Below are 110,389 nucleotides of genomic sequence, written 5' to 3' on the forward strand. Positions count from 1 at the left end.
GTTTTGCGTTCCCGCCGCAGTGTCGGACGCGGCCTCGCCCTCGGCGGCCGTGATCCGGTGGACCGCCCCGCCGAGGTCGCCGGCGGAGGTCAGCGCGTAGAGGTCGCCGGTCTCGTCGCGACCGATGGCGATGAGGTAGCCCTCCACCGCGCCGCTCTCGGCACCCGCGATCCGAAGCTTCGAGAAGTCCCACTGGCCGTCCTCGGTCGGGGTCGCGGCGAACAGCGACCCGCGTGGGTTCCCCTTCTGGCTGTAGTCGCCGAAGACGTACTTGCCTTCGAGCCCGGGGATCGCGTCGTTCCCGTAGATGTAGCCGCCGACCACCGAGATGCCGATGAACTCGCCGTCGCGCTGGTGCGGGTACTCGACGACCGGGTCCCGGAGGGGCTCGCCCCCGCGGACGTCGGGCGGCGTCGAGTCGGGGCACTCGTCCGGAACATCGCTCACGTTCTCGGTTCCGAAGCAGTGGGTGCCCTCCCGGACGTTCCAGCCGTAGTTGCCGCCCTTCACCACCCTGTTGACCTCCTCGTACCGGCTCTGTCCGACGTCGGCGACGTAGAGCTCGCCGTTCGAGAAGCCCATTCGCCACGGGTTGCGAAAGCCCCAGGCGTAGTGCTCGTCGAGGCCCTCCTCGCCCACCAGTGGGTTGTCCTCGGGGATGCCATAGGGTTTGCCGTCCGACTCGCCGTCGACGTCGATCCGGAGGACGCTCCCCAGCAGGTTCTCGGTGACGTCCTGGCCGTTGCCGCCCCCGTTCGCCTCGTACCAGTCCTCGGCGTGCCCCGGTCCCATGTCCTTCGGGCTGCCGCCGTCGCCGTAGGAGGCGTAGAGGTAGCCGTCCGGGCCGAAGGTTATCGCGCCGCCGTTGTGGTACGGCGTCGGTTCGTCGATGGCGAGCAGCACGCGTTCGGAGTCGGGATCGGCGTGTTCGCCGTCCTCGTCCACGGTGAACTCGGCGAGGACCTCCGTGTGGGAGAACTCCGCCGGCGCGTCGTCGGCGAGCGGGGCGCTGTAGCGCAGGTAGAACCGGCCGTTGTCCGCGAACTCGGGGTGGAAGGCGATACCGAGCAGCCCCCGCTCGGCGGTGAGCTCGGCCAGCCGGTCGCCCACGTCGAGGAACGGCTCCTCGCGCAGTCCGTCGTCGGTGTGGACGTAGACCTGGCCCGGGAGGTCGAGCACGAACCGCCGACCGTCGCCCGGCGGGGCGGCGAAGTCCGTCGGCACCTCGAACCCACCGGCGATCCGGTCGAGGGCCACCGTCGGTCCCTCGGGGACGACGGGTTCGCTGTCGCTCTCGGTGGTGGTCTCGGTCACGGTCTCGTTTCCGAAGCTGATCGCCCCACGCATCGACCCCTCGTGTGGCTCACAGACGTACTCGGCCATCGCCTCGCTCGCGGTGAACGTGAGGCTCTGGCTCTCGCCCTCCTCGCTCATCACGGACGTGCGTTCGAGGACGCCGCCGTCGTCGTCGAGCAGCGCGAGGTTGTGGCCGAAACCGTCGAGGTTCGTCCACGTGATCCGATACTCCTGGCCCGCTTCGAGCCGGAGCGTCGGATTCGTCTCGTCGGCGATTTCCTCGGGGGATCGCCCCCGCCAGCCGGCGATCTCCCCCCCGAGCTCGATGGTCGATGCGGTCTGTGCCCGTCCGCCCGCGCTCGCGAGATAGCCCGCCCCCGCGAGCGCGCCGGTCGCGCCGAGCAGCCGACGGCGGGAGAGCCACACGCCGTCGTCCCGGTCGTTCGCGTTCCCTCGTGTCATTAGTGATCGTTCTATCCGATGCGAGTGGACGTTCACTCAAAGTCGTACCGAAGCGAGTCGCATTGCCCCCGCCGTCGGGAGACGAAAAATTCGGCTAACGGCGACCGGGATTACGTCTGCGTTCGCGAGAGCGAGCCGTGCGCCGCGCTCGCGATCTCCTCGGCGCTCGCGCCCTCGAAGCGGTCGTCGGCGAGCAGGAGTCGGAGCCGCGGTCGGCCGACGTCGATCGGGACCTTCTCGGTCGTGATCAGCCCCTGCTGTTCGAGCGTGGTCTTCATCCGCGAGAACGTCGCCTTGCTCGCGACGCCGACGTCCTCGCCCCACTTCGAGATGTCGTAGAGCAGCGCCTCGTGTTTGGCCGCCACGAGCAGGCTCGCGCCGACCTCGTCGAGTCCCTCGTTCCCACTGCCGCGGGCGGTTCGGAGCGCGGTGACCATCGTCCGGAAGTCGGTCTCGACCTCCGGGCCGAACGCCTCGGTCAGCGACTCCTCGACCTGCGAGCGCGCCGGCGTCCGGAGGCCGAACTCGTCGCTGCGCTCCCAGCTCCCCTGCCAGTGTTCGTTCGCCTCGTCGACGAACGTCGTGTCGTCGGTCGCCAGCCCCGCGGTGTACCGGCCCGCGGGGACCAGGGAGACGAGCTGGTCGTCGGTGACGACCAGTCCGGTTCCGACGGGCTCGTCGCTCGTCCGGAGTTCGAGCGTGCCGGCCTCGACGAGCTCCGCCGCCGTGCTTGCGAGAACGAAGTCGCTGCGTACCCCTTTCAGCACCGACTCCGCCGCGAGCAACCGCACCGTCGGCGAGTCGTCCAACTCTCCCAGAACGTCGAGAAGCGCTTCGGTCGTCTCGTTGTCGACGCCGACGACGAAGGTCTCCCCCGATTCGTTTCCGAGGATACGTTCGAAGAGCTCGGTTTTCGACGCCACCACACTATTTGAGGCTGCGGTCATGCCGAAACATACGGTCCCATCGCATAGGAACCTTTTGGCTTCGGACGGCCGCTATCCGGCCACATCGACGGGACTCGTCGTTCACGATCCATCGGGTGCGTCGTGCGCTATCGCGTCTCGCCACTGACGCGCCGGACTCGCGAACACGTCGCCGCGATCCGAACCATACGTCCGACGTGGCCACCGCGTGTCGTGGTTTTCGGTGGTGGGACCGACGGAAGTGATACCGACCGACCCGATCGACGGTTCGGTCTCCCGACGGCGTCGTCGGCGATACCGAACGACTCCCAGGTCGATGTCGTCGATCCCGGTCGCGACCGGACGGACGATCGCCAGTGAAGCCTCGTTTTCCAAAACATAGTCCCGGCACGTTTTCGGATCGTTCGGTCGGGGACGTCCGTCGTTCGGTGGTCGTTACCCACAACGCAGGAAAACCGTCGTGCCCTCAAACGACGTGCAATGGTAGTTCAGCAGATCGGTCTGAGCGACGAGATGGAAACGTGCGTCGACACCTGTATCGAGGCCGCGGAGGTCTGTGAGTGGTGCGCCGACGAGTGTGCGGGTCACGGCGAGGAGATGAGCGAGTGTCTCCGACTCTGCCGGGACGTCGCCGACCTCGCCTCGCTGTGTGCCCGGCTGTGCGTCCGCGACTCCGCGTTCAGCTCCCAGGTCGCCGAGGCCTGTGCCGAGGCGTGTGAGGCCTGTGCCGAGGAGTGCGAGCAACACGACCACGACCACTGCCAGGCCTGCGCCGAGGTCCTGCCCCGCTGTGCGGAGACCTGCCGGAACATGGCCTGAACACGGGTTCGAGCGACGAGGACCTTCTCAGTGAGGGATGTCGAAGATCCCGCCCATCCAGTCGGGTGCATTTGGCTCGTAGACCGCCCGGTCCCGATCCAGGTCGGTGAGACGTCGGTGGTCCGCCTCCTCTAGCTCCCAGTCGAAGACCGCGAGGTTGGCTTCGAGGTGCTCCGCCGACCCGGACCCGGGGATGGTCGCGACGCCGCGCTCGAACGCCCACCGGAGGACGACCTGAGCCGGCGTTCTGTCGTACTTTTCAGCGAGCTCCCCGACGACTTCCTCGTCGAACACCTCCGTTCGTGCGAGCGGCGCGGAGGCCTCCACGACGACGTCGGTCTCCTCGCAGTACTCGACGAGGTCGGGCCGCTGGAACCACGGGTGGAACTCGATCTGGTTGAGGGCGATCGGAACGTCCGAGATGTGGTTCGCGTTGCTGAGCTGGTAGGTGCTGAAGTTCGAGACGCCCACGTTCCGGACCTTCCCCTCCTCGTGGAGCGTCCCCATCGCGTCGAGGGTCTCGCGTAGCGAGATCGCGGGGTTCGGCCAGTGGACCAGATAGAGGTCGAGGTACGCCGTCCCGAGCCGGTCGAGCGAGTCCTCGCAGGCCTCGATCACCGACTCGTAGTGGAGGTTCGCGGGACGGACCTTCGAGGTGAGGAAGAGGTCCTCGCGCTCCTCGTCGGCGATGGCCTCGCCGATCTCGGTCTCGTTGCCGTAGGCTTCGGCCGTGTTGAGGCGGGTGTAGCCGATGTCGAGGGCGGTTCGGACGGCTTCGGTGCCGAGCCCGCCGGTACCGAGCCCGACCATCGGTAGTTCGTCGCCGCTCGGGAGGGGTCTGGATGGAACAGCCACAGCCGCGAAACGCAGGGGGCGGTATTAGTCGTTCCCCACCCCCTCGCACTCGGACCCCGCGGAGTGGATGGCTATTTACCGACGTGGCATCCAGCGGAGCCATGAAGGACCTCCTCGTCGACTGCGACCCGGGCCACGACGACGCGATGGCGCTGTTGCTCGCGCTCGCGTCGGATCGGGTCGCCCTCGAAGCCGTCACGACGGTCGCCGGCAACCAGACGATCGAGAAGACGACCCGGAACGCCTGCCGCGTGCTGACTCTGGCCGACCGGACCGACGTCCCCGTCGCCCGCGGCATGGGAGCCCCGCTGGTTCGCGACCAGGTCACCGCCGGCTGGGTCCACGGCGAGAGCGGCCTCGACGGGGCGGACCTCCCGGAGCCGGAAACGGAGCCGATCGAGCGACACGCCGTCGAGACGATCGCCCAAACCGCCGCCGAGAGCGGGGCGCTCCACATCGCGCCCGTCGGACCGCTCACGAACGTCGCCGTCGCGCTCCGGAAACATCCCGACATCGTCGAGGACATCGAACGGATAGTGCTGATGGGTGGCACAACTGAGGACGGGAACGTCACGCCGGCCGCGGAGTTCAATATCTTCGCCGACCCCGAGGCGGCGAAAGTGGTCTTCGAAGCCGACGTCGACGTCACGATGGTCGGGCTGAACGTCACCCGCGAGGCCCGTCTCGACCGCGACCACGTGGCGCGGATCCGCGAGCTGGACGCCGCGGTCACGACGGTCGTCGCGGACCTGCTGACCTACTTCCTCGACGTCTACGAGGCCTCGTTCGAGTGGGACGGCGTCCCGATCCACGACGCGTGTGCCGTCGCCGAAATCGTCGAACCGGGGGTCCTCGACACCGAGTACACCTTCACGACCGTGGAGACGAAGGGCGAGTCGACCTACGGTCGAACGGTCGCCGACGTCCGCGGCGTGAGCGACGACTGGCCGAACGTCGAGGCCCCGAACGCGAACGTGGCGGTCGACATCGACCGCGACCGGTTCGTCGAGATGCTTCTCGACGCGTTCGAAACCTACCGGTAGGGAAGACCGGTTTCGGACGAAAGAAAGTCGAGCGGACGGTGCGTGTCACGGCCCGTTCGTGGTGTGGATCGGTGTCGTCGACCGACCAGCTATTCGAGCGGGACCTGGCCGCGGATCTCGCCGTCGGGGTTGGCCGTCGTGTGAACGTTCACGTAGAGCCCCTCGTCGGCCATCGACTGCAGGTCGGAGACGGTCTTGCCTTCGAGCGGACCCACGAGGTCGGACTCGGTGATCGTCCCGCTCGCGATCTGGCCGTCCTCGCTGGTGCCGTCCTCGTTCGGACCGTAGAGGAAGGCGACGACCGGGCCGTTCTCCTCTGACCCACCGAGATGGAAGTGGGCCGCGGTGACGTCCTCGATGTTCATCACCGAGAGGTCGTATCGGAGCGCGTAGCTGTCCCCGGTATCGACGAGCGTGAGCCCCGCCTCGCCGCTGGCGTCGGTATCGACCGGTGGGACCTCGTTGTCGCCCGAGAGCTGGACGGTGAACTGTCGGACGACGTCGCCCTCGACGCCGTCGTCACCCTCGGAGTCGTCGCCGCTGCCGCCGCTCGCGCCGACGATGAACTGCTTGACGATCGGGAGCACCTGCTCCATCGTCCGGGCCGGGTTGAACGCGTTCGGCGCGGGGCGCTGGAGGTGGAGGAGCTGGAAGTAGGTCCAGTGGTTGGCCTCGACGCTGTGGATCGAGAGCGCGGCCGTGAGGACCTCCTCGCTGTCGATCATGGGTGCCGCGCCGGCGTAGGCCGAGACGCCGACCGACTCCAGACGGTCGGCGACGGCGACGAACTCCTCCATGGAGTCGTAGGGGAACTCGTAGTCGGCGGGTTCGACCGGTGTGCCACCCAGCTGCTCGATGGTCTCGGTGAGCGCGTCGACGTGGGCTTTCTCGTGGTCCCGGACGTCCTCGATCTGCTGGTAGACCGAGTACTGGAGGGTCGGGCGGGCGAAGTAGTTCGCGACCGCCGAGCTCTCTACCTCCCACTCGGAGTGGTTGGCGAGGAACTCGTCGTAGAACGCGTACTCGAGGTGTTCGAGCGCGAGCGCGTAGTTCAGGATGTCGACGTCGCTCGGGTCGTCGCCCGAACCCGAGCCGGAGCCCGAACCGCTGTTGGCACCGACGGTCCCGGCACCGAGCGCCGAGAGCGCGGTTGCGCCGGCTCCGACTTTGAGCGCGTCGCCCATCATCTCTCGTCGTGAGCGAACCTGGCCTTCGACTCGCCCGATCAGTTCGAGGACCCCCTCCCCGGAGTTGGTAGTGTCGTCTGTCATAGTTTTGCGTGCGGACGCACGTAATCGTACACCGCGTTCAGAGATGAAAAAACTATCGTCACCCCGGGTTCTATCCGCTTCCGTGGCTCGGGAGGGATCGGGAGACGACCATAGCGTTCGGCGAACGACGGCCGGAAGCCAGCACGCGAGCAACGGTCGTCCGTCCGCACGGTGAGCGGGCGAACACACCCCTCAGAAGTCGCTCAGCGCGGTCTGGTTGTTCTTCAACGACCGCGCGGTGAGGTCGAACTCGGCTTCGAGGTGGGTCGCGAACGCGTCGGCGAAGCCGTGTTGGGTGTAGACCCGCTCGGGCTCCAGTGTCTCGACGGTGTCGACCAACTCGGAGAAGTCGCTGTGGTCCGAGAGCACGAATATCTCGTCGTAGCTCCCCCGATACTTGAACGACTCCTCGATGGCCCAGCCCGAAAAGCCCGCCTTCAGCGCGCCGGTCGACTCGGCGATCGAGTCGACGAACGAGAGCCGGTTGGTCTGTGCCGGGAGGAGCAGCGCGTCGCCCGCCCCGAGCGTGGTGGCCTCTTCGTAGCGTTCGGCCCCGAAGTCGACGTCGTAGGCGTCCTCGATGATCGCGTTCAGCCGCGCCGTGGCGTCCGTAACGAACAGCCGCTCACGATTCGAGCGCCCGACCAGGAGCTCGAGCTCCTGGGCACGACCCAGGGTGTAGCCGAAGAGCAGGACGGGCGTGTCGTGGGTCTCGTCCAGCCAGTCGACGATACGCGCTTCGAGCACCGCCTGGTCGTCGAAGACGTACTCGGGCTTTCCATACGTGGTCTCGGTGACCAGAACGTCGACGTCGTACTCGTCCGCGACCGCGCCCGCGTCGAACCCGTCGAGCAGAAACCTGGATCGCGGCGAGAAGTCGCCCGTGTAGAGGTAGGTGGTCCCGTCGGGGTCGTCGACGACCGTCGCTCGGGAGCCCGGCACGTGACCCGCCGGGACCTGCTCGACTCGTGGATGGGTGGTCCGGGTGAGGGGGGCCTCGTCCTCGCGGCGCGCGTTCGCCAGCCGAGCCGTGACGTCGGAGCAGACCACCGCCTCGGGGGCGCGCGTGTAGAGGTGGTCGCCGTGGGCGTGGCTCAGTCCCACGACGTCGCCCGCGGGTTCGGTGGCGTCCGCGACGAACGTCTCGCCCGTCGAGAGCGTTATCTCTACGCCGTCCCGGAGGCTGACACCGCTGCTCATCGAGGGTGCCCCTCCGACCGCACGGCTCGCACGGGCCGGCTCGGTCGTGTCTCTCGGTGTCTCATTGGTCCTCGTAGAGTCGTTCCACCCGTTCGAACCGGTCGGCGTCCTCGGGGCCGAGGTCGTCGCGAAAGCCGCCGAACCGAGGGAAACGGAGTGCGTAGCCCGAATCGTATTTCGTGGACTCCTGTATCGCCTCGTACTCGACCTCGACGACTACTTCCGGACGGAGCTTCGCCGTTCGACCCTCCACGGACCGAATGAGGGGTTCGAGTTTGTCGGTGATCTCGCGGAGTTCGGCGTCCGTGAGACCCGAGAACATCCGCCCGACCTCCCGGAGCTCCTCGCGGTCGGCGTCCCAGCAGGCCAACCGTAGTCGCCCCAGCCACTCGCTCTTGCGGCCCGCGCTCCACTTGGCCTGGACCACGACGAGGTCGAGCGGCTCCATCGTGGGCTTGACCTTCAGCATGTAGCCGACCCGCGACCCCGGCTGGTAGCCCGCGTCGAGGTTCTTCACCATCAGGCCCTCCTGGCCGTCGTCGAGCGCGTCCCCGTAGAACGCTTCAGCCGCTTCGAGCGAGTCGGTTCGAACGTTCTCGGCCCGCTGGACCGTCTCGCTTTCGGGGACGACGACCGATTCGAGGCGGGAGAGTCGGTCCGCGAGCGCCGTTTCGACGAGCGGGTCGCCGTCGTGATAGAGCAGGTCGAAGGCGTGGACCGTGACCGGATACGCGGCCGCGAGTTCGTCGATGTCGGTCTTGCGCTTGATGCGCTTCGAGAACTCTTGGAACGGTATCGGCCGGCCGGTCTCAGGGTCGTAGCCCACCACCTCGGCTTCGACGATCGCGTTCTCGACGTCGACCTCGTCCCGCACCGCCTCCACGACGTCCGGGAACTGCTCGGTGACGTCCTCGAGCCGGCGGGTGAACACCCGAACCGCGTCGCCGTCGACGTGGATCTTCACCCGCATCCCGTCGTACTTGTACTCGAGCAGCGGGCGGTCGGTCGACGCCAGCGCGTCGTCGAGACCCTCGGCTTTCTGCGCCAGCATGGCCTTCACCGGCCGGAAGAGCTCGACATCGAGTTCGTCGAGCCCCTCGCGTCCTCGGTCACGGGCCGTCTCACTCACGACGCGGAAGTCGTTCGTGACCTCGTAGGCACGTTCGACCGCCCGGACCGCGTCGTCGGAGCCGTCGAGAAACGCCCTCGCGAGTGCATCCCGGATGGTGCTCTCGCCGACGCCCAGCCGCATCGTCCCGACGATGGTTCGAACGACGTACCGGGCCTCGTCGGCGCTCGCGTCCCCGAGCAGATCCGCGATATCGTCGGTCGCTCGGGTTTGGCTGCCCGACCCCTCGTACGCGGCGAGCCCCCGAAGCGTGTCGTAGACCTGCCGGACCGAGAGGCTCCCCGAGAACAGCGTCGTCTGGACGCGGTTCTCGACCGCTTTCGCCGCGGCGTCGCCGAGGTCGCCCGTCTCGCGCCGCCAGTCACCGATCCGGTCCGCGTCGACGCCCGTCGCGTCGCTCAGGGCGTGAACCGTCAACGACGACGAGACGCCGAGGTCGTCGGGTTCCCACGAGGCGAAGACCCGCCCGCGAGCGAGGCCGGTGAGCTCGCCCAAGAGGTCACCGGCGTCGGCGAACAGCTCGGCGAGGATGGCCGTCTTCTCGAGCGTCGACGGGGTGGCGTCGAGACGGTCGTAGCACTCGACGAGCTGTGAATATTCCACGAGTAGTCGAGGACACGAAAACCAAAAAAGTCGCGGGTTGCGGACGCAACGCCCGGTCGAACGGTGAACGAAGGGGGCCGTCGTCCGTCGTCGACGGCTGGCTTCGAGACGAGCTACGAGCGCCGTCCGGGGTAGGTGTCCCGCCACGGCCGGACGCGTTCGAGCGCGGCGCTCGCCGCGAGCACCGTCTCGTCGGCGTGTCGCCGACCGACGACCTGGAGCCCGACCGGGAGTCCATCGACGAACCCCGCGGGTATCGACGCGACCGGGTGCCCGGGGAGGTTGAACGGCCAGGTGAGACACCAGTCCACGACCGGGTTCGCGACCGACGCCTCGTCGATCGTCTGGGGGCCGTCCCGCCCGTGTTCGAACGGGGGCACCGCCGTCGTCGGGGTCACGAGCAGGTCGTGCTCGTCGAGAACGGCCTCGACGGCGTCGTAGAAGTCGGTCCGTGGCCGGTCGGCGCGCTTGTACGAGACCGCGTCGGCGTCCTCGCCGATCCGGACCATCGTCCGCACCGAGGGCGAGAGCCGCTCGCGGTCGCCGTCACCGATGATGCCCTCGGCCTCGAACCCCTCGACCATCGAGGCGAACACGACGGTCGAGATCTGCGTGAACGCGTATCGGAGGTCCGACAGCGACCCGTCGTAGGGCGGGTCGGTTCGCTCGACGTCGTCCACGACGCCCGCGAGGTCGGCGAGCGCGTCGTCGGTGACGTCGGCGACGCGCTCGGCGACGTCGAAGATGCCGAGGTCGCGGCTGTACGCGACGCTGAGGTCGCTCGTGTCGCGGTCGAGCGCGTCACGGTAGGACTTCTCGGGTGCGGGAAGACTGTACGGGTCGCGCGGATGTGGTCCCGAGAGGACGTCGAGGGCGAGCGCGGCGTCCTCGACGGTCCGCGCGAGCGGGCCGATGCTCGTGAAGGGAGTCGACAGAACGAACCCGTCGGGTCGGGTGGCGGTCGGCACCCGGCCGAAGGAGGGTTTGAGCCCGTAGACGCCACAGAAGGCGGCGGGGACGCGTATCGATCCGCCCATGTCCGAGCCCTGGGCGAACGCCGCGAGGCCGTCGGCCACGGCGGCCGCGCTGCCGCCGGACGACCCGCCCGAGACCCGCTCGGGGTCGAAGGGGGTTCCCGTCCGGCCGTGGAACGGGTTCTCCGTGACGAGCTTGTGGCCGAACTCCGGGGCGTTCGTCGTGCCGACGACGACCGCGCCCGCGGCTTCGAGCCGTTCGGTGACGACGGCGCTCTCCTCGGGGACGAACTCCCCGACCGCCGCCGACCCCATCGTCGCCGGGATCCCCGCCTTGTAACCGAAGAGGTCCTTGAGCGCGACCGGCACCCCGGCGAGCGGGCCCGGGTCCTCGCCGCGCTCAACGGCCGCCTCGATCTCGTGGGCGCGCTCGCGGGCGTCGTCCTCGACGAGCGTGACGTACGCGTTCGTGACGTCGTTGCGGGCCGTGGCTCGGTCGAGGACCGTCTCGACGACGTCGACCGGCGACAGGTCGCCCGCGCGGACCCGCCCTGCGAGCGACGTCGCGGTGGTGAACGGGATATCGGACATAGATCCGCATCCCGCGTCGACACCAAAAGGGTTCCTGCGGTCGGTTCCCGTCGTCGGCGACCACTCGACCGTCCCGGATTCGGAATCCTCGAAGACCGGTGTGAGCCAAAGGCTATGTCCTTCCCTCCGGGATCGGGACTATGGCCAACGACACGGATGAGACCGGGACCGGAAGTCCGCTGTGCATCGTGATGGGGCTCGTCTACGTGGTCGCGGGCGTGCTCCACTTCCTCGTCCCGAGGGCGTTCGCCCGGATCGTCCCGCCATCCCTCCCTCGTCCGGTGGGGCTCGTCTACCTCTCCGGGCTCGCCGAGGTCGTTCTCGGGGCCGGGGTCATGGTCCGGCGCACGCGGCCGCTCTCGGCCTGGGGGATCGTGGCGCTGCTGGTCGCGGTGTTCCCGGCGAACGTCCACATGGCGACCAGCGGGATGGTACCCGAGTCGGTCCCCGACCGTGCTCGCGGGCTCGCACGGTCGGGGCTCTGGGTACGGCTCCCGCTCCAGGGCGTGCTGGTCCTCTGGGCCTGGCGGTACACGCGCTCGGGACGGCCCACGCCCGAGTGAGCGGTCGGGAAACTCGGCTCCGACGAGCCGTCCGAAAGCTCGTCCGACCGACAGCCTCAGGTGTTCGGGAGGTGAAGGATACGGTCACGAACATGGACTGGAATCGGAGACGACCGCGTGCGACGACCCGGGAACGGTAACACGGTGACCGACGCGTATCCGGCCGATTCCACCGACCATGGATAGGCGCGCGCTCCTCGAACGCGCCGGCGCGGTCCTCGGTGCCGTCGCCGTCGCGGGCTGTGGGTCGGTCGCGATCCCGGACGAGTTCTCCAGCGGGAACGACGACGACCCGGGATCGTCCCCGACCGAGACGACCACCCGACGGCCCGACACCGATGCGCCGGCCGACGGGACGTCGACCCGACGGACCACCGAGCGCCCCACCGTCGACGCGACGACGGGCTCGACGCCGACGCGACGGCCGACGGCTCGATCCACGACGACGGCACCGACACGAACCGAGACGGCGCTGGCGACGCCGAACCCGCCCGCGAACCGGTTGTTGCTGGCGGAGGAGGTGGGCGACCGGTGGCGCTACCGGAGCGAACCAACCGAGCGTGGAAACGGGACCATCACCGCGGTCTACGGGATGGTCCGGGAGCCATCGGCGAAGCTTCGGACACGGCTCTGGCCCTGCGAGGGCGAATCGCTGGCCAACCTCGGGGGGACCTGTTCGCTCGGCAACCTCCCCGAACGCTATCGGGCGATGGACGACGTCGAGACCGCGACGCCGGCGGTCGGCGAGACCGCGTTCGCGTGGTGGGCGGGTGCGACGACCGACATCGAGGTCGTCGCGAACGGGCACGTGTTCCGGATGACCTACACCACCCCCGGACCGAGCGCGGTAGCTACCGGCGGTGCCGACGACCGAAACCCCGTCCTCCGACGACTCACTCGACTCGCGCGTCGACAGGCCGACAAACTCGGGACGGTCGCCTGACCGGAGCGGGCTATCGGTCGCGAACGGCCTGCCACCGACCGGCGCGCCACTCCCAGAGGAGTTCGAGTCCGATCCACCCCAGGCTCCAGACGACGATGACCGTCGCGACGAGCGCCGTCGTGGAGAGAACCCCGAAGGACTCGGTGAGCGCGACCAACACCGGATAGAGCAGCCCCGAGAGCGCGATGGCGAGCACGAGCCCCCCGACGGCACACGTGTGGTGTTCGGTCCAGCCGACGGTCGTCACCGGGTTCGATTCGTGCTCGGTTTCGGACGCGGCCTCCTCCTCGTCCATGCCGTGGTGTGCGTACACACTTGTCACCCTCTATCGTGTGTCTGTGTGGATCGATAATCAACGTTTCGCCCATGTCGGAGGCGGTGGGCCGGCAGCGACGAGGGACCGAGCCGGGTCATGTCGAGCCCCTCAAAAGGGTCGGCCCCGCATCGAACGCCGAGGACGTCGATGAAGGATTTCTACAAGAAGCTCATGAAGATGAGCATCGAGGACGCGGAGGAGATCGCCCGCGAGAGCGAGATGGACGCGGTCAACGAGATGGCGATGCAGCTCTACCAGACCAGGGTGCGCCACTGGCAGCTGAAGGCGACCGAAGAGCGACAGCTCGACTTCCCCGACGACCCGATGGCCATGTACGACTGACGCTGTCCTCCGAAGCCCTTCGTAACCCATCGCAGCGGTCCCCTCGACCTGTGGGGCGGCTGTCTCTCGAACCCACGACATGTTCGAGCGGGCGCGCCTGTTCGAAACTACACTACCAACACGACCAGCTTCCTTTGCAATTCTTGGCAAACGTTGCTCTCTCTATGCGCAAGGTTATTATCTAACCAGTTTCGATTAGCAACCGATATGGCACACATCCACCTCGGCGAGGGGTCGTTCCCGCTGTGGGCGCTCGTCCTCTGGACCGTTCTCGGCATCGGCCTCCTCGGGGTCGCCACGTACCGCGTCCGGAAGAACGGGATCAGAACCAGCCAGGTCGCGCTCGCGGGTATCGGTGCCGCGGCGAGCTTCGCGGTCTTCCAGCTCAACCTCCCGGTCTGGGGTGGGATCCACATGAACCTCACCGGGCTCGTCGGCATCCTCGCCGGGCCGCTGCTCGGGGCGGTCATCGCGCTCGTGGTCAACGTCTTCTCCGCGGCGCTCGGTCACGGCGCGGTCGGGCTGCTCGGCGCGAACGTGCTCGTCAACGCGACCGAGGCCATCGTCGCCTACTACGCCTTCCGTACGTTGGTGGGCATGGACTGGGACGTCTTCCCCGCGAGCGCGAGCGCCGCCACGCTCGGGCTCTCCACGGGCGCGGTCCTGATGGGAGCCATCATCGTGGTCTCCGGGGTCAACGGCAGCGCCCTCCCGCGTTCGGACCTCGCTATCGCCGTCGCCGGCATGGTCGGGCTCAACCTCGGCGTGGCCGTCGTCGAGGGACTGCTGACCGGGTTCATCGTCCAGTTCCTCGCCTCGATCCGACCCGACCTCGTTCCCGGCGTGACCCGCACGGAACGCGACACGACCGACGGGGTGAGCGCCTGATGCAACGCTGGAAGCAGTACGGCGGGCTCGCCGGTTTGCTCGCGGTCTGTCTGGCCGCCGGGCTCTACGGCTTCACCTCGACCGGCGGCGCGCTCCCCTACGCTGAACGGTTCGGACAGGCGCTCCAGCGGGGCGCACAGGAGGGCGGCGGGCCGATCGTCGACCTCGGACGCGGCGTCGTCATCGCCGGACCGATCAGCAAGGGTGGGCTCGTCACGGAGTACGTCGCGGTCGTCGTCCTCCTCGTCGTGCTCGGGGTCGGGTTGTACGTGTACGCGATCCGCTATCGAGGCGGGAGCGACCGGGACAGCGGCCAGGACGCGGCCTGAGCATGACGACGCTTTCGAACCACGTCCCCGATCCGCGACTGATCACCGCCTACGCCGAACACCGTGACAGCCCGCTCCACCGGGTGAACCCCTGGACCAAGCTCGGCGTCGTCGCCGTGCTCGTCCTCGCCGTCACCGTCGTGGACTCGCTCGCGGTTCTCGCCGGTCTCTACGCCGCGACACTCCTCGTCTACGGCGTCGCCAAGCTCCCGTACCGACGGCTAGTGCGGTGGTACACGCTACCGATGTTGTTCATCGTCTCGGTGGCCGGGCCGATCACCTTCCTCGAACCCGGGAGTCCGATCCTCGGTGCGCTCGCGACCCCGGTCGGCGAGCTCTCGGTGACGTGGGCGGGGGCCGCGCTGTTCGCCGAGCTGGCCTGCCGGTCGCTGACGGTCGTGACGTTCGCGCTCGCGGCGTCGATGACGACGAAATACAACGACATCGCCTACCTCCTCGGCCGGGTGTTCCCGGCCCCGATCGACCAGGTCGCGCTGTTGACCTACCGGTTCACCTTCGTCATGCTCGAAACCCTCGAAGACCTCGTGAAGAGCGTGCTCGCACGCGGGGCGAACCTCGGGGAGTTCTGGGCGAACAGACGGCTCTACGCACGGATCCTCGGGATGACGATGCTGACCGCCATCGAGCGCTCCGAGCGGCTCGTCAAGTCGATGGCGGCGCGCGGCTACGAGGGCGACATCACCCTCTACGGCGACGTCCGCCGCCCGCCAGCGAGAGAGGTCGCCGCGGTCGTCGGGCTGTTCGTCCTCGTCATCGCCTACGCGCTCGTGGTTGCCTACGGGGTGGTGACGATATGAGCGAGCACCCGACGGCCGACGCAACGGGGGATGCAGCGGACACCGAGCCACTGGTCGACCTTCGCTGTGAAGCCCACACCTACCCCGACGGGACCGTCGGGATGCACGACGTCGAGTTCGCGGTCCATCCCGACGAAGTCGTCGCGCTGGTCGGCGGCAACGGGTCGGGCAAGTCGACGCTGCTCGAACACCTGAACGCGACGCTCGTGCCCGACGAGGGCGAACTCCGCGTGACCGGCGAGGAGGTGACGAGCGAGAACAAGGCCCACGCCCGTCGGGAGGTCGGCTTCGTCTTCCAGGACGCCGACACACAGATCGTCGCCCCCACCGTCCTCGACGACGTGCTGTTCGGGCTCCACAACTACGGCGTGCCCACTGACGAGGCGGAGCGGCGGGCCCGCGAGGCGCTCGCGACCGTGGACGCGAGCCACCTCGAAGACCGCATCCCGCACTACCTGAGCGGCGGCGAGAAGCGGCTCGTTGGGCTCGCCGGCGTGCTGGTGCTCGACCCCAGCGTGATCGTGCTCGACGAGCCGTTCGCCGGGCTCGACCCCGAGCGCTCGCGGCTGGTCGCCGACCGGATCCGCCGGATCGACGCCGAGGGGATCAGCGTCGTCCTCTCGACCCACGACCTCGACACCGCGGCCGCGATCGCCGACCGGGTCTGCGTGATGGCCGACGGGGGCGTCGTCAGCAGTGGCACCCCCCAAGAGATCTTCTACGACGACGACCTGCTGGACCGGGCCAACCTCCACCCACCGAGTACGGTTCGAATCGCGCGTGGTGCGGGGCTGGACACCGAGGCACGGCCGGTCACCGAGGCCGAACTCGTCGCGTTGCTCGACGGGCGGTCGGCAGGGACGGACGACGGAGCGGTCGTTCACACGGATACGGAACCGACCGACTGACGCGCTCGGTCGACCGCGACCGCCGCGGACGCTCGAAAACCGAAAACCGACCTACTCGTCGTCCGTCTTGGGAGACTCGTCCATCGCCTTGAGCGTGCGCTCTTCCAGCGACGTGAGCTCGTGTTTGCGCGCCGTCCGGAGCGCGTTCTCGCCGACGCCGTTCGCGTGCTAGCGACGTCGTAACGCCTGCCGATCTCGGTCGTCGAGGGCTCCAACTCCCTTCAGAGGAACGCCACGGCGAGCATCGCCACAAGTATCGTGAGGGTCAGGAGGACCTGAACGATCGTCGAGGTGAGCATCCCGACCACGGTGTAGGCGGCGGTCCGGGCACCCCGGATCGGGTCGCCGTGGCGGTAGAACTCGGCGGCGAAGACGGTGACGACGACCCCGACCACGAGCCCGAGCGGGCCGGTGAGGAAGAAGAGGACGAGCCCAACGACCCCGGCGAGGGCGCTCGTCACCAGCGACCCGCCACCGGCGGCGGCGGAGATCGCCCCCGAGAAGTAGTCGGCGACGAACGCGAGCAGCCCGATGAGGGTGAGCGCGGTGAGCAGCCCGAGCCCGGGCTGGCTGTAGCCCGTAGCGTACCAGTAGCCGTAGACGCCGACGAGCGAGAGGAGCGCGCCCGGGATCAGCGGGAAGAGGCTGCCGACGACGGCGAGCACGAGGACCCCGAGGGCGACGAGCGCGAGGGGTTCGACCATGTCCTGACTCTCGGGCGACGGGAGTAAACTCCACCGGCCTCGGGCGTGGGAATTCCTCAACGACTAAATGCACCAGCCGCCCAGGGGCTTCATCGGGCGATGGAGTCCGCCTGCCCCAACCGCTGGGTTTCCAGCTGATGACTCCTTCTCCAGCCAGCCATGCCCGACACCCACCCGCTCCGAACGCTCGAATCGGTCGTCCTGATCGCCATCGGCGGCTTCTCCGGCTCGAATCTCAGATATTTCGTCGCCACGCTGGTCCCGGGACCGGTGGGGACGCTCGCGGTCAACGTCGTCGGGAGCTTCGTGCTCGGGTTCGTCCTCTACGAGGCGATCTACACGGGGATCCTCGCCGAACGGATGCAGCTGGTCTTCACCACGGGCTTTCTCTCCTCGCTCACGACCTACAGCACGTTCGGCGTTCAAACCGTGCTCCTCGACACGCCGCTCCTGATGGTCGGGAACGTCGTCGCGACCTACGCTCTCGGTTTCGCAGGCGTGTTCGCGGGGCGTGCGCTCGCCCGCCGTATCGAAATCGATCCCGAACGGGGGGCGAGCGCGTGATGGAGATCCATCCCGCCCACCTCGTCGGGACCGGCGGGGCCATCGGGGCGCTCTGTCGGAGCTACGTCAGCCAGCGGCTGAACACGACCTACCCGCTCGGAACGCTCACGGTCAACGTCGTCGGGAGCTTCGTGCTCGGGCTGGTGACGTTCGCCGGCGTGGGTGGCGACGTCGCGCTCCTCGTCGGGACCGGTGCCTGCGGTTCGTTCACGACGTTCTCGTCGTTCTCGGTCGAGACCTTCCAACTGGCCGAGGCCGACGACTGGGGACGGGCCGCCGCGAACGCGATCGCGAACCTCGTCGGGTCGCTCGCAGCGATCGGGCTGGCGTGGTTCCTGTTGCAGCTCGTCGGCTGAACAGCGAGTCAGTCGACGTAGCGGGCACGTTCGGCCCGTGCCGCCTCGTCGCCGTAGCGTTCGATCAGTGGCTCGTAGGCGTCCCCGAGCCCACGGAGACACTCCCGAGCGGAGTCGTAGCCGAGTTCGTCGGCGACCGCCGAGGCGGGTCGTGACTGGAGCACGCGCATCACCAACAGTCGCTCCTCGCGGGCCGACAGCGCGGTGCTCTCTGGGTCGGTGAGGTGGGCGAGCGCGAGCCGTCGGAAGACGTGCGGATGGGTCTTCGCGAGCCCCGGGCCGTGGGCCGCGCTCGCGACGACCCGCCACTCGTAGGGCGAGCAGTCGTGGTCGGCGGTGACGGCGGCCCCGGCGAGGACCGCCCGAACGACGTCGGGGTCGAGGTCGCGGAGCGAGTCCGAGAGCGTGCCGCCGACCCGCTCGACGAACCACTGCGCGTGGCGGTCGTGGAGGGCTCTGCCGTCGTCGGTGAGCGGGTCGACCATCAGGACGGAGTGTTCGCCGCTACGCTCGTTGCGTGTGGTGGCGAGGTAGACCGTCGAGAAGCCGTTTCGCCACCAGAAGTCGACCAGCTCCGGTGTCGCGCCGTAGCCCACGCCGAACCAGTCGGTCTCGATACGTTCGCGGACCGAATCGAGGAGGTGCGACCCGAGCCCGCGCGAGCGGGCCGCGTCGTGGGTGGCGATCCGGAGCACGCGCTGGCCGACCGCGACCCCCGCCTCCTCGTCGCGGAGCTGGCTCGTGAGCACGTCCGGGAGGAGGTGGCCCTTGATCCGACTGCCCTCGTAGACCGCGCGGCGGCGGTCGGCGGGGAGCCCGCCCTCGCGTGCGAGCAACGCGACCGAGACGACGTGGTCCCGATGAAGCAGAACGTGGACCGAGACGTTCGGCGCGTCGAGCAGGCGCGCGAGGTCGTTCGGTTCGGTGCGGTAGTGGGCCGCGACGAGCAGCCCGAACGCCTCCCGGAGCCGGTGTTCGTCCGCGAGCAGGCCCCTCGAATCCAGCCGTTCGTACGTCACGGTCCCCGGGGTCGCGTCGGCGACGAGCGGGTCGACGGGGGGCCGTGCGTCGAGACACAGCGCCCGGAACGCCCAGACCTCGACCGGGTCGCCGGCGGCGTACCTGATCGGTTCGTCGAGCCGCGCTTCGGCGACGTCGAGGGCGGAGTCGTCGAGCCGGTCGCGAAAGCGGACCGAGAAGCCACGGCCCGCACCCTCGTAGCCGTGGACGGTGGTGACGAAGGCGACGTTCGGGGCACCGAGGAAGCCCGCGAGCCGGTCGACGGGGAGGGCGGCGGCCTCGTCGACCACGACGAGGTCGGCCGCCGCGGCGCTCTCGACGGCGGTGCTTGGGGACTCGAAGCGGATCCGGCCGCCGTTCGCGGCGTCGATCCGACGTGGCCGGTCGTCGCAGTCGGACTCCGCGAGCGCGTCGAGCGAACCGAGGAGTTCCCGTGCGCGCTCGAAGACCGCGCCGGCGCTCTCGAAGCCCGGCGCGGTCACAAGCACCCGCTGCCCGGCGGCGGCGAACGCGCCGGCCGCGAGTCCGGCGGCGCTCGACTTCCCGCGACCCCGGTCGGCCTCCACCACCAGCGCGTTGCCGGGGGTTCGGAGGCGCTCGAACGCGCCGAGACAGTCGGCCTGGCCGGCGGTCAGACACGCCTCGTAGGCGGCGCGCGGGAACTCGCTGTCGGCGGGGACCGACGGCATAGCTCGTGGGGACTGTGGCGACGGGTCGGTACGGCCGTCGCGCTCGACGGTCCCGGTGTCGACGTCAACGATGGCGATGCCGCGGTGAGTGCGGAGCGTCTCCACGAGGCGGGTTCTGAAGTTTCCCGTCACGTCGTCGGCCTCGAACGGCGTCACCGCGAGCGTGTCGTCGAAGCCGTCGCGTCGGTCCGGCCAGTCGTCGAGCGGCGGGGTCAGGAGGACGAACAGGCCGCCGCCGTCGACCGCACCGACCGCCCGGCCGAGCGCGTTCGGGCGGCACTCGTCGTGACAGTCGAGCACCACGCACTCGCGGGTGGTCCCGAGGAGCGCGTCGGCGTTCTTCGGCGCGACCCGTTCGTGGCCGAGCGATCCCGACTCACGAGCGGTCACTTCCGTCGTCGCGGCGGCGTCGATACCGGCCCCAGCCAGCGCCTCGCGGGCCGCCGAGCGACACGCGTCGCGCGCACCCGCGAGCACGAGGAGCCGACGCTGGTTCGCCCGGCGTGCCTCGTCGCGGAGCGCGGCCGCGAGGGCGGCGGTCATACCACCGTCTGGGAACGGACCGACATGGGTGCGTCGTTTGCCGGGTCGTCGGGTTTCTGACAACGACCGAAAATTTTAGTCGGCTCGTCACGAACGCCGGGACGAGATGGGCCCCGCGGATGCCGTGCGGGAACGACTCGACCGCCTCCGGGAGCGTTTTCACGGCGACAGCGACGGCGAATCCGAAACGTCGCCCTGGCGGCGGTACGCCTCGCTGGTGCAGATAGCGGTCGTGGTCGCGGTGGCGTTCGGCGGTGCCATCGCGAGCACCGCCTCGACCGCGTTCGATACGGGGTCGCAGGTCCTCCGTTCCGGCGGTCCGGCAGTGCTCGACGCCCTCTGGCCGGTTCTACTCGGCGTCACGCTGGTCGCGGTGGTCGTCTGTGTTATCGTGGTCGCGCTCGGCATCCGAAACGTGTAGCGCGGAGTTGAGGAGGGGAAATTTCCGATGGGTCCGGCTCAGTCGAGGTCGACGTCGACCCACTCGCCGTCGGCGCGCGCGGACTCGTAGGCGGCCTCGGTGACTGCCGTGACGGCGAGCGCGTCACGCGCCGTCGCGGGCGGTTCCGACCCGTTCTCGATCGCGGTGATGAACGCTTCCGCCTTGGTGGTCTGGCCCTCGTGGTCGATGTACGGCACGGACTCGGTGTTCTCGGCGTCGATCTCGGTGACCTGTCGGGGCTCCCACTGGCGGCCGTCGATCGAGACCGCGCCGTCGTCGTCCCAGAGGTGGACGTGCTCGCGAACACACGGCAGGTCCCCCGAGACCGTGACGTTCGCGGTCGCGCCGTTGGCGAACTCGATCAGTACCGTAGCCTCGCTGTCGACGCGCTCCGCGTCGTCGACGAACGTCATCTTCGAGGAGACCCGCACGGGGTCGAGGCCGCTGGTCCAGAGCACCGCGTCGAGGAGGTGACTGGTCGGTCCGCCACGCGTCGACGAACCGCGGCAGCCAGTTCTGGGTGACTTCGGCCGTGATCCACCGGGGTGGCGAGTCGGCGAACCGGTCGCGGGCCGCGATGAAGGAGGGGTTGAGGTGTCGCTGGTAGCCCACCATCAAGGTCCGATCCGAGGCCTCGAACCGGTCCGCGATCTCCTCCGCGTGACCCAGGTCCGTCGCGAGGGGTTTGTCACAGAAGACGTGGAGGTCGTGGTCGAGCCCCGCCAGCACCTGCTCGTAGTGGAGGGTGTGGGGCGTGCCGATGAGGATCGCGTCGAGCGCGGTGTCGTCGAGCATCTCCCGGTAGTCGTCGTACAGTGCCTCGTCGGGCACCGAGAAGGAGTCCGCGGTTCGCTCGCGGCGTTCTTCGTCGATCTCGGTGATGGCGCTCACCGTCGCGTCCCGGTGGCGGTCGAACTGACCGCCGACGAAGGTTCCGATGTACCCGGTTCCGATGAGACCGACCCGTAGTGGAGTGTCGTCTGTCACCCCTGAGAACGGGGGCGAACACCGCATAAGCGTGGCGAATCGGCCGCCTCAGCCGGGGTCCCCGATGGGCGTCGGCCGTCAGTAGAGCTGTTGTTCGCGCTCCTCTCGTTCGGCCTCGCGCGCCGCTTCCTCTTTCTCGTTGCGCCGTCCCCGCAGGTACTGCTTCGCGAGCGGGACGAACTTGTGCTTGACGTCGAGCACGAACGAGACGAGGCCGTAGGCCCAGAAGACGAACAGCAGCGACATCCCGACGACGTAGACCAGTCCGATCTCCGTGACCATCGTCAGTCGTCGCCCTCGGCTTCGGTTCCCGTCGGGCTCTCGGTCTGGGTCGGTTTCACCAGCCCGTGTTCGAGCGCGTCGCCCGTCTCGGCGTCGAAGAGGTGGACCTTCTCGCGGTCGAGCACCACCCGCATCGTCTGGTCCTCGCTGATGTCGGAGGCGGGGTCGACGCTCATCAGGAGCTGGTTCCCGGCGGCTTCGGGGTCCTCGAGGTTGGTGTCGGCGGCCTCGTCGGCGAGCAGGAGGTAGACGAAGATCTCGTCGCCCATCGGCTCCAGCACGTCGGTCGTGACCTCGATCTCGGCGGTGGGGTTCGCGACCGACCCGGCCGCGTCGACGGGGTAGACGTCCTCGGGTCGTATCCCCATCGTGACCGAGTCGCCCTGGCTCACGTTCATCGTTCCGGGGTCGAACTGGACGTCGACGAACTCGGACTCGAAGCCGTTGCCGCCGACGGTCCCGCGCAGGAAGTTCATGCTCGGCGAGCCGATGAAGCCCGCCACGAACTGGTTGGCCGGCTCGTTGTAGCAGGTCAGCGGCGGGGCGATCTGCTGGAGCTTACCGTCGTTGATCACCGCGATCCGGTCCGACATCGTCATCGCCTCGGCCTGGTCGTGGGTCACGTAGATGATGGTCGTCCCGAGCTCGCGGTGGATCCGCTGGAGCTCGGTCCGCATGTGGACCCGGAGCTTCGCGTCGAGGTTGGCGAGCGGTTCGTCCATCAGGAAGACGTCGGGTTCGCGAACCAGCGCGCGGGCGATCGCGACCCGCTGGCGCTGGCCGCCCGACATCTCGCTCGGCATCCGGTCGAGCATCCCCTCCATCTGGACGGTCTCGGCCGCGCGGTCGACCCGGCGGTCGGTCTCGTCCTTGTCGAAGTTCCGGAGCCGGAGCCCGAAGGAGATGTTGTCGTAGACGTCCATGTGGGGGAACAGCGCGATGTTCTGGAAGACCATCGCGATGCCGCGGTCCTTCGGCGGGAGGTTCGTGACCTCCCGGTCGCCGATGTAGATCTCGCCCTCGGTGGGGATCGTGAGGCCGGCGACGGTCTCCATCGTGGTCGACTTCCCACAGCCCGACGGACCGACGAGCGTGACGAACTCGCCGTCGGGGATCTCGAGGTTCATGTCGTCGACGGCAACGATGTCGTCGTAGCGTTTCGTGACGTTGTTGAGGGTGACTTGTGCCATGGTGTTACTCCTTGAGCGCGCCGCTGGTGAGACCGCTGACGATTCGTTCCTGGGCGACGACCACGAGGATCGCCACCGGGAGGACGCCGACGATGCTCGCCGCCGCCATCAGGTTGTACGATGCCGTGTACTGGGTCTGGTAGCCCAGGATACCCCAGACGAGCGGGGCCCAGTTCTGGGCCTGCCCGTCGGTCATCAGGAAGGAGAAGAAGAACTCGTTGTAGACGCTGATGAAGGTGAGCACGCCCGCGGTGGCCACGCCCGGTGCCGAGAGCGGGATGATAACCCGGAAGAGCGCACCCAGTCGGGTGGTGCCCTCGACCCGCGCGGCGTCCTCCAGTCCGTCGGGGATCTGGCCGTAGAACGTGGGGAGGATGAAGATCGACAGCGGGAGGAACAGCGCGCTGAACGGCAGTACCATCGCCCCCGGCGTGTTGAACAGCATCGGACTGCTGAGGCCGAGGATCTCGACGTTCCCGGTGAACAGCCGGAACAGCGGGAGCAGGAACGCCGCCGGCGGGAAGTACGAGATCGCGAGCACGAGGATCATCAACAGCCCCCGGCCGGGGAACGAGAGCCGGCCGAAGACGTAGCCCGCGAGGCTCGCGAGCGCGAGGACGATGACCGTCGTCCCGAGCGCGAGCACGAAGCTGTTGAACAGGTAGATGTGGAACGGCAGGCGCTCGAAGATGGTGACGAACGCCTCGGGGTTGAACCCCTTCGGGAGCAGCCCCATGTTCACGATGGCGCTCTCGGGCGTGAGCGCCAGCACGATCAGCCAGTAGAACGGGAACAGCGTCGTGACGAGGAAGAATATCGTCACGACGTAGAACATCGCGCGGTAGGTCCGGTCGGGGTTGCTGATCGATCCCTGAACCCACCGGGTGAGCGGTCCGGCGTCGTCGTCGGTCTGGGTGTCCCCGGCCTGTGCGCTCGCCATCTCAGACCCCCTCCTGGGAGTCGCGCCAGTACTTGACGATGTAGAACGAGACCACGATGGCGATGATCGCCGCCGTCACGAACGCCACCGCCGAGGCGGTGCCGTACCGTCGGGTGCTGAACGTCGAGACGACGAGACACGACAGCGACGGCACCGTGGTACAGCTCGACGTGGTCTCGATCAGCCCGTAGATCCGCATCGCGTCGATCGTCCGGAAGAGGACCGCGACGATCACCGTCGGCAGCACCAGCGGGAAGGTGATCATCTTGAACTGCTGCCACTTCGAGGCCCCGGCGACCTTCGCGACGTCGTAGAGGCTGCGGTCGACGCTCTGGAGCCCCGCGAGGATGAGCAGGGCCATGAACGCGCTGGTCTTCCAGACGTCGGCGAGGATCAGGATGGGGAGCGCCTCGGCGCTGTCGACCAGCGGGGTGCCGGACATCCCGAGCGCCTGGACGAGGTCGACGCCGAACCCGATGCCGGGCTGGAAGAGCAGGAAGAAGATCATCCCCTGGATCACGATGGGGACCGCCCACGGGATGATGATGGCGACCCGGACCCAGCGCCGGCCGCGGAAGTCCTGGTCGAGCACCAGCGCCTGGCCGAAGCCGATGATCGTCTCGAAGAAGACGCTGGCGATGGTGAAAATCAGGGTGACAACGAGCGCGCTCTTGAACGGCTGTGCGGGGTCGAGGAAGGGCTGGGGCAGCGCGACGGTGTCGAGCTTTCCGGTGAGGAGGTTGACGTAGTTCTCGAAGCCGACGAACTCGCCGAGCTGGGCCGCCCCGCTGATGCTGTCGGCGTGCAGCGACATGTTGAACGTGCTCACCAGCGGCCAGAAGGCGATCACCGCGAGCACGAGGAACGCGGGGACCAGGAGGAGATAGGCGAACGCCGCCTCGCTCAGGCCCTCTACCCAGCGAACCAGACTGGTGTACGCGCCGCCGCTCTGTGCACCTCGTTCGGTTGATTGTTCCGTTGCCATGGATTATCCGTTGTAGTTTTCGATCGCCATGAGTTGGCTCTGAAGCGAGTCCATCGCCTGCTGTGGCGGGCTCGATCCGTCCATCCCGGCGTGGACCTGCTGGGCGATCCTCGTCGATTCCTGCGGCCAGACCACGCTGGCGGGTCGAGGAATCGAGTTCTCCCCGGCGACTTTGAGCGTGTCGATATACTTGCCGACCGTCGGGATTTGCTTCGCCTCCTTTGTCGCCAAGAGCCGTTGGTTCGGCGGCAGGAGACCGAGTATCTCGAACAGTTTGATCTGGAAGGACGGCTGTGTGAGTGCATTCACGACCTCCATCGCCTGCGCCTTCTTGGGAGTGTTCGGATTCACGCCGATATGCCACCCACCGAGCGCTGCCATCGGTCCGCCGATATTCCTGTATTCGGAGTTCTTTTCGGCGGTTGCATAGGGCATCGGCATGACGCCGAGTTTGTTCCCGAGCGCGTCCTCCGCTCCGGCGGCAGCGATCGCATACGGCCACTGACGTATGGCGACCATGTTCCCGGCTGTGAACGGACTCAACGAGGAGTCCTCGATCCAACTGAGCACTGCTTTCGGGGAGATCTGCTCGTAACCGTCGAGCGTGCCCGGGGCGTTCGGTCCGAAGATGAACGTTTTGAGCATCTTGACCGCGTTGACGACGGGTTCCTCGTTGACCGTGACGGGCCGCTCCCCGACCGGGCCGAGGAGCGTGTCGCGGCCACCGAAATACGCACCACCCCACGTGCTCATGTACTCGTTGAAGTTACAACACGAGAGTCCCTCGTAGATGTTCCCCTGCCAGCCGAAGCCGTAGTTGACGCCTGACTTCCTCTTCGTGTCGGCGACGATCTTCGAGAACTTCTTCCAGTGCATCGACTTGGTCGCCCAGTCTTCCTTCTCGGGGCTGTAGCCAGCTTTCTTCACCAAGTCCTTCCGATAGAGCATGCTTCCGAAGTCCACGTACATCGGGACGGCGTACAGGTTCCCGTTTGGACCCTCCGCCGTTTTGACGCTCGCTTGGAAGTAGTTGTTGTTGATCCGTTTGAGGGTCTCCTCTTCCAGTTCTTGGTTGAGGTCGAGTAGTTGTTTGCGGTTGACGTAGTTCAGGGTCCACCCGCTGTCCATATCGAGGAGGGCGGGTTCTTCGAGGTCCGCGGAGAGCCACCGGGTGTACTGGGACTGGCGCTGGTCGGTGTTCGCGGGCCCCGCGACGATCTCCAGGTCGACGTCGTTCGACATCCCCGCCTCGCGGAGCGCCTTCTTGACCGCCGCGCTCTCGCCGGCCATGTCGTTGCTGCTTATCCACCGGATCGAGTTCGAATTCGTCTCCGTTCCGCCGACGGTACAGCCCGCGAGACTGACCGCGGCTCCCGCGACACCGGCCGTCTTCACGAACGTCCGACGGGAGACGTCCCGGCCGGACGGGATCCGCTGTGGGTCGCCTTCATCTCTCATCATTATTAGGAAACCATACGCCTACTTATAGCTAGTGGAGACGAGCGCACGTGGGCGGGGGTGTTTCGAGGGACGGGGGCCCGACGACTACGCATCGACGTCGACCCACTCGCCGCTGGTGTCGCTCCGTTCGATGGCGTCGAGCACGCGCTGAACCCCGAACGCCGACTCGAAGGACGGCTCGAACGACTCGCCGTCGCGAACCGCCGAGAGGAACTCGTAGTCCTCGTGGACGAACGTGTGTTCCCAGCCGAGGACGTGGCCCGGCGGCCACCAGTGCTCGACGTAGGGGTCGCTCTCGTCGGTCACGAGCACCGTCTCGTAGCCCCGGCCGTCGCCGCGGAGCACGTCGAGTTCGTTGAGCCGTTCGAGCGAGAACGCGAGACTTCCCTCGGAGCCGTGGACCGCGATCGAGTGGTCGTTCTTGTGGCCCATCGCGACCCGTGAGGCCTCGAAGGTCCCCATCGCGCCGTTCTCGAAGGCGGCCTCGGCGGTGTAGGCGTCGTCGACGGTCACGGGTTTCGTCTCGCCGTCGCCCGTCGGGCGCTCCTCGACGAACGTCTGGAGGTGGCCGCTGACGCGCTCGATATCGCCGGCCTGCTCGCCGACCAGGAATCGCGCGAGGTCAACCGTGTGCGCCCCGAGGTCGCCGAGCGCGCCCGCGCCCGCGAGGTCCGCGTCCATCCGCCACGTCCAGGGGTCCTCGGGGTCGGCCCCCCAGTCCTGGAGGTAGCTCCCGCGGACCTGCCGGATCTCGCCCAGCTCGCCCGCGTCGATCAGGTTCTTCGCGTACTGGATCGCCGGCACGAACCGGTAGTTGAACGCACAGCCCGCGATGGCGTCGCTCGCCGCCGCCGCCTCGGCCATCCGCTCGGCGTCGTCGACCGTGGGGGCGAGCGGTTTCTCGCAGAATACGGGAACGTCGGCTTCGAGCGCGGCGATCGACGGTTCGGGGTGGATGTGGTTCGGCCCGAGGTTGTAGAAGACGTCGACGTCGTCGATGGCGCTCTCCCAGTCGGTTTCGGTGTGCGAGAAGCCGAACCGGTCGGCGGCGTCGGCGAGCGCGTCCTCGTCGCGGCCGACGAGGGTGTGGCGCTCGACGTCGGGCGCGTCGGGGAAGAACAGCGGGAGCCGCGCGAACGCGTTCGAGTGAGCCTTGCCCATGAACCGGTAGCCGAGGACGCCGATATTGAGTCCCATATCGGGGCTACAGCCGAGGCCGTCTTAGGTTTCGGGGTCCCGCCGTCGGTCCGTGTCTCCGCCGGCTACCCGTCGAGACCGACCCGAGCACCCGTTGCCGCCGACTCGTAGACCGCGTCGGCGACCGCGATGTCGACCAGCCCGTGCGCCCCATCGGGCTCGATCGACTCGCCGCTCAGAACTCTCGTCCCGAAGTACTCGAACTGCTCTTCGATCTCGTCGACGAACGGTCCCGTGAACTCGGCGTGCATCTCGCCGCGCTCGACGACGACCTCGCGGTCGACCAGCCCGCCGAACGCCGAGTCGACGAGCACCCGGCCCTCGGTGCCGACGACCTTCAGCTGGCTGTCTCGATGGGCGTTGAAACTCGCCGAGAACGAGCCTACCGCGTCGTCCGGGAAGGTGACCTGGAACGCGACGTGCTCGTCGACGCCGTCGAACGCCTCGTCCGGGGCGGCCGTCGTCGCCTGGGCCGCGACCGGGTCGGCGTCGAGCAGGTATCGAGCCGTGTTCAGAGGGTAGATCCCGAGGTCCATCAGCGCGCCGCCGCCGGCGACCTCGGGGTCGATCCGCCAGACGTCGGTGGCCGAGCCCTCCGTCCGGCCGAGGAGGTCGAGCGAGAACGCGCCGTGGACCTGGACCGGGTCGCCGATGAACCCGTCCCCGATCAGCTCCCGGAGCCGTCGGTAGGCCGGTTCGGCGTGGAGCCGGTAGGCGACCATCAGCGCCACGCCGGCGTCGTCGCAGACCTCGACCATCCGTTCGGCGCGGTCGGAGTTCACGTCCATCGGTTTCTCACACAGGACGTGTTTTCCGTGCTCGGCGGCCGTCTCGGCGGCCGCGAGGTGGTGTGCCGGCGGTGTCGAGATGTAGACCGCGTCGTAGGCCTCGACGGCCTCGCCAGCGTGGAAGGCCTCGTAGTCGAGCGTTTCGTCGACGTCGAACCGCGAGGCGACGGTTTCGATCTTCCCCGGCGACCCGCTCACGGCGACCGTCGTCTCACACCGGGCCGTCCGTTCGATCGCCGGCAGCGCACGGTCGCGGGCGTAGCCGCCAAGGCCCACGATGGCGAGCCGGAGCGGTTCGCCGTCCGGTTCGGCCTCGGGTTCCCAGTCGCGGTCGTTGAATCCCTCGAAGTACCGCTGAAGCTCCATACGGCACCCACGTGAGTCCCCATAATATACCACCGGAAGCCGGCCGAGCGGTCCTCGGCGTGGTCGACCTGGGGACCGATGGGGAGTCGAAGAAAGCGCACGTATTTCACCCGGACGACGAAACGGCTGCCATGTCCAACCGACCACGCCGGGTCATCGTCGATACCGACACCGCCGGCGACGACAGCCAAGCCCTCCTGCTCGCCGCCGCCACCGACCGGGTCGCGATCGAAGGGGTCACGATCGGCGCGGGCAACGTCGCGTTCGACCGGCAGGTCGAGAACGCGAAGTACACCCTCGACCTTGCGGGGGTCGACGACGTGACCGTCTACGAGGGGGCGCGGGGACCGTTGCTCGTCCCGTTCGAGCACGCCGACCACATCCACGGCGAGGGTGGACTGGGTGGCGAGCGGTTCCCCGAGACCGGCATCCCCTCGGGCGACGCCTACGGGCCCGACTTCATCGTCGAGCGGGCGCGCGAGAACCCCGGCGAGTTCACGCTGGTCTGTCTCGCGCCGCTGACGAACGTCGCGCTCGCGCTCCGGCGGGAACCCGACCTCGGAGAGCTGCTCGATTCGGTCTGGGTGATGGGCGGGAACGCGAACTGCCCCGGCAACGTCACCCCGGCCGCCGAGTACAACTTCTGGGTCGACCCCCACGCCGCCCGGAAGGTGCTCCGCGAACTCGACGTCACGCTGTTCGACTGGGGCGTCTCCGTCCGCGACGCGACCTTCGACGGCGACACCCTCGATGGGTTCGCGGGGATCGAGACCGAGTTCGGGGAGCTGTTCGGCGAGATAGCCGACGCCGGCCGGGCGTTCAACCGGGACACCCACGGCGAGGACCAGGCGACTCAGCCCGACCCCGCCACGATGGCGGCCGTCATCGCGCCCTCGCTTGTGGAGGAGGCGGGAACGTACCACGTCGCCGTCGACGACCGCGAGGGCCTCACGCGGGGCTACTCGGCGGTCGACGAGAACGGACTCACGGAAGACGAACCCCGAACGAGAGTGATCGAATCGTTCGACGGCGACCGCTTCGAGGCGATGTTCCGGGCGATGCTGCGCGGCGACGCGCCGGAAACCGCGCTCGAATGACCCGACAGCGGTGGGAATATTAGGATCTCCTTACAGACGATGTATTGAACGTGTGGTGAGAATACACGGCGTAATATTTCGTATTTTAACCGGCATTCTTATATCTATCTCGCCGATACCACGCCCAAAATGATTGGATGGCACACCGAATCGGCACGGTTCCGATCGTCTCGTGGATATCGTGACGGGCCGGGGCCCGAGGTGTCGACACGACGTGAGGGATGTGTGCCATGAGCCAACCCGTCTCGACGACCTGTATGCGGTGTGCGGTCGGCTGTGGGTTCGTCCAGCGTGGTGTCGCGTCCGGTCGGGGTCTCGACACCGTCCGCGGCGACGTCACCCACCCGGTCAACGGCGGTGCCGTCTGTCATCGCGGTACCAGCGAGACGCAGGCCCCGTGTGGCGATCGGCTGACTCATCCCCTCGTCAGGGACGGCGACGAACTGGTCCCGACGTCGTGGGACATGGCGCTCGACCGGGTGGGAAACGAGTTCGAGCGGATCCTGTCGATCGACTCGAACCGACTCGCCGTCCTCGGCAGCGGGCAGCAGACGAACGAGGCGGCGTACGCGCTGGGAAAGCTGGCCCGTGGGGGGTTCGGGACGAGAAATTACGACGCGAACACGACCCTGTGTATGGCGAGCGCCGTCGTCGCTTACCGCAACGCGTTCGGGAGCGACGCGCCGCCGTGTTCGTACGACGACATCCCCGAGGCGGAGACCCACCTCGTGTGGGGCGCGAACCCCGCCGTCGCTCATCCCGTGCTGTTCGATTGGATCCACGGCAGTGCGACCCGACCCGGCAGCGAGCTGGTGGTCGTGGATCCGGTGGAGACGGCGACGGCCGAGCGTGCCGATACCCACGTGAGCCCCGCGCCGGGTGGCGACCTCGCGCTCGCCCGCGCCGTCCTCGCCCAGGTCGTCGACACCGATCGGATCGACGCGCCGTTCATCGAGCGGGCGACCACGCGGTTCGGAAAGCTCGTTCGCGACCTCCCCGACCCGGCGACCGCCGCTGCGGAGGCCGGCGTCACCCTCGACGCGGTCGAGACCATCGCCGCCGCCCTCACGCAGCGGACCCTGCTCTACTGGGGGATGGGCGTCAACCAGAGCGTCCAGGGGACCGAGACGGCGGGTGCGCTGATCGACCTCTGTCTCGCGACCGGGAACCTCAGACCGGGGAGCGGGCCGTTCTCGCTCGCCGGGCAGGCCAACTCCCTCGGCGCACGTACGTTCTCCTCGAAGGGAACCTGGCCGGGCCACCGTGACTTCACCGACCCCGACGAGCGCAACGCCGTCGCCGACCACTGGGGGATACCCGTCGAACGCTTGCCGGACACCACGGGCCCCGGTCCCGTGGGGATCGTCGAGGCGGCCGGCACGGACGTCGACGCCCTCTGGACGGTCGCGTCGAACCCCGTCACGGCGCTGCCCGACAAACACGCCGTCCGCGAGCGATTCGAGGACGTCTTTCTGGTGGTGCAGGACGCCTTCCGCAACGAGACGACCGAGTTCGCGGACGTGGTGTTACCCGCGGCGACGTGGGGCGAGGTCGAGGGAACCACGACGAACATGGACCGCCGGATCTCCCGTGTCCGCGCCGCGACCGATCCCCCGAGCGGGGTCCCGACCGACCTCGAGATCATCACGGCGCTCGGCGAGCGCCTCGCGCCGGGGCTGTTCGAGGCCACCACGCCATCGGCGGTGTTCGACGAGTGCGTCGGTCTGACGGCGGGAACGACCGCCGACTGCTCGGGCATCAGTTACGACCGCCTCGACCGGGAGCGGGCAGTGCGCTGGCCCGCCCCCGATCCGGACTCGGCGGGCGGCTACCGCTACTGCCGCGAGACCGAGGACGGAACCGAGTGGCGGTTCCCGATGCCGACCGGTCGGGCGCGGTTCTCGTGGGGGGTCGTCGGTGACCCCGCCGAACCACCGACCGAGACGTACCCGCTGACGTTGACGACCGGACGGCGACCGGAGCGTTACAACACGGGGGTCCGCTCGCCGGGATCCGACTCGCCGACGCCGGTCGCTCGCGTCAACCCGGAGACGGCAGCGACGCTCGGCGACGACGATCCGGACCTAGAAGCCGATGTCCGGGTCGAGTCGCGCCGCGGGTCGGTGCTCGCGGCCCTCGACCCGGACCCCGCCGTCCCCGAGGGGCTGGTCTGGCTGCCGGTCCACCATCCCGCCACGAACGAACTCACCATCGCGGCGCTCGACCCCGAGTCGGCGGAGCCGAACTACAAGCAGTGCGCGGTGCGACTCGCGCCGGTCGAGCGGTGGAAACCGAAACCAGCCTGAGCCGAACGATCGGAACGACCGGGACCTGACACTCGTTACTTGTGGACGGATCGGATATCGTCGGCGACCCGTCGAAACCCGCACGCGGACGACCCGTTGGTCGAGAGAAAAAGACGTGTGGCGGCCGGTCAGTCGTCGCTGGTCGGCTGGCCGTCGTCGGTCCGGTCGAGCAAGCCGTCGACGTTCGCGCGACGAGCGATCCGGGGCCGGTAGACCCACGCGTTGATCCCCACGATCGGGACCATCACGACGAGCGCGACGAGCGCGTAGCCGAGGTGGAGGTTCGGCATGAGCGTCGAGGCGTAGACCAGCGGGAAGGCGATCCCCCCGACGGTACCGATCCCGCCGACGACGCCCGAGACCGTCCCCGAGCTGTTCGGGAACATCGCGGGGACCTGCGCGAAGATCGCGCCCTCGGCGAACGCACACGCCGCCCCGACGAGGAAGCCCGCCCCGACCGCGAGCAACAGCACGCCCGAGAGCCCCGCCAGCGTCATCCCGATCATCGTGACGACGATGAGCGCGAGCGAGACGAACGTCCACTGTTCGCGGTAGCGACCCTCGAAGAACGGCAGGATGTCCCGCTCTCGCCGGGCGAGCACGTCGCTGATGTAGCCCCCGAACGGCCGGAGCAGCCCCGCCGCGAGCGAGAACGTCGCCGCGAACGTGCTCGCGAGCACGAGGTCGCTCGTCCCGAAGCCCTCGCGGTAGTAGGTCGCGAGCCAGCCGTTCATCGAGAGTTCGAGCCCGAAGCTCATGAGGTAGCCGAGCGCGAGCACCACGGTGCCGTACCGTGTGGCGGTGTAGATCCACTGTTTGAGGCTGGCGTTGTCGGCGGTGGCCCGACGGCGCTCCTCGCTCGACGCCGCCTCGCCGACCGCGTAGTAGACGACCGCGAGCAGGATCGAGACCACGCCGGTGTAGAAGAAAGCCGCCCGCCAGTTGGTCTCGAACAACGGGCCGCTCCAGTCCGCGCCGAAGATCCGCGGGAGCAGCAGTGCCCCCGCCGCCGCCCCCGCGTTCCCGATCCCGGCGTAGACGCCCTCGGCGGTGCCGAGGCGCTCCTCCTCGAACCACTCCGAGACGTGTTGGATGCCGATCACGAACGTGATCCCCGCGGTGGCGACGATCAGACGGACGACGAAGAAGAGCGCGTAGCTCTGGGCGAACGCGCTGACGATCGAGAAGACGCCGACGTAGCCGAGCACGATCGCGAAGACGACGGGGGCACCGTACTTGTCGGAGAGCCAGCCGGTCAGGATCCGACCGAACGGCGCGAGCCAGATGTTCGCGCTCGCGAGGAGGCCGATCTCGGCGAGCGAGAGCCCGAACTCCTCGGCCATCGGGCCCGTGAACGGCGCGAACGAGAACCAGATCAGAAAGGAGAAGTTGAAGCTCACGGTCGCGAGCAACAACGTCCGCCACTTCGTCATCCTGACGAGGCTCATCTGCTCACCTCGCCATCGCTACCGCGTGGACGTGACACCCCGCCGTCGTGGAGCACCGCGCGGGCGGCACCGGAGTCGGCCCACTGGTCGGCGGCGACGAGGCGGACCGCACACTGCTTGTAGTTGGGTTCGTTCGACTCGGGGTCGGTGGCGGGGATCGTGAGCCGGTTGGTCGCGGGGTGGTGGACCGGCAGCCAGACCATCCCTTCCGGGATCGCCGCGTCGGGAACCGCCGACACCGGGACCGAAGCCCGTCTCGATTCGACGGTCAGCCGGTCGTCACCGGGTTCGGCGAACCGGTCGAGTGTCGTCGGGTTGACGCGCGCGACGGGGTCGCCGGGTTCGTCGACCGAATCGCGGGTTCTGACGCCGGTGTTGTAGGCGTCGGCCTCGCGGGCCGTCGTCAGGGTGAGCGGGTACTCGTCGGTCGTCGGTTCGGGAACCCCTCCACCGAATCCGGTCGAGAAGCGTGCGCGGCCCGTCGCGGTCGGAAATTCCCAGCTACCCGACCCCGAATCGGGGTCGTAGTAGCGGTAGCCACCCGATGAGTCGGGGTCGGGGGCGGGCCAGCGCACCGCCCGCTCGCGCTCCAAGCGCTCGTAACTGATGCCCGAACAGTCGGCGTCGGTTCCCGCCGTGAGCGCGACGAACTCCTCGAAGACTCCTTTCGGGTCGTGTGCGTCGAACAGTCCGGGAACGAGCCGGTCCCCGACGGTCGTGACGATGTCGAGGTCGGTTCTGACTTCCGAGGGTGGCTCGGTCGCGGCGCGGACCCGCGAGACGGTCCGTTCCATGTTCATGGTGGTGCCTTCGGACTCCCCCCACGTCGCCGCCGGCAACACCACGTCGGCGAGGTCGGCCGTCTCGCTGCGGAAGGCGTCCTGCACGACCAGGAAGACGTCGTCGAGGCGGTCCCGGGCGGCCGTCGCGTCGGGGAGCCCCGCGACCGGGTTCGTCGCCACCGCCCAGACCGCCTCGACCGGCCCGTCGTCGATGGCCTCGACGACCCCCACGGGACCGGGACCGGTGTCCGCCGGGAGCCGTTCTTCCGGGATTCCCCACGCGTCCGCGACAGCGGTGCGCTCGTCGGAGTCCGCGAAGTCGCGGTGGCCCGGCCACGTTCCCTTCGACGAACAGACGCGGGTTCCCATCGAGTTGGCTTGGCCGGTGAGCGAGAACGGCCCGCTCCCCGGTCTGAGGTTCCCGGTCGCGAGACAGAGGTCGATCAGCGCCCGCGCGGTCGCCGTCCCGCGGCTGCTCTGGTTGACCCCCATTCCCCAGTAGAGCAACGTCGGGTCGGCGAGCGCCTCAACGAGCGTGTCCACGACGTCCATCGGGACACCAGCGGTCGCGGCCGCCGACTCGGCGACCGGAAGCTCATCACGGAGCGCGTCGAACCTGTCGGTGGCGTTCTCGACGAATTCGCGATCCACGAGGTCGCGGTCAAGGGTACGAGCGAGAACCGCACGCGCGAGCGCGAGGTCGCCGCCCGGTGCGAGGCCGACGTGAGTGTCGGCCCGTTCGGCCGTCTCCGTCTCGATTGGATCCACGACGACGAGCCGGCTTCCCTCTTCGCGGGCGCTCTCCGCGATCCAGCGAAACATGACGGGGTGGGCGACGGCGGGGTTCGCGCCCCACACGAGGTGTGTTTTCGCCTTCGGAACGTCCTCGTAGGTGCAGGGTGGGGCATCACTCCCGAAGGCGTCGTAGTAGGCCGTCACCGCACTCGCCATACACAGGGTCGTGTTCGCATCGTAGAACCTGGTTCCAAAGCCACCACGAGCGAGCTTGCCCAGCGCGTACGCCGCCTCGTTCGTCTGCTGCCCGCTGCCCAGCACCGCGAGACCGTCCGGATCGGTTTCGAGAACGTTCTCGAACGCCGTGGCCACCCGGTCGAGCGCCACGTCCCACGTCGTCGAGACGAGTTCGCCGTCGCGGCGGACCTTGGGCCGGGTCAGCCACTCGCCGCTTGGATTCGCGCTCTCGCGGATGCCGCGCGGGCACGCGAGCCCCTGGTTCACGGGGTGGGCGACGTCGCCCCGGACCGACGCGATACCGTGGCCGAGGTCGACCCCCTCGTGGACGTGCCCACAGCCGACCGCACACCGCATGCACGTCGTCGGGACCGGCTCGCCCATCTCACCCCCTCCTGCTGACCATCGCCTCGCCCCGCTCTGCGGCCGCCGCGGCGGCTTCGAGGTCGGCCGCGAGCGTCCGGGCTTGGTCGGGCGCGAGCGGAATTCGGTCGACGTGGTGCGGGAGCACTTCGGTGCTGCCGTCGAGTTCGAAGCCGAGTTCGACGTGGTCCTCGCCCCGCGGCGATTCGACGTCGAGGACGGCGATCGATTCGCGGGCCCAGCCGTCGCCCTCGGCGCGCGCCGGGAGGTGGTCGAACGTGGTTCGCGAGGTGACGTCGAGGAAGCGCCGATGCATCTCAATCGTCGGCCTCCATCGGCGTGCCGTCGGCGGCGGTCGGGGCCGGCCCCTCGCCGTCGTCGAATGGGTACCACGACTGCTTCGCGTCGGTGAGACACGGGTCCACGTAGTCGGTCTCCTCGGGCTGGGCGAGTTCGGCGATAGTGCCGTCGCCCGTGGACTCGACCCACTCCCGGAAGGTCTGGCCGTCGTCCCGGAGCGCCACGAACCCGTCGAGGAGGTTCTTGATCATCCCCGGTGCCTCGTCGGCCGGCACGCGCTGGTGGACCCAGTCGATGAACGCGGGGTCCGGGCCGATGCCGCCGCCCACGCCGATGTCCATCGCCTCGACCATCTCGCCGTCCTTCCGGGCGCGCATCCCCTGGAGCCCGATGTCGGCGGTCAGCGCCTGCCCGCAGTCGGCGGTACAGCCCGAGAAGTGCATCTTGACCTGGGAGACGTCGTCGGGCATGTCGACGTTCGCCTGGAGCCACCGGAGCGTCGCTGCCATCCGGGCCTTGGTTTCGGTGAGCGCGAGCGAACAGAACTCCGTGCCCGTACACGCCATCGCCCCGCGGGTGAACACGTCGGGGTCCGGCGAGTGGACGTCGAGCAGTGGCTCGGCGAGCAGCTCGTCGAGCTTCGCCTCGGGAACGTCCATCACGAGCGGGTTCTGTCGGCGGGTGAGTCTGACTTCCCCCGAACCGTACTCGTCGGCGAGGTCGGCGAGTTCGAGCGCCTCGTCGGCGGGCACCCGTCCCACGGGCGTGTTCAACCCCACGTAGTACCGCCCGTCGGGCTGTTCGTGGACGCCGACGTGGTCGTGGCGGCCCGCCTCGTCGGACCGACCGGCATTGTAGGTGTACTCCTTTCTGAGGTCCGTCCCGCCGTACGCGAGATCGAAGTCGACCTTCTCGGCCATCGCCTCGCGGATCTTCTCGGTACCCCAGTCGTCGACGAAGAATCTGGACCTGTTTTTGCTCCGGTTTTCACGATTCCCCTCGGCGTGGTAGAGTTCGACGAACGCTCGGACCGCGTCGTAGGCGTGCTCGGGTTCGACGAAGACGTCGAGCGAGCGCGCCCGCCGGGGTTCACGCCCACCGAGGCCGCCACCGACCCGCATGTTGAAGCCTCTGACTGTTTCCCCATCGACCAGCTTTCGTGCGGGTTCGAGCGCCACGCCGTTGATCGAGTCCTGGGCACAGCCCTCGCGACAGCCCGTGACCGAGATGTTGAACTTCCGGGGCATGTTCGCGAGCGCGTTGTCGCCCCGGAGGTCGTTCTGGATCTCGTCGAGCAGCGGCCGCGTCTCGACGTACTCGTGGGCGTCCTTCCCAGCGACCGGACAGCCCGAGACGTTCCGCATGGTGTCCCCGCCGGACGAGCGACTGGAGACACCCACGGCTTCGAGTTTCTCCCATATCTCGGGGATGTCTTCGAGTTTGATCCAGTGGAGCTGGACCGACTGGCGGGTGGTGAGGTCGATCCAGCCGTTGCCGAACTCGGGGTTGTCAACGGGTCCGGTCGCGTACTCCGCGGCGACCTCGGCGATGGCACGGAGTTGGCCGGGTTCGAGGACCCCCCCGCAGTTGGTGAGCCGCATCATGAAGTAGCTCTCCTGGCCCGAGCGGTGGTGGAAGACCCCCCAGAACTTGAACCGCGAGAACCACACCTCGCGTTCGTCCTCGGGGATCGACTCCCAGCCCGATTCGGCGAACTCGATCAGTTTCTCGCGCACCTCGTCGCCGTACAACCCCGCCTTCCAGTCCTCCTTTTTGTGGGTCATTGTAGGATCAGTCCCCCGATACCGGTGATTCTTCACGTATAACGTGTTTCGACACGGTGTTCGTCACGCTTCGACCCAGGGAGGAGTGTATAAATAAATCTGGCCACCAAAATCCCCAATTTATTTCCCGTTCTCGGAGCCATCCGTCCAATACACTATGAATGCGGGATTATTCGGTTTTGTATAAGGTCTTCGTACACAAGTCGAGCGCTCGGGGCCGCCGTCGGTATCTCAACCTACATAACCCCCGAGCGCGTACCGACGTTCAATGGCCGACCGAGTGTTCAACCGGGAGACGCTGCTCGACCTCACGGTCAACTTCATACCGATGGGGATGATCATCTTCTTCTTCGCGCTGTTCATCCTGGCGGACCCCTTCCCGGCCGACGCGATGGCCGTCGGGACCAGCCTCGGCCTGCTCGTGATCCCGTTCGTGGTGCTCGCGATCACCACCTACGTCACGGGTCGGATCATCGCCGAGGCCGACCAGACCGGCCGTTCGGGGACCGCGGCCAAGATCAGCAGCATCGCCACGGGGATGGACCACGAAGCGGACGACGAGGCGTAGTCAGGCCCGTTCGCGCCAGACCAGCCCGCCCCCGGCGACCATCACGAGGAAGCCGACGACCGAGACCGCGAGCGTCGGGACGAACGCGATGGCGTGGATCTCGGCCCACGCGTACACGGCGATACCCACGAGCGCGACGAGGTAGCCGGTGGTGACCGCGGCCAATCCGAAGGCGGTTCTCCAAGAGGGCTCCAGCACCGGCGGGGATTCGGGCGACGACATGAGGAGGTTCGTTTCCCTCCACGGGCACCGGCGTCATTTAGTTTGTGAAGCCGTACCCGTCGACGGCCGCAGGCGGGGTGTTTTTATCGCTCTCGACGCAATCGGGGGCATGGGGACGACGAGCGAGACGGTCGAGGAGACCGGCGAGGACGAAGCCCTGTGGCGTGACTTCCCCACCGGGCACGAGGAAGCGACGTGGTGGCCCGTCGCCTGTACGGTCGGGCTGATCGGTCTCTACTTCGGGGCCGGGCTCTACTTCTTCGGGACCGGCGAGAACGCGCCGATACCGCCGACGATCGGCCCGGCGGTGTTCGCCCTCGGCTCGCTGGGGTTCATCGCCGGGGCGTTCGGCTGGTTCTACCAGGGTTTCCTCGTCGACTTCTGGACCCGGAGCACCGAGGATCGCGAGCCCGGCGCGCTCCGGGGTGCGATGATCCTGTTCATCCTGACCGACATCGCGACGTTCTCGGCGGGGTTCGTCTACTACGCCTTCATCCGGGTCGACCAGTGGCCACCGGGCGAACTCCCCGAACTCCTCACACCGGTGTTGATCGTCAACACGGTCGCGCTGGTGGCGAGCAGTTTCACCCTCCACTACGCCCACCAGGGGCTCGAAGAGGGGAACCGGCGGGGCTTTCTCGGCCTGCTCGGCGTCACGATACTGCTCGGCGTGATCTTCGTCTCGGGCCAGATATACGAGTACTACACCCTGGTCATCCACGAGGGCTTCACCATCACCACCGGGATCTTCGGGAGCGCGTTCTTCGGGCTCACGGGGCTGCACGGACTCCACGTTCTCGCCGGGACGATCTTCCTCGGCATCCTGTTCGCCCGCGGCCTGCTCGGCCAGCTCTCGGACGGGCGGGACACCTCGATGGTGACGATATCGTACTACTGGCACTTCGTCGATATCGTCTGGATCTTCATCATCGCGCTGCTCTACTTCGGAGCCGAGTTCTCGCTTTGACGTCCTCCCCGCGCTGAAGGGCGAGGATTCCCACGGCCGCACCGCAACGCTGGGTTGGGCGTTTCAGATTCGTGGACGGAGATTCGTGCGCCTACAGGAAGTGCCACGCCCCAGTACTCCTCTCGTTCGGGACGCCACACCCGGAGTGACCGTCCAAGGTACTGGTTGTAGTTGCCCGAGCTGTTGTTCGGGTTGCGAGCGGGTGTTCTGTCTGTGCAGGCATTCCACCCGGTGGCTCGTGTGGATGTGATTGTCGTGTAGTTGGATGTGGCGGTGGGTGCTGCTACTGCGTATGACTCACTCCCTCTAGGGTTCGCCTGCAACCCTTCCAAGCGAAACAGAAGCTAGGACTTTCGCATGCACGTCAACAGTAGTTAGTAGCGCAGAAGTTTTGTTCAGTCTCAGCACCGTGACGGTGAGGCGTTAGCGCCTGATTTTCACGTGAAATTCAGACCGGCGGTGCGGCGACCGACCCGGTGACGTTGGTCGCGTTCTCCGCGCTCACCCGTGTCGGGACGTCGGTTCGGTTCTGGTTTGACAACCAGGCCTGGTATCGGTCTTGGCTCACGACCGTGAGGTTGGCGTACATCCGGGAGTGGCCCGCCCCACAGAACTCCGAACAGTAGACCCGGTAGGTGCCCGGTTCGGTGATGTTCGTCCGGATGGTGTTGTACTGGCCGGGGATGGTGTCCATCTTCAGCCCGAGTTCGGGCGCGTGGAAGGCGTGCAACACGTCACGTGACGTCAGGTGGTAGTAGACGTCCGTGTTCGCTGGGACGACCGTGGTGTTGTCGGTCGTGACGTTCTCCTCGGGGTAGACGAAGTCCCACCCCCATTGGTAGGCGATGGTGCGAACGATGACCGCGTCGTCGTCGTTCGCGGGCATGACGGCCCCTTCGAGGTTCTGGTCGCCGCCGAGGGCCTGCTCCTGTTCGGTGAGCGAGGGCGAGATGTACGGGTCCGTGAGGATGTTGTACGACGCGAACCCGACGAACAGCAGGATGATCGCGGTGGCGATCGTCCACGTGATCTCGAGCGAGCGGTTCTCCTTCGTCGGCGATGGGTCGTCGTTGTCCTTGTGTTTCCAGACGGCGTAGAACAGGATCACCTCGACGAGTATCGCGAGCGGCACGGCGACGTAGAGGAGCTGCCGGTTCAGGCTCTCGATCAGGGTCTTGTTGATCGACTGCGCGGCGACCGGCTCGACAGCGATCGTCAGGAACGCCGTCAGCGCCACCCCGGCCGTCGCCTGTCTGCGGTTCATCGAGCTACGATCGGGGGGCCCCGCACAAGTATCTGCTGTCGTCGGCCAGAACCGTCGGCCCGCGGTTCCCCGGGCGAGGGGCTTTTGCTACCCCGGCCGTAATCGCTCGCATGGCCGACACGGGCTCACTCGTCGAAGAGGTTACCGGCGAATCCGAAAGCAAAGCGCGGGGCGACCTCCGACGCATCGTGGTGGGCGGGCTCGTCGGCGGGATCGCCGGCGGGCTCGGTACGCTGGCCTTCTCGGCGGTGCTGGCCCTCGCCCTCTTTCTCGACGCGTTCGACCCCGTCCAGTTCGGCGAGATGGCCGTCATGGCCGGGCTGAGCGACCCGCTCGCGGGTGAGGGCGACCCGGTGCTCGGCTACCTCATCTTCGTCGGCGGCGGGATGACGACGTGGCCGTTCCTGTTCGCGGCGCTCCACGAGTACCTCCCCGGCTGGCGGATGGCGGTCTCCGGGATCACGTTCGCGGCGATCGGCTGGGCGGGCTTCGCGATCGCCTTCTACAGCCCCAACGTGAGCCTCCCGATGTTCCTCGTGTTGACCTTCATCGGGCAGTGTCTCTACGGGCTGGTCATGGGACTGGCCTTCGAGTACGCCGAACCGCGTACCGACATCGCCTTCGTCGGAACGACGTTTCAATAACCGTTCGACCGGGGTCTACCGGCGGCCGCGAAGCCGGTTCACCGCGACCGTCGCCACCGCGAGGAAGAGCAAACCGATCGTCGCACCCGTCGAGGAGTAGGAGGCCTCGGCGGCCGTGATGGTGTCACCGACCACGCCGCCGGTCGGGTTCGCGGGCGCACCGCCCGTGGCGGCCGCCCAGTCGGCATCGCTCACGACGACCTCCTGGTACTCCTCGAAGTGTTCGGTCCCGAGGTCGTCGATGAGGGTATCGAGCTCCGCCCGCGTGTCCGCATCGAGGTCCGGGATCTGGTCGGCGTCGTAGGGGCCGTCCCGCGCCGCGAAGAGCGCGTTGAGACTGAGCTCGCCCCGGCGGTCGACGACCGGGAGGTAGAGGTCGTCGAGCGAGTCGGGCTCCTCGAAGCCCGAGGCCGACACCAGGAACCGGTCGGCGGCGGCCGAGAGGTCGCTCGTGTCGAAGTCTTGTGCGGTCGGGAACACCCAGTCGTTCCTGGTGGTCCCCGTGAATCGTGGTCGGTGGATCGAGTACTCGGTCATGGATTAGTTGAACCATCGCCGGAGCCCGGGGGCGGCCGAGAGGCCGAGCCCCACGACGACCCCGACGATGCTGAGCGGCACGTTGAACGCGGTCTCGTCGACGCAGTCGTCGAGCGACGCGACGACGGTGTAGTACGACTCGCCCTCGTAGGTTACGACGGAGCCGTTGCGAAGCTCCTCGAAGTGCGCCGTCCGTCCGTCGAGCTCGGCCTCCTGGAGCGCGCTCGTTCGGGCCTCATCGAAGGTCTCCTGCTCCATCGGCGTGAGTTCGTCGTAGGAGAACTGCCTGAAGTTCGGCGGCTCGTCGCCGGCCGTGAGCTCCGCGGTGTCCGCCGGCGAGTAGACCTCGACGACCGGTCTGTCACAGAGCCCGTAGGTCGGCTGGATCGCGGCGTAGGGTCCGAGGATGACGCCGCCGATGCTGGCCGAGAGGATGATCATCCCCACGAACGATATCGTGTAGGTCTGGAACGACCGGCTGGTCATCGTTCGCCAGAAGCTCCGGACGACGGGTGCGAAGTGCTCCTGGAAGTCCCCGTGGTCCTCGCCGTGGAGGTCCTTCTCGTCGTCGCTCATCCGTCGGTCCCGGGGGTTTCGTCCGCCTCGATTCCGTCCGAACCGCCGTCGGTGGCGTAGCGCTCGGCGAGCTGCTTCTCGAACCACTGCCACTCACGGGTGAACTGCCCGGTCTCCTTCAGGTCCCAAACGTCGGCCTCGGTGACACGCTCGCCCGCCCAGTACGAGCGGAGCATGTTGTAGAGCCAGAGCAGGACGCTGATCCCGATGACGTACGCGCCGATGGTGGTGATCTCCATCAGCCCCGTGAACTCGGCGGGGTAGGTGGCGTATCGGCGGGGAAGCCCGAGCGCGCCGGTGATGAGCATCGCGCCGAAGGTCACGATCACCCCGATGACCATCGTGACCGCCTGGAAACGTGCGAGCGGCTGGTTGTACATCTTCCCCGTGATGATCGGGAACCAGTAGTAGCTCGCGGCCATCATCATGAACGGGATCACGCCCATCAGGATCATGTGGAAGTGACCCACGACGTAGTAGGTGTCGTGATAGAGGATGTCGACGGGGATCGCCGCGAGGAACACGCCCGTGATGCCGCCGATCACGAACGTGCTCAGCCCGCCAACGCAGAACAGCATGGGGGCGGTCAGCCTGACCCGCCCCTTCCAGATCGTGGTGATCCAGTTGAACTCCTTGATCGCGCTCGGGATCGCGATGGCAAGTGAAACCGCCATGAAGCTCGCGCGGATCCGGGGGTCGATACCCGTCGTGAACATGTGGTGGGCCCAGACGCCGAACGAGAGCACGCCGATCGCGAACGTCGAGTAGATCACGAACCGGCGACCGAACAGGGTCCGACCCGAGAACTTCGGGAGGATGAGGCTCATCAGCCCGAAGCCCGGTAACACGATGATGTAGACCTCCGGATGGCCCCAGAACCAGAAGATGTGTTGCCAGAGGATCGCCCCGCCCTGTTCGAGCGCGAAGAACGTCGTCCCGAAGTTTCGGTCGAGCAGGAGCATGATGAGCGCGCTCCCGAGCACCGAGAACGCCAGCAGGGCGATCCCGGCGGTCGTGACGAGCGTCCAGGTGAAGAGGTCGAGGTCGGCCCACGACACCTCGTCGCTCTTCTCGGTGAACACCGTGACGATGAAGTTGACCGACGCGAGCACCGTCGCGATCCCCGAGAGGTGGAGGCCGAGTAACAGGAAGTCGACCTGCGGGTTGGCCGACTGGAGCGACAGCGGCGCGTACATGTACCAGCCGATCTCGGGCGGCTGGATCGCGAACAGGAAGTCGATCGCGTCGACCGGGACGATCAGCCCGAGGAACTTCGCCGTCATGTTGACGATGAGGCCGCCGCGGATCAGCACGAGCGCGGGCGGCAGCATCCAGAAGCCGAGCAGGTTGATCCGGGGGAAGGCGAGGTCGTCGGCCCCGATGAGGAGCGGGAGGAAGTAGTTCGCGATGCCGAAGAAGACGGGCGTAACGAACAGGATCAGCATCGTCAGCCCGTGGGTGGTGAAGAGGGCGTCGTAGGTACCCGCGGTCCAGACGTCGGCCTGCGGGGTGAGGAGTTCGGTCCGGATCATCATCGCGTCGACGCCGCCCCAGATCGCGGCGATCGTCCCGAAGACGATGTACATGATCCCGATGTCGCGGTGGTCGGTGGTGGTGAGCCAGCGCGTGATGCCGCCGACCTTCGCCTCGGTCTCGGCCCCCGTCTCGGTGCCGGCGCTCTCGGGGAGGAATCCCCCGTCGGTCGCCGGTCTGCCGGCCGTGGTCTGGGCGGTGTACGACCGCCAGACGAAGCCCGCGAGCGCGAGGCCGAGCACGGCGGCGACGAGGATCGTCGCGTTCAGCATGGCACGGTCGTATCGAGAACGGCCGCCCGCTCGATGCTTTCGCTTGCCGATTCAAGCGATTGCGCCTGCCGTCTCGGTGCGAACGCGGAACGATGCATACCCGGAACTGGAGCGGTGGGGGTAAATACCCAGCGGAGTCCCGACTTCGTTTCCGGTAACCGGCCGACCCGAGCCGGATCGCGGGGACGAATCTCCGCCTCGTCCCCGCCCGTGGGTCACGTCGATTGCGTCTGGAACGGCTCGACGGCCCCGCCGGTTTCGGCCTCGTGGAGGTAGAGCGCGCTGTTGACGAGCCCGATGTGACTGAACGCCTGTGGGTAGTTCCCCAGCAGTTCGCCCGAGTCCGGGTCGATCTCCTCGGAGACGAGCCCGAGCGGGCTGGTGTAGCCACAGAGGGTGTCGTAGATCTCCCGCGCGCGGTCGACCTCGCCCAGCAGCGCGAGGCAGTTCACGAGCCAGAACGAACACAGCACGAAGGTTCCCTCTTGGCCGGGGAGGTCGTCGTCCTCGTAACGATAGACCAGCCCGTCGTCGGTGGTGAGTTCCTCGCGGATCGCCTCGATGGTACCCTGGATCCGGGGGTCGTCGAAATCGAGAAAGCCCGAGAGCGGGAGCAGGAGCAGCGAGCCGTCGAGTTGGTCGTCGTCGAAGGCTTGCGTGAACGTGTTGCGCTCCTCGTCGAAGCCGCGTTCGATGACGGTCTCCTTGATCGTCTCCCTGTCGGCCCGCCAGTCGTCGAGCGGCGCGTCGAAGCCGTGTTCCTCGGCCATCTCGATCGCGCGGTCGATCGCGACCCAACACATCGCCTTCGAGTGGACGAACTGTTTCGGCCCGCTCCGCATCTCCCAGATGCCCGCGTCGGGGCGCTCCCACGCCTCGCGAACGAACTCGACGATCTCCCGGATCGCGGTCCAGTCGTCGCCCGCGATCTCCCGGTCCGACCACGAGAGCTGGTGGATCGCGAGCACGAGCTCGCCGTACATGCCGAGCTGGAGCTGGTCGGCCGCGCCGTTGCCGATCCGCACGGGTGAGGACTCCCGATAGCCTTCGAGGTGGTCGAGCTCGGTCTCCTCGTAGGTCGAGTCGTGTTGGAGGCCGTAGAGGGGCTGCATCTCGCTCGGGTCGACCTCGCGGCTCAGTCGGAGGAAGTCGTCGAGGTAGTCGACGGCCTCCTGGATGTCGCTGAGGTTGGCGAAGGCTCGCACCGTGAACGCACCGTCGCGGATCCAGTTGTACCGGTAGTCCCAGTTTCGGACCCCGCCGAGCACTTCGGGGAGCGACGTCGTGGGTGCGGCGGTGATCCCGCTGGTTCCCTGGTAGGTGAGGAGCTTGAGCGCGAGCTCCGAACGCACCACGGCGTCGTGGTTGTAGCCCGCGAACGGGCAGTCCTCGCCGTCACAGGCGTGGGTCCAACCGCGCCAGAACTCCACGGTGTCGTCGAGCAGCCGCTCGCACGCCTCGGGCTCCCGGGGAGCCCGGGTCCCGTATTCGAGCACGAACCACTCGGGGTCGTGCTCGTCGAGCGACCACGACGCGCTCGCCGAATCACCGTCGGCGTCGAGGTCGACCGGGCTCGACAGCGCGATCCGGCGGGCCTCGCCGGTCGCCACCACGCCGTCGTCGATCGACTCGACCTGGGTCTCGGAGCGGGCGTAGTCGAACCGTGGTTCGAACGCGACCTCGAGGTCCACGCTGCCGTCGGTGCAGGCCACCTCGCGATAGAGCCCGCGAACTTTCGGCTGGTTGCCGTCGTTACCGGCCGAGAGCGGCATGAAGTCGGTCACCGTCGCGGTCCCGGTGTCGGTGTGGAAAGTGGTCTGGAGGACGTTCGTCCGCTCCATGTACTGCTGTTCCGACTCGAACTCGCCGGTGGGTTGGATGGTGAATCGGCCGCCCCGGTCGGCGTCGAGGACCGCCGCGAAGACCGACGAGGAGTTGAGCCGCGGGAGGCAGCACCAGTCGATCGCGCCGTCGCGACCGACGAGCGCGCAGGTCTCGAGGTTGCCGATCAGCCCGTAGTCGGCGAGCGGTTTGTACCCGCTCATCGCGTTCGTAGAACCGGCATCCACTGTTCGACGGACGATGCGGCAGCCGGAACGGCGGTCGGTCTCATTTGTAGATCGATCGACCGTGCGACGGGTATATGCTTCTATCCCCGTTCCCCTGGGGTCTTAGCCGATGTGTATTCGCAAGCCGGTCGGATAACTCCACCACGGTCGGAGGTCTTGACAGTCGTATGACCGAACACACACCACGAATCCGGAGGGTGGAATCGTGACGGCAGACGACGCCGACGTGGTCGTCATCACCGGTGCGACCTCGGGGATCGGACGGGCCACAGCTCGAAAATCCGGCGAGGACGGCGCACGCGTCGGCCTGCTCGCGCGGGGCGAGGACGGACTCGACGCCACGAAAGCGGATGTCGAAGAAGCGGGCGGCGAGGCGCTCGCGGTGCCGACCGACGTCACCGAGCACGAGGCGGTCGAGGACGCCGCCGACGAGATAGAGAACGAGTTCGGCCCGATCGACGTCTGGATCAACGACGCGATGACGACCGTCTTCGCGGAGTTCCTCGACGTCGATCCCGAGGAGTACAACCGCGTTACCGAGGTCACCTACCTCGGGGCCGTCAACGGCTCGCGGGCCGCGCTCTCCAGGATGGTCCCGCGCGACGAGGGGAAGCTCGTCCAGGTCGGGTCGGCGATGTCGTATCGGGGGATCCCGCTCCAGTCGGCCTACAGCGGCTCGAAGTTCGCGATCCGCGGGATGACCGAGTCCCTCCGCACGGAGCTGATCCACAACGATTCGGACGTGGACGTCTCGATGGTCCAGCTCCCGGGGCTCAACACCCCGCAGTTCGAGCACTGCCGAGGCCACGTCGACGAGTATCCCCAGCCCGTCCCGCCGATCTACCAGCCCGAGATCGCCGCCGACGCGATCCACTGGGTCGCCTATCACGACCGGCGAGAGCTCTACGTCGGCCGCGCGTCGCTGAAGACCATCTGGGGGAACAAGCTCGTGCCGTGGTTCGTCGACCACTACCTCGCGCGGACCGCCTACAGCGGCCAGTTCTCGGACCTCGACTACGACCCCGACCGCCCCGACAACCTCTTCGACCCCATCGAGGGCGACGCGGGCGCGCACGGCCCGTTCGACGACCGCGCGATCCCCATCAGCCGCCAGCTCCAGCTCGCGAAACACCGTCGGTCGATCGGCGTCGTCGCGGCACTGCTCCTCACGCTGTTCGCCCGCCTCCGGCTCGGCGGGAGTGACGACGATTCCGGGACTGGATCGGACGAGACCGAATGAGACGACTCGCCGTCGCGCGCTGCGTCTACGGCGCGTTGCTGGTCGTCGCGTCGGGACCCGTCGTCGGACGCGTCGCCGGCAAGCGGCCGTCGCGGGCCGTGGCTGTCGGTCGTCTCCTGGGTGCGAGACACGTTCTCCAGGCGCTCACGGTGGGCCGAACGCGCTCCGAAGCGTGGGAAAACGCCGGTGTGGGTGTCGACGTGCTCCACGCGCTCAGCATGCTGCTTTTCGCCGGCTACAGCGAGAACTACCGTCGGCTCGCGGCGCTCGATGCACTCGTCGCGGGCGCGTGGGCGGCGAGCGCGTGGCTCGCCGCTCGACGTTCGTAAACGGTCCTTCCAAAAACGGTGCGTCGACGGCTTAGCTCAGCGGGAGGAACGTCGAGAACAGCACGGTGAAGGCGAAGCCGAACACCGAGACGAGCGTCGTGGCGACGCTCCACGTCTTGAGGGTCTCGACCTGCGTGAGCCCGCCGAGCTCCTTGATGATCCAGAAGCCGCTGTCGTTGTACCACGAGAAGGTCGTCGCGCCCGCGCCGATCGCCATCACGAGGTAGGCGGCGTTCGGCTCGAACCCGCCGGCGAGCGGAGCGACGATCCCGGCGGTCGTGAGGATCGCGACGGTCGCCGAGCCCTGGACGATGCGGACCGCGGTCGCGATCACCCACGCGGTGACGAGGATACCGAGCCCGAACCCGCTGAGGATGCCCGCGATGTACTCACCGATGCCCGCGGCGGCGAGCATCGCCCCGAACGCGCCACCCGCGGCGGTGATCGCCGCGATGTTCCCACCGCTCTGGAGCGCCTGCGTGAGCTCCTCGCCCCAGTCGGTTCGGTCGAGGGAGCTCTCGCGGTAGTAGGTGATCGCCGCCACGACCGCCGCGAGCGTCAGCGAGAGGTTCACGTCGCCGATGAAGCTCATGACCGCGCCGAGCTGGCCACCGACGCCGAAGATGTTGCTCGCGGTGGTGTTCGCCCCGATGAAGCCGACGGCGATGACGATCGGCAGGAGGGACTCGACGATCCCCGGCAGCCGGTCGGTCGACTTCGAACTCATCGTCTCGAGTTCGTCGGTCGTCATCCCCATCGAGTCCCGGAGCGGGATGTCCATCCGGCTGTTGATCCACTTCCCGAAGCCGATGCTGACGAACGCGGCGGTCGGGAGCCCGACCAGCAGGCCGACCACGATGGTCGTCCCGAGGTTCGCGCTGAGCTGGTCCGCGGCCGCGAGCGGGCCGGGCGTCGGCGGCACGAACCCGTGGGTGACGACCCCTGCACCGGCGACGGCGATGAGATAGAGCGTGTAGTTGTCCTCCATTCGCGCCGCCGCGGTACGCGCGAGCGGCGTCAGGAGGTAGAGGACGTTGTCGAAGAAGACCGGGATCGCGATCACGAAACTGCTGCCGAACAGCGAGTACTCGGCGCGGTCCCGCCCGGTGAGCGACTCGAACCCGCGGACGATCCGCTGGGCGGCACCGCTTTCGGTCATCGACTTCCCGATTATCGCCGCCATCAGGATCGGGATCCCGATACCGACCATGTTCTCACCGAACGCCTCCGCGATCCGCGTCGGGACGTTCCCGAGCGCGACCTGTGGCGCGACCAGTCCGACGGCGAACGCGGCGATTATCAGCCCGAGAAACGCCGGGACGTCAAGCCACGCCAACAGAAGGATGACGATGATCGTGCCGACGAGCAGCGCCAGGAGCGGCGCTGGAACGATACCTGTCTGAAGCAGTCCGGATCCTACCTCGTTAATACCCATCAACGACGATTCTACACAACCCCTATTTAAATCTGTGATCGACGCCCGGAACGGCGGAAAAACCATGTGTCTATAATGAAGAACTAAAAACATGATTCGTCGAGAAACTGTGACGGATATAGAGCCGCCGTCACGACCGCCCCGTGGAGACGACGGTCGAGCACGTACGAACGGGGACGCTACCCCTCCTCGCGGAGGAGATACTCTCGTGCCGCCGCGACGGTCAGGGGAAGTTCGGCCGTGTCGAGGATCCCCTCGAAGAGCCGCACCGTCGCCGGCGGTCGGAGCCCGTTCTCGGCCAGCAGCGAGCCGTCCGTCAGGACGTCCCGAACGGAACCGTCCGCGACGACGGTGCCGTCCCGTCCGACGACGACAACGCGCTCGGCGACCGCGGGGACGGCGTCGAGCGATGGCGTGAACAGCACCACGGTCCCCTCGTGGTCGGTCACCAGCTGTCGGATTCGCTCCCGGTAGTGGGCGTCGACGGCACCGAACGGTTCGTCGAGCAGGAGGACGTCGGGGTCGAACGCGAGCACGCTCGCGAACGCCGCCCGCTGCTTCTCGCCGCCCGAAAGCCGAAACGGCGGTCGGTCCAGCAGCCCACGAAGTCCGAGTTCGTCGGCGAGCGCCGCCACCCGCCGGTCCGCCGTCTCCCGTGGTATCCCGAGCTGTGCCGGGCCGTACTCGAGGTCCTCGCGGACGGTGGTGTTGAAGAGGTAGTCGTTCGGGTCCTGGAGTAGCACGCCGAGCCGGTCCCTGACCGCTTCGGCGTCGGTCGTCTCACCGAAGTACTCCACCACCCCGGCGGATGGATCGACGAGCCCGCCGAGGAGAAGCTGGAGCGTGCTCTTGCCCGACCCGTTCGCGCCCACGACCGCGACCCGTTCGCCCGCCTCGATGGCGAGCGTGACGTCCCGGATCGCCGTCGTTCCGTCCGGATACTCGTGTGTCAGCTCCCGCGCCTCGATCACGGACTCCACCGTATCACCCCCGACCCGACGACGGCGACGACGGCCAGCGCGACCAGCGCGTAGTCGGCGCCGTCGAGGCTTCGCGACCGGCCGTAGGGGGATGGCGGTCGCGCACCACCACGGGCCCGCATCCCGCGGCCGACGCGTTCGCCACGGTCGAGGGTTCGCAACAGGAAGGTGCCCGCGATCCCCCGCGCGTCGCGCCAACCATCACGGAGGCCCGAGTCCCCGGTCGTCCGGCTGTTCCGTGCGAGGATCAGCCGTTGTAGTTCGTCGAAGAACAGGAATAGGTACCGATAGGTGACGGCGATGGTCCAGACGAGCGCGACCGGGATCCGGAGCGCCCGCATCGCCGCGACCACGGCCGAGAACCGGGTCGTCATCACGACCAACGACAGGAGGGCGACACCGACCCCGACACGCAACGTGAACAGGACGACGTACGCGACGCCTACCTCGGTGACGGTCACGCCGACCACCTCTACGAGTGGGTCGCCTGGAAGCAATACGATCTGCGGGAGGACGACGAGCGCGGACGCGAGCGGGACGACCGCCGAGCGTGCGAGGAGTCGGCGCAGCGGGACGGCGGACAGCCGCGCGAGCGCGACCGTCACGAGACCGAGCGCGACCACGACCGCGAGCGTTCGCGTGAGCATCGTGGCCAGCGCGAGCCCCGTCATCGAGAGAAGCGAGACGCGGGGGTCGCGGCGCTGTAAGAAACCGTCGTCGGTCGCGACCCGTTCGGCGGCGAAGACGGCTCGGAGCGCGGTCGTGATCGTTTCGACGGACGCCGCGACGACCCCGGTCACCGTTCGAGGAGCCGACCGACCCCGACGGCGACACCGAGGGTCAGCGCCGTCCCGACGAGCGCCGAGACCAGCGTACCGAGCGGCGCGCCGAGACCGGGGACCGCGTAGTCAGGGAGGAACCCGGCGTGGAGCGTGACGGCGGCATCGCCAGCACCCGTCGCCTCGGCGGCGTTCTCGAGCGGTTCGGCGTAGCCGACGGCCCCCGATGCCCACCCGAAGACCGGAGCCAAGAGGACGAGAACGAGGATACCGAGACACGCCCGGCGAACCCACGGGTTCGTTCGGACGGCGCTCACAGGTCCACCTCCGGCGAGACCGGTTCGTCCGCGAACCGTCCGAGGACGAGGTCCGGTCGGGCGTTCACGACGGAGCCGTAGACGGCGGCCGTGATCGCCCCCTCGACGAGTCCCAGCAACGCGTGGCCGACGACCATGACGGGAACGGTCACACCGAGTTCGTAGGCGAACGCCGACGAGGCACCGACGGCGACCCCGACCACGAGCGCCGAAACCGTGATCGCCGCCCAGCCGGCCACGAACGCCGCGCCGTTCTCGTGCACCCTCCGCAGGAGTCGGAAGAGCACGTAGCCAACGAGCACGTCGACCACGGCCATCGTGAAGAGGTTCGCGCCGAGCGCGATGATGCCGCCGTCGCCGAAGACGAGCGCCTGGATCGTGACGACGGCCGTCATGGCGAGGACACCGAGGTACGGCCCGAGGAGGATGCCGGCGAACGCACCGCCGACGAAGTGGGCGCTGGTTCCGCCGGGGATCGGCCAGTTCAGCATCTGGGCGGCGAAGATACCGGCCGCCACGACGCCGAGTAACGGGGTCCGCTCGTCACCGAGTTCGCCGCGAGCACGGACGACCGCGACACCGACCGCCATCCCCGTTCCGAGCCAGAGGAGGCCCGCAACCCAGGGGTCGAGAAACCCATCCGGAATGTGCATTCGTACCCGCACCCACCCTCAGCACGGCGATAATACTTTTGGTCGCCATCGTAATACTGGATGGTGTGACATCGTTTCGACATCGTAGTACCCAGCGACCGACCGGCTGCTCGGGAGGCATCGAGTCGTGAGCGAGGAGATCGAGCGGATGAGCGTCACGCTTCCGCCAAGCCTCCTCGACGAGTTCGACACCGTCGTGGACGTCGGCGAGTACGACAGCCGGTCCGAGGCGACGAGGGACGCCCTCCGCGCGTTCGTCACCGAGTTCAACCAGCAGACCGACCTCTCCGGGGCCCTCAGCGGGACGGTGGTCGTGCTCTACGAACACGACCACAGCGGTGTGAGCGACGCGATGACCGAGCTCCAGCACGACTTCACCGAGACGATCATCGCGGTCCACCACGTCCACCTCAGCGACCACCTCTGTCTGGAGTCGATCGCCGTCGACGGAACCGGGGAGCGGATCGAGGCGTTGCTGTCCCGGATCCGGCCGCTGAAGGGCGTCCACCAGGTCAAACTCACCGTCGTCGAGGCGGACCGATAGCGACGGGGTAGTGAAATATGCCGTCTCCGGACGGTCTCGAACGACTACTCGTCGTCGTCGATGATGCGGTAGATCTTGATCCCGCTTCGCTTCCCGACGGGTGTCCGCGACCCGGGTCTGAGGAAGTAGTGGTCGTCGGTGAGGTCGATGGTGTACTCCCCGCCGGCGTCGTAGGCCTTGAACTTCCCCGGTTCGAGGGTTTCGAGCGTCTCCACGGTGTCCACCAGTTCGGTTTTCTCGCTGTCGAAAGGTTGCATTGGTGTCCTCTATCGGTGTCACGGCCTTTAAGATACTGGTCCCTGGCCCGCCGGTCGCCCGCGACGCGCCGTCGGTCAGTCGTCCGTCGCGGGGTCGTGGAGAACGAACTCGATCCGATCGACGTTCGCGCCCTTCGAGGTCCGGTCGGTGATCTGGATCTCGCCGAGTTCGGCCAGGGAGTCGACGTGGGTGCCGCCGCAGGGACAAACGTCGATGTCGCCGATCGAGACCGCCCGGAGCGGGTCGACGCTCTCGGGGATCAGGTCGAGGTTAGTCCGGCCCTCGGGCGTCTCCTCTTCGAGCGCCGCCCGCGACCGGTTCTCCTTTCGAACTGGGAGGTCGCGCGCGATGAGGTCGTTCGCGCGCTCCTCGATCGCCCGGAGGTCGGACTCGTCGAAGTCCGCCGGTTCGAAGTCGATACGGGCGTGGTCGGGGTAGACCTGATTGCCCGCCGTGCTCGCGTCGTAGTCGTCGAGGACGACCTTCGAGACGACGTGCTGGGCGGTGTGGTATCGCATGTGGGCGTGGCGGCGCTCCCAGTCGAGGTCGCCGTGGACCGCGGTTCCCACTTCGGGGACGTCACCGTCCAGTTCGTGTCGGATCTCGCCGTGGTCCTTGCGGACGTCGACGACGCGCGCCTCGCCGCCGTCCCACGAGAGCGTGCCGTGGTCGGGTGGCTGGCCGCCGCCCTCCTTGTAGAACAGCGTCCGGTCAAGCACGACGCTCGGGCCGGCCCCGTCGGCGGCGACGACCTCCGCGTCGAACGTGCGCTGGTACTCCCCGGCCGGGAGGTAGAGCTCCTCGGTCATGGGCCCGATCCGCGCCGGATAAGTATGGGTGTTCGCTCTCGAACGAGCCCCTTGGGCCCGGGGGTCTGACGACCGTCTGACGTGGTTTTATATACCCATCTTTCCACACGGGAGTATGTCGCGTCGTTACCCGGGTACGGGGTCGTCGCGGGTCCCCGTCGTCGGGGCCCTCGGACGCACTGATTCGGTCGATCGAGCGAGCGTCGTCGGCAGCGCACCGGTGATCGCCGGCACGGGATTCGTGCTGAGCCGTGCGGTCGCCATGGTCGTCGCCGGCGGCTCGGGGCTGACGTTCCTCTGGGGACTGGTCATCGGCCTCGGGTTCGCCACCGCCGGCGTCGTGGTGCTGGCGTCGAGCGAACGAACCGGCGACCGGATGGGACCGGGTCGGTCGCCAGTCGAACGGATCCCGCTCACGACCGCCGGCGGCGTGCTGTTGCTCTCGCTGCTCACCGGCGTCGTGCTCGGCACCGTACTCTGAACGCCCGCGACGGTCGTAGCCCGGACCGTCCTCGCCACCGAAACCCGTGAATTTTTAACGGTGCGGCGTATCTCGACGCCAGTGACAACGGCGGGACCGACGACGGACGAGATGACGATGCGCTGGTGATAGATGGGAACCGTGTTCTTCGAACCCGACGCCGAAGGCGGACTCGCGGTGGTGGACCCGGTAGAGCGGCACCGATACGTGCTCTCGACACCGGAGTCGGTCACGCCCGAGCCCGCCGAAACGGAGTCGTTCGAACGCCCGGTCGAGGCCGCCGTCTCGGTCCGCACCAGTTCGTTCTCGCTGCCGAACATCGTACTCGCCACCGTCCGTGACGGAAACGACGTGGTCGCCCACGCCGAACACTTCGCGGACGAGCACCTGCCCGAGGGAACCTACAGCATCGAGCTGAGCGCCCCGATAAAACTCTACTTCGTGGTCGAGAGCTCGGTGGACCTGACCGCCGACGCCGAACGGATGTCGATCGAGTTCGGCGAGGAAGCCGACGTATTGGTGGGCGCGCGCTCACACCACGACCGGCCGGCGGCGACGGTGACGACGACGTCGGACCCGGAGCACATGATGCAAGCGATTTCGACATTCGGTTCGGCACTCAAGACCACCTCGCCCGAGCGCTCGTATCCGACCCTTCGAGGACACCCACCGACGGTCGAACTCGGCGAGGAGATCGATCTCGCGGGGCTCGAACCGCCCGACACTGGGGTGACGATCGAAGTTCCCGCCGACCTCCGGTCGGTGTTCGTGGTCGCGCCGCTAGCGTACTACCTCGGCGCGCGAGTGGTTCCGGGCGACCCACCCCGAATCCGGACCGAGACGGGATTCGAGTACGAACTGGACGGCCCTGCCGGCTTCGAGACCACCGTCGAACGCACCCTCAAGCGCGTCTTCTTCCTCGACTGTCTCTGCCGGTCCGAGGGTCGGTCGCCGGTCGACCTCCACGAGCGGTCGGCGCTGGAGTCGACGCTGGGGCTCGATTTCGGCGCGCTCTACGACCGTCCGCTGGCGGCCCGGCTCGAAGCCGCCCTCGACATCCCCTACGAAACCATCGAGCCACACCTTCCCCAGTGGAAGCTCACCGCCCACGTCGAACCGACCCCCGACAGCGTCGAGATGCTCCCCTTCCTCGTCGACGACCTCGCCGTCGTTCGGTCGCCGCACACCCACGAGGTCGCGGTCTCGAACGTCTGGGCCGCCACGCTCGACGAGTTCCTTCGGGGGAGCCGTTCCGAGACGAGCCGGGGCGTCGCCGCCAGCTCTACCGACCCTCCACAGTTCGTCCGGCTCGCGGCGGCGGACTCGCTCGAACAGGCGTGGATCGGCGACGGCACGCCGCTGGGCGCGAGCAAGGCCACGACTGAAGCCCATCGGAACCGACTCGACCGCACGCCGACCGAGGGCGACAGCACCGTGCGAGTGGTCTGCAACAATGCCGAGATGGGCGAGGAACAGGGGCTGGTCGATACGATCTACGGCGACCGCGACCTCCCGTTCGACGTCGCCGTCGAGCGCGACCTCACCGTCGACGAACTCCGCGAGGCCCTCGCGGAGCGAACCGACCTCCTCCACTACATCGGCCACATCGACGGGACCGGTTTCGAGTGTCTCGACGGGGCGCTCGACGCCGCGACGTTGGACTCGGTCGGGGTCGACGCCTTCCTGCTCAACGCCTGTCAGTCCTACGAGCAGGGGATGAGCCTGATACGGAAGGGTTCCATCGGTGGCATCGTCACCCTCTCCGACGTCTTGAACCGGAACGCGGTGGCGATGGGCCGGGCGTTCGCGGGGTTGCTCAACGCCGGCTTCCCGCTGCGGGCCGCCCTCGAGATCGCCCGCGACGAGATCATCGTCGGCGGCCAGTACCTCGTGGTCGGGGACGGTGGGTTCACCATCGCTCACGCCGAGAGCGGGACGCCGAACCTCTACGTGGCCGAGCGGGCGGACGACGGGCTCCGGGTCGAACACCGGACCTACCCGACGGCCGAGCGCGGGATGGGGAGCCTCTTCGTCCCCTGCGTCGACGGCGAGAGCGAGTACCACCTCTCGTCGGGGACGGTCAGGACGTTCGAGTGCTCGGTCGCCGAGCTCGAACGGCTGCTGGCGGCCGAGGGGGTCCCGGCGAAGGTCGACGGCGACCTCCACTGGGACGGCCGGTTCGTGGCGGCCGACTACGGACCCGAGTAAGTACAGCTGTTGGTCGCCGAGGGGTCTCGTCGCGCGAGCGCCGTGGTCGGTTCGACACCGGACTGGGAACGGGCTCCCGACACCGACCCTCGTTCGTCCGACATAGCGGGCGGAGCGACGACCAACGGATTCATAAGCGTTGTTGATCCTTTCGAACAGGATCCCCCGTGGTCCCCGAGGACGAACGAGCGGTTTTTATCCGAAATTTATGCACGATTCGGGTTACGGTTCCGGAAAATCCGGGCATTTCAGACCGGGATGGCCAGTGAAATTAAATACCGCGAACGCCTAGTGGTCAGTCGCATGAGTTCCCAGAACCTGATCGAGACGGACGTTGCGAACATCTACCGCGCCGCGCTCGCCGACGCGGCCGGCGAGTCGTTCGTGGTCGCGGCGTCGGCGACGTCGGTCGAACGCCTGGTGTCGGTGCTCGACGACCTCGACGACCCGCCGACGGTTCGGCTGTTCGCCCGCGAGGACACGTTGAAGACGGTGATGGACGACTTCATCGTGGCCAGCACCGCCGCCGACCTCATCGAGAACGAAACCCTCTCGCTCCGCATCGCCGACGGCGACGGCATGAGCCCGCTGGTGATCACCGAGGGGACGGTGTTCTCGGTCGTCACCGCGGGTGGACGGGTTGCCGGGCTCGCCACCGACGACGAGACGTTCAGCGAGACCGCCCGCGAGGAGTACGCGGACGCGTGGGCGGACGCCGCCCCCTACACGCTCCGGACCCCGCCGCTCTCGCGCGTGCGAGCGACGATGGAGGAGTCGTTCGGCCCCGAGATGGTGGCCGATTTCGACGGGGTGCTGGCCTCGCTCGACACCGCACGCGGCGGCGACGACGGGCTCGACGAGGTCACGATCAGCCTGCTCGTCGCGGCCAAGAACGAGGAGCTCCTCTACGACATCTCGAAGTGGGGCGAGGACACCGGCGTGGCGAGCAAGGCCACGTTCTCGCGAACCAAGACCCGGCTCGAAGAGATGGACCTGATCCACACCACGAAGGTCCCGATCGACGTCGGTCGACCACGGCTCCGGCTCCTGCTCGGCGACGAGCGCCTCGCCGACGCCGACGCCGACGAGCTCGCGTCGGTCGCCGGGGGGCTCCTCTCGGCGAACGGTGCGGCCGCCTGAGGTCCGTTCTCGACGGGCTACCCGAGTACGACCGGGATCCCGAAGACGACCACCAACCCGATCAGCAACACGACGAACCCGATCCCCGCCGCCCGCGCCGAGAACGGGCTCATCGGGGCGGTCTCCCGGGGGTCGTCCGCCGCGTTCGAGGCCAGTCCGCCGCCGGTCGTCGTCGTCATGTTGTCGTCCATGCCGGGGGCGAGGGGTGGGGGGAGTAAGTGCTTCGCGGTGACGGCAGGGCTTTTACCGCCGGTCGCCGACCATCCGGTATCGAATGCTGACAAAGCGCATCATTCCCTGTATCGACGTCGACCTCGACGAGGACGGCGAGCCAGCGGTCTACACCGGCGTGAACTTCGAGGACCTGACCTACTCCGGCGACCCGGTCGAGATGGCCCGGGAGTACAACGCCGCCGGCGCGGACGAGTTCGTCTTCCTCGACATCACCGCCTCGGCCGACGGCCGCGCGACGATGCTCGACGTCGTGTCGCGGGTGGCCGACGAGGTGTTCATCCCCCTGACCGTGGGCGGCGGTATTCGGACTCGGGACGACATCAAGGAGACGCTTCGGGCGGGGGCGGACAAGGTCTCGATCAACACGGCGGCGCTCGACAGACCCGAACTCATCACGGAGGGGGCGGCGGCCTTCGGGAACCAGTGTATCGTGATCTCGGTCGACGCCCGTCGACGGTTCGACGGCGAGGGCGACCACTATACGACCGTGGACGGCGAGTCGTGCTGGTTCGAGTGTACGGTGAAGGGCGGGCGCGAGGGCACCGGCGTCGACGTCGTGACGTGGGCGCGCGAGGCCGAGGACCGAGGGGCGGGCGAACTGTTCGTCAACTCGATCGACGCCGACGGCACGAAGGACGGCTACGACGTTCCGCTCACGCGAGCGGTCTGTGAGACCGTCTCGACACCGGTGATCGCCTCCTCGGGCTGTGGCGGACCCGGCGACATGGACGAGGTGTTCACCGAGGCGGGCGCGGACGCTGCGCTCGCGGCTTCTATCTTTCACTTCGGCGAGTACTCCATCGGGGAGGTCAAGGAGTACCTCGCCGACCACGACGTTCCGGTCCGGCGTTAGCGGTCCATCCGCATCGTCGAACGCCGGATCGAGTCATGCCGGTTCACTCGGTCAACGGAAGCACGATCCCGAACAGCAGCACCGAGAGGAAGGCGACGACGATCCCGAGCGCCTCGCTGTCGACCAGTAGCTGTTCCTCCCAGCCGGGGAACGGACCGACGAGCGGTTGGAGGAGGACCAGCCCGAGGACGCCGAGCGCGAACAGCCCGACGCCGAGGCCGAAGCCGCCTTTCGTGAGCCGTTCGTAGTCGAGGTCGCCGTAGCGCGCCATCGTGTGGGGACCACGACCGCTATCGAATATAGTCGTTTCGTCGCGAAACACAACGGCTTTGCGTCGGGGTGGGGACGGGGTGGTCATGTTCGAAGCCCTCATCGGCACCGCCGCCGAGGCGGGGACCGTCGCGGTGCGGGCGGCCGTCGCGGTCGTCGCCGCGTTCGCGGGCGTGTTCGTCGAGCTGAACGGTCTCCGGACCCTCGGAGCCGGCGATCAGGTCGCCGGAGTCTGGATGGCGGCCGTCGGCTGTCTGTTGCTCGTGGTCTGTGTCGTCCTCGCGCGCGACCTGGTGCGTGGCGTCGGAAGCTCGACCAGCTAACGACCGCTTTACGGCAGGCGGTCGACGTTGACCTCCATCGTCCCGGGGAACCGTCGGAGCCGTGCGTAGACGACCACTCCGAGCCCGAGGCCGGCGGCGACGCCGACGAAGAAGACGAGTTCGTTCATGCGGGCGGCGGTCCCGTTCGGGTGTCCTCGACCGAGCGAAGCTTCGATTCGCCGCAGCTCGGACAGCCGCTCGCACCGATCCGGTATCGGTTCCCGCTGCCGTCGAGCGCGGTGATACAGAACTCGCCGCAGTCGGAACACTGCATCAGGTCTCGTCTCATACCCGACACACGCGGCTCGGTACTAAGGGGGCGAGCCATCCCCGTCCCGAAAGTGGAAGTGCCGGAGGGGACGGGGGTGGCACGAACGAGCCGCCGGACGACCGTTGCGCCCGAAAGAACGGTGGCGGTCGTCCCGCCAGCGGTGCCGTACACCACGTAGCGGCGGCGCGAATGTGGTCCCGGTCGTCTGGAGAGACGCTCTCCGCTTCGATATCGCCATCCTCAGAGAGGGGACGTTCACTTTCACTCCGGCGTTGCCGCCGGCTTATCCCGCCGAATCCCCTCGTGTGATCCAATGAGCACGACCACATCGTACGACGACGCGCTCGCGACGCGACCGTTCAAGCACGCGATCGACAGGCGCGACCGGCGGGCGCTCTCCGAGCGGCTGGTCGTCCTCGAACACGGGCCGGGTATCTACGAGGTCTACAGCGAGGACGGCACCGAGTACCTCGTGGACATCCGAACCCCGTCGTGTACCTGTCCGGACTTCATGTACCGCGAGGCTGATTGCAAGCACATCCGTCGCGCCCGGATCGAAGCCGGCGAGCACGACCTCGACTCGCTCGCCGCGACGGTCGAGGAAACCATCGGGAAACTCGACGACCACATCGCGAACCTCGCCGCGCAGCGTGCCGAGCTCGTGCGTCTCCAGCGCGACATCGAGCGGTTCGCTGACGACGCCTAAACCAGTCTCCGGCGTCTTCACCACCGATTCGACGGCGACAGCCGGTGTCCGGCTACAGACCGCCGCCGGTGATCGCGCCGATCACGCTCTGGGCCGAGGAGACGCCGAGCACGACCGAGAGGACCACGAGCACGGCACCGACGGCGTTCAGCGCCGGCCCGTTCGTGTGCTCGCCCAGCAGGCCCGTGCTGTTCGCCGCCCAGACGAGACAGACCGCGGTGATCGGGAGGCCGATCACGCCGTTGAGCGCCGGGAACAACACGATCATGTCCACGACACTCAACCCGAAGAAGGCCGCCACAAGCGGCGAGAGCGCGCTGACCCCGATACCGATGATGTAGACGATCCGGAAGAGCCGGTCGTCGCTGTCCACGTCCCGCCCGGTGGCCTGCGGGATGATGTAGGCGGGCGTCCACATGATGGGGACGATGCTGTTGAACGCCGCGACGATCGCCCCGACGAGGAAGAGGACCAACGCCCAGTCGCCGAGGACGTCGGCCAGCGCCCGTCCGGGCGTGATGAACGTCGCTATCTCCGTGATCCCGGCCGGCCGGAGCACCGCCGCCGTCGCGATCACGATCGCCATCGTGACGACCCCGCCGATGGCGTAGCCGACGCCGAGGTCCAGCCGCATCGTCGGGATCGCGAACTCGTCGGTCCACCCCTTCTCCCGAACCAGGATGGATTCGAGGAAGAAGTTGGGCCAGAGCGCGGTGGTTCCGAGGATGCTCGCGACGAGCGTGAGCGCGCCGATGTCCGGGATCCCGGGCACGAACCCGCCGGCGACGCCACCGATGGAGGGACCGCTCCCGACCGCGACGACGACGTAGGCGATCAACAGCCCGAACATCATCGTGATCATGACCTTCTCGACCGCGTCGTAGCCGAGGATGCCGACGACGATCGCGAGGACCCCGCAGGCGACCGCGATCGGTTGCCACTGGATCGCCCCGCCGAGCAGCACGGAGACCCCCTCGCCGACGGCGGCCGTGAGCGCGAGCCCCCACGCGATACAGCCGACCGAGAGCACGAGCGCGAGCGCCGTCGCTACCGGCGTGCCGACCCGCTCGTGGATGAACGTCATCAGCGGTTTGCCGAAGATCCCGAGGCGCGCGCTGATGTACTGGGCGATGAACCCGAGGACCACCGCCCCCACGACCGCCCAAAGCAGCGCGTAGCCGTACTGGACACCGGCCGAGCTCGCGATGAAGACCGACCCCGAGCCGAAGTAGCTCGCGACCATCACGAACGCGAGACCGTATTTGTCGAAGAAGTCACCGCCGGGAACCCCATCGACCCCGGCCTCCCTGTTTTCACTCATGCTACGTATATTAATTTTTTACTGTCATATTCTGCCGAGCGATACTGCTGGCGACCGTCGACGACGAGATATGGATAACGTATATCTGACGAAGTGGGACGGTACTGATAAGCGCACTGTTTGCGAGCGGCGGTACTCAGCGGGTACGTGGGCGGTGTATACCGGTTTCGGCGAACGGAGCGCTACTTTCGTGGACGAACCCCGGTCTTCGCGAGCCGGTACGGTGTGGCGACCATGGGCTTCCGGTAGCGTTCGCGGAGGTGGTCAACGATCCGATATTTCGTGTTGCTGTTCAGTTCGGCCAGGTGGTTTCGGAGCCGGGTCATGGGTCAGTTTCCGCGCACGATGCGAGTTCGTCCTGGTACTTGGATGTTTTGGCGGCACCCGGGGACGGCGCGGATCGTTGCCGCGTCTACAGGACGAGCGTGGGTGCGACGAGGACCAGAACGCCGCCGAGGACCACCTTCAGCCGTGCGGGGTCGACGAAGTGGGCGACCTTCCACCCGACGAGCACCCCCGCGAGCAGTGGAACGCCGACCAAAATGGCGAGCGGGCCCGAGACGGCTCCCTGGGCGAGGTAGCCGAGCGCGGCGAACGTCGCGATGAACACGCCCTGGGCCTGGGCGACCGCGACGGCGCTCAACATCGGCACGCCGAGCAACACGAGCGCCGGGACGGCGATCACCGGGCCGCCGACGCCGAGGAGGCCGCTGAACCCCCCGAGCACCGCGCCGACCACGAAGTAGCCCGTCCGGCCGGCGGTCGTTTCGAGGTCCAGCGAGTAGACCGCGCTCAGCCCCCGGAGCTCCCGGTAGACGATGACGAGCCCCGCGATCCCGGTGAGCAGCCCGAGCAGCACGCCGAACAGGTCGCGGGAGACCGATCCGTTCAGCCACGCCCCGACCACGGCCCCGCCGATGCTCCCGCCGCAGAGCAGCCCGGTCAGCGAGAGCCGCTCCCTGGAGAGCTCGCCGGAGCGAACGTAGGCGGCGGTTCCGACCACCCCGGTGGCGATGAACGCGACCTGGACGGTGCCGGCGATGACGTCCGAGCCGATGTCGGTGAGCGTGTAGAGCGCGATCGTGAGGAAGATCCCGCCGGGTCCGATCGCGGTGATACCGACACCCGAGGCGAACGCGACGAGCACGAGCCCGACGGTCAGTCCGAGCCCGAGCCACACCACCGAACTAATCACGGTCGATTCGAGGACGGGTCTCGACGCGGATGAAGGGCCGGATCCGGTGACGTGGACCCGTCGTGACCGCCGGTCGTTCGGCGTTCGACACCGCTCAGGCCGTCCCGTCCGGAACGACGAGTTTCTTGAGTCCCTCGGTGTTGCCCATCCGTTCGAACGCGCCTTCCAGCCCGTCGAGCCCGATCTCCTCGGTGACGAGCGGGTCGACGTCGATCCGGTCGTTCCGGAGAAGCGTCACCGCGCGCTCGAAGGATTCCTGGGTCAGCGCGAACGTCCCGACCATGCTGACCTCGTCGAAGTAGAGGTCGAACGGCGAGAACTCCATCGTGGCGTCCTGTGGCGGAACGCCGGCGACCAGCGTGCGCCCGCCCTTGCCGGTCATGGCGCGGGCCTGTTCGATCGTCGCCGTCTGCCCGACGACCTCCGCCGCGACGTCGACCGGCCCGTCGACCGCCGTGACCTGCTCGACCGCGTCGCCGTCGGCAGGGTCGACCGCGTGGTCGGCCCCGAGTTCGAGCGCGAGTTCCCGACGACCCGCGTCGAGCTCCGAGACGATGATCTCCCCCGCGCCGGCGACCCGGAAGCTCTGGACCATGAGAAGGCCGATCGGACCCGCGCCGATGACGGCCACCGTGTCGCCGGTCGTGAGGTCCGCCCGGTCGACGGCGTGGACACAGCACGCGAGCGGTTCGGCGAGCGCGGCCGTTCGGACCGGGAGGTCGCCGCAGTCGACGACGACCGACGCCGGGGCGGCGACGTACTCGGCGAACGAGCCGTCCCGAATGGTGTTCCCGGCCCCGCCGATCGAGGTGTTGTCCGCACAGAGGTTCGTCTCGCCGCGCTTGCACGCCGGACAGGCGTTGCAGGGGACCGTCGGATTGAGCGTGACACGGTCGCCGACGGCGACGGTCGTGACGTTCCCGCCCACCTCGACGACCTCGCCCGCGGTCTCGTGGCCGAGCACGAGCGGCGTCGGGGCCTCGAACGAGCCGTGGTACATGTGGTAGTCGGTCATGCAGACGCCGCACGCGCCCACCCGGATCAGTACGTCGTCGTCGGCGACGGTCGGGCGCGGGCGGTCCTGAACCTCGACCTCGCCGACCGCCGTGAGCACCGACGCACGCATCCGCTCCGCTCGCCCGTCGTCCGAATCGGTGTCGTTCATGCGACCACCACAGCCACGAACGACTTCCGACTTTCGCTGATCGTCATCATCGAACCACGGAGTGACCCTGGCCGTCCACCTTCGTCACACGCGGCCGGTCGTGCGATCCAACGGCGCGATAGTCGTGACCGAACGCTTCACCGGCATCGTCGAGACGACATCACCGCGCAACGGCGTCCAGCCCTCGTTCGACGTCCGCCACCAGGTCCGCGCTCCGTTCGATGCCGACGCTGAGCCGGACGAGGCCGGCGTCGATCCCGGCCGCGTCGAGTTCGGTGGGGGCGAGGTCCTGGTGGGTCATCGCCGCGGGGACCTCGATGAGGCTCTCGACCCCGCCGAGGCTCTCGGCGATCGTGACCGTCTCCAGCGCCGCGACGAACGCGACCGCGTCCTCGACGCCGCCCGCGAGCTCGAACGACAACATCCCGCCGAAGTCGGCCATCTGTTCGGCGGCGACCTCGTGGCCGGGGTGAGAGGCGAGCCCCGGATAGTGGACCCGTTCGACGGCGTCGTGACCGTCGAGCAGGTCGGCGAGGAGCGCCGCGTTGTGGCAGTGGCGGTCCATCCGCGCGTCCAGGGTCTTGATCCCCCGCCGAATCAGGAACGCCTCGAACGGGCCGATGATCGCACCGCGGGTGTACTGGATCCGCCAGATCCGCTCGGCGAGCGCGTCGTCGTCGGTCGCTACCGCGCCCGCGATGGCGTCGGAGTGACCACCGAGGTACTTCGTGAGCGACTCGACGACGAGGTCCGCCCCGAGCTCGACCGGGCGCTGGAGGGCGGGCGACGCGAACGTGTTGTCGACCGCGAGGAGGGCGTCGGCCTCATGGGCGATGGCCGCCGTCGTCTCCAGGTCGGTGATCCGGAGGAGTGGGTTCGTCGGGCTCTCGGCGTAGACGAGCGCGGTGTCCTCCCCGACCGCCTCGCGAACCGCGTCGGGGTCGGTGACGTCGACGTAGCTCACCTCGATCCCGTAGCGCGGGTAGAACTCGGCGAGCAGGTCGTAGGTCTCGGCGTAGAGGCTGTTGCCCGCGACGACGTGGTCGCCCGCCGAGAGCAGGGAGAAGACCGCGTCGATCGCCGCCATGCCGCTGGCGAACACCCGCGCGTGGGCCGCGCCTTCGAGGTCCGCCACCACCGTTTCGAGGTCGGCCCGCGTCGGGGCCGCCATCCGCGAGTAGCGGTACTCCCCGCGCTCGCTCGGTGAGTCGTACCGGTAGGTCGCGTTGGCGTAGATCGGCGTCACCAGCGCGTCGTTCGTCTCGCGCTCGCCCGCGTGGATCGAGGCCGTGTCGAGTCGGTCGTCGTCGTTCCCCGTCATTCGCCCGTCACGGTCTCCCGCTCGATTCGCTCGTTCTCCATCCCCGCCCTCGCTCGTCGAGTGGTCGCGAACCGAACCGTCGTTGTCAGTCGTTTCGTCGTTTCACAGGCCATACACGGCGACGTATTCGGCATCCGCCAAAATCGTTGTGTTCGGCGCGAGCTCGACCCCCGAGACGAGTCGGTTCCCGAGTCCGGCCTCTCACGCGGTGAACAGCCGGCGGGGGAACTCCGCGAGGGTCTCGACGCCCGTCGCGGTCACCCGGAACGTCTCGCTGAGCTCGACGCCGAACTCGTCGAACCAGAGGGCTGGAATAGTATGAAAAGTCATGTCCTCCTCCAGCACCGTCTCGTCGCCCGGTCGGAGGCTGGCGGTGTGTTCACCCCAGTCCGGTGGGTAGCCGAGCCCGACCGAGTACCCGATACGGTCGGCCTTCTCGATACCGTGCTTCGCGACCTCCTCGCGCCAGGCCTCCTCGACGGTCTCGCAGGTGACGCCGGGTTTGACCGTATCGAGCGCGGCCTCCAGACCGTCGACGACGATCGTCGCGGTCTCGGCGATCGCCTCGGGTGGATCGCCGACGAACGTCGTTCGGGCGAGCGGCGAGTGATAGCGGTGGCGACAGCCCGAGAGCTCGATGACGACGGGGTCACCCTCCGAAAACGGCTCGTCGGTCCAGGTCAGGTGGGGTGCGCCGGTGTAGTCGCCCGACGGGAGGAGCGGGACGATCGAGGGATAGTCCCCGCCGTAGTCCTCGGTGCCGTCGATCAGTGCCCCGTAGATGGCCTCGGCCGCCTCGTACTCCGGGACGCCTTCCTCGATGGCGTCGAGCCCGGCTTCCATCGCGTTCTCGGAGATCCGGGCGGCCTGGCGCATGTATTCGAGTTCCTGCTCGGATTTCTTCACCCGGACCCAGTTGACGAGCAGCGTGGCGTCGGTGAACTCGGCCTCGGGGAGTTGGTCCTGAAGCCGGGTGTAGGACTTCGCCGTGAAGTAGTAGGCGTCCATCTCGAGCCCGATCCGGCCGTCACCGACCCCGAGATCACCGAGGACGTCGGCGACGACGTCCATCGGGTGGAGGTCGTGGGGCGAGTGGACGTGGTCGTCACTGTACGCGCGGATGTCCGCCTCGGGGAGGGTCGTCGTCGCGCGCGCCCCGATGGCGTCCATCTGCCGGCCGACCCAGACGGGGTCGTGATCCTGCGCGACGACTACGCCCTGGTGGACGTAGAACGACCAGCCGTCGTAGCCGGTGAGGTAGTTCATGTTCGCCGGGTCGGTGACGAACACCGCGTCCAGTTCCGCCTCGGCCAGGCGTTCCCTCGTCCGCGCGATCCGTCGGTCGTACTCGGCACTGTCGAAAACGTCCCCTGGCATGCTGTCTCTCGGTCGTTTCGACCAGTAGGTACATAGTAGCTCGTGTCCGCTCACTCGGTCGTTCCGACACGCGCTGCCGACGGATGATTCACGGTCGTGTCCGACTCTCCTGGACGGTTGCACACGACCCGCCGACCGAAATGCCGATCTCCACAACAGTTAACCTGATCGCTTCGGTCAGTACGGTGGTAGTCAGCAGATGACACATCTCTCACTTCTCTCCCCTCACCGCCCCCGTCCCGTCGGTGACCGATCGTCCCGATGCGGGCGAACTAGATGGCGGACGGAGGCACGGTCGCGATGAGCCGGTCCGACGGATCCGGGCCGGTCGCGGCGTTCGTCGACGAGGTCGAGCCGGTCGTCTTCGCGTTCGGCGCGGGGCTCACCCTGCTGTTCGTCGTCCTCTTCGCGCTCGCCCCCCAGACCGCCGCCGACCTCGTCTCGGGCGCGAACGGGTTCGTGCTCGCGCACTTCAACTGGGCCTTCCTCATCGTGATGCTGTTCTTCGTCGCGTTCCTGTTCTTCCTCATCCTCGGGCCGTGGGGGAACCTCCGGTTCGGCGACGACCCGCCGGAGTACAGTTTCGTCTCTTACTTCACGATGATGTACTCGGCGGGGCTCGCCGCGGGCATCGTCTTCTGGGGACCGGCCGAAGCGTTGCTCCACTACGCGACCGTCCCGCCGCTCTACGGTGGCGTGGCGGACGCGTCGGCCGCCGCGATGCCGATCGCGGTCCAGTACTCGATGTTTCACTGGGCGCTGACCCAGTGGTCGTGTTTCACGGTGATGGGGCTCGGGATCGGCTACTACGTCTACAACCACGGCGCACCGTTGCGCGTCTCCTCGGTCCTCACGCCGTTCATCGGGGCGGAGAACGTCGCCGACAGCTACTGGGCGAAGCTCATCGACATCGTCGCCGTCTTCGCCACCCTCGGCGGCGTCTCGACCTCGCTCGGGTTCATCGGGAGCCAGTTCCTCACCGGCCTCCGGTTCCAGTGGGGCATCCAAGTCGGGGACGTCGGGACGGTCGTCGTCATCACCACCATGACGGTGGTCTTCACTCTCTCGGTGGTGCTCGGCGTCGACAAGGGCATCCGCCGGCTCTCGAACTTCAACATGGGGCTGTTCGCCGTGTTGTTGGTCGCCACGCTCGTCATCGGGCCGACGTGGTTCGTCCTCCAGCTCGGAACCGACGCGCTCGGTGGGTTCGTCACCGACTTCGTCGCGATGAGCCTCTTCATCGACACCGCGAGCAACGGCGAGTGGGCGAACGCCTGGACGGTCTTCTACTGGGCGTGGCCGCTCGCGTGGTCGCCGTTCGCGGGGCTGTTCATCGCGCGGATCTCGCGCGGGCGCTCCGTTCGTGAAGTGGCCTTCACCGGGATCGGGGCGACCGGGATCGCGACCACGCCGTGGTTCATCGTGCTCGGCGGCACCGGCGTCTGGCTCCAGCACTCGGGCGGCGCGAATCTCCTCGGACCGATCAACCGGCTCGGCGAGTCGGTCTCGGGCTACGTGCTCTACGGCGCGCTCCCGGGCGGCATGTTCCTGTTGGCGGGCTTTCTCGTGCTCGTCACGACCTTCTTCATCACGTCGGCGGACTCCTCGACGCTCGCCGTCTCGATGATGACCACCGGCGGCGAGGAGCACCCCTCGACGGTCATCCGGGTCTTCTGGGGGCTGATGTTGGGTGCGGTCGCGTCGGTGCTGATGGTCATCGGCGGCGTCGACGCGCTCCAGTCCGCCGCGATCATCACCGGCGGCCCGTTCGCCATCGTCTGCCTCGTCGCGGTCGTCGGGCTCGCGAAGTCGTTCCGCGAGCAGTACGGCAACCTTCTCTTCCAGGAGGAGACGGTCATCTTCGGTCGCGACCGGTCCGCGGACGGAACGACGAGCGACCAGGGGACCACGGAGAACGACGACTGAGCGCGTCGCCCGCGACCGACAACACCCTTCGGACCGAGTCCGTGGCCGGTCAGATGGTGCTCGTCATGCCGCCGTCGATGACGAGCGATTCGCCGGTGACGTAGCCCGCGAGGTCGCTCGCGAGGAACACCGCCGCTCGGCCGATGTCGTCGGGCTGGCCGACGCGGTCGAGCGCGATCTTCTCCCGGAACTCGTCCTCGTCGTCGGTGCCGATCATCGGGGTGTCCTCGGTCGTCATCGTCGTCTCGATCAGTCCCGGGTGGATCGCGTTGACCCGGACGTCGGGCGCGAGCGCGTCGGCGAGCGAGTACGTGAGCGTCCGGACGGCACCCTTCGACGTGCCGTAGGTCGGGTGGTCGCCGATCCCCTGGAGGCCCTCGGCGCTGGAGACGTTGATGATGCTTCCGCCACCCGTCTCGGCCATCCGCTCCGCGGCGACCTGCGCCCCCATGAACGTTCCCTTCGCGTTCACGTCCATCATGTCGTCGTACGCGTCTTCGTCGACGTCGGTGAACGCCTCGTCCCGGCTGTAGCCGGCGTTGTTGACCATGACGTCGATCCCGCCGAATTCCTCGGCGGCCTCGACGGCATCGACTATCTCCTCACGTTCGGTCACGTCACAGTGGACGAACGTCGCACGGCCCTCGGTTTCGTCCTCGATCCGCTCGTGGGTCGGCGCGCCGCCCTCTCGGGGGGATTCGCGGATGTCGGCGACGACGACGGCCGCGCCGTGGCGGGCGAGCGAGAGCGCGATCCCGCGGCCGATCCCGCTCGCAGCGCCGGTGACGACGGCCGTTCGGTCCGCTACAAGTTCGGTCATACCACACTGCGGTCCGTTTCCTCGAAAAGATACCGGGTTGCTCGTGCCGGCCGTGCGCCTGGGCGGCTCAGTTCGCGACGAGGCGCGCCAGCCAGACGATCGGGATCACCGGGATCGCGAGCCCGGTCACGAGGAGGAACACGGCGATGATTACCTTCTCGAGACGGCTCGAACCGCCCCAGATCGATCGCCACATGTCGTCGATCGCTTCCGCGGTTCGCTGAATGAGTCCTGCCATAGGGGACCCAACTCGCTCCGGCGGGGTAAACCTTCCCGCTCGGAACGAGCCACAGCAGATCAGACGGCACTTCGTTTCCCGGCGAAAACGGTGGACATGGACCGTCTCTGTGTCTACTGCGGATCGAGTATCGGTGCCCGACCGGCGTATCGAGACGCCGCCACGGAACTCGGGCGAACGCTCGCGGACCGTGGGATCGGATTGGTCTACGGTGGTGGCGACGTCGGACTGATGGGTGCGGTCGCGGACGCGACGCTCGACGCGGGTGGCGAGGCCCACGGCGTGATCCCGGCGTCGCTCGTCGATGCCGAGGTCGCCCACGACGGGCTCACGGAACTCGACGTCGTCGATTCGATGCACGCGCGAAAACAGCGGATGGTCGACCTCGCCGACGGGTTCGTCGCGCTTCCCGGCGGTTTCGGCACCCTCGAAGAGCTCACCGAGGTCCTCACCTGGACCCAGCTCGGGCTCCACGACAACCCGTGTGGACTGTTGAACGTCGCGGACTACTACGCCGACCTCGCGGCGTTCTTCGACCATCAGGTGACCGAGGAGTTCGTGAGCCCGGCCCACCGGGCGATGGTCATCGTCGAGAACGACCCCGAAGCGCTCCTCGACCGGTTCGCCGAGTACGAGGCCCCGCCGCTGAAGGACGTGCTCGACAGCCCCGACGAGACCTGATCTCCCGAGGGACAAGTACCGCTGGTTACATCAACACGCGCTTCGATAACCCGAGTGAATACATGGGAGACGACCGTCGGATCCGGACGACGCACGTCGGGAGCCTGCCGCGGCCCCCGGAGCTGCTCGACCTCCTCACCGACCGCCAGGACGGCGAGGCGGTGGACGAAACGGAGTGGGAGACGACCGTCGCGGACGCCACGCGCGACGTCGTCGAACGCCAGGCCGAGACGGGGCTCGACATCGCCAACAACGGCGAGCAGTCCCGGGTCTCGTTCAACTGGTACGTCAAGGACCGCCTCAGCGGTATCGAGGGGGAACGCGAACAGGAGCTCTGGGCGGACCTCCAGGACTACCCCGACTACGCCGACCAGACCTTCCGAACGGACGTGATCGACCTCGCGATGCAGCCGGTCGTCGCCGACGCGATCGAGTACACCGGCCACGAGGAGGCCGAAGCCGAGATCGAGGGCTTCCGGGCCGCCCTCGCCGACACCGACGCCGACTTCGAGGACACGTTCATGACCTCGGCCTCGCCGAGCGTCGTCACCGCGACCCACGTCAACGACTACTACGACACCCACGAGGCGTACCTCACCGCCGCCGCCGACGCGATGCAGGAAGAGTACGAGATCGTCGCCGACGCCGGGCTCACCCTCCAGATCGACGCGCCGGAACTCCTCACCGCCGGCCAGACCGAAGCCCTCGCGGACGCGTCCATCGAGGACGTCAAACAGGTCACGCGCCGGAACGTCGAGGCGCTCAACGGCGCGCTCGAAAACGTCCCCGCCGAGCAGGTCCGGCTGCACACCTGCTGGGGGAGCTACGAGGGCCCCGGCCACCTCGACGCCGACCTCGCCGAGATGCTGCCGGTCATCTACGAAGCCGACATCACGGGGCTGAGCATCGAGCAGGCCAACCCCCGCCACCAGCACGAGTACCGTGCGTTCGCCGAACACCCGGTCCCGGACGGCTGGACGCTCGTGCCCGGCGTGGTGGACGTGAAGACGAACATCATCGACCACCCGCAGACGATCGCCGACCGCTTGGAGCGCGTCGCGAACGCGGTCGACGACGACACCCCGCTCGTCGCGGCCCCCGACTGTGGCTTCGGGACCCAGGCCGGGTTGGGAATGGTCAACCCCGAGATCGCGTGGGCGAAACTCGGTGCACTGGTCGAGGGCGCGGCGATCGCGACCGAACGGCTCTACTGACTGGTCCGAAGCGAATTCCTGATTTTGGCGGAGATGGTGTGTCGGCGACGACCGCGAGTAACCCGTTGCAAACGAGAGACCGCACCGCTAACCACCACGCGACAGCCACGAGCCTCCCCAGCCGATTCACTTCACTCGCTTCGCTCGTTTCGTTCATCCCTCGCACAGTGTTCGCGGCCGCGCGCTCACGTCCGTTCGCGCACGACCGCCAGCGCGCGCCAACCGTCCGCCACCGTACCGACAGCAACCACACCGCCACCGCACAGCCCGACCGTAACCGTGCTGCACCCCGCGTCCGCCGACTGCACCGCTCGGCGGCTGACGGGTCCGAAAAGCGAGCTGGGACACAGCGACTGCTCTGGAAACGGTGAAAAGGGGGAAGCGGTGTGTTCAGGCCGCGGGCGCTGCGGACTCGAAAGCCTCGTGGAAGGCCGTCGTCATGTCGTTGACCCGCTCGGTGCCGGCTTCGAGCGCGTCGAGCGGGGCGGTTCCGGGTTCGGTTCGGATCACGAGTATCGGGTCGGTCTGGCCACCCGACTGCTCGGGGTTCATGTCGTAGGTCGCGGCGGAGACGCCCTCGACTTCGAGGAGCGCGCCCTTGAGGACGTTCATGAACGTGTGGTCCTCGCCAGCGATCTCGATCGAGAGTTCGGTGTCGTCGTTTTCGATGACGCGGAGGTCCATACACCTCCTTCGTCGTCGCGCGCTTCAACCTGACGAATCCCGGCGCGCGACAGAGTGAAACCCCTCGCTGTCCAGTCGTCGGTATGACCTCGCCGTGGGCGGTGCTCGCACGCATTGTCCTGGTGCTCGCGGTCGTGGGGTCGGTGGTCGCGGTCGCGCGTCTCGACGACGAGCGCTGGGGCGAGCACCTCCAGGCATGGTTCGTCTACGGTATCCCGTGGGGGTCGCTTCTGACCGTGGGGTTCGTCCTCGCGGTCTACCTGGTCGTCCAGGGCGGCCTCACGTCGTGGGGAAACCCCGTCTCGCTCCCGTTCCGTGCGTGGTCGTACCGCTACCCGCTGGGGATGGCCGTCGCGCCGTTCGCCCACGTCGGCCCGAGCCACCTCGTGGGCAACCTCGTCGGCACGCTCGCGCTCGCGCCGCTCGCGGAGTACGCGTGGGGCCACTACCCGCCGACGCGCGACCGGGCTCGGGGCTCGGCCGTTCCGAGCGCCCGAGCCGAAGACGCGTTCGTGACGAGTCCCCGTGCTCGAATCCTCGCCGTGCCCGTCGCCGCGGTCGCAGTGGGGCTGTTCACCGGCCTGTTCTCGATCGGACCGATCATCGGCTTCTCGGGTGTGGTGTTCGCGTTCGCGGGGTTCACGCTGGTTCGCTACCCGCTCGCCACCGTGGTGGTGTTCGCGGCGAGCGGGGTGATCCAGCAGGTGTACGTCGCGCTCCGGAACCCGGTGGTCGAGACGGGCGCGAGCGGTGGCGGCTACGGGCTCCCGTGGTGGGCGACGGTCGCGATACAGGCCCACGCCCTCGGGTTACTGGCAGGAGTCGTCATCGGGGTCGCGGTGTTCCGCCGACGCGAACGGCTGCCGTCGGCGGGGCGACTCTGGCTCGGCACGCTGGTGTTCGCCATCGGGCAGTCGCTCTGGGCGGTCTACTGGTTCCGCGGCAACGGCCAGTTCGTCCTCTTTCGAGCCCTCGGGGTGGCGCTGGTGTTCGCGCTCGCGTTGCTCGTCGCGGCGAGCGTCGCAACTCCCGGTCGGGCCAGGGGTGTCCGGGGTGTCCGACACGTCCGTCGAATCGTCGGCATCGAGCGCCGTGCAGGGGCGGCGATGGTGCTCCTGCTCGCGCTCGCGGTGCTCGCCGCGCCCGCGGTTCCCGTGAACCTCACGACGACCACCGCGACCGGAACAGCGCTCGCCCAAGACGACGGGTCCGCCACCGGAACGATGGACCGGGTTCAGGTCCGGGATTACACGGTCTACTACGCCGAGAACGTCACGAACCGGATGGTCTCGGTGGTCGACGTGTCGGCGTTCGGCGAGTCGACGACGGTGAACGCGAGCGGGGTGATCGTCGAGAGCGGACAGCGGAGCCTCTGGACCACCGGGGTCGAGGAGTCACGGCTCGCCTTCGCCGGCTGTGCCACGGTCGGCGTCGGCGGCCTCGGCTGGCGGGAGTCGGTCCACGTCTCCCGAACCGGCTGGAAGGCGATCGGCGGCGGCCACGCCTACAAGGTCCGGTTCGGTCGTGGCAACGACAGCCGACTCGCCTATCTCTCGGGTCCGGCCACCGCCGACGTCACGGTCGCGAACCGGAACGTCTCGGTCGTCCCGCGCCGCGAGGGCTTCGGGGTCGTGGTCTCTCGGGCGAACGAGACCGTCGACCGCGTGAAACTCCCCGCGAACGGGACGACCGCCCGTGCGGGTGGCCTGAGCTTCGACCGGACCGGCGGTGACCTGTTCGTCGCCGTCGACGGAACCAGAGTCCGGGTGGCCAGCCGCGAAACATACAAATGATATGTCACCAAAACTCCGTATCGACCTGTACTCGTTGCGCAGGCAACCCGAAGGAATAGAACGGTCGAGCCCTATCGAGAGGAACGACCGTGTACGACCGCACCTCGATTCCCTCCAGACCGCTCGAACGGCCGGACGTCGACCGGATCCGCGCCCAGCCCGACGTCGAGTCGGTTATCTCGCTCGGGACGGCCCCGCTCGACGGGCGCTCGTCCCGGGAACCGGACGCGACGAAACGACTGGTGCTCCTGACCGGGCGGACGGTCTCCGCGCTCGAATACGACGGTGTCGACTGGTCGAGGGAGATCCTCGAAACCGACGCCGACCGGGGCGACCAGCTTCGGTGTGCGCTCGACCTGCTGCACAACCACTGACCACCGGCACGGGAGCCGTGAACCGAGACCGACGGCTCAGTCCCACTCGATACGGAACAGCTCGGCGTCGATGGTGCGCGTCTCCTCGTCGTGGAACGCGAACCGGTTCGGGAGGTCGAGTTCGGTACGGAACTTCCTCGTAACTGTGCCGTCGTTGTCGGCGGCGAACGACTCCACGAACGTCTGGCTCCCGGCGTTGTGGACCGAGTAGGAGACGTCGCCGAGGCGGGCGGCGGCCGCGAGGAACTCGCGGTCGGCGTGGGCGTTGTCGTTCTGGGCACCGAACGGGGGGTTCATCACGACGGTCGTACGGTCGGATGGGTCGAGCGGCGCGTCGGTGGCGTCGGCCCGAACCCACGAGACGTCCGCCGCGGTGCCGACCCGACGGCGGTTCTCGACCGCGGTCCGGAGCGGGTCGATGTCGACGTCGAGGCCAACGACACCGGTCGGGCCGCGGAGCGCGGCCGCGAGCGCGAGCATCCCGGTCCCCGTCCCGAGGTCGACCACCAGCCGGTCCTCGATGTCGCCCTGGAGGTCGGCGTCGTGGACGAGGCGGGCGGCCAGCTCCGGCGGGGTCCGGTACTGTTCGAGCGAGACCCGCGGGTTCTCGAAGCCGGCGACCACGGCGAGCTGCTGGGCCAGCGCACTCACGGAGCTCATCGGGTACGACCTACCGACCGCGACGAGGAAAGCGTTTGGAGATCCGTCTGGGCCGTCGCCGGGGATTAAGTCGCTGGTGACCGTCGATCACGCACGATGTCCTCGGAACTCGATCCCCAAGTCCGTGCGCTGCTCGATACCTTGGACGAACAGCGCGCGCCACCGACCTACGGTGTCTCGGTCGAGACCGCACGCGACCAGCTCGAAGAGCTGTTCTCCGCGGCCGACCCCGAGCCCGTCGGGGAGGTTCGAAACTTCGATATCCAGGGGCCAGCGGGTCCGCTCCCGGTGCGGCTCTACGCCCCCGAGGCCGCCGACGGCCCGCTCCCGGTGTTCGTGACCTTCCACGGCGGTGGCTGGGTCATCGGGAGCCTCGACACCCACGACGCGGTGTGTCGCGGGATCGCCAACGAGGCCGACTGCCTCGTGCTCTCGGTGGACTACCGGCTCGCGCCCGAACACCCCTTCCCGGCGGCGGTCGAGGACTGCTACGCCGCGACCGAGTGGGCCGCCGAGTTCGCGCCCGAGATCGGCGGCGACCCCGATCGGATCGCGGTGGGCGGCGACAGCGCCGGCGGCAACCTCACCGCCGCCGTCAGCCTCATGGCGCGCGACCAGGGTGGCCCCGACCTGTGTCACCAGTCGCTGATCTACCCGGCGGTCGCCTCGCCCCCGCTCCACGAGTTCGACTCCTACGCGGAGAACGGCGAGGGTTACTTCCTCGAACGCGACGACATGGCGTGGTTCTACGAGCGGTACATCCCGCGCGCGACCGATGCCCGCAACGAGTACGCCGCGCCACTGCTCGCCCGCGACCTCGCGGACCTTCCCCCGGCGACGCTCATCACCGGTGGGTTCGACCCGCTCCGCGACGAGGGCTATGCCTACGCCGACCGCCTCCGCGACGCGGGCGTGGCGGTCGAACACGAGCACTTCGAGGGGATGATCCACGGCTTCATCAGCATGACCGACGTCATCGACCGGAGCCGTGACGCGATCGAGGTGGTGGCGGAGGGGCTTCGGAACTCCTTCGAGACGTAGCGCCACGACGGTGCAAATGACGAGACGACATCGTCGTCGGCTGCGAGGTTTTATATTTTTAGAACTCGTCTGTATTGTATGAAATATCTCCCACCACGCTGGCAGGTCCGGGAGTGGGTGTCGCTGGTTCCGTACATCGCGTTGGCGTATCTACTCCTCTACGTCGGTTTCAGCGGTGTCGAACTGGCTCTCACCCAGGAATCGTTCGTTCGCTACTTCCTTTCGGTTCCGAACAGCATGGCGTACGACCTCTTCCTCGTGTCGCTTCTCATCACCGTTCCGTACGCCCTGTACCGAACGTGGGAGTGGTACCTCGACGGGTGAGTCGCTCTGCCTCGACTAACATCGATCATTCGGTCGCCGAGGTCCTCACGCCGTTCCAGCCAGCAAGCGTCGCACGGGCCGACTCCCGGTCAACACGTTTACGATGTCGTGTGTGACGAGCGATTGACCAGTCTTCAGGGCCCGTATGCCACCCCGCCGTTCCGGAAGTCCGCCGCCCCGGTGTACTCACCTGTCTGCTGATCGATCTGGATCGCCATCACGTTACCCAGCGTCGTAAAGGGCGAGACATCGTAGCCCCGCTCGCGAAGCCCGTCCTGGACTTCTTCGGGAACGGAGGCTTCGGGATAGACCGTCGGCCCGGAGTTGCCGTAGAAGCGCGGCTCGGCGACCGCCTCCGCGAGGTCCATGTCGAACGCCACGAGATTGAGTATCACCTCCGCGACCGTCGTGATGATGGTCGTGCCGCCGGGCGAGCCCACAGTCAAAAACGGCTCGCCGTCCCGGAAGACGATGGTGGGGCTCGTGGAACTGAGCGGGCGTTTCAACGGCTGGACCTCGTTCGGCCCGCCAGGCTGGGCGTCGAAGTCGGTGAGTTCGTTGTTGAGCATGAACCCGTAGTCGGGCACCATCAGCCCGCTCCCGAACAGCTGCTCGATAGTGCTCGTCCACGAGACGAGGTTGCCATCCGCGTCGGCGGTGGTGAAGTGGGTCGTACTCCCGAGCGGGTTCGCTATCGACGGGCGCGGCGCATCCTGAATCGCCCCCACGTCGTCGAGGGTGAGCGGGTCGATGGCGTAGGGTGACCCGGGCTGGTAGCTCCACGGGTCGCCGGGCTCCTGCGTCCCGGGGGTCGCCTGCTCGTAGTTTATCATCCCGCGGCGTTCGTCGAGATACTCCGGGTCCAGCAGCCCCTGCCACGGCGCGTCCACGAACTGCTTGTCACCCATGTACTCGCCGCGGTCGGCGTAGGCGAGTTTGAAGACCTCGGCGAGCCGCTGGTAGACCTCGATCGACTGCCGGTCGTACTGGCCGAGGTCGAGCGGTTCGAGCAGCGAGAGGATCTGAGCGATCGTCAGCCCGCCGGAGCTCGGCAGCGGCTGGGTTCGGACCGTGACGTCGCCGTACTCGACGTACTCCGGGGTGTCGATCGTGACGTTGTACGCCCCGAGGTCGGCGGTGGTCATGCTCCCGCCGTTCTCCTGGACGGTCTCGGCGAGCGCTTCGCCGATCTCCCCTTTGTAGATAGCGCCGACGCCCTCGTCGGCGATCGTCTCGAACGTCGACGCGAGGTCGGGCTGGACGAGGTCGTCGCCGACGTCGAGCGGCTCGCCGCCGGGGGCGAACACCGCGCGGGCGGCGTCGTTGAATTTACCATACTCTTCGGCGATCGTGCGAGCGAGGTAGTCGTCGACCCGGGCTCCGTTGGCGAGGTCGATGGCAGGCTGGATCAGCTCTTCGACCTCGCGGGTGCCGAAGCGTTTCAGCGCGACGTCGCACGCCTTGAACGTTCCGGGGACTCCAACCGCCTGGCCGAGGGTGATGCGCGTCTCGAACGGGATCGGCTCGCCGTCGTCGAGGAACATGTCGGGCGTCGCACCGAAGGGTGCGCGCTCGCGGTTGTCGATCGAGTAGAGTTCGTCCTCCTCGGCGTCGTAGACCACCATGAACCCGCCGCCGCCGAGGCCCGATGTGTGGGGCTGGACGGCGTTGAGCGCGAACTGGACCGCGACCGCCGCATCGACCGCGTTGCCGCCCGCGTCGAGCACGTCGGTGCCGGCCGTGACCGCCCGCGGATCGCTCGCCGCCACTATCCCGTCGCTACTGGTGGCCGTGTCGACCCGCTCGATCCGCTCGCGTTCGTCGTCCCAGGCGGACGCGCGGCCGGCGCTCATCGAGAGTGCCCCCGCCCCGAGTGCGACGGCCGATCCCTTCAGAAACGTTCGTCGGTCGCTTCCCGATCGGGTTTTCGGCTCCCGATCCGCGAGTTCGCTCGCTGGTGAATCCGTTACCGTCGATGTCCCGTCATCGTCGTGCTGTGACATACCGTACGAACGTGTCGTGCTACCGTCTTAAATCCACAGCACGATCGACAGCCTCGGACCGTCGCGATGACGTCGATCCACGGTCTTCGCGACTGGATTACCGGTACCCGAAACGGCCTAGGTTTCCTCCGGTTCCGTCACCGTTTTTCGCGGTCGGCGGCTACGCGGAATCGATGACGGAGGACCTGTTTACGCCGCTTTCGTTGCGCGAGACCGAAGCCCGGAATCGGGTGATGGTCTCGCCGATGTGTCAGTACTCGTGTGAAGACCGTGACGGGATGGCCTCGAACTGGCATCTCGTTCATCTGGGAAGTCGCGCGGTCGGCGGGGCCGGCATCGTGATGACCGAAGCCACCGCCGTCGAACCTCGTGGGCGGATATCGCCCGAGGACCTCGGCATCTGGAGCGACGAGCACGGCGAAGCGCTCGCGCCGACCGCCGAGTTCATCGCCGACCAGGGGTCGGTCCCGGCGATCCAGCTGGCTCACGCCGGTCGGAAGGCCGCGACGAGCCGGCCGTGGGAGGGGCACGACCCGCTCCAGCCCGACGAGGGTGGCTGGGAGGTGCTCGCACCGAGCGACGACGCGTGGGACTACGGCGACCAGGAGTCCCCGCCGCTGAAGAAGGCCGACCAGGACGACATCGAGGGCGTGATCGACTCCTTCCGCGAGAGCGCCGAACGCGCGCTCGACGCCGGCTTCGAGGTCGCGGAGGTCCACGCGGCCCACGGCTACCTCCTCCACGAGTTCCTCTCGCCGGTCACGAACCACCGCGAGGACGACTACGGGGGCAGCTTCGAGAACCGCGCGCGCTTGGTTCGGGAAGTCACCGAGGCGGTGCGCGAGGTCTGGCCCGACGACAAACCCGTCTTCGTTCGTATCTCGGCGACCGACTGGATCGAGGGGCAGGAATCGTGGGACCCCGACCAGTCCGCACGGCTCGCGGACGTGCTCTACGAGGCCGGCGCGGACCTGCTCGACGTGAGTGCCGGCGGGGCCGACCCCGCTCAGGAAGTCCCCCACTCCGGGCCGAACTACCAGGTGCCCTACGCCGAGCACATCAGCGAACAGAAGGAGAGCGACATCGCGATCGGCGCGGTCGGCGGGATCGAGACCGCCGAACAGGCCGATGCGATCGTTCGCAACGACCGCGCGGACCTCGCGATCCTCGCGCGCGAACACCTTCGTGACCCCTACTTCTCGCTCCACGCCGCCGACACGCTCGACCAGTCCGAGGAGGCCCCGGTGCCGGACCAGTACCGCCGCGGGTTCTGATCTCTTCGGCGGTTCTAATCCCCCGGCCGTCTCGACTGCCGGTGCCGAAAGAGGTTATCGTGTTCCATTCGTTTTCCGGGACGTGGCAACGAACAACCAGAGCGACACGTTCGACATCGGCGGCGAGGACACGGTTCACCGACTCGGCTTCGGCGCGATGCGACTCACAGGAGAAGACATCATCGGGCCGCCGGAGGACGAGGCGGCGGCGAAGGACGTCCTCCACCGCGCGACCGACCTCGGCGTCGACTTCATCGACACCGCCGACTCCTACGGGCCGGCGGTCTCCGAGCGCCTGATCGGCGAGGCGCTCGCGCCCTACGACGACGCCTTCGTGGCGACCAAAGGTGGCCTCTGGCGCGACGACCGCGACGGTTCGTGGCCCAAGTGTGGCCAGCCGGGCTACCTCCGGAACGCGATCCTCGGGAGTCTCGACCGACTCCAGGTCGACCAGATCGACCTCTATCAGTACCACCGGCCCGACCCCGACGTCGACTACGCCGACGCCGTCGGGACGTTCGCGGACTTCAAGGACGAGGGCAAGGTCAAACACGTCGGCGTCTCGAACGCCTCCGTCGAGCAGATCGAGGAGGCCCGCGACGTGGTCGAGATCGCAACCGTCCAGAACCAGTACAACATCGGCGACCGTGAGGACGAGGAGGTCCTCGAATACTGTGAGGAGAACGACATCGGCTTCATCCCGTGGGCCCCGCTCGGCTCAGGCGAGCTCGACGGGCTCAACGAAGTGGCCGACAACCACGACGCGACGGAGTACCAAGTGGGGCTGGCGTGGTTGCTCCAGCATTCTCCTGTTATGCTCCCGATCCCGGGAACGAGCAGCGTCGACCACCTCGAAGAGAACGTCGCCGCCTCGGAAATCGACCTCACCGACGAGGAGATCGAGACGATCGAGAACTGAAGCGACCGGCAGACACCGACTTCATCGACTCTTTTCGAATGTTGTCCCTGACCCGAGTGCGGTGGCGCGCGCTCGCGGTCGTGCGCGAACGGACGTGAGCGCGCGACCACGAATCGGCGTGCGAGGGATGAGCATCGCAGCGAGCGGAGCGAGCGAGAAGCGCAGTCGGCTGGGGAGGCACGTGGCTTGCGGTTCTCAGTTGTATCGGGAATCGCCGTAGACGGATCAGTGATCGTCACTTTGTGGATTCCGTGACTTAGTGCGAAGGTCACTCAATTCGGTCGCACCAATCCTCCCGAAGCAACCCATACCGAATATTGTCCATGTACTCGCCGTCGACGAACCGATCCCGTCTGATTCGTCCCTCCTCTTCGAAACCGAGGGATTCCAGAAGCCCCCGAGAAGCGTCGTTGAACGCGTAGACACCCGCTCCGACCGCGGGATGGTCGTAGGTCCGGAACACGTAGTCGACCACCAGTGAGACCATCTCCGTCGCGTAGCCCTCGCCGTGGACCTCGGGGATCAGCCAGTAACCGAGTTCGGGACGTCGCCAGTCGGCGTCCCTGACTGTCATCCCGCCGATCCGTCGGACGTCGTCCTCGTCCGGTGATCCCGGTCCCGCGTCGTCGCCGTCGAGACAGACGAGGAATCGGTCCGTACCGTCGTCCTCCTTGGGGATCTCGAACTGCTCGCGATTTTTCGGCGAGTTGCCGAGCGGGTAGCGGAGTTCGGGGTTCGCCGCCGCACGCTGGAGGAACGGCACGTCCTCCTGCTCGACGGTACGAAGGGTGACTTGCTCGCCGCTCGCGACGCGTGCGCCGGGCATGGACACACCGAGCACGACCACTGCAATACGCTTTCGCCCGAACGAAGCCGAAGCTCGATACGACGAAGGGCGTGAAGGGGCATCACGTCGACCAACGAACGAACCGATGAATCATGCAATCGGGCAGTACAGTTAATTATCCCGAGGTGGTGCTGGAACCATGGACGGCGGCTGGGGGTCGTTTCGAACCGTCGACGGGACGGCGTCGGTCGGCGACGAGGCGCTCCGGATCGAACGCTCTCCGGGGCGATTCGTTCGTGGGCAGCGAACGCGATGGCACACCGGCGACCGTCGACAGCGGGTCGTCGCGCTCGGCAAATTGCTCGGGTTCGTGCTGACCCCGCTGTTCGCGGTCTATCAGGTCTCGATGGCGCTCGGGACCGCGGCTGGGACGGTCGCAGCCCTCTCGTTCGGTTTCGTCGTACTCGGGTTCGTTCAGTTCCTCCGGGAACGGACCCGGAACACGCGGATCGAACTCTCGACCATCGAGCGTGTCACGCTCGACGAGGACGGTCGGGAACTACGGCTCACGCACGGCGCGTCGGGTCGTCTGGCTCGATTCGACGCCTGGATCCGACGGTGGCTCTCCGCTCGGGGATTCTCGGCGGCGGACGACACGGAAACCGAAACCACGCTCACGCTCCTCACTAACGACGACGTTCGGGCGGCGCGGGCGGCCCTCCGAGCGCGGGGAATTTCCGTTGTCGACGACGCTTCCACGGACGAAGGCGAAGTCGAGACGGAGTATCACTACGAGATACGGAACGGGGTGGTGTTCTGCGACCTCTGTGGAGCGCAGGTCTCGCCGAACGACCGGACCTGCCCGTCGTGTGAACGACGGCTGAAGGTCGACGGATCGGCTGAAGACGAGGTACGGGAATCCCGGGAGCGAACGGTCGAATACTGACCGGCGACCGCTTATCGGTCGGTTTGAGCGTTACCAGGTGCCGTGGAACGTGTCGAACTCGAGGTCTTCGAGCGGTTCGTTGCCGACGGCGATCTCGTACTCCCCAGGAGTCAACATCGGCTTGTGGAAGCGCGGGCCATCGTCGGTCGTGATCCGCGGACAGCCGGTGTTGACGAACGCATCCATGTCGAAGTTTCGGAGTCTGTCGGGCGTGACCTCGTCCATCGTGATGAGGTAGGCGTTCTCGTTCTCCTCGACGATCTGCTCGGCCTGGTCCCAGCGACCCTGGCCGATCTTGGTACAGAAGATGACGCCCCACTTCGTGGCGTCCATCGCGCGGTGCACAGCACCATAGCGCTGTTTCAGGAACTTCTCCGTATCGGCGACCGAGACGGCGTTGTTCACCGGATCGGCGATGACGACCTTCTTCTCCGGGTGTTCCATCGCCAGCCCGAGGGGGTGGAACTTGCCGCCGCCGACGTAGAGGATCTGGTCGGCATCGATGTCGGCCGAGGCGTAGTTGCAGCCGAGGACCTGGCCTTCGTGAGTGAGGCGCTCGTCGCCACGGCGGGTGTGCACGGTGAAGTCGCGGGCTTCGAGCCACTCGCGCATCTCCTCGAACTTGTTCATGTGCTGAGCGGTGGTGACGAGCCCGACGTCCTCCTCGGGGAGTTCGTCGAGCGCGTCGGTCATGATCGGTTCGACGTCCACATTTGAAAAGAGCGGGACGTAGATGATCTTGTCCGACTCCTTCATCGGGGAGTGGCCGAAGTGGACGAAGACATCTGTGCGGCGCATCAGGAAGGTGTCGAGGTCGCAGGCCCCGTAGCACGGCTGGCCCGAGAGCATCACGCGCACGTCGTCCGGGAGGAGGTCCCGAAGGTCGTCGGTCACGGCGGGGCCGCGGCGTTTCAGCCCCTCGGGGAACTGGAGACCGACCTTCTTCGCGTCGCGCTCCTCGACGGCCTCGACGATCCGTTCGAGTTCGTAGTCCCACTCGCGGTCGTGTTTGAGCGACATCCCGGTTCGGGTGAGGTCGCCCTCCGATGGCTCGGTGTGGCTCATTGGGATGGATTGGGTGTCATGACGTTTAATCTCGGTGTTTCCATGGGCGAATCGGTCGGCCCGTGACGTCGACGTCACTCGGGGATTGAAACCGTCCGCCCGCCTACACCTGGTATGGCCGACCTCTCGCTCGAACACGTCTACGCCGAGCCCGACAGTCCTACCGACGGCCCCGCACCCGCGGTGTTCGTCCTCCACGGCCGTGGGGCCGACGAGGAGGACCTCTTACCCGTGGCCCAGCACCTCCCCGACGAACTCGCCGTCGTCAGCCTCCGTGCGCCCGATCGGTTGATGGGGGGCTACACCTGGTACGAACTCGAGATGCCCGACGGCGACCTCCATCGAAGCCAACCGAACCAGGAGGAGTTCCACCGAAGCCTCGACTCGGTCTCCGAGAGCATCGATGCCGCCATCGAGACCTACGACCTCGATCCGGACCGAATCGGATTGCTCGGTTTCAGTCAGGGGTCGATCACGAGCCTCGCGCTCCTCTGTGAACACCCCGAGCGGTTCGCGTGGGTGGTGGCGCTCCACGGCTACCTCGCGGACTCACACGCCGATATGGAGCCGGCGGGCATCGAGGGGAAGCCGGTGTTCGTCGGGTCGGGAACGATGGATCAGGTGATCCCGACCGAACGCGCCGAGGCCGCCGCCGACCGCCTCCGGGAGCTGGGGGCCGACGTCGAATCCAACCAGTACGGGTCCGCCCACGGGATCGGGCGGGACGAACTGGCCGATATCGTGGCGTGGGTCGAAAGCAGGATGAGATAGTCACCTCCGCCACCGTCAGACTGAAGCGGTGGACGGCCCGTGATCGAACGATGAGCACGGATTCGGACGTCGAGACCGGCATCGACCCCACCACCCGGTCACCGGAAGCGGTCGCGGGCGACCTCGGGGCGGCGATCGCCGCGACCGACGAGTACGAGCGCTACGTCGAGACGAAGACCGCCGTCGAGGAGAGCCCCGAAGCTCAGGAGCGGGTCCGGGAGTTCGAGCGCCTCCGCGACGGGTTCGTCCAGGCCCGCCAGATCGGCGAGGCCACGGAGGAGGACCGCGAGACCCTCCTGGCCGCCCAGCGCGAACTCCATTCCCTCCCCGAGATGGCCGCCTACCTCGCGGCCCAGCAGGAACTCGACGCGCGGCTCGAACGTCTCAACACCGCCATCGGGACCGACCTCGACGTGGACTTCGGCGACCGCATCGGCAGCTGTTGTCAGGACTGACTATCGAAGCACGAGGAGTCTCTGGACGCCGAAGGATACAAACCGAACCCGCGTGCGGGTACTGGGAATGGACGAGGAGGCGACAAGCTTCCGGACGAAGCGCGGCCGATGCGTGCTCGATAGCGAGGCCGGCGAGCTACGATTGACGTCGAGCTGGCGCGGGCTGTTCAAGCGGTATTACGAAGGGAACAAGCTCGTTTTCGGAGGGATGGTTCTCGGCTTGGGCTCCCTCCCGATCGCACTGCTCTCGGCGGATCGAAGAACGCTACTCGTGGGGCTGGGTTTACTCGTAGTCCTCATCGCTGGCGGCCGGCTCTCCAACTCCGTGCGGGGATTCACGACTGCCCGCCGAATTCCGCTCGATTCGGTCGTCGCCATCGAGCCGATCGAGGGTTCGGCGGTGACACGGCCGCGGTTCGTCGTCTCCTATTCAGCGGCAGGCACAGTGAAAAAACGATACGTGATGTTGCCGTCACGGTATCTCTCCTATACAGGTGAGGAATTCGAGAAGGCCAAATCCCTCTTTCGGCGGCACGACCTCCCGCTCGAAGCGTTCTGACTGGCGCGGTTGTGCCGAACAGGTCAGCCCAATAGATACAAGTCCTCAGGCCAACCGACTGCTGGTAACGATGGCAGAGCCCGAGCGGCGCAACGGTGGTTGGTCGTGAGCCTCGCGGACGGCGACACCGACCAGGTCGTCAGCGCGAAGGACCTCTCGCGCGCGGACATCGAGACGGTGTGTGACCGCGCGGCCGAGATCGAGCGCTCGCCACCGGACCGCGCGCGCCACGCCGGGACCCTGCTCGGCCTCCTCTTCTTCGAGCCGAGCACGCGCACGCGGATGAGCTTCGAATCGGCGATCAAGCGCCTCGGCGGCGACGCGCTCGGGATGGGCTCGGTCGAATCCTCCAGCGCGGCCAAGGGCGAGAGCCTCGCCGACACGGTGCGCGTCACCGAGGGCTACGCCGACGCGCTGGTGCTCCGCCACCCGAGCGAGGGCGCGGCGACGATGGCCGCGGAGTTCGTCGACGTCCCGCTCATCAACGCGGGCGACGGCGCGGGCCAGCACCCGACCCAGACCCTCCTCGACCTCTACACGATGCGCGAGAACACGGATGGCCTCTCGGACCTCACGGTGGGGATCATGGGCGACCTGAAGTATGGTAGAACCGTGCACTCGCTGGCCTACGCGCTCACGAAGTTCGACGCCCGTCAGCACTTCATCAGCCCCGAGAGCCTTCGCCTTCCGCGTTCTGTGCGCTACGACCTCCACGAAGCGGGCGCGAACGTCAAGGAACACACCGACCTCGACACCGTGCTCCCGGAGCTCGACGTGCTCTACGTCACCCGGATCCAGCGCGAGCGCTTCCCCGACGAGAACGAGTACCGCCAGGTCGCGGGCGAGTACCGGATCGACGCCGCGGGCCTCGACGCCGCGCGCGACGACCTCACCCTGATGCACCCGCTCCCGCGGGTCGACGAGATCGCCCCGGACGTGGACGAGACCCAGCACGCCCACTACTTCGAACAGGCCCACAACGGGGTCCCAGTTAGGATGGCGCTGCTCGACCTCCTGCTCGATGGAGGACAGTCGTGAACGATCCGACGGACGGTGATCGAGGCGGCGACCACGGGGCCGACCAGCCGGCCCACGAACTCCGGATCAGCAAGATCGAGAGCGGGACCGTGATCGACCACATCGCAGGCGGCCACGCGCCCGACGTGCTCGCGATCCTCGGTATCGACAGCTCGACCGACGAGGTCGTGAGCGTCGGGATGAACGTTCCCTCCGACCGGCTGGGTCGCAAGGACGTCGTGAAGATCGAGGGGCGCGAACTCAGTCAGGACGAGGTCGACGTGATCTCGCTGATCGCGCCCGCCGCGTCGATCAACATCATCCGCGGGTTCGCGGTCGCCGAGAAGAACCGGGTCGAACGGCCCGACTTCGTCGAGGGCGTGCTGTCGTGTCCGAACCGCAACTGCATCTCCACCGAGGGTGAACCCGTCGCCTCGCGGTTCGCGGTGCTCGACGACGGGGTGCGCTGTGTCTACTGCGAGACCATCGTCCGCGAACAGCTCGCCGACCACATCTCCGTCTGACGTCTTCAGTCCGACCGATACCCGACCTCGTTCCTCACAGGGACTCGACGAACTTGCTCAAGACCCGATTGAACCGCTCGGGCTCTTCGAGCGTCGGGCAGTGACCGCTCTCCGCGAACAGTTCGAACTCGGCGTCCGGGACGAGTTCCGCGACCGCTTCGACGCTGGCGACACGCCGATGTTTCTCGTCCGCACCGGCACACACCAGGGTCGGTACGTCGATTGTGGACAGCACGTCCCGATAATCGCAGAGGAGCTCCGGGAGCAGTGCGCTCTTTATCGGCGGCGGACAGCGCGACTCCTCGTCGAACATCGTGGTTCGCATCGCCGGCGATGGGGGGTTCTTGAGCAGTTGCTCGATGCTTCGCTCGACGAGACCCAGGTGGTCGGACTGGATGGCGCTGTGCAGCTCCCGGAGTTGCTCCCGGTCGTCGGGACACCGGTCGTCCGACCCGAGCGGTGACGGCTCCATGTCGACGTCGACCAGCGCCCGGATCCGGTCGGTACCGAACTGCGCGACGTACTCCCAGGAGACGAGCGCGCCCATCGACCACCCCACCACGACGACGTCGTGGAGGTCCCGACCGTCGAGGAACGAACGGAGGTCGCGAGCGTACTGTGCGAGCGTGTGCCCCGCGTCGGTCTTCTCCGAGCGCCCGTGGCCCCTGAAGTCGAACGCCGTCGTCCGATACTCGTCGGCGAGCCCGTTCAGTTGTGGTTCGAAGTATCTGAGCCCGGCCCACGCCCCGTGCAGGAAGACGATAGGCCGACCGGTCCCGTACTCCTCGTAGTAGAGGCTCGCCCCGTTACATTCGATGGTCGGCACGGCACTCCCCGTAGGACGAGGGACCACAAGAAGCTGCGCTGGTCGTAGTGTCACCGGGAGAATCACTGCACGACCCCTGTTGGACCGACCAGCGATGCCTGCATCCGCCTGCTCAACCCCGAAGGCCGCCCCGAAGTTGGGTCGTCCATGGCCAACTCAGGCAATCGGTTCGGCTTCGACTTCGTGACGACGCTCGTGGGGTCGGGCCTCACGCTTCTGGTCTCGGCGGGGATCATGCGCTACGGGGAGCAACTCCGGTGGACTGCCACCGAGCTCTACGCGATCGGGGGCGGCGTCCTGCTCGTCGGCGGGCTGCTCCTCGGGTTGGTCGTCGTCGCCGCCGGCCTGAAGTAGCGGAGCGAATCGCTTACCCGCACCGCCCACCCACGGCCACCATGTTCGGGGTCGTCACACGCAACCCGGAGGAGGTCGAGTGGCCGGAGTTCGACCGACAGTTCCTCGAGGTCAAGTCGGTGAGCGGCCGGACCAACGAACCCGTCGCCGAGGCGGTGAGCATGGTCTCGTGTCACGCCGACAACGCCATCGCGAACGCGAACCCCGACGTCGTGCCGGTCAGCGACGCGGGCGAACCCGCCACCCGCGAGCGGCGCTACTTCGATTGGTCGTACGTCTGCCCGACCCATCCCGACTACCGCGAGGGGCTGCTCGAAACCATCGCGGACGTCGGCGCGGTGAGCGGCGACGTCCGCCTCGACGACGTGGGCTTTCCCCGACCCGAGTACTGCTTCTGCGAGCGGTGCACCCGGCTGTTCGAGGAGAGCGCGTTCGACGACCGGTTCGCGTGGCGCGAGAACGTGATCACCGAGTTCGTCGCGGAGGCCACCGACCGGATCCCCGAGCGGAGCTACCTCACGGTCCATCCCGACCCCTACCCCGGCCACCTCGTCGAGCGCTCGGGGATCGACCTCGACGCGCTCGCCGAACACGTCGACGAGTTCGTCGTGCCGCTCTACGACATGGCCTACTCGACGACCTACTGGGTCGAGATCATCGCCAGTGGCTTCCTCGACGCGCTCGCGACCCCCTTCTCGGTCGAACTCTACGCTCCCGACATCGAGATCGACGACCTGATCCACGCCGCCGACGTGGCCGACGCCTACGCCAAGGACGTCCTCTTCGGCTACGATTCGAGCAACGCCCGCGCGGCGGTCCGGCGGATGAACGCCGAACGAAACCAGGGGAACGTCTACGGGCCGGAGTGACCCGGGTCGCTCAGAGCGCCTGATAGCGCCAGGCGAGCAGGTCCTGGCGGTCGCGGGTGTCGGCGGGGAGGTCGGCGAACCACTCGGCGGCCGAGATCTCCTCGTCGGGGTCCGCGATCGAGGGTTCGGTGGTCTCGGCGGCGGCCGCGAAGACCGGGAGCACACCCCAGGTCGCGTGGTCGTCACACCGGACCTCGACCCGGGTGGCGAGCGCGAGTCCCTCGTACCGCGCCTCGACGCCGGCCTCCTCGGCGAGCTCGCGCTCGGCGGTCTCGCGAAAGCTCTCGCCGGGGTCGACTCCACCGCCGGGGAGCACCCAGAGCCCGACGCCCTCGTGGCGACAGAGGAGGAGTTCGCCCGAGGGTCGGTAGACGATGGTGTGGGCACCGTAGGGTGCGCCGGTGGCCCGGATCCGCTCGGCGAGCGTGCGGAAGCGCTCGCGGGAGACGCGACGGTGACGGGACCGTTCGAGGGTGGCGTCGTAGTCGGTCGTCAGCGCGTGATACGCCTGGGCCGCACGCTGGTCGGCCTCGTCGGCCAGAAACCAGAGGTCGCCGAGGGTCATCGGTTCGACTGGGGGGCGGCGATTCGGACGCCATCACGAGCCGATAGCTCCGGGAGAGGGGTGTAGATCATTGCCGAGGGTTCGGTCGGCACCGGCATAAACGTTCGAGTCGCGTCAGGTCCACGGCGAGCCGTCGCGGTCGAACCGGCGGTACCGCCGCTCGATGCCGTCGATACGCATCCGGTCCTCGTTGTCGAGCCCCAATCCGAGTCCAGCGAGGTTGTCCTCGATGTGGTCGGTCCCCGATGCCTTCGTGACGACCGGGACGCTCTGGTGGGCGAGCCACGAGATGAGCACCCGTGCGGGGCTGGCGTCGTGCTTCTCGGCGACCGCGATGACCCCGTCGAGCCCGAGGGCCTCACCCCGACACAGCGGTGAATACGCGACGGGAGCGACGTCGTGGTTTGTACAGTACGAGAGCATCGCGCCCGTCGGCGGCAACAGGGGGTGCATCTCCACCTGGTTCGCGACGACCGGCGCGTCGAGTCGTTCCCGGGCGTCGGCGAGCAGGTCGAGGTCGAAGTTCGAGACGCCGACGTGGTCGGTCCAGCCGCGGTCGCGAACCTCGTCGAACGCCGGGAGGGTTGCCTCGGGGTCGTAGGCGTCGGTCGGCCAGTGGACGTACAGCAGGTCGACCGACTCCACCCCGAGGGCGTCGAGGCTCGCCCTCGTCGACTCGATCACGTCGTCGTACGCGAGGTTCTCGGGGTGAACCTTCGTGGCGAGAAAGACGTCCTCGCGTTCGACGTCGGCGGCCTCGATCCCGCGGCCGACGCTCGCCTCGTTGCCGTACATCTGCGCGGTGTCGATGTGCTCGTAGCCCGCCTCGATCGCCATTCGGACGTTCTCACGACAGTCGTCCGGGTCGTCCATGCCGGAGGTTCCGAGCCCGATCGGGGGGAGTTCCGTCGTCATCACCGGAGCGATGCCCGCGGGGACCTTAACATGGTAGCACACACCATGCACAGGATACATACCGTTCGATCGGGTGGGTTCCCGTCCGCAACAGGTTTTTACCATCGACCACTGTGGGCGATATGGACGATTCCCAGGCGGACCGCGATGGGACGGCCCCATCGCGGCTCGGCCGGACGGTGCTCGGGCTGGGGCTGGCGCTCCAGGCTTCGGAGGACTTCCGAGACATGGAGGACAACGTCGAGTACGCCGAGTCGGCGGGGGTGCCGATGCCGGACCTCGTCGCGCCGTTCGCGTCGGGGATGATGGTCGCGAGCGGGCTCGGACTCGCGCTCTGGCGGTTCCCGCGGATCGCGACGGGCGGCGTCGTCACCTTCCTCACCCTCGTGACCGCGACGATGCACGACTTCTGGAACGCCGACGAGGATTCGAAGGATGGTGAACGCCTCGCCTTCTTCGGCAACCTCGCGATGCTCGGCGGGGCGCTCGTCTTCCTCCGCGAAGCCTACCGATAGGTCGAAAGGTCATCGTTTTTCGAGCGCCGCGACGTACGTCTCCGCCGAGAAGCGTCGCACCTCGGCGACCTGCCACCCCGTCCCGACGACGGCTTCTCGAAGTCGGTCGGGACTGAACAGGCGAAACAGCAAGGTCTCGTGCTGGTCGCGGTAGGTCGTGTGGTAGACCCGGTGGGCGAGCCCCGGCGTCGGGTCGGCGCGGTAACCCAGAATTTCCACAGTGGCCTCGCGGTCGGGGTCGTAGCCGTGGAGCAGTGCCGTCCCGTCGGGGGTCGTCACGAACGCGAGGTCGCCGAGGAACCGCCGGAGGCCCTGCATCGACCCCGCGAGGCCGACCTGGGTGCCGAACGCGAACGCCGAGCGGAACCGGTCGCGCTCGAACTCCTCGCGGAGCGCGAACATGTCGCCGAGTCGCGCGTCCCGCACACCACGTTCGCGCATGGTCTCGACGAGCCGTTCGCTGACTTCGAGCGCGACGGTCTCGAATTTTTCCTGGAAGTGGAGCGTGTCGCGGCCCGCACCCGCCCCGATGTCGAGCGCGGGGCCCGACAGCCACGACGCCTCCCACTCGGCGACCTCGCGGTCGGGGTCACGCGCGTCGAAGTAGAACCGCTGGATCGGCTGTTCGCGGGTCGCGGTGCCGTCGCGGTCGACCAGCGGTTCGTCCCATTCGTCCCGATGGTGGTCGTAGACTGCCCAGCCGAGCGGGTCGTCTCCCGTCATACACTGTGACATACCAGCATTTGTAATAAATCCGCAACGAGTGTCGGTACCGAGGCACGAAGGACTCGATAGATCCGTCCAGTTCGAACCGGTCGATGCACAACGCTTATTACAATAACTGATGATCGTTGATGTAGGACTCGCGAGGGACGCGTTGCGTGGCATCACCGTTGCAGCACTCCCCGTGGTCCACCTTCCCCCGGTCAGTATCCCGAGAGCGATGGCGCTGGTGCTGTTCGACTCGGGGAAAACGTGGAGAACTGCTCCGGCAGGGATTCGAACCCTGGTCATCACCGTGAGAGGGTGATATGATTGGCCGGACTACACCACCGGAGCGCAATCGGCCCGTTCGTCGCGGGCATCCGAGTGCATTCCGTGATAACGACGAATCCCGTTTAACCGTTGTGTTTTCGCCCGGTCACTCGTCGTCGAAGGGCGACCGGGTGGCGGTGGGTTCGTGGCCCGCGAGGCTGACGATGTTCTCGCGACCGACCCGGAGTTTGGTGAGGGTTCCCTCGTCGGCCATCTCCGAGAGCAGGGTGCTGACCTTGGACTTCGACCAGTCGGTCTCCTCGACGATCGCGGTCTGTTGCATCCGCCCGCCGTTGGCTTCGAGCAGCCCGACGATCCGGTCCTCGTCGCTCCGGAGGTCGGCGCTCGTCACCGCCGGCGTGGTCGGATCGTCGGGGTCGTCGGCGTCCGCATCGTTTCCCGTCTCGTCGTCCGTCACTGACTCCGTCGTCGCCGACGCTTCGGCGGGTGGCGTCTCCTCTTCACTCCCCGAGCCGAACACCGGTCCCGACGAACGACGGACGAACACCGCCCCGAGGACGACCGCGAGGGCGACCGTGAGCACCGCCCACGGGAGCGGCGAGGTGAGCATCGACTGGCTCCCGACTGGGTCCTCGGACCCGGTGAACGTGACCCGGGGCTGGCCGCTCGCGAACTGGGTCTCGCCGAAGTAGGTCAGCGAGTCGGAGGTGTTCCCCGACCCGTTGGTCGAGGCGTCGGGCGTCGGCTCCACCGACGACCAGTCGACCCCGAGGTTCGGGCCGGCCCGGATCTCGATCGACATGTTCGGCGAGAGATAGATGCCGTTCTCGAAGGTGTCCCCGACCGTCACGCCACCGTCGCTCGGCGCGGTGAAGTTCGTCCAGAGGAAGGACATCTCCACGACGCCGGTCGTGCTCGGTTGGGAGGTGACCTCGGCGGTGTGGGTGAACCCCCGAGCGCTCATCGTGCGCCCGGTGGCGTTCGAGCCGGCGGCGGTGAGGTCCGTCGCCCGCTGTCTGAAGTCGGTGTAGACCGGCGTCTCCTCCGTGTTGAATCGCTCCGCGTAGGTCCGGAACTGCTGGGTCCGGGTCTCGTTCGCGAGGGGCTGGTTGTACCGTTGGGTCCAGCGTGCCGAGCCGTTCTCGTAGACCGTGACGACGAACTGGGTCTCGCCGAACGACGGGCTCGACGCGTTCGCCGCCTCCGGCTGGGCCGCCGCCGGTCCGGCGAGGGCGAGGCCTCCAACCAGAACCATCGCGACGAGACCGAACGCCCACAGCCGGTTCATCTATTCAACACCACCGCACCAGTATATAAAAACACTGTGACCACCATGCAGGTCTCACACCTACGGAGCCAGGCGATTCTTCCGCCCCTTCAGCTGCTCGTCGTAGTACTCGAAGGTTATCGGGCACCACTCCGCCGCGAGGTCGAGCACCGACTCCGTGAGCTCCCGGATCTCCCACTGGCTGTCGGCGGCGGCACGCATGTCGGCGACGTGCATCAACATCCGGGCGTTGAGCGAGAAGACGAGGTTGACCTCCGTCCCGATGGGGAGCACGAACCGGGCGTCCTCGGGAGCCATCCCCAGGTCGAGGAGCTCCTGATAGGACTCGACCGACTGGGTCACGGACTCGCGGAAGACCTCCCGCCGGCGCTCGACGGTCGCCTCGTCGGTGTCGGTCCGTCGCTGGTTCCGACCGATCCAGTCGGCGTCCGTGACGGCGGGCGGTGTCACCACCATCGCGCCCTCGCGCACGTCTTCGGGGTCGACCTCGTCGAAGGCGACGTAGCGCATCGACTGGACGTCGAAGGAGACGTGGCGGTGGCGGGTGAGCTGGGCCATGCACGATCGGGAGATCCCTTCGACCGCGAAGGTGGCCTGGGGGTGTTCGAACGGGCCGAAGTGGCCGTGGGAGAGGAGGTGGCCGATCAGGGTTCGTTTCTTCTCGTCGAGGTCGTCGCCCTCGATGGTCGACATGAGGTCCTCGAAGGACTGGTCGCCGACGTAGTCGGACGAATAATCACACCGCGCCGCGGTACAGATCACGCGTTCGGGGTCGTCGGTGGCTTCGAGCAGACGAACGTCCATACAGGAACCGAGATGGCCGCGGACTAATAGTTGGTTGATACCGTCCGCCGACGCGGACTATTCGAGCAGCCGTCGTGTTTCGGCGTGGCGGTACCGAAACATCGGCTCGAACCCGACGACGGCGAACGGACCGGCGAGGTGGCCGAGTTCGCCGAACGGGAGGCGGTACTCGACCCGGTCGCGCGCGATGGTCTCCGCGCCGTCGGCGTAGAAGCTGTGGGTGTGCGTCCAGCTCGGGAACGGGCCGTCGCTCATCTCGTCGCGGAACAGCGCCGCGCCCTCGCTCTCGCGTCGTTCGACGATGGTCGAAGTCCAGCCCTGGCGCGGCCCGACGCCGAACGGTCGCATCGAGAGGTCGACCGTGGACCCTTCCTCCAGAACCTCTGGGTCAGGCTCGCCGTCGGGGCCGCGCGACGCCTCCACCCGAAGGTTCATGAACGCGGGCGTGACTTCGGTGAGCCCCTCGATCCTCGAGTGGAAGTCCCAGACGTCCTCGAACGGCGCACGGATCCGCGATTCGTGCTGGTAGGTCGGCATAGCCGATGGAGGGTCTCGTCCACCAAAACCCCTCGTCTCCCGTCGGTGAGGCTCCACGGCCGCCGACCGTGATAGAGAATCACTCACTATCGTGTCAGTTACGTGGGAAAAGCGGCATGCATATATCCGAGGGCGTCGATGAGTCCGGCATGACTCACACCTGCCGGAACTGCAAGCGGACCTTCGGGACCGAACTCGAACTCGAACTCCACCGCGACGTCTGCACGGACGCCCAGCTGTTCTGTGAGGTATGCGGCGACCGATTCGCCGAGCGAACCGCGACGAGGGACGGCTGGCGATTCTCCTGTCCGAACGAGGACTGCGAGGGCGAGGGCCTCGAAGAGGACCTCCACTCCGTCGGCGACGTGCTCGTCTCCGCCCGATAGTCAACTCCGCTCGCGGAGCGCGATCCGCTCGATTTCGCCGAGCGCACGCCGACAGACCGGGACGTAGCCGGCAGCGAGCATCGGCACCTCGATCGCGACCCGGCAGGTTTCTCCCTCCCCCTCGACCCGGTGGCCCGTTGCCGGGATGCCCGCGACCCGCCACGTCCAGCGGTGGTTCTCGCAGTCGACCACGCGAAACGGTATCCGAGGTCCCATCGAGCCCGCATCGCGACCGAACAGTGACCCTGGACCCGGAATTCGGACGTAGCCACGCGATCCGGCGGTGACGAACCGGTCGGCACACTTGACCCCCGCGACCGAGGGCCCCCACTCGGGCCAGCGCTCGGTGTCGGTCAGCACGCGCCAGGCGGTCTCGGCCGGTGTCTCGATAGCTCTCGAAACGACGACCCGGCGGCCGTCGGGGGTCCGTTCGATCTCGGACGGCATGGGGACGGGTTCCTCGCCGGCGCGGATAGGTTTTTGCGAGCCGCCGACGAACGAATCGCGTGGAATACACGACCCTCGGCAACACGGGCATGACCGTCAGCAAGATCTGTCTCGGCTGTATGAGCTTCGGGAGTTCGGACTGGCGCGAGTGGGTGCTCGACGAGGACGAAAGCGAGGAGATCATCGACAAAGCGGTGGACCTCGGGATCAACTTCTTCGACACGGCGAACATGTACTCCCGGGGCGAGTCCGAGCGCGTCGTCGGCAACGCGCTCTCGGGCTACGACCGCGACTGGCTGGTGCTCGCCACCAAGGTCTTCAACCCGATGGACGACGACAACCCCAACGCACAGGGACTCTCCCGGAAGGCCATCGAGCAGGAACTCCAGCACTCCCTCGACCGGCTCGGGGTAGATACCATCGACCTCTATCAGACCCATCGGTGGGACGACGACGCGCCGATCGAGGAGACACTGAAGACGCTCGACGACGCCGTCCGCCGGAATCAGGTGCGCTACATCGGCGGCTCGTCGATGTGGGCCCACCAGTTCGCGGAGGCCCTCCACACCAGCGATTCGCTGGACCTCGAACGGTTCGCGACGATGCAGAACCACTACAGCCTCGCCTACCGCGAGGAGGAGCGCGAGATGCTGCCGCTCTGCGAGAAGGAGGACGTCGGGGTGATCCCGTGGAGCCCGCTCGCGCGTGGCTACCTCACCCGCCCCCACGAGGAGTTCGACACCACCACGCGTGGGGAGACCGACGAGTACGCCAGAGAACACCCCTACGCGGCGAACGGTGGCGAGGAGATCAACGAACGCGTCGAGGAGGTCGCGAACGACGAGGGCGCGACGATGGCCCAGATCGCGCTCGCGTGGATGCTCCACAAGGACTGGGTCGACGCGCCGATCGTCGGTACCACGAGCGTCGAACACTTAGAAGACGCCGTCGCGGCGCTCGACATCTCACTTTCTGAGAGCGACATCGAGTACCTCGAAGCGCCCTACGGGCCGGTGCCCGTCTCGGGCCACCAGTGAGTCCGTAGAAAGGAACCGTTCTCAGTTTCCGTCGAAACCGAGTTCCGATTCGAGGTCGGTTCCCGCCTCGGTGCCGAGTTTTCCGATCCACCCCAGCGCCTCCTCGATATCCGTCTGCGGTGGCGAACAGGTGAACGACCGACAGACGTAGATCGTGGGATCGTCGTTGCGCTGAGTGCGGTCGGCCCAGATCGCCGGGGCTTCCGCGAGGCCGAGGGTGTCGAGCCAGCCCCGCAGCTCGTCGTCGGTCGGCGGCCGGTGCGCGAGCACGCGGCCAGGGAGGAACCCCCGACCGATCCGTTCGCGCCACGCGTCGGGTAGTGAATCCGCCACGACGGTGAGTTCGAGCGAACCTGCACTGTGGCGTTCGGCCGCGAGCGCGAGCGAGGCGCGTGCGAGCGGCGACGATTCGATCGTCTCGGCGTGGGTTTCGAGCACGCCCTCGGCGATCCCGGCGAAGTTTTCACTGGGGGCGAAGTGGTCGAGCGCGAGCAGCGTCTCGACCGCGACACCAGTACTAGAAGGCGTCGACTGGTCGTCGAGTTCCTGGGGGCGCGCGACGAGCGACTCGCCGCTGCTCGGCGTGAAGTAGAGGGTCCCCTCCTCGGGGTCCCAGAACTCCGACTCGATGGTGCGCGCCAGGTCGAGCGCGAATGCGAGGTGACGCACGTCGCCGGTCGCCTCGTAGCAGGCGAGTGCGCCCCGCGCGAGGAAGGCGTAATCCTCGAGGTAGCCGTCGATCTTCACCTCCCCGTCCTTGTACCGACGGGAGAGGAGGTGTTCCGTTTCGTCCCAGAGTTCCTCGCGGACGAAGTCGAGCGCCGCCACCGCGGTCTCCGCAAAGCGGGCGTCGAGCGCGAGGCCGGCCTCGGCGAACGCCGCGATCATCAGCCCGTTCCATCCAGCGAGAACTTTCTCGTCGCGGTTGGGTCGCGAGCGCTCGGCGCGCGCCGCGAACACGGCCTCGCGGGCGCGTTCGAGGTCGGCCTCGACGTCCTCGACGGTGGTCCCGTGCTCGTCGGCGAGCGCCTCGACGTCGGTGGCCAGCGTCAGCACCGTCGTTCCGTTCTCGAAGTTGCCCGACTCGGTGACCCCGTACCGTTCGCAGAACAGCTCGGCGGCGCGGTCGTCGCCCACCGCGTCGTGGATCTCGTCGGGCGTCCAGACGTAGAACGCACCCTCCTCGCGCTCGCCCGACTCGCCGACGCTCTGGGCGTCGAGGGTGCTGAAGAACCCTCCCTCCTGACTCGTGAGTTCGCGCTCGACGAACCCGAGCGTCTCACGGGCGACCTCGGCGTAGCGCTCGTCGTCGAACAGCCGGTAGCCGTCGAGGTAGGCCCGGACGAGTTCGGCGTTGTCGTAGAGCATCTTCTCGAAGTGGGGGACCGTCCACTCGCGGTCGGTGGTGTAACGGTGGAACCCGCCGCCGACGTGGTCGCGCAATCCCCCAGTAGCCATCGCGTCGAGGGCCTCGCGGGCGACGGTTCCGAACTCCTCGTCGTCGGTTCGGTCGGCGGCCTCCATCAGGATCCGGAGGCGGCCGGTCTGGGGGAACTTCTGACCGCGGCCCGAGCCACCGTACTCCCGGTCCGCGTTTCGCACGGCGCTCCTCGCAGCCGTTTCGAGGAGTTCGCTTCCCGGCGGGTCGCCCGGCTCTGGGGTGTCCTCGAGTTCGCCCGCCATCGCGTCGGCCCACTGGTCGGCGCGCCCCTCGATGTCCTCGCGCTCGGTCTCCCACGCCTCGGTGATCGAATCGAGGAGGTCGAGAAACCCGGGCTGGCCGCGTTTCGCCTCCGGCGGGAAGTAGGTCCCGATGTAGAAGGGGCGGCCGTCGGGCGTGAGCCAGACCGAGAGCGGCCATCCGCCTCTCCCGCTCACCATCCCGATCACCGTCTGGTAGAGCCTGTCGAGGTCGGGCCGCTCCTCCCTATCGACTTTTATCGGGACGAACGCCTCGTTGAGCCGTTCCGCAACCCGCTCGTCCTCGAAGCTCTCGTCGGCCATGACGTGACACCAGTGACACGACGAGTAGCCGATCGAGAGGAAGATCGGGACGTCGTGCTCGCGGGCCGCGTCGAGCGCGTCGTCGTCCCAGGGCTGCCAGTTGACGGGGTTGTCGGCGTGCTGGCGAAGGTAGGGACTCCGTTCGGTATCGAGCCGGTTTCGCTCGGTGACGGTCATGGCTCGGCGTACGCATCCGAGACGGGTAAACCACCGTTCGCGTTCTCAGGCCCCGAGTTCGAGCGAGAGCCGGTCGATGTGGACCTTCTCGTCGTCCTGGAGCATCCCGAGGATGCTCTGATTCCCGCTCGGCTCGGCGTCGAGGGTAGTGATCGTCGGGCGGTAGCCCGCGTCGAGCGCACCCTCGAAGAAGGCGAGCGCGGTCGGCGCGTCGAGGTTCTGGAGGTCGACGGTGAGCGAGCCGTCGGCACCGAGGCCGTCGCGGGCGGTGGCGAGTTCGGTGGCGGCGTCCTCGAGTTCACGGTCGCTCATGTCGATGGTCACGTCTGCCATACCGGGACGAGCCACCGAATCGGGATAAGCGGTCGGGTCGATGCGGTGGATCCGTTACGCCGAGTCCGGATCGGCGGGCGTCACGGGCGGGCCTTTGATCACGACCGAGTGGCCGGTGACGAACGAGGCGGCCGGGCTGGCGAGGAAACGGACCAGGTCCGCGACCTCGCCCGGAGTCCCGACCTCGCGGTCGACGTCGCTCCGATCGGGGTCGCCGACACCCATCCGCTCTTTGATCGTCTCGGTGGCGATATAGCCCGGCGAGACCGCGTTGACCCGGACGTCCTCGCCCGCCCACTCGTTCGCGAGCGTGCGGGTGAGCGAGATGACGCCCGCCTTCGCCGCACCGTAGGCCGACATCCCCGGGATCCCGTACTCCCCCGCCATGCTCGCGGTGTTGACCACCGCGCCGCCGCCGTCGGTGAGCGCGTCGGCGAACGCACGGGTCACGTTGTAGGTGCCGGTGAGGTTCACCCGAACGAGTCGGTCCCACTCGTCGGGGTCGAGCGAGTCGAGATGTGAGAGGTCACCGCCCCCGCCCGCGTTGTTCACGAGGATATCGACCCCGCCGAACTCCTCGACGGTGGCCTCGGCGAGCGCCTCAACGTCCCCGCGGTCGGTGACGTCGGCCTCGACGGGGAGGACCTCACCCGGGAGGTCCTGGCCGTTCAGATCGTCGGCGACGGTTTCGACGTCCGCTTGGGAACGTGAACAGACCACCACGTCGGCTCCGTCGGCGACGAACGTTGCGGCTATCTCGCGCCCGATACCGCTCGACCCGCCCGTGACGACCGCGGTATGATCGGCGACGCTCGATCGGTTTCGGACCGCTTCGGTCGAGAGATCAGAACCATTCGTCATCACTCGATCGTAGCGCCGTCCGTCGGATAAGGGTCGGGGAACGGACAAAATACGGTCGGGCCGCGTCCGCGCCGTCGACGTTTCCGGCCACGAGATCGGGATTCGTTCGCGACCAACCGCCGGGCGGCTACGTTTATACGACGCTGGCGAGAACGGGAAACGACCGTGTGCCCAGCGTTCTCGCTCGATCGATTCCGCCGACCCGAGTACACCGGCGAGAACCGGTGTCTCCCGTGTACGGCGACCAATGTCGGTATCGCGGCCGTGGCCGGCGCGCTGGTCGCGCTCGTCTGGCTCCCCGCCGGCGCGGGCGTGGTCGCGTTCGGTCTCCTCGCGATCTACCTCCGAGGATACCTCGTCCCTGGAACACCAGCCTTCACCCGACGGTACTTCCCCGAACCCGTGCTCCGCGCGTTCGACAAAACCGACTCGCGCCCCGCTCCCCCCGCGGACCGGCCGGCGACCGATCGACCGGCCGAAGCCTCGGAGTCGACGTTCCTCGACGACCCCGAGGCGTTGCTGTCGGCGGCCGACGCCGTCGAACCCGACCCCGGGACGGACGACCTCCGTCTCGTACCGACGTTCCGTGCCGCGTGGCACGACCACATCGACCGGATCCGAACCGAAGGGACCGAAGAACGCGCCCTCCACACGCTGTTGGGCATCGACGAGACGGTCCACCTCGACGACGAGAACCCCGACGGCGTCGTCATGGCGCACACCGAAAGCAGACCGGTTGGCTACTGGGAGTCCCGGGCGGCGTTCCTCGCCGACCTCGCGGCCGCGGTCGAACTCTCGTCGCGATACGAGGACTGGGGTCGGCTCTCGATAGAAGGCCGGAGCCAGGCCGTCAACGGCCTCCGGGTCTTCCTCGATCGCTGTCCGACCTGTGACGGCGAGGTGGTCTTCGGCGAAACCACCGTTCGGTCCTGCTGTCGGTCACACGAGGTGCTCGCCGTCTCCTGCGTCGCGTGCGGCGCACGGATCCTCGAGGTCGATGCGCCCGAGACGGAGTCTTGATAGCCGTCGGGAGTGGGGTTGGTTGTCGCGACACCACCGAAAGCGATCGGCGAGTCTGTCTGCGGCCGTCTGGAACCTATTCAGTACGGGTCCGGCTGGAACTCTTCACCGTCTCTTCGGAAGGTGGCCGAAAACTCGTCGGCGTTGATGGCGTACAGTTGCCCATCGTAGGCATAGACGTCCCTATCCGACCCTTCTACGTATCCAATGGCATTCCGCTCACTGACCTCGTCTTCCGGGTCGATACCATCTATCTCGTAGATCCCGCCTTCCGTTTCGACGATGTACTTGCATCTCTCCCCGTTCGCTTCGATCTCGAGGAGGTGGTCTGGTCGGTTCCCGACGTGTGCGGCCTTTCCATCGATGGTGACCCGCAGCGACCCGTCCGCATCGAAATCGAACGTCTGTAACGTACCATCGAATCCGTAGGCGTCCTTCCCGGATTGGACCGAGCCGCTCACCAACCTCCCGGAACGGTCGTTGATCGTTCCCCCGAGACGATCGCTGCCGTCGATAGTCGCCCCGTAGGCACTGCTCTTGCGGACCTCACCACTTGTAGAGAACGTGTACGGCGTGTTCGATCCGGTCCCCTCGATGAGGAGGAGGTGGTCCGGTCGTTGACCGACGCGCGTAGGCAACCCATCGAGCGTGACCTGTACCGCTCCTGATCGGTCGAAGTCGAACGAGTGGAGGTCGCCGTCGAACGTATAGGCGTCCTTCCCTCGACCGACTGCGCCATGCGCACTCTGTTGTATGACCTGGTCCAAACTATCGACGGTTGCGCCATAGGCCGTGCTTTTTTCGAGGGTTGGTCCTGCTGTGAACGAGTACGATGTCGTCGGACCAGTTCCCTCGATGACGAGGAGGTGGTCCGGCCGATTGCCTACGCGGGCGGGTTCTCCATCGAGAGTCACCTGGATATCGTCAGACCCCCTGAAATCAAACGAATAGAGGGGGCCATCGAACGTGTAGGCGTTCGTTTCACTGATAACGGCACCGTGCCCACTCTGCCCGTCGATCCAGTCCTGATTCTCATCGATTCTGGCTCCACCAGCAGTGCTTTTCTGTAGATTACTTCCAACAGTGAACGAATATGACGTGGTTGTTCTGTCGCCGATGCCTTCGATAATGAGGGTATGCTCTCCAGTGGCTGCTGCCGCATGGCCTACTGCGCCAAGCGTCCCGAGACCCGCTACCCCGACGGCGCTCGTTTTGAGAAAACGGCGTCGCGAGGTACTGTTGGATCCGTCTTCGATGTGGGTCGCGTTGGATAGTGTTCCCTCTCGTTTCTCGGATTCACTGACGTCTTGCAGGTTCTTCACGATAGAAATCCCGCTGAAAAGAGCATAAGCTTTGTGCGGATCTGCTGTGAAGCGGCCTCGTACTGGCGAATTTCGATAGTCCCGGGCAGATTCGAACTGCCGTCAACGGCTCCAAAGGCCGTTATGATTGGCCACTACACCACGGGACTGCGCTCACTTCGTTCGCTCGTCCCGTGTACCTCGCAAATCCTGCGGATTTGCTCACCACCACGGGACTCCTCATCTCAGTCGTCGTCCCGTGAGTATCGAAAACCCTTCGGGTTTTCTCACCACCGGAACGCTCGCTTCCCTCGCGTTCCGAGCCTCGCCTCGCTTCGTTCGGCGAGACACCACGGGACTCCGGTCTTGGGTACCGTCGATGCGTACTTGAACGCTTCGAGAGGTCAGTCCGCCGCGCTGGGTTCGGCGTCGAGGAGTTCACAGACGTCCTCGTCGGGGGCGAAACAGTCGGGACACTCGCACTCGCGGTCGATGATGGTGTCGAGGCGTTCGGCCACCGTCTCGTCGATCACGCTTTCGAGCTGACTGGCCTCGGTGCGGTAGTCCTCGACGCCGAGCACCGAGACCAGGAACCGCTCGATGATGCAGTAGGTCTGGAGCGAGTCGCGCGCCCGCTCGATCCCCTCGTCGGTGAGCGTCACGCCCTTGTACTTCTCGTGGTCGGCGAGCCCGCGGGCTTCGAGTTTCCCGATCATCTCGTTCGCGCTCGCGGGGCTCACGCCGAGCGAGTCGGCCAGCTTGCCGGTGGACGCCGGACCGTTCTCGATCTGCTGGACGAGATAGATCGCCTTGAGATATTGTTCTGCAGTGTTCATTGAAACCTCGTCTCCGGATCGCGTTGTCGGAATGCCGTCGTCATTCGCGTGCCTCCATGAGTTTCGTGACGTCCTCCGCCCCGTCGGCCTCCTCGGCGCGGATCCCCGCGAGCGTCTCGACCAGTCGGTCGCGCTCGATGCTGAACGTGGCCTCGCTCGCCTCGATCGCGCCGATGAGGTCGTCGTAGAACTTGTACGCCGTCTCCTCGTTCGCGAGCTGGTCGTAGAGCACGCCGTCGGTGTCGCGGTCGTGGTCGTAGTGTTCGGCCACCAGCGGCGAGATCTGGTCGAACGGGATCTGCTCGGCGTCGAGCTCGTCGATCAGCGCCGAGAGCCGGTCGCGGTGGTCCGCGGACTCCTCGGCCGCGTGGTCGAGCAGCGCCTCGATCTCGGGGTCGAGGTCCGCCTCGAACGACTGGTGGTGCTGGTTGGCGCGTGCCTCCACGACCTCCTCCAAGACCATGCCGATCTGGAGCAGGCGTGCGAGCTGGTGGTCCGAGGCCACCGGTTGGCTGACGCTCATCCCGACCACCCGGTCGAAACGCGCACGAAAATCGATACCTCCGAAGCGGTCATAGCACGATTCCGGACCCCAGGGACTTAAACGATTACTCCCGAAGGCGCGCCGCCACGAGCCCCGAGAGGTCGTCGCGGAACTCCTCGACCGCGATCTCTTCGAGCACCGGCACGAAGAACCCCTCCACGAGCATGTTCCGCGCCGTCCGCGGCGAGACCCCGCGCGAGGTCATGTAGAACAGGTCCAGTTCGTCGACCTGCCCCACCGACGCGGCGTGGGAGGCCTCGGTGTCGTGGTTGTTGATGATGAGCTTCGGCGAGGCGTCGGCCTCCGATTCGTCGCTCAGCATCAGGGTGTTCTCGCGCTGGTAGGAACTCGTGTTCCACGCGTCCCGGCCGACGTCCTGGACGCCCTCGTAGACCGACCGGGCGTGGTCGTCGAGCACGCCGCGGGTCACGAGGTCGGCGGTCGTGTGTTCGGCCTCGTGCCACACCCGCGAGGCGACGTCGAAGTGCTGGTCGTTGTGGCCGAAGAAGGCCCCGACGATGTGGGTCTCGGAGCCCTCACCCAGCAGTCGCGTCTCGACCGAGGACTTCGTGAGTCGCGAGCCGACGTTGCCCTCGATCCAGTTGATCGTGGCGTTGACGTCGGCGTGGCCGCGCTTCAGGGTGTAGTCGTAGCTCGTCTCGTCGAGGTTCTGGAGCGAGCCGTACTGGACGTTGGAGTTCTCGCCCGCGGCGATCTCGACGAGTCCGGAGTAGTAGCGTTCACCGTCCACCTCCTCCCCGGTCGTCTGGCGTTCGAGGATCGTCGCCGAGCTCGATTTGCCAGTAATGACGAGGGTGTAGTTGAACAGCGACCGGGAGTTCATCCGGGTCCGCACCGTGATGTCCTCGGCGTCGACGCCGTCGGGGACGACCACCACTGTGCCGGTCGAGAACAGCGCGGTCTGGAGCGCCGTGAGGTAGTTCTCCTGCGGGTCGATGACGCTGCCGAAGTGCTCGCGAACGAGCTCCTCGTGGCTGTCGAGCGCCTCGGCGATCGACATGACCTCGACCTCGTCGGGGCCCACCTGGTCCTTCTCCTCGGCCGCGTTGAGCGGGTCGACCAACGACTCGAAGTCGAGGTCGTAGAGGTTGGTCCAGTTACGACCCGGCGTCCGGATCACGTCCGGCATGTCGAGTTCCGAGAGCGCGCCGAGCGCGTCGAGGCGCTGCTGGAGTAGCCACTCTGGCTCGTCGAGCCGGCTCGATATCTCCCGTACCTGCTCCTCCGTGAGGTTTGCGTGTAGCTGTGTACTCATGTGTCGCGAGACCGGGAGTTACCCGAGGCTCCCCTCCATCTCGAGTTCGATCAGTCGGTTGAGTTCGACCGCGTACTCGATCGGGAGCTCTTCGGTGATCGGTTCGATGAAGCCGGCGACGATCATCTGCTTGGCGTCGTCGTCGTCCAGTCCGCGCGACTGGAGGTAGAAGACGTCCTCGTCGCCGATCTTTCCGACCGTCGCCTCGTGGGCTACGTCGACCTTCGACTCCTCGATCTCCATGTACGGCATCGTATCGGAGGTCGACTCGTTGTCGAACATCAGCGCGTCACACTCCACCGATGTACTGGAGTGCTCCGCGCCGTCGGAGATGTGGACCAGCCCTCGGTAGTTGGTCCGGCCACCGTCCTTCGATATCGACTTGGATTCGATCGTGGACTTGGTTCGTGGCGCGTTGTGGTAGACCTTCGCACCGGTGTCGATGTTCTGGCCCTCGCCCGCGAAGGCGATCGTGATGTGGTTGTCGGTCGCACCGCGGCCCTTCAGGATGGTCGAGGGGTAGAGCATCGTGGCCTTCGAGCCCATCGAGCCCGAGACCCACTCCATCGTGCCGTTGGCCTCACAGATCGCGCGCTTGGTGTTGAGGTTGTAGGTGTTCTTCGACCAGTTCTGGACGGTGGAGTACTGGACGTGGGCGTCCTCGCCAACGAAGACCTCGACGCCGCCGGAGTGGAGGTTGAAGCTCGCGTACTGCGGGGCCGAACAGCCCTCGATGTAGTGGACCTCCGAGCCCTCCTCGGCGATGATGAGGGTGTGCTCGAACTGGCCCATCCCCTCCGAGTTCATTCGGAAGTAGGCCTGGACGGGCATGTCGACGGTGACGCCCTCGGGGACGTAGACGAAGCTCCCGCCGGACCAGATCGCGCCGTGGAGCGCCGCGAACTTGTTGTCCGACGGCGGAACGTTCTCCGTCATGAAGTGTTCCTTGACGAGTTCTGGGTATTCCTGGACCGCCTCGTCCATGTTGCAGAAGATGACGCCCTTCTCCTCCCAGCGCTCCTGCATGTTCTGGTAGACGACCTCGGACTCGTACTGGGCACCGACGCCCGAGAGCGCGTTCTTCTCGGCCTCGGGGATCCCGAGCTGGTCGAAGGTGTCCTTGATGTCGTCGGGGAGCTCGCTCCAGTCGTCGACGCCACCGCGGACGTCGACGTCGGGTCGGATGTAGGGGACGATCTCCGCGATGTCGACCTCGGAGAGGTCGGGCTGGCCCGGCCAGTCGGTCGGCATCGGCATCGCGTGGAACTGCTTCAGGGCTCGAAGGCGGCGCTCAAGCATCCACTCGGGCTCGTCCTTGTCCTCGGAGATGACCCGGATGGTCTCCTCGTCGAGTGCGCCCTTCTCGGTTCTGAACGCGGAGGCCTCGTCCTTCTTGAACTCGAAGCGCTTCTCGGAGTCGGTCTCGCGCAGGTGGTCTTGGTCTGAACTCATGGTTTGTTTCGTTGTTTGGTAGTGGTCGTAGCCTTATCAGGCTGTCTCGTATGCCTCTTCGCGGACCCAGTCGTAGCCCTCGTCCTCGAGGCGTTCGGCGAGCTCGGGCCCGCCGCTGGTGGCGATCTTGCCGTCGAGCATGACGTGGACGTGGTCGGGCTCGACGTAGTCGAGGATCCGCTGGTAGTGGGTGATCTGGAGGATGCCCGCGCCCTGCTCGTCACGGAGCGCGTTGATGCCCTTCGAGACGTCCTGGAGGCGGTCGATGTCGAGCCCCGAGTCGATCTCGTCGAGCACGGCGATCGACGGCTCGAGGATCGCGGCCTGAAGCACCTCGTTCTGCTTCTTCTCCCCACCGGAGAAGCCCGCGTTGAGGTAGCGCTGGGCGAACGTGGTGTCCATGTCGAGCTGGTCCATCTTCTCGGCCATCAGCTCCTGGAACTCCGAGACGCTGACCTCGCCCTCGTCGACGTTACCCTCCATCGGCGAGGTGTCGTAGCCCGAGTCTTCCTCTTCTTCCACCTCGGCCTCGCCCTCCTCGAAGAGGTCGTCGCGCTCTTCGAGCTTGGCGTTGAGCGCCGTTCGGAGGAAGTTCACCATCGTGACGCCCTCGATCTCGACGGGGTACTGGAATCCCAGGAAGACGCCGACCGCTGCGCGTTCGTTGGGTTCGAGGTCGAGGAGGTTCCAGGTCCGCTTCTCCTCGGGGATCGTCATCCCCTCGAACTCGTCCTCGTCGAGGTGGACCAGCACCTCGCCCTCGGTGACCTCGTAGGCCGGGTGGCCCGCGATGACCTTCGCGGTCGTGGACTTGCCCGAGCCGTTGGGTCCCATCAGCGCGTGGATCTCGCCCGACGACACTTCGAGGTCGACGCCGTCGAGGATCTTCTCCCCGCCCTCCGCGACCTTCGCGTGAAGGTTCTTGAGCTGTAGCCGTGCCATGTTCCTATCACCCCCAGGTTGGCTCGTGAACCTGATAATGGTTTCCATCCACCCCCAACGATTTTCGATGATGGAAAATATCTTTCACGCTGACGAAAGCCACCGTTGCGCGATGAGACCGGCGAACGACCCGTCGCGACCCGCGACTCCTTTCGAATCCGTTCTGCTACGTAATTTATCGAAAGTGATTTCCGGGGTGTGTTCGCGATAACGTATACCGTGACAAACGACAGCAGTGGCCGGCGGACGAGGCGACGATTCCTTCTGGCGACGGGCGCGGCGGGTGCGGCCGCGCTCGCGGGTTGTTCCGGTGGGGGTAGTGATGGCGGGTCGAATGGGTCGAACGGGTCGAGCGCCAACGGCAGCGGCGGTGGTTCCGACGGAGCCGCCGGCAACGCAAGCGCCGGGAACGCCACCGCCGGCGCGAGCGGCGGGTCGAACGAGCGCGGTCGGCTCGACCTCGTCAGCGCCAGCGTCTCGTCGTTCGACCCCGTCGCGGCGTCCGACACGGCCTCGGGGGCGGTGACCACGCAGGTCTTCGACGGGCTGATGACCTACCCGAACGGCGAGATACCGGTCACGAACCTCATCGCGGCCGATTACGAGGTCTCCGACGACTACACGACCTACACCTTCTCGCTGAAGGAGGGGGTCACGTTCCACAACGGCGACGAGGTCACCGCGAACGACTTCGTCTACAGCTACGAGCGCCTCGCGGCGTCGCCGAACTCCCAGGCGGTCGCGGACATCCTCGATTCGGTCGGGATCGCCCACGAGACCGACGGCGACGACGCCTACAGACCCGGCACGCTCGCCACCGAGGCGGTCGACGACTACACCTTCCGCTTCGAGATCGAACAGCCGTTCCACGCCGCGCTCCAGGTGCTCTCGAACAACCAGTTCGCGGCGGTCCCCGAGGGGATCGTCGGCGACATCGAGGGCTATGACGGCGAGATGGAGCAGGGCGCGTTCGCGAACGACCCCGTCGGCGCGGGGCCGTTCCGATTCGCGGGCATGGAAGCCGGCACCGCAGTCGACGTCGAGCGGTTCGAGAACTACCACGGCGAGGTCCCGCAGGTCTCGGGGGTCAACTGGCAGATAATCGAGGACTCGAGCTCCATCTACAACTACGTGGTCGGCCGGAACGCGGACGTCTTCAACATCCCGACCGCCCAGTACCAACAGGAGAAGGCCACGATCGAACGTACCGACGACCAGGGCCGACGCCACGGCACCTACGGTCCGCTCAAGAACGGCGAGACGGTGAACTACCTCGAAGTGCCGTCGCTGTCGGTCTACTACATCGGTTTCAACGTCCCGAACGTGCCGACGCCCGTCCGGAAGGCGATGGCGTACGCCCTCGACCAGTCCACCGTCGTCGACCAGGTGTTCAAGGGTCGTGGGCTACCGGCGTACCACTACACCGTCCCGAGCATCTACCCCGGCGGCCCGGAGGCCTACCAGCGCCACGCGAAACAGCAGTACCCCTACGGCTACAACGAGACACAACTCGACGAGGCCCGTCGGGTGATGGAGGAGGCGGGTTACAGCCAGAACGACCCGTTCGAACTCGGGTTCACGATCTACCAGTCCGACACGTGGCTCCAGACCGCGAAGCTCCTCCGCGACCAGCTCGCGAGCGCCCACATCGAGATGACGATCCAGCAGATCCAGTTCTCGGCGCTGCTCGAACAGATCCAGAACGGCAACGTCGAGGCGTTCACGCTCGGGTGGATCGTGCCGTGGGCCGCGCCGGACGCCTTCCTCAAACACCTGAACCCCGCGACCTCGGACACCAGTGCGGCCTCGCCCGAGTCGTACTCGAACCAGCCGACGGACACCGAGACCGCCCAGCGCGCCATCTCGGCGTGGGAGACGGTTCAGGAGAACCCCGCACCGACCGACGCGGCCCAGCAGGCCCGCAACGACGCCTATGTCACGATGGAGGAGGCGAACTGGGAGACGGTGGCGAGCCTCCCGGTCTACCACGAGACGACCCCGCGGTTCTGGTACGAGGCGGTCGACATCCCGCCGTTCGGGGTCGCCGGCGACTACAAACAGAAGTTCAACCGGGTCTCCATCAGCGGCTGAGACCGTCGCGTGCGAACGGGCGATCCCTCGTCGGACGGCGGGTCCGGTCGGCAGGGGATTTACGATGGTGGCCGGTGGAGTGGTGGCATGCCAGCACCCGATCTCGATCGATTCACCTCCCGCCGCTCGACCGTCTACGCCACCGAGGGGGTCGTCGCCACCAGCCAGCCGCTCGCCGCCGAAGCGGGTGTCGAGACCCTCCGGGAGGGCGGCAACGCCTTCGACGCCGCCGTCGCCACCGCCGCGGCGCTCAACGTCGTCGAACCGACGAGCACGGGCCTCGGCGGCGACGTCTTCGCGCTCTACCGCACCGCCGACGGCGAGGTCGGCGCGATGTCGTCCTGTGGCGGCGCGCCCGCCGAGGCCACGATCGAGAACGTCCGCGAGTCGGTCGAGACCCACGCGGACGCCGACGAGTGGTATCCCGAAGACCGCGGAGCGGCGGTCGACAGCGGCGGCGAGCGCGGGATGCCGTTCCTCGGTCCGCACGCCGTCACCATCCCCGGGACGGCGCGGGGGTGGGAGACGACCATCGAGCGCTTCGGCTGTGGAACCCTGAGCGACGCGCTTCAGCCCGCGATCCGCTACGCGACGGATGGGTATCCCGTCACGGAGGTCATCGCCGACCACTGGAAGGGTGCCGAGAGCCTGTTCACCGACGAGAACGCCGCCGAGGCGTACCTGAACGACGGCCACGCGCCGACGGTCGGCGAGCGCATGCGTCTGCCTCGACTCGGTGAGAGCCTGGAGGCGATCGCCACAGAGGGTGCGGACGTGGTCTACGAGGGTCGGATCGGTGAGGCGATCGCCGAGGAGATTCAGTCGAAGGGCGGTTTTCTCACCACCGACGACCTCGCGGCCTTCGAGCCGGCCTTCCCCGACCCGGTCTCGACGCGCTACAACGGTGCGGAGGTCTACGAACTCCCGCCGAACAATCAGGGATTGATTGCGCTCGAAGCGCTGAATATTGCCGAAGAGATCGACGCCGGTAGCCATCCGCTCGACACGCCCGAGCGGGTTCACTACTTCGCGGAGGCCACCAAACGCGCGTTCCACGACGGCCACCGCTACATCACCGATCCGACCTACGAAGACGTACCGCCGCTCGCGTCCGAGGCGTGGGCGGCGGAGCGAGCGAACGACGTCGACGCGACCGCGAGCGACGTGAGCTTTGGCGTCCCTGACTCACACGCCGAGGACGCAGATACCGTCCTCCTCTGTGTCGCCGACGCCGC

General features: G+C 67.3%; 115 protein-coding genes, 2 tRNA genes, 1 pseudogene and 1 riboswitch (2 of these 119 cut by a window edge). Of the genes and pseudogenes, 49 read left to right on the top strand and 69 right to left on the bottom strand.

What is annotated here, in order from left to right:
• Together GT355_RS05375 and tbsP (GT355_RS05380) are read right to left on the bottom strand one after the other, a co-directional pair.
• A protein-coding gene (locus GT355_RS05375) for a PQQ-dependent sugar dehydrogenase (protein ID WP_160133663.1) crosses the window boundary here: on the bottom strand, positions 1–1,758 show its 5' portion. 336 nt of this gene lie to the left of the window's left edge; only the first 1,758 of its 2,094 coding nucleotides appear in the window; its start codon is at positions 1,756–1,758; its stop codon lies off the left edge, out of view.
• Positions 1,759–1,868: 110 nt separating this feature from the next.
• Positions 1,869–2,705 (bottom strand): transcriptional regulator TbsP, encoded by an 837-nt coding sequence (gene tbsP, locus GT355_RS05380; protein WP_240145722.1) that lies wholly within the window; start codon positions 2,703–2,705, stop codon positions 1,869–1,871.
• 459 nt (positions 2,706–3,164) lie between these two features.
• Between tbsP (GT355_RS05380) and GT355_RS05385 the strand changes: the two genes are divergently transcribed.
• Positions 3,165–3,503 (top strand): four-helix bundle copper-binding protein, encoded by a 339-nt coding sequence (locus GT355_RS05385; RefSeq protein ID WP_120071093.1) that lies wholly within the window; start codon positions 3,165–3,167, stop codon positions 3,501–3,503.
• A gap of 27 nt (positions 3,504–3,530) precedes the next feature.
• Here the strand turns inward: GT355_RS05385 and GT355_RS05390 are convergent, their stop codons facing one another.
• On the bottom strand, positions 3,531–4,358 hold the full coding sequence (locus GT355_RS05390) for an aldo/keto reductase (protein WP_160133664.1): 828 nt from the start codon (positions 4,356–4,358) through the stop codon (positions 3,531–3,533).
• Between the two features lie 101 nt (positions 4,359–4,459).
• Between GT355_RS05390 and GT355_RS05395 the strand changes: the two genes are divergently transcribed.
• Positions 4,460–5,401: a nucleoside hydrolase gene (locus tag GT355_RS05395; RefSeq protein ID WP_160133665.1), complete on the top strand. Its 942-nt coding sequence runs from the start codon at positions 4,460–4,462 to the stop codon at positions 5,399–5,401.
• A gap of 89 nt (positions 5,402–5,490) precedes the next feature.
• Here GT355_RS05395 and GT355_RS05400 read toward each other — a convergent pair whose 3' ends face one another.
• The 4 genes from GT355_RS05400 to GT355_RS05415 form a co-directional block, all read right to left on the bottom strand.
• Positions 5,491–6,672 (bottom strand): ferritin-like domain-containing protein, encoded by a 1,182-nt coding sequence (locus tag GT355_RS05400; protein WP_160133666.1) that lies wholly within the window; start codon positions 6,670–6,672, stop codon positions 5,491–5,493.
• Positions 6,673–6,864: 192 nt separating this feature from the next.
• Complete coding sequence (locus tag GT355_RS05405) at positions 6,865–7,872, bottom strand: MBL fold metallo-hydrolase (protein WP_160133667.1); 1,008 nt, start codon at positions 7,870–7,872, stop codon at positions 6,865–6,867.
• 61 nt (positions 7,873–7,933) lie between these two features.
• Positions 7,934–9,604: an ATP-dependent DNA ligase gene (locus GT355_RS05410; protein WP_160133668.1), complete on the bottom strand. Its 1,671-nt coding sequence runs from the start codon at positions 9,602–9,604 to the stop codon at positions 7,934–7,936.
• Positions 9,605–9,717: 113 nt separating this feature from the next.
• Positions 9,718–11,169 (bottom strand): amidase, encoded by a 1,452-nt coding sequence (locus tag GT355_RS05415; RefSeq protein WP_160133669.1) that lies wholly within the window; start codon positions 11,167–11,169, stop codon positions 9,718–9,720.
• A gap of 140 nt (positions 11,170–11,309) precedes the next feature.
• Here GT355_RS05415 and GT355_RS05420 point away from each other — a divergent pair, with 140 nt between their 5' ends.
• Both GT355_RS05420 and GT355_RS05425 read left to right on the top strand, forming a co-directional pair.
• Positions 11,310–11,732: a DoxX family protein gene (locus GT355_RS05420; protein WP_160133670.1), complete on the top strand. Its 423-nt coding sequence runs from the start codon at positions 11,310–11,312 to the stop codon at positions 11,730–11,732.
• A gap of 178 nt (positions 11,733–11,910) precedes the next feature.
• Positions 11,911–12,675: a hypothetical protein gene (locus GT355_RS05425; RefSeq protein WP_160133671.1), complete on the top strand. Its 765-nt coding sequence runs from the start codon at positions 11,911–11,913 to the stop codon at positions 12,673–12,675.
• A gap of 10 nt (positions 12,676–12,685) precedes the next feature.
• Here GT355_RS05425 and GT355_RS05430 read toward each other — a convergent pair whose 3' ends face one another.
• Entirely contained in the window at positions 12,686–12,997 is a 312-nt protein-coding gene (locus GT355_RS05430) for a hypothetical protein (protein ID WP_233553931.1), read from the bottom strand.
• 141 nt (positions 12,998–13,138) lie between these two features.
• Here GT355_RS05430 and GT355_RS05435 point away from each other — a divergent pair, with 141 nt between their 5' ends.
• From GT355_RS05435 to GT355_RS05455, 5 genes are all read left to right on the top strand, one after another.
• Entirely contained in the window at positions 13,139–13,333 is a 195-nt protein-coding gene (locus GT355_RS05435; RefSeq protein ID WP_120071115.1) for a hypothetical protein, read from the top strand.
• Positions 13,334–13,540: 207 nt separating this feature from the next.
• The gene (locus tag GT355_RS05440) at positions 13,541–14,221 is read left to right on the top strand and encodes an energy-coupling factor ABC transporter permease (RefSeq protein WP_160133672.1); all 681 of its coding nucleotides are present in this window, start codon (positions 13,541–13,543) and stop codon (positions 14,219–14,221) included.
• On the top strand, positions 14,221–14,550 hold the full coding sequence (locus tag GT355_RS05445; RefSeq protein ID WP_160133673.1) for a cobalamin transport operon protein: 330 nt from the start codon (positions 14,221–14,223) through the stop codon (positions 14,548–14,550). The genes GT355_RS05440 and GT355_RS05445 overlap by 1 nt, the downstream gene beginning before the upstream one ends.
• A 2-nt stretch (positions 14,551–14,552) precedes the next feature.
• Entirely contained in the window at positions 14,553–15,368 is an 816-nt protein-coding gene (locus GT355_RS05450) for an energy-coupling factor transporter transmembrane component T family protein (RefSeq protein ID WP_160133674.1), read from the top strand.
• A complete protein-coding gene (locus GT355_RS05455; protein WP_160133675.1) occupies positions 15,365–16,276 on the top strand; it encodes an energy-coupling factor ABC transporter ATP-binding protein in 912 nt (303 codons plus the stop codon). The genes GT355_RS05450 and GT355_RS05455 overlap by 4 nt, the downstream gene beginning before the upstream one ends.
• A 221-nt stretch (positions 16,277–16,497) precedes the next feature.
• On the opposite strand, the gene GT355_RS05460 is transcribed toward GT355_RS05455, so the two are convergent.
• Complete coding sequence (locus tag GT355_RS05460) at positions 16,498–16,980, bottom strand: DUF456 family protein (RefSeq protein WP_160133676.1); 483 nt, start codon at positions 16,978–16,980, stop codon at positions 16,498–16,500.
• Positions 16,981–17,066: 86 nt separating this feature from the next.
• A riboswitch (Fluoride riboswitch) is annotated at positions 17,067–17,134 on the top strand.
• Positions 17,135–17,139: 5 nt separating this feature from the next.
• Here GT355_RS05460 and GT355_RS05465 point away from each other — a divergent pair.
• Both GT355_RS05465 and crcB read left to right on the top strand, forming a co-directional pair.
• Positions 17,140–17,544: a fluoride efflux transporter FluC gene (locus GT355_RS05465; protein ID WP_160133677.1), complete on the top strand. Its 405-nt coding sequence runs from the start codon at positions 17,140–17,142 to the stop codon at positions 17,542–17,544.
• Complete coding sequence (crcB, locus tag GT355_RS05470; protein WP_160133678.1) at positions 17,541–17,900, top strand: fluoride efflux transporter CrcB; 360 nt, start codon at positions 17,541–17,543, stop codon at positions 17,898–17,900. The genes GT355_RS05465 and crcB overlap by 4 nt, the downstream gene beginning before the upstream one ends.
• An 8-nt stretch (positions 17,901–17,908) precedes the next feature.
• Here crcB and tmcA read toward each other — a convergent pair whose 3' ends face one another.
• Positions 17,909–20,152, bottom strand: coding sequence for a tRNA(Met) cytidine acetyltransferase TmcA (tmcA, locus tag GT355_RS05475; RefSeq protein ID WP_160133679.1), 2,244 nt, complete (start codon positions 20,150–20,152; stop codon positions 17,909–17,911).
• A 106-nt stretch (positions 20,153–20,258) separates the two neighbouring features.
• Between tmcA and GT355_RS05480 the strand changes: the two genes are divergently transcribed.
• Positions 20,259–20,573, top strand: a complete 315-nt coding sequence (locus GT355_RS05480) for a hypothetical protein (RefSeq protein WP_160133680.1) — start codon at positions 20,259–20,261, stop codon at positions 20,571–20,573.
• 38 nt (positions 20,574–20,611) lie between these two features.
• On the opposite strand, the pseudogene GT355_RS18535 reads toward GT355_RS05480, so the two are convergent.
• The 8 genes and pseudogenes from GT355_RS18535 to gfo6 form a co-directional block, all read right to left on the bottom strand.
• Positions 20,612–21,608 (bottom strand): annotated as a pseudogene (locus tag GT355_RS18535) (Gfo/Idh/MocA family protein).
• 51 nt (positions 21,609–21,659) lie between these two features.
• The gene (locus tag GT355_RS05490) at positions 21,660–21,863 is read right to left on the bottom strand and encodes a DUF8005 family protein (protein WP_120071135.1); all 204 of its coding nucleotides are present in this window, start codon (positions 21,861–21,863) and stop codon (positions 21,660–21,662) included.
• A gap of 2 nt (positions 21,864–21,865) precedes the next feature.
• The gene (locus GT355_RS05495) at positions 21,866–23,053 is read right to left on the bottom strand and encodes an ABC transporter ATP-binding protein (RefSeq protein ID WP_160133681.1); all 1,188 of its coding nucleotides are present in this window, start codon (positions 23,051–23,053) and stop codon (positions 21,866–21,868) included.
• Positions 23,054–23,057: 4 nt separating this feature from the next.
• Complete coding sequence (locus GT355_RS05500) at positions 23,058–23,993, bottom strand: carbohydrate ABC transporter permease (RefSeq protein WP_160133682.1); 936 nt, start codon at positions 23,991–23,993, stop codon at positions 23,058–23,060.
• Position 23,994: 1 nt separating this feature from the next.
• Entirely contained in the window at positions 23,995–24,978 is a 984-nt protein-coding gene (locus tag GT355_RS05505; protein ID WP_160133683.1) for a carbohydrate ABC transporter permease, read from the bottom strand.
• Positions 24,979–24,981: 3 nt separating this feature from the next.
• Entirely contained in the window at positions 24,982–26,439 is a 1,458-nt protein-coding gene (locus GT355_RS05510) for a substrate-binding domain-containing protein (RefSeq protein ID WP_160133684.1), read from the bottom strand.
• 84 nt (positions 26,440–26,523) lie between these two features.
• Complete coding sequence (locus GT355_RS05515) at positions 26,524–27,636, bottom strand: Gfo/Idh/MocA family protein (protein ID WP_160133685.1); 1,113 nt, start codon at positions 27,634–27,636, stop codon at positions 26,524–26,526.
• A 65-nt stretch (positions 27,637–27,701) separates the two neighbouring features.
• Positions 27,702–28,790, bottom strand: coding sequence for a D-xylose 1-dehydrogenase Gfo6 (gene gfo6, locus GT355_RS05520; protein WP_160133686.1), 1,089 nt, complete (start codon positions 28,788–28,790; stop codon positions 27,702–27,704).
• 131 nt (positions 28,791–28,921) lie between these two features.
• Between gfo6 and GT355_RS05525 the strand changes: the two genes are divergently transcribed.
• Positions 28,922–29,887 (top strand): nucleoside hydrolase, encoded by a 966-nt coding sequence (locus GT355_RS05525; protein WP_160133687.1) that lies wholly within the window; start codon positions 28,922–28,924, stop codon positions 29,885–29,887.
• A 230-nt stretch (positions 29,888–30,117) separates the two neighbouring features.
• Positions 30,118–32,193, top strand: a complete 2,076-nt coding sequence (gene nasA, locus GT355_RS05530) for an assimilatory nitrate reductase NasA (protein WP_192927963.1) — start codon at positions 30,118–30,120, stop codon at positions 32,191–32,193.
• A 128-nt stretch (positions 32,194–32,321) separates the two neighbouring features.
• Here nasA (GT355_RS05530) and GT355_RS05535 read toward each other — a convergent pair whose 3' ends face one another.
• The 4 genes from GT355_RS05535 to GT355_RS05550 are packed head-to-tail and all read right to left on the bottom strand — an operon-like array spanning position 32,322 to position 37,842.
• Positions 32,322–33,626 (bottom strand): MFS transporter, encoded by a 1,305-nt coding sequence (locus GT355_RS05535; RefSeq protein ID WP_192927983.1) that lies wholly within the window; start codon positions 33,624–33,626, stop codon positions 32,322–32,324.
• Positions 33,627–33,637: 11 nt separating this feature from the next.
• Positions 33,638–35,779: an assimilatory nitrate reductase NasA gene (gene nasA / locus GT355_RS05540; RefSeq protein ID WP_192927964.1), complete on the bottom strand. Its 2,142-nt coding sequence runs from the start codon at positions 35,777–35,779 to the stop codon at positions 33,638–33,640.
• A gap of 1 nt (position 35,780) precedes the next feature.
• The gene (locus tag GT355_RS05545; RefSeq protein ID WP_160133689.1) at positions 35,781–36,074 is read right to left on the bottom strand and encodes a DUF6360 family protein; all 294 of its coding nucleotides are present in this window, start codon (positions 36,072–36,074) and stop codon (positions 35,781–35,783) included.
• 1 nt (position 36,075) lies between these two features.
• A complete protein-coding gene (locus tag GT355_RS05550; protein WP_160133690.1) occupies positions 36,076–37,842 on the bottom strand; it encodes a nitrite/sulfite reductase in 1,767 nt (588 codons plus the stop codon).
• A gap of 268 nt (positions 37,843–38,110) precedes the next feature.
• Here GT355_RS05550 and GT355_RS05555 point away from each other — a divergent pair, with 268 nt between their 5' ends.
• The gene (locus GT355_RS05555; protein ID WP_160133691.1) at positions 38,111–38,410 is read left to right on the top strand and encodes a DUF6684 family protein; all 300 of its coding nucleotides are present in this window, start codon (positions 38,111–38,113) and stop codon (positions 38,408–38,410) included.
• On the opposite strand, the gene GT355_RS05560 is transcribed toward GT355_RS05555, so the two are convergent.
• Entirely contained in the window at positions 38,411–38,632 is a 222-nt protein-coding gene (locus tag GT355_RS05560) for a hypothetical protein (RefSeq protein ID WP_120071162.1), read from the bottom strand.
• A 109-nt stretch (positions 38,633–38,741) separates the two neighbouring features.
• On the opposite strand from GT355_RS05560, the gene GT355_RS05565 reads away from it, so the two are divergent.
• Positions 38,742–39,599, top strand: a complete 858-nt coding sequence (locus tag GT355_RS05565; protein WP_160133692.1) for a cytochrome c oxidase subunit 3 — start codon at positions 38,742–38,744, stop codon at positions 39,597–39,599.
• Positions 39,600–40,047: 448 nt separating this feature from the next.
• Here the strand turns inward: GT355_RS05565 and coxB are convergent, their stop codons facing one another.
• Entirely contained in the window at positions 40,048–40,863 is an 816-nt protein-coding gene (gene coxB, locus GT355_RS05570; RefSeq protein WP_160133693.1) for a cytochrome c oxidase subunit II, read from the bottom strand.
• A 110-nt stretch (positions 40,864–40,973) separates the two neighbouring features.
• Between coxB and GT355_RS05575 the strand changes: the two genes are divergently transcribed.
• Positions 40,974–41,507 (top strand): DUF6789 family protein, encoded by a 534-nt coding sequence (locus GT355_RS05575; protein WP_160133694.1) that lies wholly within the window; start codon positions 40,974–40,976, stop codon positions 41,505–41,507.
• 15 nt (positions 41,508–41,522) lie between these two features.
• On the opposite strand, the gene GT355_RS05580 is transcribed toward GT355_RS05575, so the two are convergent.
• From GT355_RS05580 to GT355_RS05595, 4 genes are all read right to left on the bottom strand, one after another.
• A complete protein-coding gene (locus GT355_RS05580) occupies positions 41,523–42,044 on the bottom strand; it encodes a hypothetical protein (protein ID WP_160133695.1) in 522 nt (173 codons plus the stop codon).
• Between the two features lie 3 nt (positions 42,045–42,047).
• Positions 42,048–42,620 carry a DUF7979 domain-containing protein gene (locus GT355_RS05585; RefSeq protein WP_160133696.1) on the bottom strand — a complete coding sequence of 191 codons (573 nt, stop codon included), beginning with the start codon at positions 42,618–42,620 and terminating at the stop codon, positions 42,048–42,050.
• Positions 42,617–44,425: a cytochrome c oxidase subunit I gene (locus GT355_RS05590; protein ID WP_160133697.1), complete on the bottom strand. Its 1,809-nt coding sequence runs from the start codon at positions 44,423–44,425 to the stop codon at positions 42,617–42,619. Before GT355_RS05590 ends, GT355_RS05585 begins: the two co-directional genes overlap by 4 nt.
• A gap of 215 nt (positions 44,426–44,640) precedes the next feature.
• The gene (locus tag GT355_RS05595; protein WP_160134007.1) at positions 44,641–46,470 is read right to left on the bottom strand and encodes a glycoside hydrolase family 15 protein; all 1,830 of its coding nucleotides are present in this window, start codon (positions 46,468–46,470) and stop codon (positions 44,641–44,643) included.
• Positions 46,471–46,699: 229 nt separating this feature from the next.
• Here GT355_RS05595 and GT355_RS05600 point away from each other — a divergent pair, with 229 nt between their 5' ends.
• Entirely contained in the window at positions 46,700–47,734 is a 1,035-nt protein-coding gene (locus GT355_RS05600) for an SDR family oxidoreductase (protein ID WP_160133698.1), read from the top strand.
• Positions 47,731–48,063 carry a hypothetical protein gene (locus GT355_RS05605; RefSeq protein ID WP_160133699.1) on the top strand — a complete coding sequence of 111 codons (333 nt, stop codon included), beginning with the start codon at positions 47,731–47,733 and terminating at the stop codon, positions 48,061–48,063. The genes GT355_RS05600 and GT355_RS05605 overlap by 4 nt, the downstream gene beginning before the upstream one ends.
• Before the next feature lie 31 nt (positions 48,064–48,094).
• Here GT355_RS05605 and GT355_RS05610 read toward each other — a convergent pair whose 3' ends face one another.
• From GT355_RS05610 to GT355_RS05630, 5 genes are all read right to left on the bottom strand, one after another.
• The gene (locus GT355_RS05610; RefSeq protein WP_160133700.1) at positions 48,095–49,498 is read right to left on the bottom strand and encodes a GntP family permease; all 1,404 of its coding nucleotides are present in this window, start codon (positions 49,496–49,498) and stop codon (positions 48,095–48,097) included.
• A 179-nt stretch (positions 49,499–49,677) separates the two neighbouring features.
• Positions 49,678–50,478 carry an energy-coupling factor ABC transporter ATP-binding protein gene (locus tag GT355_RS05615; protein ID WP_160133701.1) on the bottom strand — a complete coding sequence of 267 codons (801 nt, stop codon included), beginning with the start codon at positions 50,476–50,478 and terminating at the stop codon, positions 49,678–49,680.
• Entirely contained in the window at positions 50,466–51,278 is an 813-nt protein-coding gene (cbiQ, locus tag GT355_RS05620) for a cobalt ECF transporter T component CbiQ (protein WP_160133702.1), read from the bottom strand. Before cbiQ ends, GT355_RS05615 begins: the two co-directional genes overlap by 13 nt.
• On the bottom strand, positions 51,275–51,574 hold the full coding sequence (locus GT355_RS05625; RefSeq protein ID WP_160133703.1) for a PDGLE domain-containing protein: 300 nt from the start codon (positions 51,572–51,574) through the stop codon (positions 51,275–51,277). The genes cbiQ and GT355_RS05625 overlap by 4 nt, the downstream gene beginning before the upstream one ends.
• Complete coding sequence (locus GT355_RS05630; protein WP_160133704.1) at positions 51,571–52,227, bottom strand: energy-coupling factor ABC transporter permease; 657 nt, start codon at positions 52,225–52,227, stop codon at positions 51,571–51,573. The genes GT355_RS05625 and GT355_RS05630 overlap by 4 nt, the downstream gene beginning before the upstream one ends.
• Before the next feature lie 127 nt (positions 52,228–52,354).
• Between GT355_RS05630 and nikR the strand changes: the two genes are divergently transcribed.
• Positions 52,355–52,771, top strand: coding sequence for a nickel-responsive transcriptional regulator NikR (gene nikR, locus GT355_RS05635; protein ID WP_160133705.1), 417 nt, complete (start codon positions 52,355–52,357; stop codon positions 52,769–52,771).
• 44 nt (positions 52,772–52,815) lie between these two features.
• Here the strand turns inward: nikR and GT355_RS05640 are convergent, their stop codons facing one another.
• Both GT355_RS05640 and GT355_RS05645 read right to left on the bottom strand, forming a co-directional pair.
• Entirely contained in the window at positions 52,816–53,028 is a 213-nt protein-coding gene (locus GT355_RS05640; RefSeq protein WP_160133706.1) for a hypothetical protein, read from the bottom strand.
• Between the two features lie 75 nt (positions 53,029–53,103).
• Positions 53,104–53,838 carry an alanyl-tRNA editing protein gene (locus tag GT355_RS05645; protein ID WP_160133707.1) on the bottom strand — a complete coding sequence of 245 codons (735 nt, stop codon included), beginning with the start codon at positions 53,836–53,838 and terminating at the stop codon, positions 53,104–53,106.
• A gap of 115 nt (positions 53,839–53,953) precedes the next feature.
• Here GT355_RS05645 and GT355_RS05650 point away from each other — a divergent pair, with 115 nt between their 5' ends.
• From GT355_RS05650 to tbsP (GT355_RS05660), 3 genes are all read left to right on the top strand, one after another.
• Positions 53,954–54,319: a hypothetical protein gene (locus tag GT355_RS05650; protein WP_120071196.1), complete on the top strand. Its 366-nt coding sequence runs from the start codon at positions 53,954–53,956 to the stop codon at positions 54,317–54,319.
• Between the two features lie 132 nt (positions 54,320–54,451).
• On the top strand, positions 54,452–56,527 hold the full coding sequence (locus GT355_RS05655; RefSeq protein WP_160133708.1) for a hypothetical protein: 2,076 nt from the start codon (positions 54,452–54,454) through the stop codon (positions 56,525–56,527).
• A 303-nt stretch (positions 56,528–56,830) separates the two neighbouring features.
• Entirely contained in the window at positions 56,831–57,667 is an 837-nt protein-coding gene (gene tbsP / locus GT355_RS05660) for a transcriptional regulator TbsP (RefSeq protein ID WP_160133709.1), read from the top strand.
• A gap of 17 nt (positions 57,668–57,684) precedes the next feature.
• Here the strand turns inward: tbsP (GT355_RS05660) and GT355_RS17970 are convergent, their stop codons facing one another.
• Positions 57,685–57,858, bottom strand: a complete 174-nt coding sequence (locus tag GT355_RS17970) for a DUF7550 family protein (protein WP_192927965.1) — start codon at positions 57,856–57,858, stop codon at positions 57,685–57,687.
• 83 nt (positions 57,859–57,941) lie between these two features.
• Between GT355_RS17970 and hisF the strand changes: the two genes are divergently transcribed.
• Positions 57,942–58,754 (top strand): imidazole glycerol phosphate synthase subunit HisF, encoded by an 813-nt coding sequence (hisF, locus tag GT355_RS05665; protein ID WP_160133710.1) that lies wholly within the window; start codon positions 57,942–57,944, stop codon positions 58,752–58,754.
• Positions 58,755–58,797: 43 nt separating this feature from the next.
• Here hisF and GT355_RS05670 read toward each other — a convergent pair whose 3' ends face one another.
• Positions 58,798–59,025 carry a DUF7860 family protein gene (locus tag GT355_RS05670; protein WP_120071203.1) on the bottom strand — a complete coding sequence of 76 codons (228 nt, stop codon included), beginning with the start codon at positions 59,023–59,025 and terminating at the stop codon, positions 58,798–58,800.
• An 85-nt stretch (positions 59,026–59,110) separates the two neighbouring features.
• Between GT355_RS05670 and GT355_RS05675 the strand changes: the two genes are divergently transcribed.
• Positions 59,111–59,347: a DUF8151 family protein gene (locus GT355_RS05675; protein WP_160133711.1), complete on the top strand. Its 237-nt coding sequence runs from the start codon at positions 59,111–59,113 to the stop codon at positions 59,345–59,347.
• A gap of 124 nt (positions 59,348–59,471) precedes the next feature.
• Here GT355_RS05675 and GT355_RS05680 read toward each other — a convergent pair whose 3' ends face one another.
• Positions 59,472–59,621, bottom strand: coding sequence for a hypothetical protein (locus tag GT355_RS05680; protein ID WP_160133712.1), 150 nt, complete (start codon positions 59,619–59,621; stop codon positions 59,472–59,474).
• Positions 59,622–59,931: 310 nt separating this feature from the next.
• Here GT355_RS05680 and GT355_RS05685 point away from each other — a divergent pair, with 310 nt between their 5' ends.
• A complete protein-coding gene (locus GT355_RS05685; protein WP_160133713.1) occupies positions 59,932–60,324 on the top strand; it encodes an SWIM zinc finger family protein in 393 nt (130 codons plus the stop codon).
• A 52-nt stretch (positions 60,325–60,376) separates the two neighbouring features.
• Here GT355_RS05685 and GT355_RS05690 read toward each other — a convergent pair whose 3' ends face one another.
• The 5 genes from GT355_RS05690 to GT355_RS05710 form a co-directional block, all read right to left on the bottom strand.
• Positions 60,377–61,645: an Nramp family divalent metal transporter gene (locus GT355_RS05690; RefSeq protein WP_160133714.1), complete on the bottom strand. Its 1,269-nt coding sequence runs from the start codon at positions 61,643–61,645 to the stop codon at positions 60,377–60,379.
• A 412-nt stretch (positions 61,646–62,057) separates the two neighbouring features.
• Positions 62,058–62,840 carry a sulfite exporter TauE/SafE family protein gene (locus GT355_RS05695; RefSeq protein ID WP_240145723.1) on the bottom strand — a complete coding sequence of 261 codons (783 nt, stop codon included), beginning with the start codon at positions 62,838–62,840 and terminating at the stop codon, positions 62,058–62,060.
• A gap of 94 nt (positions 62,841–62,934) precedes the next feature.
• Positions 62,935–63,966 carry a zinc-dependent alcohol dehydrogenase family protein gene (locus tag GT355_RS05700; RefSeq protein WP_192927984.1) on the bottom strand — a complete coding sequence of 344 codons (1,032 nt, stop codon included), beginning with the start codon at positions 63,964–63,966 and terminating at the stop codon, positions 62,935–62,937.
• A 199-nt stretch (positions 63,967–64,165) separates the two neighbouring features.
• Positions 64,166–65,326 carry a trans-sulfuration enzyme family protein gene (locus tag GT355_RS05705; RefSeq protein ID WP_160133716.1) on the bottom strand — a complete coding sequence of 387 codons (1,161 nt, stop codon included), beginning with the start codon at positions 65,324–65,326 and terminating at the stop codon, positions 64,166–64,168.
• Positions 65,327–65,527: 201 nt separating this feature from the next.
• Positions 65,528–66,703 carry a M24 family metallopeptidase gene (locus tag GT355_RS05710; RefSeq protein WP_160133717.1) on the bottom strand — a complete coding sequence of 392 codons (1,176 nt, stop codon included), beginning with the start codon at positions 66,701–66,703 and terminating at the stop codon, positions 65,528–65,530.
• 300 nt (positions 66,704–67,003) lie between these two features.
• On the opposite strand from GT355_RS05710, the gene GT355_RS05715 reads away from it, so the two are divergent.
• Positions 67,004–68,629, top strand: a complete 1,626-nt coding sequence (locus tag GT355_RS05715; RefSeq protein ID WP_192927966.1) for a BCCT family transporter — start codon at positions 67,004–67,006, stop codon at positions 68,627–68,629.
• Positions 68,630–68,678: 49 nt separating this feature from the next.
• Here GT355_RS05715 and GT355_RS05720 read toward each other — a convergent pair whose 3' ends face one another.
• Positions 68,679–69,449: an SDR family oxidoreductase gene (locus tag GT355_RS05720; RefSeq protein WP_160133719.1), complete on the bottom strand. Its 771-nt coding sequence runs from the start codon at positions 69,447–69,449 to the stop codon at positions 68,679–68,681.
• Between the two features lie 67 nt (positions 69,450–69,516).
• Positions 69,517–69,687: a hypothetical protein gene (locus tag GT355_RS17975; RefSeq protein WP_192927967.1), complete on the bottom strand. Its 171-nt coding sequence runs from the start codon at positions 69,685–69,687 to the stop codon at positions 69,517–69,519.
• Between the two features lie 96 nt (positions 69,688–69,783).
• On the opposite strand from GT355_RS17975, the gene GT355_RS05725 reads away from it, so the two are divergent.
• Entirely contained in the window at positions 69,784–70,368 is a 585-nt protein-coding gene (locus GT355_RS05725; protein WP_160133720.1) for an LOG family protein, read from the top strand.
• Positions 70,369–70,430: 62 nt separating this feature from the next.
• Complete coding sequence (locus GT355_RS05730) at positions 70,431–71,582, top strand: cobalamin-independent methionine synthase II family protein (RefSeq protein WP_160133721.1); 1,152 nt, start codon at positions 70,431–70,433, stop codon at positions 71,580–71,582.
• A gap of 390 nt (positions 71,583–71,972) precedes the next feature.
• On the opposite strand, the gene GT355_RS05735 is transcribed toward GT355_RS05730, so the two are convergent.
• On the bottom strand, positions 71,973–72,266 hold the full coding sequence (locus GT355_RS05735) for a DNA-directed RNA polymerase subunit L (protein WP_120070732.1): 294 nt from the start codon (positions 72,264–72,266) through the stop codon (positions 71,973–71,975).
• Between the two features lie 83 nt (positions 72,267–72,349).
• Between GT355_RS05735 and GT355_RS05740 the strand changes: the two genes are divergently transcribed.
• Positions 72,350–74,059 carry a rhomboid family intramembrane serine protease gene (locus GT355_RS05740; RefSeq protein WP_160133722.1) on the top strand — a complete coding sequence of 570 codons (1,710 nt, stop codon included), beginning with the start codon at positions 72,350–72,352 and terminating at the stop codon, positions 74,057–74,059.
• An 89-nt stretch (positions 74,060–74,148) separates the two neighbouring features.
• Positions 74,149–74,433, top strand: coding sequence for a DUF7964 domain-containing protein (locus tag GT355_RS05745; protein ID WP_160133723.1), 285 nt, complete (start codon positions 74,149–74,151; stop codon positions 74,431–74,433).
• Between the two features lie 36 nt (positions 74,434–74,469).
• Here GT355_RS05745 and GT355_RS05750 read toward each other — a convergent pair whose 3' ends face one another.
• On the bottom strand, positions 74,470–75,093 hold the full coding sequence (locus GT355_RS05750; protein ID WP_160133724.1) for an METTL5 family protein: 624 nt from the start codon (positions 75,091–75,093) through the stop codon (positions 74,470–74,472).
• A gap of 96 nt (positions 75,094–75,189) precedes the next feature.
• Here GT355_RS05750 and GT355_RS05755 point away from each other — a divergent pair, with 96 nt between their 5' ends.
• Entirely contained in the window at positions 75,190–76,134 is a 945-nt protein-coding gene (locus tag GT355_RS05755) for an alpha/beta hydrolase (protein WP_160133725.1), read from the top strand.
• A gap of 78 nt (positions 76,135–76,212) precedes the next feature.
• A complete protein-coding gene (locus GT355_RS05760) occupies positions 76,213–76,458 on the top strand; it encodes a hypothetical protein (RefSeq protein WP_160133726.1) in 246 nt (81 codons plus the stop codon).
• 134 nt (positions 76,459–76,592) lie between these two features.
• Here the strand turns inward: GT355_RS05760 and ggt are convergent, their stop codons facing one another.
• A complete protein-coding gene (gene ggt / locus GT355_RS05765) occupies positions 76,593–78,461 on the bottom strand; it encodes a gamma-glutamyltransferase (RefSeq protein WP_240145724.1) in 1,869 nt (622 codons plus the stop codon).
• Positions 78,462–78,634: 173 nt separating this feature from the next.
• Between ggt and GT355_RS05770 the strand changes: the two genes are divergently transcribed.
• Positions 78,635–79,735, top strand: coding sequence for an NADH:flavin oxidoreductase/NADH oxidase (locus GT355_RS05770; RefSeq protein WP_160133727.1), 1,101 nt, complete (start codon positions 78,635–78,637; stop codon positions 79,733–79,735).
• Positions 79,736–79,817: 82 nt separating this feature from the next.
• Positions 79,818–80,654 carry an aldo/keto reductase gene (locus GT355_RS05775; protein ID WP_160133728.1) on the top strand — a complete coding sequence of 279 codons (837 nt, stop codon included), beginning with the start codon at positions 79,818–79,820 and terminating at the stop codon, positions 80,652–80,654.
• A gap of 268 nt (positions 80,655–80,922) precedes the next feature.
• On the opposite strand, the gene GT355_RS05780 is transcribed toward GT355_RS05775, so the two are convergent.
• On the bottom strand, positions 80,923–81,480 hold the full coding sequence (locus tag GT355_RS05780; protein WP_160133729.1) for a GNAT family N-acetyltransferase: 558 nt from the start codon (positions 81,478–81,480) through the stop codon (positions 80,923–80,925).
• A 160-nt stretch (positions 81,481–81,640) separates the two neighbouring features.
• Here GT355_RS05780 and GT355_RS05785 point away from each other — a divergent pair, with 160 nt between their 5' ends.
• The gene (locus GT355_RS05785) at positions 81,641–82,387 is read left to right on the top strand and encodes a zinc ribbon domain-containing protein (protein ID WP_160133730.1); all 747 of its coding nucleotides are present in this window, start codon (positions 81,641–81,643) and stop codon (positions 82,385–82,387) included.
• Between the two features lie 30 nt (positions 82,388–82,417).
• On the opposite strand, the gene dph2 is transcribed toward GT355_RS05785, so the two are convergent.
• Positions 82,418–83,452 carry a diphthamide biosynthesis enzyme Dph2 gene (dph2, locus tag GT355_RS05790; RefSeq protein WP_160133731.1) on the bottom strand — a complete coding sequence of 345 codons (1,035 nt, stop codon included), beginning with the start codon at positions 83,450–83,452 and terminating at the stop codon, positions 82,418–82,420.
• A 114-nt stretch (positions 83,453–83,566) separates the two neighbouring features.
• On the opposite strand from dph2, the gene GT355_RS05795 reads away from it, so the two are divergent.
• The 5 genes from GT355_RS05795 (at position 83,567) to pyrI (ending at position 86,778) form a co-directional block, all read left to right on the top strand.
• Positions 83,567–84,223, top strand: coding sequence for an alpha/beta hydrolase (locus GT355_RS05795; protein WP_160133732.1), 657 nt, complete (start codon positions 83,567–83,569; stop codon positions 84,221–84,223).
• A 50-nt stretch (positions 84,224–84,273) separates the two neighbouring features.
• Positions 84,274–84,678, top strand: coding sequence for a YlbF/YmcA family competence regulator (locus GT355_RS05800; protein WP_160133733.1), 405 nt, complete (start codon positions 84,274–84,276; stop codon positions 84,676–84,678).
• 67 nt (positions 84,679–84,745) lie between these two features.
• The gene (locus tag GT355_RS05805) at positions 84,746–85,237 is read left to right on the top strand and encodes a hypothetical protein (RefSeq protein WP_160133734.1); all 492 of its coding nucleotides are present in this window, start codon (positions 84,746–84,748) and stop codon (positions 85,235–85,237) included.
• 105 nt (positions 85,238–85,342) lie between these two features.
• Positions 85,343–86,275 (top strand): aspartate carbamoyltransferase, encoded by a 933-nt coding sequence (pyrB, locus tag GT355_RS05810; RefSeq protein WP_120070713.1) that lies wholly within the window; start codon positions 85,343–85,345, stop codon positions 86,273–86,275.
• Positions 86,272–86,778, top strand: a complete 507-nt coding sequence (gene pyrI, locus GT355_RS05815) for an aspartate carbamoyltransferase regulatory subunit (protein ID WP_160133735.1) — start codon at positions 86,272–86,274, stop codon at positions 86,776–86,778. Before pyrB ends, pyrI begins: the two co-directional genes overlap by 4 nt.
• A 34-nt stretch (positions 86,779–86,812) precedes the next feature.
• Here the strand turns inward: pyrI and GT355_RS05820 are convergent, their stop codons facing one another.
• On the bottom strand, positions 86,813–87,604 hold the full coding sequence (locus GT355_RS05820) for an alpha/beta fold hydrolase (RefSeq protein WP_160133736.1): 792 nt from the start codon (positions 87,602–87,604) through the stop codon (positions 86,813–86,815).
• Between the two features lie 147 nt (positions 87,605–87,751).
• Between GT355_RS05820 and GT355_RS05825 the strand changes: the two genes are divergently transcribed.
• On the top strand, positions 87,752–87,958 hold the full coding sequence (locus tag GT355_RS05825; protein WP_160133737.1) for a hypothetical protein: 207 nt from the start codon (positions 87,752–87,754) through the stop codon (positions 87,956–87,958).
• A 41-nt stretch (positions 87,959–87,999) separates the two neighbouring features.
• The gene (locus GT355_RS05830) at positions 88,000–88,827 is read left to right on the top strand and encodes a hypothetical protein (protein ID WP_160133738.1); all 828 of its coding nucleotides are present in this window, start codon (positions 88,000–88,002) and stop codon (positions 88,825–88,827) included.
• Between the two features lie 10 nt (positions 88,828–88,837).
• Here GT355_RS05830 and GT355_RS05835 read toward each other — a convergent pair whose 3' ends face one another.
• Positions 88,838–89,392, bottom strand: coding sequence for an NUDIX hydrolase (locus GT355_RS05835; RefSeq protein WP_160133739.1), 555 nt, complete (start codon positions 89,390–89,392; stop codon positions 88,838–88,840).
• 114 nt (positions 89,393–89,506) lie between these two features.
• Positions 89,507–90,307, bottom strand: coding sequence for an aldo/keto reductase (locus tag GT355_RS05840; protein WP_160133740.1), 801 nt, complete (start codon positions 90,305–90,307; stop codon positions 89,507–89,509).
• A gap of 122 nt (positions 90,308–90,429) precedes the next feature.
• On the opposite strand from GT355_RS05840, the gene GT355_RS05845 reads away from it, so the two are divergent.
• Complete coding sequence (locus GT355_RS05845) at positions 90,430–90,822, top strand: DoxX family protein (RefSeq protein WP_160133741.1); 393 nt, start codon at positions 90,430–90,432, stop codon at positions 90,820–90,822.
• A 9-nt stretch (positions 90,823–90,831) separates the two neighbouring features.
• Here the strand turns inward: GT355_RS05845 and GT355_RS05850 are convergent, their stop codons facing one another.
• The 5 genes from GT355_RS05850 to GT355_RS05870 form a co-directional block, all read right to left on the bottom strand.
• Positions 90,832–91,545 carry a class I SAM-dependent methyltransferase gene (locus GT355_RS05850; protein WP_160133742.1) on the bottom strand — a complete coding sequence of 238 codons (714 nt, stop codon included), beginning with the start codon at positions 91,543–91,545 and terminating at the stop codon, positions 90,832–90,834.
• A 261-nt stretch (positions 91,546–91,806) separates the two neighbouring features.
• Positions 91,807–91,881, bottom strand: a tRNA-Glu gene (locus GT355_RS05855).
• Between the two features lie 82 nt (positions 91,882–91,963).
• Positions 91,964–93,106, bottom strand: a complete 1,143-nt coding sequence (locus tag GT355_RS05860; RefSeq protein ID WP_160133743.1) for a helix-turn-helix transcriptional regulator — start codon at positions 93,104–93,106, stop codon at positions 91,964–91,966.
• A gap of 60 nt (positions 93,107–93,166) precedes the next feature.
• On the bottom strand, positions 93,167–93,910 hold the full coding sequence (thyX, locus tag GT355_RS05865; protein ID WP_160133744.1) for an FAD-dependent thymidylate synthase: 744 nt from the start codon (positions 93,908–93,910) through the stop codon (positions 93,167–93,169).
• Between the two features lie 57 nt (positions 93,911–93,967).
• Positions 93,968–94,447 (bottom strand): SRPBCC family protein, encoded by a 480-nt coding sequence (locus tag GT355_RS05870; protein WP_160133745.1) that lies wholly within the window; start codon positions 94,445–94,447, stop codon positions 93,968–93,970.
• A gap of 149 nt (positions 94,448–94,596) precedes the next feature.
• Here GT355_RS05870 and GT355_RS05875 point away from each other — a divergent pair, with 149 nt between their 5' ends.
• Positions 94,597–94,833 (top strand): transcriptional regulator, encoded by a 237-nt coding sequence (locus GT355_RS05875; protein ID WP_192927968.1) that lies wholly within the window; start codon positions 94,597–94,599, stop codon positions 94,831–94,833.
• Here GT355_RS05875 and GT355_RS05880 read toward each other — a convergent pair whose 3' ends face one another.
• Positions 94,834–95,280 carry an SRPBCC family protein gene (locus GT355_RS05880; protein WP_160133747.1) on the bottom strand — a complete coding sequence of 149 codons (447 nt, stop codon included), beginning with the start codon at positions 95,278–95,280 and terminating at the stop codon, positions 94,834–94,836. It abuts the gene before it with no gap.
• Positions 95,281–95,339: 59 nt separating this feature from the next.
• Here GT355_RS05880 and GT355_RS05885 point away from each other — a divergent pair, with 59 nt between their 5' ends.
• The gene (locus tag GT355_RS05885; RefSeq protein ID WP_160133748.1) at positions 95,340–96,317 is read left to right on the top strand and encodes an aldo/keto reductase; all 978 of its coding nucleotides are present in this window, start codon (positions 95,340–95,342) and stop codon (positions 96,315–96,317) included.
• A gap of 21 nt (positions 96,318–96,338) precedes the next feature.
• On the opposite strand, the gene GT355_RS05890 is transcribed toward GT355_RS05885, so the two are convergent.
• The 3 genes from GT355_RS05890 to GT355_RS05900 are packed head-to-tail and all read right to left on the bottom strand — an operon-like array spanning position 96,339 to position 99,692.
• Complete coding sequence (locus GT355_RS05890) at positions 96,339–98,498, bottom strand: thioredoxin domain-containing protein (protein WP_160133749.1); 2,160 nt, start codon at positions 98,496–98,498, stop codon at positions 96,339–96,341.
• Positions 98,499–98,543: 45 nt separating this feature from the next.
• Entirely contained in the window at positions 98,544–98,831 is a 288-nt protein-coding gene (locus GT355_RS05895) for a hypothetical protein (RefSeq protein ID WP_160133750.1), read from the bottom strand.
• A gap of 54 nt (positions 98,832–98,885) precedes the next feature.
• Positions 98,886–99,692, bottom strand: a complete 807-nt coding sequence (locus tag GT355_RS05900) for an SDR family NAD(P)-dependent oxidoreductase (protein WP_240145725.1) — start codon at positions 99,690–99,692, stop codon at positions 98,886–98,888.
• A gap of 165 nt (positions 99,693–99,857) precedes the next feature.
• Between GT355_RS05900 and GT355_RS05905 the strand changes: the two genes are divergently transcribed.
• On the top strand, positions 99,858–100,712 hold the full coding sequence (locus GT355_RS05905; protein WP_160134010.1) for a DUF8054 domain-containing protein: 855 nt from the start codon (positions 99,858–99,860) through the stop codon (positions 100,710–100,712).
• 80 nt (positions 100,713–100,792) lie between these two features.
• On the opposite strand, the gene GT355_RS05910 is transcribed toward GT355_RS05905, so the two are convergent.
• The 7 genes from GT355_RS05910 to GT355_RS05940 all read right to left on the bottom strand — a co-directional run bounded on the left by GT355_RS05910 (position 100,793) and on the right by GT355_RS05940 (position 107,063).
• Complete coding sequence (locus GT355_RS05910) at positions 100,793–102,034, bottom strand: twin-arginine translocation signal domain-containing protein (RefSeq protein WP_240145726.1); 1,242 nt, start codon at positions 102,032–102,034, stop codon at positions 100,793–100,795.
• Positions 102,035–102,110: 76 nt separating this feature from the next.
• Positions 102,111–102,183, bottom strand: a tRNA-Gln gene (locus GT355_RS05915).
• A 234-nt stretch (positions 102,184–102,417) separates the two neighbouring features.
• On the bottom strand, positions 102,418–102,849 hold the full coding sequence (locus GT355_RS05920; RefSeq protein ID WP_160133751.1) for a metal-dependent transcriptional regulator: 432 nt from the start codon (positions 102,847–102,849) through the stop codon (positions 102,418–102,420).
• 40 nt (positions 102,850–102,889) lie between these two features.
• Positions 102,890–103,372, bottom strand: coding sequence for a ferritin family protein (locus GT355_RS05925; protein ID WP_120070956.1), 483 nt, complete (start codon positions 103,370–103,372; stop codon positions 102,890–102,892).
• Between the two features lie 85 nt (positions 103,373–103,457).
• The gene (gene sufD / locus GT355_RS05930; protein ID WP_160133752.1) at positions 103,458–104,669 is read right to left on the bottom strand and encodes a Fe-S cluster assembly protein SufD; all 1,212 of its coding nucleotides are present in this window, start codon (positions 104,667–104,669) and stop codon (positions 103,458–103,460) included.
• Positions 104,670–104,687: 18 nt separating this feature from the next.
• On the bottom strand, positions 104,688–106,121 hold the full coding sequence (sufB, locus tag GT355_RS05935) for a Fe-S cluster assembly protein SufB (RefSeq protein ID WP_160133753.1): 1,434 nt from the start codon (positions 106,119–106,121) through the stop codon (positions 104,688–104,690).
• Between the two features lie 36 nt (positions 106,122–106,157).
• Entirely contained in the window at positions 106,158–107,063 is a 906-nt protein-coding gene (locus GT355_RS05940; RefSeq protein WP_160133754.1) for an ABC transporter ATP-binding protein, read from the bottom strand.
• A gap of 219 nt (positions 107,064–107,282) precedes the next feature.
• On the opposite strand from GT355_RS05940, the gene GT355_RS05945 reads away from it, so the two are divergent.
• Positions 107,283–109,154, top strand: a complete 1,872-nt coding sequence (locus GT355_RS05945; protein ID WP_160133755.1) for an ABC transporter substrate-binding protein — start codon at positions 107,283–107,285, stop codon at positions 109,152–109,154.
• Between the two features lie 87 nt (positions 109,155–109,241).
• On the top strand, positions 109,242–110,389 hold the 5' portion of the coding sequence (locus GT355_RS05950; protein ID WP_160133756.1) for a gamma-glutamyltransferase family protein. 523 nt of this gene lie beyond the right edge of the window; only the first 1,148 of its 1,671 coding nucleotides appear in the window; it begins with the start codon at positions 109,242–109,244; the stop codon falls past the right edge of the window.

Origin of the sequence: Halococcus salsus, from assembly GCF_009900715.1 — an archaeon.
In the GTDB taxonomy this organism is placed as follows: domain Archaea; phylum Halobacteriota; class Halobacteria; order Halobacteriales; family Halococcaceae; genus Halococcus; species Halococcus salsus.

Excerpts from the sequence above, each read along its gene's own strand:
- GT355_RS05890 (WP_160133749.1), bottom strand. The coding sequence starts at position 98,498 with ATGACCGTCACCGAGCGAAACCGGCTCGATACCGAACGGAGTCCCTAC.
- GT355_RS05705 (WP_160133716.1), bottom strand. The coding sequence starts at position 65,326 with ATGACGGGGAACGACGACGACCGACTCGACACGGCCTCGATCCACGCG.
- sufD (WP_160133752.1), bottom strand. The coding sequence starts at position 104,669 with ATGAGTACACAGCTACACGCAAACCTCACGGAGGAGCAGGTACGGGAG.
- GT355_RS05575 (WP_160133694.1), top strand. The coding sequence starts at position 40,974 with ATGGCCGACACGGGCTCACTCGTCGAAGAGGTTACCGGCGAATCCGAA.
- GT355_RS05750 (WP_160133724.1), bottom strand. The coding sequence starts at position 75,093 with ATGAGCTCCGTGAGTGCGCTGGCCCAGCAGCTCGCCGTGGTCGCCGGC.
- GT355_RS05465 (WP_160133677.1), top strand. The coding sequence starts at position 17,140 with ATGCCCGACACCCACCCGCTCCGAACGCTCGAATCGGTCGTCCTGATC.
- nasA (WP_192927963.1), top strand. The coding sequence starts at position 30,118 with ATGAGCCAACCCGTCTCGACGACCTGTATGCGGTGTGCGGTCGGCTGT.
- GT355_RS05435 (WP_120071115.1), top strand. The coding sequence starts at position 13,139 with ATGAAGGATTTCTACAAGAAGCTCATGAAGATGAGCATCGAGGACGCG.
- GT355_RS05480 (WP_160133680.1), top strand. The coding sequence starts at position 20,259 with ATGGGCCCCGCGGATGCCGTGCGGGAACGACTCGACCGCCTCCGGGAG.
- GT355_RS05895 (WP_160133750.1), bottom strand. The coding sequence starts at position 98,831 with ATGGCAGACGTGACCATCGACATGAGCGACCGTGAACTCGAGGACGCC.
- GT355_RS05685 (WP_160133713.1), top strand. The coding sequence starts at position 59,932 with ATGAGCACGACCACATCGTACGACGACGCGCTCGCGACGCGACCGTTC.
- GT355_RS17970 (WP_192927965.1), bottom strand. The coding sequence starts at position 57,858 with ATGGACGACAACATGACGACGACGACCGGCGGCGGACTGGCCTCGAAC.
- GT355_RS05550 (WP_160133690.1), bottom strand. The coding sequence starts at position 37,842 with ATGACCCACAAAAAGGAGGACTGGAAGGCGGGGTTGTACGGCGACGAG.
- GT355_RS05900 (WP_240145725.1), bottom strand. The coding sequence starts at position 99,692 with ATGACGAATGGTTCTGATCTCTCGACCGAAGCGGTCCGAAACCGATCG.
- GT355_RS05545 (WP_160133689.1), bottom strand. The coding sequence starts at position 36,074 with ATGCATCGGCGCTTCCTCGACGTCACCTCGCGAACCACGTTCGACCAC.
- ggt (WP_240145724.1), bottom strand. The coding sequence starts at position 78,461 with ATGTCACAGCACGACGATGACGGGACATCGACGGTAACGGATTCACCA.
- GT355_RS05580 (WP_160133695.1), bottom strand. The coding sequence starts at position 42,044 with ATGACCGAGTACTCGATCCACCGACCACGATTCACGGGGACCACCAGG.
- GT355_RS05940 (WP_160133754.1), bottom strand. The coding sequence starts at position 107,063 with ATGGCACGGCTACAGCTCAAGAACCTTCACGCGAAGGTCGCGGAGGGC.
- GT355_RS05640 (WP_160133706.1), bottom strand. The coding sequence starts at position 53,028 with ATGCAACCTTTCGACAGCGAGAAAACCGAACTGGTGGACACCGTGGAG.
- GT355_RS05780 (WP_160133729.1), bottom strand. The coding sequence starts at position 81,480 with ATGCCCGGCGCACGCGTCGCGAGCGGCGAGCAAGTCACCCTTCGTACC.
- GT355_RS05645 (WP_160133707.1), bottom strand. The coding sequence starts at position 53,838 with ATGACCGAGGAGCTCTACCTCCCGGCCGGGGAGTACCAGCGCACGTTC.
- GT355_RS05455 (WP_160133675.1), top strand. The coding sequence starts at position 15,365 with ATGAGCGAGCACCCGACGGCCGACGCAACGGGGGATGCAGCGGACACC.
- GT355_RS05880 (WP_160133747.1), bottom strand. The coding sequence starts at position 95,280 with ATGCCGTCCGAGATCGAACGGACCCCCGACGGCCGCCGGGTCGTCGTT.
- GT355_RS05585 (WP_160133696.1), bottom strand. The coding sequence starts at position 42,620 with ATGAGCGACGACGAGAAGGACCTCCACGGCGAGGACCACGGGGACTTC.
- GT355_RS05845 (WP_160133741.1), top strand. The coding sequence starts at position 90,430 with ATGGACGATTCCCAGGCGGACCGCGATGGGACGGCCCCATCGCGGCTC.
- GT355_RS05515 (WP_160133685.1), bottom strand. The coding sequence starts at position 27,636 with ATGGGACTCAATATCGGCGTCCTCGGCTACCGGTTCATGGGCAAGGCT.
- GT355_RS05860 (WP_160133743.1), bottom strand. The coding sequence starts at position 93,106 with ATGAACCGGCTGTGGGCGTTCGGTCTCGTCGCGATGGTTCTGGTTGGA.
- GT355_RS05835 (WP_160133739.1), bottom strand. The coding sequence starts at position 89,392 with ATGACCCTCGGCGACCTCTGGTTTCTGGCCGACGAGGCCGACCAGCGT.
- GT355_RS05825 (WP_160133737.1), top strand. The coding sequence starts at position 87,752 with ATGGCCAACTCAGGCAATCGGTTCGGCTTCGACTTCGTGACGACGCTC.
- GT355_RS05805 (WP_160133734.1), top strand. The coding sequence starts at position 84,746 with ATGGACGAGGAGGCGACAAGCTTCCGGACGAAGCGCGGCCGATGCGTG.
- GT355_RS05920 (WP_160133751.1), bottom strand. The coding sequence starts at position 102,849 with ATGAACACTGCAGAACAATATCTCAAGGCGATCTATCTCGTCCAGCAG.
- tbsP (WP_160133709.1), top strand. The coding sequence starts at position 56,831 with ATGAGTTCCCAGAACCTGATCGAGACGGACGTTGCGAACATCTACCGC.
- GT355_RS05670 (WP_120071203.1), bottom strand. The coding sequence starts at position 59,025 with ATGGCGCGCTACGGCGACCTCGACTACGAACGGCTCACGAAAGGCGGC.
- GT355_RS05735 (WP_120070732.1), bottom strand. The coding sequence starts at position 72,266 with ATGGACCTCCGCGTCATCGAAAACGACGACACCGAACTCTCGATCGAG.
- GT355_RS05605 (WP_160133699.1), top strand. The coding sequence starts at position 47,731 with ATGAGACGACTCGCCGTCGCGCGCTGCGTCTACGGCGCGTTGCTGGTC.
- GT355_RS05500 (WP_160133682.1), bottom strand. The coding sequence starts at position 23,993 with ATGGCGAGCGCACAGGCCGGGGACACCCAGACCGACGACGACGCCGGA.
- GT355_RS05785 (WP_160133730.1), top strand. The coding sequence starts at position 81,641 with ATGGACGGCGGCTGGGGGTCGTTTCGAACCGTCGACGGGACGGCGTCG.
- GT355_RS05925 (WP_120070956.1), bottom strand. The coding sequence starts at position 103,372 with ATGAGCGTCAGCCAACCGGTGGCCTCGGACCACCAGCTCGCACGCCTG.
- GT355_RS05770 (WP_160133727.1), top strand. The coding sequence starts at position 78,635 with ATGACGGAGGACCTGTTTACGCCGCTTTCGTTGCGCGAGACCGAAGCC.
- coxB (WP_160133693.1), bottom strand. The coding sequence starts at position 40,863 with ATGAACCGCAGACAGGCGACGGCCGGGGTGGCGCTGACGGCGTTCCTG.
- GT355_RS05680 (WP_160133712.1), bottom strand. The coding sequence starts at position 59,621 with ATGCAGTGTTCCGACTGCGGCGAGTTCTGTATCACCGCGCTCGACGGC.
- GT355_RS05405 (WP_160133667.1), bottom strand. The coding sequence starts at position 7,872 with ATGAGCAGCGGTGTCAGCCTCCGGGACGGCGTAGAGATAACGCTCTCG.
- tbsP (WP_240145722.1), bottom strand. The coding sequence starts at position 2,705 with ATGACCGCAGCCTCAAATAGTGTGGTGGCGTCGAAAACCGAGCTCTTC.
- GT355_RS05650 (WP_120071196.1), top strand. The coding sequence starts at position 53,954 with ATGTCGCGTCGTTACCCGGGTACGGGGTCGTCGCGGGTCCCCGTCGTC.
- GT355_RS05425 (WP_160133671.1), top strand. The coding sequence starts at position 11,911 with ATGGATAGGCGCGCGCTCCTCGAACGCGCCGGCGCGGTCCTCGGTGCC.
- GT355_RS05440 (WP_160133672.1), top strand. The coding sequence starts at position 13,541 with ATGGCACACATCCACCTCGGCGAGGGGTCGTTCCCGCTGTGGGCGCTC.
- GT355_RS05875 (WP_192927968.1), top strand. The coding sequence starts at position 94,597 with ATGACTCACACCTGCCGGAACTGCAAGCGGACCTTCGGGACCGAACTC.
- GT355_RS05840 (WP_160133740.1), bottom strand. The coding sequence starts at position 90,307 with ATGACGACGGAACTCCCCCCGATCGGGCTCGGAACCTCCGGCATGGAC.
- GT355_RS17975 (WP_192927967.1), bottom strand. The coding sequence starts at position 69,687 with ATGGCAGGACTCATTCAGCGAACCGCGGAAGCGATCGACGACATGTGG.
- GT355_RS05675 (WP_160133711.1), top strand. The coding sequence starts at position 59,111 with ATGTTCGAAGCCCTCATCGGCACCGCCGCCGAGGCGGGGACCGTCGCG.
- gfo6 (WP_160133686.1), bottom strand. The coding sequence starts at position 28,790 with ATGGAGCTTCAGCGGTACTTCGAGGGATTCAACGACCGCGACTGGGAA.
- GT355_RS05560 (WP_120071162.1), bottom strand. The coding sequence starts at position 38,632 with ATGTCGTCGCCCGAATCCCCGCCGGTGCTGGAGCCCTCTTGGAGAACC.
- GT355_RS05535 (WP_192927983.1), bottom strand. The coding sequence starts at position 33,626 with ATGACGAAGTGGCGGACGTTGTTGCTCGCGACCGTGAGCTTCAACTTC.
- GT355_RS05495 (WP_160133681.1), bottom strand. The coding sequence starts at position 23,053 with ATGGCACAAGTCACCCTCAACAACGTCACGAAACGCTACGACGACATC.
- GT355_RS05755 (WP_160133725.1), top strand. The coding sequence starts at position 75,190 with ATGTCCTCGGAACTCGATCCCCAAGTCCGTGCGCTGCTCGATACCTTG.
- GT355_RS05710 (WP_160133717.1), bottom strand. The coding sequence starts at position 66,703 with ATGCCAGGGGACGTTTTCGACAGTGCCGAGTACGACCGACGGATCGCG.
- GT355_RS05725 (WP_160133720.1), top strand. The coding sequence starts at position 69,784 with ATGGACCGTCTCTGTGTCTACTGCGGATCGAGTATCGGTGCCCGACCG.
- GT355_RS05420 (WP_160133670.1), top strand. The coding sequence starts at position 11,310 with ATGGCCAACGACACGGATGAGACCGGGACCGGAAGTCCGCTGTGCATC.
- GT355_RS05450 (WP_160133674.1), top strand. The coding sequence starts at position 14,553 with ATGACGACGCTTTCGAACCACGTCCCCGATCCGCGACTGATCACCGCC.
- GT355_RS05730 (WP_160133721.1), top strand. The coding sequence starts at position 70,431 with ATGGGAGACGACCGTCGGATCCGGACGACGCACGTCGGGAGCCTGCCG.
- GT355_RS05555 (WP_160133691.1), top strand. The coding sequence starts at position 38,111 with ATGGCCGACCGAGTGTTCAACCGGGAGACGCTGCTCGACCTCACGGTC.
- GT355_RS05400 (WP_160133666.1), bottom strand. The coding sequence starts at position 6,672 with ATGACAGACGACACTACCAACTCCGGGGAGGGGGTCCTCGAACTGATC.
- GT355_RS05525 (WP_160133687.1), top strand. The coding sequence starts at position 28,922 with ATGTCCAACCGACCACGCCGGGTCATCGTCGATACCGACACCGCCGGC.
- GT355_RS05385 (WP_120071093.1), top strand. The coding sequence starts at position 3,165 with ATGGTAGTTCAGCAGATCGGTCTGAGCGACGAGATGGAAACGTGCGTC.
- GT355_RS05690 (WP_160133714.1), bottom strand. The coding sequence starts at position 61,645 with ATGAGTGAAAACAGGGAGGCCGGGGTCGATGGGGTTCCCGGCGGTGAC.
- GT355_RS05490 (WP_120071135.1), bottom strand. The coding sequence starts at position 21,863 with ATGGTCACGGAGATCGGACTGGTCTACGTCGTCGGGATGTCGCTGCTG.
- GT355_RS05850 (WP_160133742.1), bottom strand. The coding sequence starts at position 91,545 with ATGACGGGAGACGACCCGCTCGGCTGGGCAGTCTACGACCACCATCGG.
- dph2 (WP_160133731.1), bottom strand. The coding sequence starts at position 83,452 with ATGAGCCACACCGAGCCATCGGAGGGCGACCTCACCCGAACCGGGATG.
- GT355_RS05595 (WP_160134007.1), bottom strand. The coding sequence starts at position 46,470 with ATGAGCGGGTACAAACCGCTCGCCGACTACGGGCTGATCGGCAACCTC.
- GT355_RS05715 (WP_192927966.1), top strand. The coding sequence starts at position 67,004 with ATGAGCCGGTCCGACGGATCCGGGCCGGTCGCGGCGTTCGTCGACGAG.
- GT355_RS05795 (WP_160133732.1), top strand. The coding sequence starts at position 83,567 with ATGGCCGACCTCTCGCTCGAACACGTCTACGCCGAGCCCGACAGTCCT.
- hisF (WP_160133710.1), top strand. The coding sequence starts at position 57,942 with ATGCTGACAAAGCGCATCATTCCCTGTATCGACGTCGACCTCGACGAG.
- GT355_RS05800 (WP_160133733.1), top strand. The coding sequence starts at position 84,274 with ATGAGCACGGATTCGGACGTCGAGACCGGCATCGACCCCACCACCCGG.
- GT355_RS05655 (WP_160133708.1), top strand. The coding sequence starts at position 54,452 with ATGGGAACCGTGTTCTTCGAACCCGACGCCGAAGGCGGACTCGCGGTG.
- thyX (WP_160133744.1), bottom strand. The coding sequence starts at position 93,910 with ATGGACGTTCGTCTGCTCGAAGCCACCGACGACCCCGAACGCGTGATC.
- GT355_RS05395 (WP_160133665.1), top strand. The coding sequence starts at position 4,460 with ATGAAGGACCTCCTCGTCGACTGCGACCCGGGCCACGACGACGCGATG.
- GT355_RS05460 (WP_160133676.1), bottom strand. The coding sequence starts at position 16,980 with ATGGTCGAACCCCTCGCGCTCGTCGCCCTCGGGGTCCTCGTGCTCGCC.
- GT355_RS05565 (WP_160133692.1), top strand. The coding sequence starts at position 38,742 with ATGGGGACGACGAGCGAGACGGTCGAGGAGACCGGCGAGGACGAAGCC.
- nasA (WP_192927964.1), bottom strand. The coding sequence starts at position 35,779 with ATGGGCGAGCCGGTCCCGACGACGTGCATGCGGTGTGCGGTCGGCTGT.
- tmcA (WP_160133679.1), bottom strand. The coding sequence starts at position 20,152 with ATGACCGCCGCCCTCGCGGCCGCGCTCCGCGACGAGGCACGCCGGGCG.
- GT355_RS05760 (WP_160133726.1), top strand. The coding sequence starts at position 76,213 with ATGAAATATCTCCCACCACGCTGGCAGGTCCGGGAGTGGGTGTCGCTG.
- GT355_RS05740 (WP_160133722.1), top strand. The coding sequence starts at position 72,350 with ATGACCTCGCCGTGGGCGGTGCTCGCACGCATTGTCCTGGTGCTCGCG.
- GT355_RS05610 (WP_160133700.1), bottom strand. The coding sequence starts at position 49,498 with ATGGGTATTAACGAGGTAGGATCCGGACTGCTTCAGACAGGTATCGTT.
- GT355_RS05510 (WP_160133684.1), bottom strand. The coding sequence starts at position 26,439 with ATGATGAGAGATGAAGGCGACCCACAGCGGATCCCGTCCGGCCGGGAC.
- GT355_RS05630 (WP_160133704.1), bottom strand. The coding sequence starts at position 52,227 with ATGCACATTCCGGATGGGTTTCTCGACCCCTGGGTTGCGGGCCTCCTC.
- GT355_RS05415 (WP_160133669.1), bottom strand. The coding sequence starts at position 11,169 with ATGTCCGATATCCCGTTCACCACCGCGACGTCGCTCGCAGGGCGGGTC.
- GT355_RS05700 (WP_192927984.1), bottom strand. The coding sequence starts at position 63,966 with ATGCGTGCGTCGGTGCTCACGGCGGTCGGCGAGGTCGAGGTTCAGGAC.
- GT355_RS05445 (WP_160133673.1), top strand. The coding sequence starts at position 14,221 with ATGCAACGCTGGAAGCAGTACGGCGGGCTCGCCGGTTTGCTCGCGGTC.
- GT355_RS05590 (WP_160133697.1), bottom strand. The coding sequence starts at position 44,425 with ATGCTGAACGCGACGATCCTCGTCGCCGCCGTGCTCGGCCTCGCGCTC.
- GT355_RS05830 (WP_160133738.1), top strand. The coding sequence starts at position 88,000 with ATGTTCGGGGTCGTCACACGCAACCCGGAGGAGGTCGAGTGGCCGGAG.
- GT355_RS05870 (WP_160133745.1), bottom strand. The coding sequence starts at position 94,447 with ATGCCGACCTACCAGCACGAATCGCGGATCCGTGCGCCGTTCGAGGAC.
- sufB (WP_160133753.1), bottom strand. The coding sequence starts at position 106,121 with ATGAGTTCAGACCAAGACCACCTGCGCGAGACCGACTCCGAGAAGCGC.
- GT355_RS05505 (WP_160133683.1), bottom strand. The coding sequence starts at position 24,978 with ATGGCAACGGAACAATCAACCGAACGAGGTGCACAGAGCGGCGGCGCG.
- GT355_RS05720 (WP_160133719.1), bottom strand. The coding sequence starts at position 69,449 with ATGACCGAACTTGTAGCGGACCGAACGGCCGTCGTCACCGGCGCTGCG.